The organism is Mycobacterium sp. Dal123C01, from assembly GCF_052566995.1.
On sequence record NZ_CP199580.1, the window covers coordinates 5,475,369 to 5,589,840 of the forward strand.

Annotated in this window: 109 protein-coding genes, 1 other RNA gene and 2 pseudogenes (2 of these 112 only partly in view); 57 read left to right on the forward strand and 55 right to left on the reverse strand. The window is 64.4% G+C overall.

Annotated elements, in window-relative coordinates; genetic code table 11:
- Positions 1–1,127, reverse strand: the 5' portion of a protein-coding gene (gene pgm / locus ACTXG5_RS25580; protein ID WP_445161444.1) for a phosphoglucomutase (alpha-D-glucose-1,6-bisphosphate-dependent). Its footprint begins 514 nt before the window's first position; the window shows 1,127 of its 1,641 coding nt (coding positions 1–1,127); it begins with the start codon at positions 1,125–1,127; its stop codon lies off the left edge, out of view.
- A gap of 80 nt (positions 1,128–1,207) precedes the next feature.
- Here pgm and crcB (ACTXG5_RS25585) point away from each other — a divergent pair, with 80 nt between their 5' ends.
- Genes crcB (ACTXG5_RS25585) through ACTXG5_RS25595 form a run of 3 tightly spaced genes read left to right on the forward strand, consistent with a single transcriptional unit; the run spans position 1,208 to position 3,071 of the window.
- A complete protein-coding gene (gene crcB / locus ACTXG5_RS25585; RefSeq protein WP_313865835.1) occupies positions 1,208–1,606 on the forward strand; it encodes a fluoride efflux transporter CrcB in 399 nt (132 codons plus the stop codon).
- The gene (crcB, locus tag ACTXG5_RS25590; RefSeq protein ID WP_445161445.1) at positions 1,603–1,977 is read left to right on the forward strand and encodes a fluoride efflux transporter CrcB; all 375 of its coding nucleotides are present in this window, start codon (positions 1,603–1,605) and stop codon (positions 1,975–1,977) included. The genes crcB (ACTXG5_RS25585) and crcB (ACTXG5_RS25590) overlap by 4 nt, the downstream gene beginning before the upstream one ends.
- A complete protein-coding gene (locus tag ACTXG5_RS25595; protein WP_445161446.1) occupies positions 1,974–3,071 on the forward strand; it encodes a DUF190 domain-containing protein in 1,098 nt (365 codons plus the stop codon). Before crcB (ACTXG5_RS25590) ends, ACTXG5_RS25595 begins: the two co-directional genes overlap by 4 nt.
- Positions 3,072–3,096: 25 nt before the next feature.
- On the opposite strand, the gene ACTXG5_RS25600 is transcribed toward ACTXG5_RS25595, so the two are convergent.
- The 4 genes and pseudogenes from ACTXG5_RS25600 to ACTXG5_RS25615 all read right to left on the reverse strand — a co-directional run bounded on the left by ACTXG5_RS25600 (position 3,097) and on the right by ACTXG5_RS25615 (position 6,095).
- Positions 3,097–4,155, reverse strand: a complete 1,059-nt coding sequence (locus tag ACTXG5_RS25600; RefSeq protein WP_445161447.1) for a hypothetical protein — start codon at positions 4,153–4,155, stop codon at positions 3,097–3,099.
- Between the two features lie 25 nt (positions 4,156–4,180).
- Complete coding sequence (locus ACTXG5_RS25605) at positions 4,181–4,807, reverse strand: GNAT family N-acetyltransferase (RefSeq protein WP_445161448.1); 627 nt, start codon at positions 4,805–4,807, stop codon at positions 4,181–4,183.
- A 35-nt stretch (positions 4,808–4,842) separates the two neighbouring features.
- Positions 4,843–5,714, reverse strand: a pseudogene (locus ACTXG5_RS25610) (TIGR03619 family F420-dependent LLM class oxidoreductase).
- A 24-nt stretch (positions 5,715–5,738) separates the two neighbouring features.
- Positions 5,739–6,095, reverse strand: a complete 357-nt coding sequence (locus ACTXG5_RS25615; protein WP_445161449.1) for a DUF488 domain-containing protein — start codon at positions 6,093–6,095, stop codon at positions 5,739–5,741.
- A 140-nt stretch (positions 6,096–6,235) separates the two neighbouring features.
- Between ACTXG5_RS25615 and ACTXG5_RS25620 the strand changes: the two genes are divergently transcribed.
- Entirely contained in the window at positions 6,236–6,802 is a 567-nt protein-coding gene (locus ACTXG5_RS25620) for a hemerythrin domain-containing protein (RefSeq protein WP_445161450.1), read from the forward strand.
- A 27-nt stretch (positions 6,803–6,829) separates the two neighbouring features.
- Entirely contained in the window at positions 6,830–8,293 is a 1,464-nt protein-coding gene (locus tag ACTXG5_RS25625) for a protein adenylyltransferase SelO (RefSeq protein WP_445161451.1), read from the forward strand.
- Between the two features lie 2 nt (positions 8,294–8,295).
- Here the strand turns inward: ACTXG5_RS25625 and ACTXG5_RS25630 are convergent, their stop codons facing one another.
- Positions 8,296–9,123, reverse strand: a complete 828-nt coding sequence (locus ACTXG5_RS25630) for an LLM class F420-dependent oxidoreductase (RefSeq protein ID WP_445161452.1) — start codon at positions 9,121–9,123, stop codon at positions 8,296–8,298.
- Positions 9,124–9,230: 107 nt separating this feature from the next.
- Between ACTXG5_RS25630 and ACTXG5_RS25635 the strand changes: the two genes are divergently transcribed.
- A complete protein-coding gene (locus ACTXG5_RS25635) occupies positions 9,231–10,757 on the forward strand; it encodes a flavin-containing monooxygenase (RefSeq protein ID WP_445161453.1) in 1,527 nt (508 codons plus the stop codon).
- Here the strand turns inward: ACTXG5_RS25635 and ACTXG5_RS25640 are convergent.
- Entirely contained in the window at positions 10,729–11,124 is a 396-nt protein-coding gene (locus tag ACTXG5_RS25640; protein ID WP_445161454.1) for a DUF4267 domain-containing protein, read from the reverse strand. The genes ACTXG5_RS25635 and ACTXG5_RS25640 overlap by 29 nt on opposite strands.
- 9 nt (positions 11,125–11,133) lie before the next feature.
- On the reverse strand, positions 11,134–13,413 hold the full coding sequence (locus tag ACTXG5_RS25645) for an SDR family oxidoreductase (RefSeq protein WP_445161455.1): 2,280 nt from the start codon (positions 13,411–13,413) through the stop codon (positions 11,134–11,136).
- Positions 13,414–13,785: 372 nt separating this feature from the next.
- On the opposite strand from ACTXG5_RS25645, the gene ACTXG5_RS25650 reads away from it, so the two are divergent.
- Positions 13,786–16,671: an MMPL/RND family transporter gene (locus ACTXG5_RS25650; RefSeq protein WP_445164593.1), complete on the forward strand. Its 2,886-nt coding sequence runs from the start codon at positions 13,786–13,788 to the stop codon at positions 16,669–16,671.
- Between the two features lie 40 nt (positions 16,672–16,711).
- Positions 16,712–17,356: a DUF732 domain-containing protein gene (locus ACTXG5_RS25655; protein ID WP_445161456.1), complete on the forward strand. Its 645-nt coding sequence runs from the start codon at positions 16,712–16,714 to the stop codon at positions 17,354–17,356.
- On the opposite strand, the gene ACTXG5_RS25660 is transcribed toward ACTXG5_RS25655, so the two are convergent.
- The 3 genes from ACTXG5_RS25660 to trhA form a co-directional block, all read right to left on the reverse strand.
- Positions 17,353–18,246: a DUF808 domain-containing protein gene (locus tag ACTXG5_RS25660; RefSeq protein WP_445161457.1), complete on the reverse strand. Its 894-nt coding sequence runs from the start codon at positions 18,244–18,246 to the stop codon at positions 17,353–17,355. The two genes, ACTXG5_RS25655 and ACTXG5_RS25660, sit on opposite strands and share 4 nt — an antisense overlap.
- A gap of 148 nt (positions 18,247–18,394) precedes the next feature.
- Positions 18,395–20,431, reverse strand: a complete 2,037-nt coding sequence (locus tag ACTXG5_RS25665) for a glycoside hydrolase family 172 protein (RefSeq protein ID WP_445161458.1) — start codon at positions 20,429–20,431, stop codon at positions 18,395–18,397.
- Positions 20,432–20,478: 47 nt separating this feature from the next.
- A complete protein-coding gene (trhA, locus tag ACTXG5_RS25670) occupies positions 20,479–21,177 on the reverse strand; it encodes a PAQR family membrane homeostasis protein TrhA (RefSeq protein WP_445161459.1) in 699 nt (232 codons plus the stop codon).
- Between the two features lie 313 nt (positions 21,178–21,490).
- On the opposite strand from trhA, the gene ACTXG5_RS25675 reads away from it, so the two are divergent.
- Positions 21,491–22,813, forward strand: a complete 1,323-nt coding sequence (locus ACTXG5_RS25675) for a cytochrome P450 (protein WP_445161460.1) — start codon at positions 21,491–21,493, stop codon at positions 22,811–22,813.
- A 224-nt stretch (positions 22,814–23,037) separates the two neighbouring features.
- On the opposite strand, the gene glnA is transcribed toward ACTXG5_RS25675, so the two are convergent.
- On the reverse strand, positions 23,038–24,474 hold the full coding sequence (gene glnA / locus ACTXG5_RS25680) for a type I glutamate--ammonia ligase (protein WP_445161461.1): 1,437 nt from the start codon (positions 24,472–24,474) through the stop codon (positions 23,038–23,040).
- A gap of 314 nt (positions 24,475–24,788) precedes the next feature.
- Here glnA and ACTXG5_RS25685 point away from each other — a divergent pair, with 314 nt between their 5' ends.
- Together ACTXG5_RS25685 and ACTXG5_RS25690 are read left to right on the forward strand one after the other, a co-directional pair.
- The gene (locus tag ACTXG5_RS25685; protein WP_445161462.1) at positions 24,789–26,606 is read left to right on the forward strand and encodes an NAD-binding protein; all 1,818 of its coding nucleotides are present in this window, start codon (positions 24,789–24,791) and stop codon (positions 26,604–26,606) included.
- Positions 26,607–26,672: 66 nt separating this feature from the next.
- Complete coding sequence (locus ACTXG5_RS25690; RefSeq protein ID WP_445161463.1) at positions 26,673–27,554, forward strand: hypothetical protein; 882 nt, start codon at positions 26,673–26,675, stop codon at positions 27,552–27,554.
- A gap of 13 nt (positions 27,555–27,567) precedes the next feature.
- Here ACTXG5_RS25690 and ACTXG5_RS25695 read toward each other — a convergent pair whose 3' ends face one another.
- From ACTXG5_RS25695 to ACTXG5_RS25705, 3 genes are all read right to left on the reverse strand, one after another.
- Positions 27,568–28,398 carry an LLM class F420-dependent oxidoreductase gene (locus ACTXG5_RS25695; protein WP_445161464.1) on the reverse strand — a complete coding sequence of 277 codons (831 nt, stop codon included), beginning with the start codon at positions 28,396–28,398 and terminating at the stop codon, positions 27,568–27,570.
- 145 nt (positions 28,399–28,543) lie between these two features.
- A complete protein-coding gene (mug, locus tag ACTXG5_RS25700; RefSeq protein WP_445161465.1) occupies positions 28,544–29,095 on the reverse strand; it encodes a G/U mismatch-specific DNA glycosylase in 552 nt (183 codons plus the stop codon).
- 39 nt (positions 29,096–29,134) lie between these two features.
- Complete coding sequence (locus ACTXG5_RS25705) at positions 29,135–29,470, reverse strand: hypothetical protein (protein WP_445164594.1); 336 nt, start codon at positions 29,468–29,470, stop codon at positions 29,135–29,137.
- Positions 29,471–29,974: 504 nt separating this feature from the next.
- On the opposite strand from ACTXG5_RS25705, the gene ACTXG5_RS25710 reads away from it, so the two are divergent.
- Both ACTXG5_RS25710 and ACTXG5_RS25715 read left to right on the forward strand, forming a co-directional pair.
- Entirely contained in the window at positions 29,975–30,193 is a 219-nt protein-coding gene (locus ACTXG5_RS25710; RefSeq protein ID WP_445161466.1) for a hypothetical protein, read from the forward strand.
- Positions 30,193–31,410, forward strand: coding sequence for a fatty acid desaturase family protein (locus tag ACTXG5_RS25715; RefSeq protein ID WP_445161467.1), 1,218 nt, complete (start codon positions 30,193–30,195; stop codon positions 31,408–31,410). The genes ACTXG5_RS25710 and ACTXG5_RS25715 overlap by 1 nt, the downstream gene beginning before the upstream one ends.
- 40 nt (positions 31,411–31,450) lie before the next feature.
- On the opposite strand, the gene ACTXG5_RS25720 is transcribed toward ACTXG5_RS25715, so the two are convergent.
- Positions 31,451–32,638 carry an AI-2E family transporter gene (locus ACTXG5_RS25720; RefSeq protein WP_445161468.1) on the reverse strand — a complete coding sequence of 396 codons (1,188 nt, stop codon included), beginning with the start codon at positions 32,636–32,638 and terminating at the stop codon, positions 31,451–31,453.
- Between the two features lie 151 nt (positions 32,639–32,789).
- Positions 32,790–33,374: an HD domain-containing protein gene (locus ACTXG5_RS25725; RefSeq protein ID WP_445161469.1), complete on the reverse strand. Its 585-nt coding sequence runs from the start codon at positions 33,372–33,374 to the stop codon at positions 32,790–32,792.
- 222 nt (positions 33,375–33,596) lie between these two features.
- On the opposite strand from ACTXG5_RS25725, the gene ACTXG5_RS25730 reads away from it, so the two are divergent.
- The 3 genes from ACTXG5_RS25730 to ACTXG5_RS25740 are packed head-to-tail and all read left to right on the forward strand — an operon-like array spanning position 33,597 to position 36,481.
- Positions 33,597–34,562, forward strand: coding sequence for a UDP-glucuronic acid decarboxylase family protein (locus ACTXG5_RS25730; RefSeq protein WP_445161470.1), 966 nt, complete (start codon positions 33,597–33,599; stop codon positions 34,560–34,562).
- On the forward strand, positions 34,559–35,734 hold the full coding sequence (locus ACTXG5_RS25735) for a glycosyltransferase (RefSeq protein WP_445161471.1): 1,176 nt from the start codon (positions 34,559–34,561) through the stop codon (positions 35,732–35,734). The genes ACTXG5_RS25730 and ACTXG5_RS25735 overlap by 4 nt, the downstream gene beginning before the upstream one ends.
- Positions 35,735–35,752: 18 nt before the next feature.
- Positions 35,753–36,481 (forward strand): class I SAM-dependent methyltransferase, encoded by a 729-nt coding sequence (locus ACTXG5_RS25740; RefSeq protein WP_445161472.1) that lies wholly within the window; start codon positions 35,753–35,755, stop codon positions 36,479–36,481.
- A 34-nt stretch (positions 36,482–36,515) separates the two neighbouring features.
- Here ACTXG5_RS25740 and ACTXG5_RS25745 read toward each other — a convergent pair whose 3' ends face one another.
- From ACTXG5_RS25745 to ACTXG5_RS25785, 9 genes are all read right to left on the reverse strand, one after another.
- Positions 36,516–37,025 carry a DUF1003 domain-containing protein gene (locus ACTXG5_RS25745; RefSeq protein WP_445164595.1) on the reverse strand — a complete coding sequence of 170 codons (510 nt, stop codon included), beginning with the start codon at positions 37,023–37,025 and terminating at the stop codon, positions 36,516–36,518.
- Positions 37,026–37,139: 114 nt separating this feature from the next.
- Positions 37,140–38,570 carry an SDR family NAD(P)-dependent oxidoreductase gene (locus ACTXG5_RS25750; RefSeq protein ID WP_445161473.1) on the reverse strand — a complete coding sequence of 477 codons (1,431 nt, stop codon included), beginning with the start codon at positions 38,568–38,570 and terminating at the stop codon, positions 37,140–37,142.
- Between the two features lie 100 nt (positions 38,571–38,670).
- Positions 38,671–39,531, reverse strand: coding sequence for a 3-hydroxyacyl-CoA dehydrogenase (locus ACTXG5_RS25755; protein ID WP_445161474.1), 861 nt, complete (start codon positions 39,529–39,531; stop codon positions 38,671–38,673).
- A gap of 218 nt (positions 39,532–39,749) precedes the next feature.
- Positions 39,750–40,925: an alpha-hydroxy-acid oxidizing protein gene (locus tag ACTXG5_RS25760; protein WP_445161475.1), complete on the reverse strand. Its 1,176-nt coding sequence runs from the start codon at positions 40,923–40,925 to the stop codon at positions 39,750–39,752.
- Between the two features lie 296 nt (positions 40,926–41,221).
- Positions 41,222–42,196: a cyclase family protein gene (locus ACTXG5_RS25765; protein ID WP_445161476.1), complete on the reverse strand. Its 975-nt coding sequence runs from the start codon at positions 42,194–42,196 to the stop codon at positions 41,222–41,224.
- 328 nt (positions 42,197–42,524) lie between these two features.
- Positions 42,525–43,334 (reverse strand): SDR family oxidoreductase, encoded by an 810-nt coding sequence (locus ACTXG5_RS25770; RefSeq protein ID WP_445161477.1) that lies wholly within the window; start codon positions 43,332–43,334, stop codon positions 42,525–42,527.
- A 47-nt stretch (positions 43,335–43,381) separates the two neighbouring features.
- The gene (locus ACTXG5_RS25775) at positions 43,382–44,908 is read right to left on the reverse strand and encodes a class I adenylate-forming enzyme family protein (protein ID WP_445164596.1); all 1,527 of its coding nucleotides are present in this window, start codon (positions 44,906–44,908) and stop codon (positions 43,382–43,384) included.
- A gap of 13 nt (positions 44,909–44,921) precedes the next feature.
- Positions 44,922–45,722: an esterase/lipase family protein gene (locus ACTXG5_RS25780; protein ID WP_445161478.1), complete on the reverse strand. Its 801-nt coding sequence runs from the start codon at positions 45,720–45,722 to the stop codon at positions 44,922–44,924.
- On the reverse strand, positions 45,719–47,425 hold the full coding sequence (locus ACTXG5_RS25785) for a PHA/PHB synthase family protein (protein ID WP_445161479.1): 1,707 nt from the start codon (positions 47,423–47,425) through the stop codon (positions 45,719–45,721). Before ACTXG5_RS25785 ends, ACTXG5_RS25780 begins: the two co-directional genes overlap by 4 nt.
- Positions 47,426–47,619: 194 nt before the next feature.
- Between ACTXG5_RS25785 and ACTXG5_RS25790 the strand changes: the two genes are divergently transcribed.
- Positions 47,620–48,222, forward strand: coding sequence for a QsdR family transcriptional regulator (locus tag ACTXG5_RS25790; RefSeq protein WP_445161480.1), 603 nt, complete (start codon positions 47,620–47,622; stop codon positions 48,220–48,222).
- A 186-nt stretch (positions 48,223–48,408) separates the two neighbouring features.
- On the opposite strand, the gene ACTXG5_RS25795 is transcribed toward ACTXG5_RS25790, so the two are convergent.
- Both ACTXG5_RS25795 and ACTXG5_RS25800 read right to left on the reverse strand, forming a co-directional pair.
- Entirely contained in the window at positions 48,409–51,186 is a 2,778-nt protein-coding gene (locus tag ACTXG5_RS25795; RefSeq protein WP_445161481.1) for an ATP-binding protein, read from the reverse strand.
- 95 nt (positions 51,187–51,281) lie between these two features.
- Positions 51,282–52,514: a PucR family transcriptional regulator gene (locus ACTXG5_RS25800; protein WP_445161482.1), complete on the reverse strand. Its 1,233-nt coding sequence runs from the start codon at positions 52,512–52,514 to the stop codon at positions 51,282–51,284.
- An 88-nt stretch (positions 52,515–52,602) separates the two neighbouring features.
- Between ACTXG5_RS25800 and ACTXG5_RS25805 the strand changes: the two genes are divergently transcribed.
- Together ACTXG5_RS25805 and ACTXG5_RS25810 are read left to right on the forward strand one after the other, a co-directional pair.
- Positions 52,603–53,694 (forward strand): ferredoxin reductase, encoded by a 1,092-nt coding sequence (locus ACTXG5_RS25805; RefSeq protein ID WP_445161483.1) that lies wholly within the window; start codon positions 52,603–52,605, stop codon positions 53,692–53,694.
- A 10-nt stretch (positions 53,695–53,704) separates the two neighbouring features.
- Positions 53,705–54,880 carry a fatty acid desaturase family protein gene (locus ACTXG5_RS25810; RefSeq protein WP_445161484.1) on the forward strand — a complete coding sequence of 392 codons (1,176 nt, stop codon included), beginning with the start codon at positions 53,705–53,707 and terminating at the stop codon, positions 54,878–54,880.
- Between the two features lie 34 nt (positions 54,881–54,914).
- Here the strand turns inward: ACTXG5_RS25810 and ACTXG5_RS25815 are convergent, their stop codons facing one another.
- Together ACTXG5_RS25815 and ACTXG5_RS25820 are read right to left on the reverse strand one after the other, a co-directional pair.
- A complete protein-coding gene (locus tag ACTXG5_RS25815) occupies positions 54,915–55,919 on the reverse strand; it encodes a glycosyltransferase family 4 protein (protein WP_445161485.1) in 1,005 nt (334 codons plus the stop codon).
- A gap of 356 nt (positions 55,920–56,275) precedes the next feature.
- On the reverse strand, positions 56,276–57,016 hold the full coding sequence (locus tag ACTXG5_RS25820; RefSeq protein WP_445161486.1) for a helix-turn-helix domain-containing protein: 741 nt from the start codon (positions 57,014–57,016) through the stop codon (positions 56,276–56,278).
- A gap of 230 nt (positions 57,017–57,246) precedes the next feature.
- On the opposite strand from ACTXG5_RS25820, the gene ACTXG5_RS25825 reads away from it, so the two are divergent.
- Positions 57,247–58,185: an antibiotic biosynthesis monooxygenase gene (locus ACTXG5_RS25825; RefSeq protein ID WP_445161487.1), complete on the forward strand. Its 939-nt coding sequence runs from the start codon at positions 57,247–57,249 to the stop codon at positions 58,183–58,185.
- Between the two features lie 999 nt (positions 58,186–59,184).
- Here ACTXG5_RS25825 and ACTXG5_RS25830 read toward each other — a convergent pair.
- The 3 genes from ACTXG5_RS25830 to ACTXG5_RS25840 all read right to left on the reverse strand — a co-directional run bounded on the left by ACTXG5_RS25830 (position 59,185) and on the right by ACTXG5_RS25840 (position 61,779).
- The gene (locus tag ACTXG5_RS25830) at positions 59,185–59,661 is read right to left on the reverse strand and encodes a CAP domain-containing protein (protein WP_445161488.1); all 477 of its coding nucleotides are present in this window, start codon (positions 59,659–59,661) and stop codon (positions 59,185–59,187) included.
- Between the two features lie 113 nt (positions 59,662–59,774).
- A complete protein-coding gene (locus tag ACTXG5_RS25835; RefSeq protein WP_445161489.1) occupies positions 59,775–60,278 on the reverse strand; it encodes an N-acetylmuramoyl-L-alanine amidase in 504 nt (167 codons plus the stop codon).
- Between the two features lie 418 nt (positions 60,279–60,696).
- Positions 60,697–61,779, reverse strand: coding sequence for an NAD(P)H-dependent amine dehydrogenase family protein (locus ACTXG5_RS25840; RefSeq protein WP_445161490.1), 1,083 nt, complete (start codon positions 61,777–61,779; stop codon positions 60,697–60,699).
- A gap of 202 nt (positions 61,780–61,981) precedes the next feature.
- Here ACTXG5_RS25840 and ACTXG5_RS25845 point away from each other — a divergent pair, with 202 nt between their 5' ends.
- Positions 61,982–62,587: a TetR/AcrR family transcriptional regulator gene (locus tag ACTXG5_RS25845; RefSeq protein ID WP_445161491.1), complete on the forward strand. Its 606-nt coding sequence runs from the start codon at positions 61,982–61,984 to the stop codon at positions 62,585–62,587.
- Between the two features lie 92 nt (positions 62,588–62,679).
- Here the strand turns inward: ACTXG5_RS25845 and ACTXG5_RS25850 are convergent.
- Positions 62,680–62,985, reverse strand: a pseudogene (locus ACTXG5_RS25850) (cupin domain-containing protein); the annotation flags it as partial.
- A gap of 19 nt (positions 62,986–63,004) precedes the next feature.
- Here ACTXG5_RS25850 and ACTXG5_RS25855 point away from each other — a divergent pair.
- Positions 63,005–63,208 (forward strand): response regulator transcription factor, encoded by a 204-nt coding sequence (locus ACTXG5_RS25855; protein WP_445161492.1) that lies wholly within the window; start codon positions 63,005–63,007, stop codon positions 63,206–63,208.
- A gap of 80 nt (positions 63,209–63,288) precedes the next feature.
- Here the strand turns inward: ACTXG5_RS25855 and ACTXG5_RS25860 are convergent, their stop codons facing one another.
- Entirely contained in the window at positions 63,289–63,477 is a 189-nt protein-coding gene (locus tag ACTXG5_RS25860; protein ID WP_445161493.1) for a hypothetical protein, read from the reverse strand.
- Between the two features lie 601 nt (positions 63,478–64,078).
- Between ACTXG5_RS25860 and ACTXG5_RS25865 the strand changes: the two genes are divergently transcribed.
- A complete protein-coding gene (locus tag ACTXG5_RS25865; protein ID WP_445164597.1) occupies positions 64,079–64,942 on the forward strand; it encodes a cyclopropane mycolic acid synthase family methyltransferase in 864 nt (287 codons plus the stop codon).
- Between the two features lie 45 nt (positions 64,943–64,987).
- On the opposite strand, the gene ACTXG5_RS25870 is transcribed toward ACTXG5_RS25865, so the two are convergent.
- Positions 64,988–65,962, reverse strand: coding sequence for an LLM class F420-dependent oxidoreductase (locus tag ACTXG5_RS25870; protein ID WP_445161494.1), 975 nt, complete (start codon positions 65,960–65,962; stop codon positions 64,988–64,990).
- Positions 65,959–67,098 carry an acyl-CoA dehydrogenase family protein gene (locus ACTXG5_RS25875; protein WP_445161495.1) on the reverse strand — a complete coding sequence of 380 codons (1,140 nt, stop codon included), beginning with the start codon at positions 67,096–67,098 and terminating at the stop codon, positions 65,959–65,961. Before ACTXG5_RS25875 ends, ACTXG5_RS25870 begins: the two co-directional genes overlap by 4 nt.
- 80 nt (positions 67,099–67,178) lie before the next feature.
- Between ACTXG5_RS25875 and ACTXG5_RS25880 the strand changes: the two genes are divergently transcribed.
- Positions 67,179–67,658, forward strand: coding sequence for a winged helix-turn-helix transcriptional regulator (locus tag ACTXG5_RS25880; RefSeq protein WP_445161496.1), 480 nt, complete (start codon positions 67,179–67,181; stop codon positions 67,656–67,658).
- A 65-nt stretch (positions 67,659–67,723) separates the two neighbouring features.
- Complete coding sequence (locus tag ACTXG5_RS25885; protein WP_445161497.1) at positions 67,724–68,470, forward strand: SDR family oxidoreductase; 747 nt, start codon at positions 67,724–67,726, stop codon at positions 68,468–68,470.
- A 119-nt stretch (positions 68,471–68,589) separates the two neighbouring features.
- Here ACTXG5_RS25885 and ssrA read toward each other — a convergent pair.
- From ssrA to prfB, 11 genes are all read right to left on the reverse strand, one after another.
- Positions 68,590–68,958, reverse strand: a transfer-messenger RNA (tmRNA) gene (gene ssrA, locus ACTXG5_RS25890).
- Positions 68,959–69,048: 90 nt separating this feature from the next.
- Positions 69,049–69,894, reverse strand: coding sequence for a maleylpyruvate isomerase family mycothiol-dependent enzyme (locus ACTXG5_RS25895; protein WP_445161498.1), 846 nt, complete (start codon positions 69,892–69,894; stop codon positions 69,049–69,051).
- Positions 69,895–69,912: 18 nt separating this feature from the next.
- Positions 69,913–70,950: a tetratricopeptide repeat protein gene (locus tag ACTXG5_RS25900; protein ID WP_445161499.1), complete on the reverse strand. Its 1,038-nt coding sequence runs from the start codon at positions 70,948–70,950 to the stop codon at positions 69,913–69,915.
- A 6-nt stretch (positions 70,951–70,956) separates the two neighbouring features.
- Positions 70,957–72,198, reverse strand: coding sequence for an AAA family ATPase (locus ACTXG5_RS25905; protein WP_445161500.1), 1,242 nt, complete (start codon positions 72,196–72,198; stop codon positions 70,957–70,959).
- Positions 72,199–72,251: 53 nt separating this feature from the next.
- A complete protein-coding gene (locus ACTXG5_RS25910; RefSeq protein WP_445161501.1) occupies positions 72,252–73,040 on the reverse strand; it encodes an EamA family transporter in 789 nt (262 codons plus the stop codon).
- Between the two features lie 53 nt (positions 73,041–73,093).
- Positions 73,094–73,603: an SsrA-binding protein SmpB gene (gene smpB, locus ACTXG5_RS25915; RefSeq protein ID WP_445161502.1), complete on the reverse strand. Its 510-nt coding sequence runs from the start codon at positions 73,601–73,603 to the stop codon at positions 73,094–73,096.
- Positions 73,604–73,605: 2 nt separating this feature from the next.
- A complete protein-coding gene (gene ftsX, locus ACTXG5_RS25920; protein ID WP_445161503.1) occupies positions 73,606–74,499 on the reverse strand; it encodes a permease-like cell division protein FtsX in 894 nt (297 codons plus the stop codon).
- Complete coding sequence (ftsE, locus tag ACTXG5_RS25925) at positions 74,499–75,188, reverse strand: cell division ATP-binding protein FtsE (RefSeq protein ID WP_445164598.1); 690 nt, start codon at positions 75,186–75,188, stop codon at positions 74,499–74,501. Before ftsE ends, ftsX begins: the two co-directional genes overlap by 1 nt.
- Positions 75,189–75,232: 44 nt before the next feature.
- Positions 75,233–75,703, reverse strand: a complete 471-nt coding sequence (locus tag ACTXG5_RS25930) for a hypothetical protein (protein WP_445161504.1) — start codon at positions 75,701–75,703, stop codon at positions 75,233–75,235.
- The gene (locus tag ACTXG5_RS25935; RefSeq protein WP_445161505.1) at positions 75,700–76,686 is read right to left on the reverse strand and encodes a mechanosensitive ion channel family protein; all 987 of its coding nucleotides are present in this window, start codon (positions 76,684–76,686) and stop codon (positions 75,700–75,702) included. The genes ACTXG5_RS25930 and ACTXG5_RS25935 overlap by 4 nt, the downstream gene beginning before the upstream one ends.
- A complete protein-coding gene (gene prfB / locus ACTXG5_RS25940) occupies positions 76,676–77,788 on the reverse strand; it encodes a peptide chain release factor 2 (RefSeq protein ID WP_445161506.1) in 1,113 nt (370 codons plus the stop codon). Before prfB ends, ACTXG5_RS25935 begins: the two co-directional genes overlap by 11 nt.
- 185 nt (positions 77,789–77,973) lie before the next feature.
- Between prfB and ACTXG5_RS25945 the strand changes: the two genes are divergently transcribed.
- The gene (locus tag ACTXG5_RS25945; RefSeq protein ID WP_445161507.1) at positions 77,974–79,341 is read left to right on the forward strand and encodes an FAD-dependent oxidoreductase; all 1,368 of its coding nucleotides are present in this window, start codon (positions 77,974–77,976) and stop codon (positions 79,339–79,341) included.
- A 48-nt stretch (positions 79,342–79,389) separates the two neighbouring features.
- Here ACTXG5_RS25945 and ACTXG5_RS25950 read toward each other — a convergent pair whose 3' ends face one another.
- Together ACTXG5_RS25950 and ACTXG5_RS25955 are read right to left on the reverse strand one after the other, a co-directional pair.
- Positions 79,390–79,593, reverse strand: coding sequence for a hypothetical protein (locus ACTXG5_RS25950; RefSeq protein WP_445161508.1), 204 nt, complete (start codon positions 79,591–79,593; stop codon positions 79,390–79,392).
- Positions 79,594–79,646: 53 nt separating this feature from the next.
- On the reverse strand, positions 79,647–79,976 hold the full coding sequence (locus tag ACTXG5_RS25955) for a hypothetical protein (protein ID WP_445161509.1): 330 nt from the start codon (positions 79,974–79,976) through the stop codon (positions 79,647–79,649).
- Positions 79,977–80,100: 124 nt separating this feature from the next.
- On the opposite strand from ACTXG5_RS25955, the gene ACTXG5_RS25960 reads away from it, so the two are divergent.
- Positions 80,101–80,529, forward strand: a complete 429-nt coding sequence (locus ACTXG5_RS25960; RefSeq protein ID WP_445161510.1) for a pyridoxamine 5'-phosphate oxidase family protein — start codon at positions 80,101–80,103, stop codon at positions 80,527–80,529.
- 5 nt (positions 80,530–80,534) lie between these two features.
- On the opposite strand, the gene ACTXG5_RS25965 is transcribed toward ACTXG5_RS25960, so the two are convergent.
- Positions 80,535–80,951, reverse strand: a complete 417-nt coding sequence (locus ACTXG5_RS25965; protein WP_445161511.1) for a group III truncated hemoglobin — start codon at positions 80,949–80,951, stop codon at positions 80,535–80,537.
- A 78-nt stretch (positions 80,952–81,029) separates the two neighbouring features.
- Between ACTXG5_RS25965 and ACTXG5_RS25970 the strand changes: the two genes are divergently transcribed.
- From ACTXG5_RS25970 to ACTXG5_RS25980, 3 genes are all read left to right on the forward strand, one after another.
- Positions 81,030–81,809, forward strand: a complete 780-nt coding sequence (locus tag ACTXG5_RS25970) for an inositol monophosphatase family protein (protein ID WP_445161512.1) — start codon at positions 81,030–81,032, stop codon at positions 81,807–81,809.
- An 82-nt stretch (positions 81,810–81,891) separates the two neighbouring features.
- Positions 81,892–83,289 (forward strand): acyl-CoA dehydrogenase family protein, encoded by a 1,398-nt coding sequence (locus ACTXG5_RS25975; RefSeq protein WP_445161513.1) that lies wholly within the window; start codon positions 81,892–81,894, stop codon positions 83,287–83,289.
- A gap of 29 nt (positions 83,290–83,318) precedes the next feature.
- Positions 83,319–84,527 (forward strand): acyl-CoA dehydrogenase family protein, encoded by a 1,209-nt coding sequence (locus ACTXG5_RS25980; protein WP_445161514.1) that lies wholly within the window; start codon positions 83,319–83,321, stop codon positions 84,525–84,527.
- 71 nt (positions 84,528–84,598) lie between these two features.
- Here the strand turns inward: ACTXG5_RS25980 and ACTXG5_RS25985 are convergent, their stop codons facing one another.
- Complete coding sequence (locus ACTXG5_RS25985) at positions 84,599–85,456, reverse strand: oxidoreductase (RefSeq protein ID WP_445161515.1); 858 nt, start codon at positions 85,454–85,456, stop codon at positions 84,599–84,601.
- A 22-nt stretch (positions 85,457–85,478) separates the two neighbouring features.
- Between ACTXG5_RS25985 and ACTXG5_RS25990 the strand changes: the two genes are divergently transcribed.
- The 27 genes from ACTXG5_RS25990 (at position 85,479) to nuoN (ending at position 112,502) form a co-directional block, all read left to right on the forward strand.
- On the forward strand, positions 85,479–86,477 hold the full coding sequence (locus tag ACTXG5_RS25990; RefSeq protein ID WP_445161516.1) for an acrylyl-CoA reductase family protein: 999 nt from the start codon (positions 85,479–85,481) through the stop codon (positions 86,475–86,477).
- Between the two features lie 63 nt (positions 86,478–86,540).
- The gene (locus ACTXG5_RS25995) at positions 86,541–87,509 is read left to right on the forward strand and encodes an NADPH:quinone oxidoreductase family protein (RefSeq protein ID WP_445161517.1); all 969 of its coding nucleotides are present in this window, start codon (positions 86,541–86,543) and stop codon (positions 87,507–87,509) included.
- A 179-nt stretch (positions 87,510–87,688) separates the two neighbouring features.
- On the forward strand, positions 87,689–88,780 hold the full coding sequence (locus tag ACTXG5_RS26000; RefSeq protein WP_445161518.1) for a homogentisate 1,2-dioxygenase: 1,092 nt from the start codon (positions 87,689–87,691) through the stop codon (positions 88,778–88,780).
- Position 88,781: 1 nt separating this feature from the next.
- Positions 88,782–89,987, forward strand: coding sequence for an alpha/beta fold hydrolase (locus ACTXG5_RS26005; protein ID WP_445161519.1), 1,206 nt, complete (start codon positions 88,782–88,784; stop codon positions 89,985–89,987).
- Positions 89,984–91,189 carry a CaiB/BaiF CoA transferase family protein gene (locus ACTXG5_RS26010; RefSeq protein ID WP_445161520.1) on the forward strand — a complete coding sequence of 402 codons (1,206 nt, stop codon included), beginning with the start codon at positions 89,984–89,986 and terminating at the stop codon, positions 91,187–91,189. Before ACTXG5_RS26005 ends, ACTXG5_RS26010 begins: the two co-directional genes overlap by 4 nt.
- Entirely contained in the window at positions 91,186–92,094 is a 909-nt protein-coding gene (locus ACTXG5_RS26015; protein ID WP_445161521.1) for a hydroxymethylglutaryl-CoA lyase, read from the forward strand. Before ACTXG5_RS26010 ends, ACTXG5_RS26015 begins: the two co-directional genes overlap by 4 nt.
- Positions 92,094–92,723 (forward strand): TetR/AcrR family transcriptional regulator, encoded by a 630-nt coding sequence (locus ACTXG5_RS26020; RefSeq protein ID WP_445161522.1) that lies wholly within the window; start codon positions 92,094–92,096, stop codon positions 92,721–92,723. The genes ACTXG5_RS26015 and ACTXG5_RS26020 overlap by 1 nt, the downstream gene beginning before the upstream one ends.
- A 23-nt stretch (positions 92,724–92,746) precedes the next feature.
- Positions 92,747–93,985, forward strand: a complete 1,239-nt coding sequence (locus tag ACTXG5_RS26025; RefSeq protein ID WP_445161523.1) for an acyl-CoA dehydrogenase family protein — start codon at positions 92,747–92,749, stop codon at positions 93,983–93,985.
- Positions 93,982–95,028, forward strand: coding sequence for a phosphotransferase family protein (locus tag ACTXG5_RS26030; RefSeq protein ID WP_445161524.1), 1,047 nt, complete (start codon positions 93,982–93,984; stop codon positions 95,026–95,028). The genes ACTXG5_RS26025 and ACTXG5_RS26030 overlap by 4 nt, the downstream gene beginning before the upstream one ends.
- Positions 95,025–95,363, forward strand: a complete 339-nt coding sequence (locus tag ACTXG5_RS26035) for a DUF6285 domain-containing protein (RefSeq protein ID WP_267731436.1) — start codon at positions 95,025–95,027, stop codon at positions 95,361–95,363. The genes ACTXG5_RS26030 and ACTXG5_RS26035 overlap by 4 nt, the downstream gene beginning before the upstream one ends.
- 9 nt (positions 95,364–95,372) lie before the next feature.
- Positions 95,373–95,774, forward strand: coding sequence for a nuclear transport factor 2 family protein (locus tag ACTXG5_RS26040; protein WP_445161525.1), 402 nt, complete (start codon positions 95,373–95,375; stop codon positions 95,772–95,774).
- A gap of 8 nt (positions 95,775–95,782) precedes the next feature.
- Positions 95,783–96,319, forward strand: coding sequence for a YceI family protein (locus ACTXG5_RS26045; RefSeq protein WP_445161526.1), 537 nt, complete (start codon positions 95,783–95,785; stop codon positions 96,317–96,319).
- Between the two features lie 30 nt (positions 96,320–96,349).
- Complete coding sequence (locus ACTXG5_RS26050) at positions 96,350–96,751, forward strand: Rv3143 family two-component system response regulator (RefSeq protein ID WP_445161527.1); 402 nt, start codon at positions 96,350–96,352, stop codon at positions 96,749–96,751.
- 248 nt (positions 96,752–96,999) lie between these two features.
- A complete protein-coding gene (locus tag ACTXG5_RS26055; protein ID WP_313864544.1) occupies positions 97,000–97,377 on the forward strand; it encodes an NADH-quinone oxidoreductase subunit A in 378 nt (125 codons plus the stop codon).
- Between the two features lie 9 nt (positions 97,378–97,386).
- The gene (locus tag ACTXG5_RS26060) at positions 97,387–97,941 is read left to right on the forward strand and encodes a NuoB/complex I 20 kDa subunit family protein (RefSeq protein WP_445161528.1); all 555 of its coding nucleotides are present in this window, start codon (positions 97,387–97,389) and stop codon (positions 97,939–97,941) included.
- Entirely contained in the window at positions 97,938–98,666 is a 729-nt protein-coding gene (locus ACTXG5_RS26065) for an NADH-quinone oxidoreductase subunit C (RefSeq protein ID WP_445161529.1), read from the forward strand. Before ACTXG5_RS26060 ends, ACTXG5_RS26065 begins: the two co-directional genes overlap by 4 nt.
- Positions 98,666–99,991 carry an NADH dehydrogenase (quinone) subunit D gene (nuoD, locus tag ACTXG5_RS26070; protein ID WP_445161530.1) on the forward strand — a complete coding sequence of 442 codons (1,326 nt, stop codon included), beginning with the start codon at positions 98,666–98,668 and terminating at the stop codon, positions 99,989–99,991. The genes ACTXG5_RS26065 and nuoD overlap by 1 nt, the downstream gene beginning before the upstream one ends.
- A complete protein-coding gene (gene nuoE, locus ACTXG5_RS26075) occupies positions 99,988–100,767 on the forward strand; it encodes an NADH-quinone oxidoreductase subunit NuoE (RefSeq protein ID WP_445161531.1) in 780 nt (259 codons plus the stop codon). Before nuoD ends, nuoE begins: the two co-directional genes overlap by 4 nt.
- Entirely contained in the window at positions 100,767–102,110 is a 1,344-nt protein-coding gene (nuoF, locus tag ACTXG5_RS26080) for an NADH-quinone oxidoreductase subunit NuoF (protein WP_445161532.1), read from the forward strand. The genes nuoE and nuoF overlap by 1 nt, the downstream gene beginning before the upstream one ends.
- A 7-nt stretch (positions 102,111–102,117) precedes the next feature.
- On the forward strand, positions 102,118–104,535 hold the full coding sequence (locus tag ACTXG5_RS26085; protein ID WP_445161533.1) for an NADH-quinone oxidoreductase subunit G: 2,418 nt from the start codon (positions 102,118–102,120) through the stop codon (positions 104,533–104,535).
- The gene (gene nuoH, locus ACTXG5_RS26090; RefSeq protein WP_445161534.1) at positions 104,532–105,791 is read left to right on the forward strand and encodes an NADH-quinone oxidoreductase subunit NuoH; all 1,260 of its coding nucleotides are present in this window, start codon (positions 104,532–104,534) and stop codon (positions 105,789–105,791) included. Before ACTXG5_RS26085 ends, nuoH begins: the two co-directional genes overlap by 4 nt.
- Positions 105,763–106,329, forward strand: coding sequence for an NADH-quinone oxidoreductase subunit NuoI (nuoI, locus tag ACTXG5_RS26095; protein ID WP_445161535.1), 567 nt, complete (start codon positions 105,763–105,765; stop codon positions 106,327–106,329). Before nuoH ends, nuoI begins: the two co-directional genes overlap by 29 nt.
- Positions 106,326–107,114 (forward strand): NADH-quinone oxidoreductase subunit J, encoded by a 789-nt coding sequence (locus tag ACTXG5_RS26100; RefSeq protein WP_445161536.1) that lies wholly within the window; start codon positions 106,326–106,328, stop codon positions 107,112–107,114. The genes nuoI and ACTXG5_RS26100 overlap by 4 nt, the downstream gene beginning before the upstream one ends.
- Positions 107,111–107,410 carry an NADH-quinone oxidoreductase subunit NuoK gene (gene nuoK / locus ACTXG5_RS26105; RefSeq protein WP_445161537.1) on the forward strand — a complete coding sequence of 100 codons (300 nt, stop codon included), beginning with the start codon at positions 107,111–107,113 and terminating at the stop codon, positions 107,408–107,410. The genes ACTXG5_RS26100 and nuoK overlap by 4 nt, the downstream gene beginning before the upstream one ends.
- Before the next feature lie 21 nt (positions 107,411–107,431).
- The gene (gene nuoL / locus ACTXG5_RS26110; RefSeq protein ID WP_445164599.1) at positions 107,432–109,321 is read left to right on the forward strand and encodes an NADH-quinone oxidoreductase subunit L; all 1,890 of its coding nucleotides are present in this window, start codon (positions 107,432–107,434) and stop codon (positions 109,319–109,321) included.
- The gene (locus ACTXG5_RS26115; protein WP_445161538.1) at positions 109,318–110,910 is read left to right on the forward strand and encodes an NADH-quinone oxidoreductase subunit M; all 1,593 of its coding nucleotides are present in this window, start codon (positions 109,318–109,320) and stop codon (positions 110,908–110,910) included. The genes nuoL and ACTXG5_RS26115 overlap by 4 nt, the downstream gene beginning before the upstream one ends.
- Positions 110,907–112,502: an NADH-quinone oxidoreductase subunit NuoN gene (gene nuoN, locus ACTXG5_RS26120; RefSeq protein ID WP_445161539.1), complete on the forward strand. Its 1,596-nt coding sequence runs from the start codon at positions 110,907–110,909 to the stop codon at positions 112,500–112,502. The genes ACTXG5_RS26115 and nuoN overlap by 4 nt, the downstream gene beginning before the upstream one ends.
- Positions 112,503–112,508: 6 nt before the next feature.
- On the opposite strand, the gene ACTXG5_RS26125 is transcribed toward nuoN, so the two are convergent.
- The 3 genes in view from ACTXG5_RS26125 to ACTXG5_RS26135 are tightly spaced (at most 6 nt apart) and all read right to left on the reverse strand, a layout consistent with a single transcriptional unit that may run on beyond the window.
- Complete coding sequence (locus ACTXG5_RS26125) at positions 112,509–112,958, reverse strand: hypothetical protein (RefSeq protein WP_445161540.1); 450 nt, start codon at positions 112,956–112,958, stop codon at positions 112,509–112,511.
- 2 nt (positions 112,959–112,960) lie between these two features.
- Positions 112,961–114,226: a DUF58 domain-containing protein gene (locus ACTXG5_RS26130; RefSeq protein WP_445161541.1), complete on the reverse strand. Its 1,266-nt coding sequence runs from the start codon at positions 114,224–114,226 to the stop codon at positions 112,961–112,963.
- Between the two features lie 6 nt (positions 114,227–114,232).
- On the reverse strand, positions 114,233–114,472 hold the final stretch of the coding sequence (locus ACTXG5_RS26135; RefSeq protein ID WP_445164600.1) for an AAA family ATPase. It continues 723 nt past the right edge of the window; only the last 240 of its 963 coding nucleotides appear in the window; its start codon lies off the right edge, out of view; its stop codon occupies positions 114,233–114,235.

Here is a 114,472-nt window from a genome sequence, read left to right on the forward strand (position 1 = left end):
TTGAACCCGACGGGTACCTCGACGAGTTTGCGGTCAATGCCGGCGACCACCCGGTCGATGATCGAGGAACTGACCGCGGTTTTGCCGACCGCGATGCCGGCCGGCCAGGACGGCCGATGGGTATAGAGGTAGTCGATGGCCGCGGCCAGATAGTGGTTGGGATTCATCAGCCCCGCGTCGGGGGTGACGATGCCGTGGCGGTCTGAGTCGGCGTCATTGCCGGTGGCGATCTGATAGTGATCCGAGGTGGCGATGACGCGGATAAGCCCAGCCATCGCATTCGGAGAGCTGCAATCCATCCGGATCTTGCCGTCGTGGTCGAGCGTCATGAACCGCCACGTCGCGTCAACAAGCGGATTGACCACGGTCAGCTCGAGGTTGTGCCGTTCGGCGATCGCGCTCCAGTAATCGACGCTGGCCCCGCCCAGCGGGTCGGCTCCGATCCGAACCCCGGCCTTGCGGATCACATCAACGTCGACCACGTTCGGCAGGTCGTCGACGTAGCTGTCCATGTAATCGTGGCGCTGCGCGGTCCGCAGCGCGCGGGCCAGCGGCACCCGCTTCACCCCGGAACCACCGGCTCGCAATATCTCGTTGGCGCGCTTGGCAATTGCGTTCGTCGCGTCGGTGTCCGCCGGGCCGCCGTTGGGCGGGTTGTACTTGAAGCCGCCGTCGGGCGGCGGGTTGTGCGACGGCGTCACGACGATTCCGTCGGCCAGCCCTTCGGTGCGGCCGCGGTTGTAGGTGAGGATGGCGTGGCTGATTGCCGGCGTCGGCGTGTAGCGGTCGGCCGAGTCGATCAGGGCGACGACGTCGTTGGCGGCCAGCACCTCAAGCGCCGACACCCATGCCGGTTCGGAAAGCCCATGCGTATCCCGGCCAATGAACAACGGTCCGGTGGTGCCGTGCGCGACCCGGTACTCGACGATCGCCTGCGTCACGGCCAGAATGTGGACCTCGTTGAATGCCCCGTTGAGCGCCGAACCACGGTGCCCCGAGGTGCCGAAGACCACCTGCTGAGCGACATCCTCGGGGTCCGGTTGGATCGAGTAGTACGCCGTCACCAGGTGGGGCAGGTCGACGAGGTCTTCGGGCAGTGCCGGTTGACCGGCGCGCGGGTTGGCCATGGTTACTTATTCTGCCCATACGCCGTACTGCTCTGTAGCCTGCGAAAGCGCACAATTGGCACACCGAAGGGAAACAACCCGTGGCACAACCCGACTATCGCGAGTTGGCCGCGGTATTCGCCGGCGGTGCGCTGGGCACTCTGGCCCGCGCGGCCCTGAGCACCCTTCTGGTCCCCGACCCCGCGGCGTGGCCCTGGCCGACGTTCACCGTCAACATCGTCGGCGCCTTTCTGGTCGGCTACTTCACCACCCGGCTGCTGGAGCGGTTGCCGTTGTCGAGTTATCGGCGTCCGGTGCTGGGCACCGGATTGTGCGGCGGATTAACGACGTTCTCCGCGATGCAGGTCGAGACCCTGAAGATGATCGAACACGGCCACTGGGTACTCGCGGTGGCCTACACCGTCACCAGCATCGTGCTGGGGTTGCTGGCAGTGCACCTGGCCACCGGTTTGGTGCGGCGAGCCCGGGTTCGCTCATGACGGCAACGACGGTGTTGGTCTGGACCGGCGTCGTGCTCATCGGCGGAATCGGGTCGGTGCTGCGTTTTCTGGTGGATCGCACGGTCACCCAGCGGCTGGCCCGGCCGTTTCCATTCGGCACGCTGGCCGTGAACATCAGCGGCGCCGCGTTGCTCGGGTTCCTCGGCGGTCTGGCGTTGAGCAAGGATGCGGCGTTGCTGGCCGGCACTGCTTTTGTTGGCGCTTACACCACCTTCTCCACCTGGATGCTCGAGACTCAGCGGCTGGGTGAGGAGCGTCGGATGTGGGCGGCGGCCGCCAACATCGTGGTCAGCGTCGTGCTCGGCGTGGCCGCGGCAGTGCTCGGACAATGGGTGGCGGAGCAGCTATGAATCAGCCGTGCCTGAAGTTGACCGCGTACTTCGGCGAGCGCCAACGCGTCGTCGGCGACAGCGCACGCTTTCTGGCGGACGCGATGTTCGATGTGTTCGGCGCCAACGACGTCGCAACCAGCGTGATGCTGCGCGGTATCGCCAGTTTCGGAGCGAGCCACCAGCTGCGCACTGACGTGTCGTTGAGTTTGTCCGAGGATCCCGCGGTGGCGATCGCCGCGGTCGACCTCGAGCCCAAGATCCGCTCCCTGGTCGACGATGTGGCGGCGATGACCGGCCGCGGGCTACTCACCCTGGAACGAGCGCGGCTTGTCACCCGGCAACGGGGTGCCGACGCGCTCGGCGACTTCGACGCACACAACGGCGACGCCGCAAAACTGACCGTGTATGTCGGCCGCCAGGAGCGCATCGCCGGCAAGGTGGCGCACTACGCGATATGCGAACTGCTGTATCGACACGGATTCGCCGGTGCCATAGTACTTCTCGGCGTCGATGGCACGGCACATGGACAGCGCCGCCGAGCGCAGTTTTTCGGCCGCAATGTCAATGTTCCGGTGATGATCATCGCCATCGGGTCGACTGAGCAAGTCAGTTCTGCCGCAACGGAATTGACCGGCATGGTGGCCGACCCGTTGCTGACGGTCGAACGGGTGCGATTGTGTAAACGCGACGGTGAGATGTTCGCGCGCCCACCGCAGCTGCCAATGACCGATGGCCAAGGGCGCGCCCTGTGGCAAAAGCTGATGGTGTATACCGCCGAAACCACCAGACACGACGAGCTGCCGATCCACCGCGCACTTGTGCAGCGACTGCTGCGTTCGGGAACCGCCCGCGGGGCGACGGTGCTACGCGGCATCTGGGGATTCCACGGTGATCATAAACCACACGGGGACAATCTGTTTCAGATCGGCCGGCGCGTTCCGGTGACGACCATCATTGTGGACACGCCGGATTCGATCGCGCGCAGTTTCGATATCGTTGACGAGCTGACCGGCCGCCACGGGCTGGTCACCAGTGAGATGGTTCCGGCAGTGTTGTCACTCGACGAGTCGCAACGCCTCGGCGACATCTCGTTGGCACAGCACGATTACTGACCCAAACCTGTTCGCGTACAAACGCCTAGCGGTGCGGATGACACGGCGGGATAAGAGCTTTGTCCTCATCGATCAGCTTGCCGATGATGCCGTAGTACGAGGCCTGTCGAGCGATTGTTTCGTCGGCGGACTGGGTTGCGAAAGAGTCACGTCGCGCGTCGGTCACCAGCGCAACCGCACTTGCGGAGAGCCCGGCGATGCGGTGCAGGTGCGGTGCGAGATCGGGCGCTGAGGCCTGTTGCGAGTAGGCGACGAGCTGATCTGACCAGTCCTGGTACTTGTCCAGGCCGGGGCCGCCGGGAGTAATCAATGTGGAATCGAGCATGTCGGGGTGCGCGTGGATGAAGCCCACGACCGCGTCGGCGGTGCGGCAGTCCCGGCTGGGCCGGGCCTGCAGATACACCGCGACAAGTCCGCCGGCGACGGCAATGGCGACGAATGCGGCATAAACAATGCGAAACCGCAGGCTTGGCGGCGGCGCGGCGGAATCGCGCGCCTCGGCCAGCACGGAGAGTGCTTGCGGGCTGGAGTCGGCCGCCGAACGCAGTAGCTCGAGGCGTTGCGGCAACCGGCGTGCTTTGTGCGATGCCCACAGCAATCGAGCCGCGATCCACAGCGCCAGCGCACTCCAGGTCAGCCCACCTCGCGCGTTGCCGCCGACGAATGCCAGAACCCCGGCGATTACCCACAGCACCGGCACGCACCATGCCAGCCTTTTCTGCCATCGCGGCACCCGGCGCCGGTAAGCCGTTGAGAGGTTTCCGATGCGGATGGCAGCCGCCAGGACGGCCGGCTCGGCGGGAACCTCATCACGACGCAGCGCCCTGACGGCCTGCGAGCGTTGCGGCAGGCTCAAACCGGCCACGGTCCGCGCATAGCTTTGCTGGATAGGGCGCCGGGCAAGGGTCATCAGCGCGGTCAGGACCACGCTGAATCCCAGCACCGCCAGCAGCGGCCACGTCCAGCCGGAGGCCGCAAAGCCGGAGAATCCCAACACACAAATCGCGAGAAGAGTGACCGTGAACGTTGCCGCATTGACCAGCCAGAGCACCCACCATGGCGCCACCACAAGCCGAGCCCACATGGCTACTTACTTTCGCAGAGGCAGATCAGCTCTCGCGAAGCCGGGGCACGTCGTCGGGAGTGCGTGGCAACACATACAGCGCCATCCGGCGGTTGGACATGTCGTGCTCGCCGAGGAATGTAAGGCCGCCACGCTCACAGAAATTGCGCGCCAGGACGTTGCGGTGGTCGGGATCGAGCATGATCCGCCGACATTGCGGATCAAGAGTGAACATGCTGACCAACAAGTGCGGCAGCAGGTACTTGACGTGGCCCTGACGCATGTACTCCAAATCCGCTACCGCGACGTGTAAACCCAAATCGTAGGGGTCATACTCGTATCTCGTCGCGATGGAATCCTTTGCTGCCCGGTATATTTCGACATATCCGTGATCCACGCCATCGAGACTGGCCACGAACGGGCGGGAAAAACCGCTTTCGAGTTGCGCCTGCAGGTAACGACGCCAACGCTCCGCCGGCCAGGCATACTCCCACGATTCGACCAAATGCGGCCGGTTCATCCACTCGGAGAGCAACTCCGCGTCCGCGTCCGGATCGGCGAGACGCAACCCGTACGGCTCCGGCAGTTGCGGTATTGGTGGGGGCGGCACGACACGGACCTCGGCGCTGATGTCGGTCAGTTGCCGGGGCAGGATCACTTCCAGGTCACTCATGTCAACCGGGGAGCCTACTCCCCGTCAGGCCAGCTCTAGCCGCGTTCTGAGATCCACCGGTCTGCCAGCGTCGAAACCCAGTCGCCCGCGGCCTCCGGGCGCTCGGGCGGCGCTTCCACAAGCACCAATTCGTCAACACCCAACGCGGCGAGCTCATCAAAATCCTCAACCCTTGGTTCCCGTAGTGCCACGGCCAGTCGCAGCTCACTACGGTCACGACCCAGCCCGGCGCACAGTTCATCCAGCTTGCCGAGTCGCTCACGCACCGCGGTGACGCCGTCCAGGTTGAACCCGTACCAGCCGTCCGCCAAACTAGCCACCCGCCGCAGAGCCGGATCACTGTTTCCCCCCATCACAATCGGGATGCCACGATCGCGAACCGGTTTGGGGTTCACCCGGATCGAGTCGAAGCCGATGAACCTCCCGTCGAAAGAGGCGACGTCGTCGCGCCACAACGTGCGCATCGCGGCGACGTACTCGGACGCGCGCGCCGCGCGGTGCTCGAATGGCACTCCAAGCGCGGCGAATTCCTCCTTCGACCACCGACACCGATGCCCAGTGTCAGCCGCCCGCCGCTCAACCGATCCAGGCTGGCGGCCTGCTTGGCCACCACCACCGGGTTGTGCTCGGGCAGCAGTAAGACGCCTGTCGCGACGGCGATCCGTGACGATGCGGCCGCGGCGAATGCCAGCGCGATCATCGGGTCAAGCCAATCCGCCTGTGCTGGAACGGCAATGGCGCCGTCGTCGGAATACGGATAGTGCGAGGCGGATCGGTCCACCATGACAACGTGCTCACCCGCCCACAGCGTGGCGAAACCGCATTCGTCCGCCGAGGAGGCGACGGCATCGATCATCGCGCGGTCGGCGCCGGCCCCGATCCCCAACGCGTGCAATCCAAGCTGCATCGCACGATCGTCTCATGCGGAAATTCAGCTGCCTTTGAGTAACTTCGCCAACACCGCCGCCTGGCTTCCATCCAAATCGCGGGTCGCGGTGACCAGTGTCACGACACCGCGCCTGGTCAGCTTGCGCAGCTCCTCCAGCGCGGTGTTGCCGGTCAGTTCCGCCTCGTAGCGCGACGCGAATTCGGCGAAACGCTCCGGCTGGTGGTGATACCACTCGCGTAGTTCTTTTGACGGCGCAACGTCCTTGCACCAGATGCCCACCCGCGGGTCGTCCTTGCGGATTCCACGCGGCCAGATGCGATCCACCAGGACGCGCTGACCCTCGTCGGGGTCGATGTCGTCATAGATGCGCCCGACCCGGATACGGCTTTCGGCGCCCATCCCATCAGCCTAGCGAGCCGGCGAAAGCGCTGTTGATCAGCGAACTGGGGGGTTTACCCGGGCGCGGCCCGGGTACGTAGGACCAAACGGCGCACAGCCCACCGCGCTATTTCTCAACGCCCTTACCCGGAGGTATTGCCGTGGCCGAAATGATCATCAAATCCCCTGACGAAGTAGTCGCGCTCCTCAAGGCACAGCACAACCTGATCGAGGACATGTTCGACGAGGTGCTGCTTGCCTCGGACCCCGAAGCACGTGAGAAACCATTTGCCGCGTTACGTCAGTTGCTGGCGGTCCACGAAACGGCCGAGGAAATGCTGGTCCATCCTCGGGCGCGACGCCAGGCCGATGCCGGCGATGCGGTGGTCGACGCTCGACTGAAAGAAGAGCACGAGGCTAAGGAACTGCTGTCGCAGATCGAAAAGCTGGACATCACGTCTCAGCAATTCATCGACGAACTCACCAAGCTGCGACAAGCGGTCCTCGACCACGCTGAACACGAGGAGCTCGATGAATTCCCTTATCTAGAAAAGGGACTCGAAACCGCCGATCTCAAGCGGATGGGCACAGCGGTGCGAGCGGCCGAGGCCATCGCGCCGACCCATCCGCATCCTGGTGTGGAATCGGCAAAGCTGAATTTTGTCGTCGGGCCGTTCGCGTCGATGCTCGACCGCGCTCGCGATGTCATTCGGCAAGCCATCGGCTAGGAGCCGACCCGCCGTAGGCTGGATGACGTGAGTGTTGCACCAGACATCAGCGTCGCCCTAGAAGACCGCTTCGCCCGCGAGTTGCCGGAGATGGCTGTGCGCTGGCAGGCCGAGACGCCACCCGACCCGCGACTGCTCGTCCTCAACGAGTCGCTGGCCACGGAACTTGGCCTCGACGCCGCTTGGCTGCGCGGCCCCAACGGGCTGCGATTTCTTGCGGGCAACCTGGTGCCCCGTGGTGCGGCCCCGGTAGCCCAGGCCTATGCCGGGCATCAATTCGGCGGCCTCGTCCCGCGGTTGGGAGACGGGCGCGCCCTGCTGCTGGGTGAACTCTCCGACGACCGGGGCCGCGTTCGCGACATCCACCTCAAAGGCTCCGGGCCGACGCCGTTCGCACGCGGTGGAGATGGGTTTGCGGCGGTGGGGCCGATGCTGCGCGAATACATCGTCAGCGAGGCGATGCACGCTTTGGGCGTCCCGACCACGCGGTCCTTGGCCGTGGTGGGGACCGGGCGGCCGGTCCATCGCGAGGCACCGCTGCCGGGCGCCGTGCTCGTCCGCGTCGCCAGCAGTCACCTGCGGGTGGGGAGCTTCCAATACGCCGCCCTCACGCGCGACGTCGCCCTGCTGCGGCGCCTCGCCGACCATGCGATCGCCCGCCACTATCCCAGCGCGGCGAAGGCCGAACACCCGTACCGAGCGCTGTTCGAAGCGGTGGTCGGTGTCCAGGCCTCATTGATTGCCCGATGGATGCTGATCGGATTCGTCCACGGGGTGATGAACACGGACAACACGACGATCTCCGGTGAAACGATCGACTATGGTCCGTGCGCCTTCATGGAGGCCTACGACCCCGACACGGTCTTCAGTTCGATCGACGCCTGGGGGCGCTACGCGTACGGCAACCAGCCCGCCATCGCCGGCTGGAATCTGGCCCGGTTCGCCGAGACACTGCTTCCGTTGCTCTCTGAAAACGTCGAGGAGGCAGTCGCGTTCGCCGAGGAGTCGTTCGGCGTCTTCCAGGCCGAATACGACGCCACGTGGTCGTCCGGCATGCGCGCCAAACTGGGGTTACCCGCGAGCGTCGACGCCAGGGCTCTCACGGCGTTGGCCGACGAGTTGCTGCGCCTCCTCAAGGAAAGCCACGTCGACTACACCTCATTCTTCCGTCGCCTCGGCCAGGCCGCCCGAGGCGACGCCGACCCCGCACGCGGTCTCTTCATCGACCTCGCCGGCTTCGATGACTGGATGTCGCGCTGGCGGGCGCTGGGTCCCGACGCCGAATCGATGGACCGCACCAACCCGATCTACATTCCGCGTAACCACCTGGTCGAGGAGTCCCTAGCCGCAGCGACGGCAGGCGATCTCGGTCCGATCAAGCAGCTGCTCGACGCTGTGACCGCGCCCTATGACGAACGGCCGGGCCTGGAGCGCTACGCCAGCCCGGCCCCCGAGGATTTCGGCAGCTACCAAACCTTCTGCGGCACTTAGCTTTACGTCACCTTCGCGAACTCGGCTTGCAGCTCATCTAAATGACGAAGCGTCTCGTCTCGCGGCTCGGTCTCCAGCTCCACCAGTATGTGCTCGACGCCGATATCACGGTAGCCCTCAACGGCTTTCGCCGTCGATTCCCCCATATGAACGTTGATCACCGGCACGTCGTGCCCGGCCACGGCACGCAGTTCTTCGAGCTGACCCGAAAGCCCATCCGGTGAGGGGGCCATCGAGATCCAGCCGGCCTTCAATCGGGCGATCCGCTTGAAACTCGCCGGTCCGCCACCGATATACAGCGGAGGATATGGCTTCGTCAGCGGCTTGGGCCAACTGTAGATCGGATCAAAATTCACGAAATCGCCGTGGAACTCTGGTCTTTCCTGCGTCCAGATCTCGATCATCGCGCGCAGGCGCTCGTCGGACAGGCGTCCACGAACCGAAGGATCGACACCGTGGTTGGCAATCTCTTCACGCAGCCACCCCACGCCAACGCCGAAGCGAAACCGTCCCTCCGACACCAGATCCAGCGATGCCACTTCCTTGGCCGTCAGGATCGGATCGCGCTGCGGGACCAAGGCGATACCGGTGCCCAGGACCAGTTTCTCGGTCGCGATCGCCGCCGCGGTCAACGCCACAAACGGATCCAGAGTCCGGTGGTACTTCCGCGGGATCGGGCCGCCCAGCGGGTACGGGGTCTTCGCGTCGACTGGGACGTGCGTGTGCTCGGCAAGGAACAGCGCCTCAAACCCACGCTCCTCGAGTGCTCTGCCCAGCTCGACGGGACCGATCCCCTCGTCCGTGACAAAAGTCAGGACACCAAAACCCATGGCTTACTCCCCTCGTCAACGTCTGATGATCCCAGTCAACAGGATCCAGGCTCTCGTGTCACCGGATCAGAACCCGGGCCGGCTGAAGTCGTGCGACAGTTTCGGAGATGACCACACGCGTTGCCGTGATCGGGGCCGGACCGGGCGGACTGGTTGCCGCGCGCTGGCTGTTACGGCAGGGATTTGAGCCGACCATCTTCGAGCAGGGACCGATGTTGGGTGGGCAGTGGGCGGCCCTGGATGGCCGCAGCGGCGTGTGGCCGAACATGTACACCAACAGCAGCCGCACCGTCACGGCCTTCAGCGATCTCGAGCACGCGACCGACCACGTCTACTTGTCCAACCGCGAGGTTCTCGACTACTTACACCGCTACGCCGAAACGTTCGGGCTCACCTCGCGTATCCGGCTCGGCACCCGCGTCGAACTGATCAGCCGGGATGCGGCCGGCTGGAAAGTGGTTCACGGCGGCACGGAGGAGCGCTTTGGGCGAGTCGTGGTGGCCAGCGGCCGGTTTCACGCCCCCGCCATCCCCGACGTGCCGGGGCTCGAGACGTTCTCCGGCTCAGCAGGAGCCATCTCCACCTATCGCTACCGTGATGGATTAACGTATCGCGGCACACGAGTCCTCGTCGCGGGCTGCGCGATCAGCGCCCTCGAAATCGCTTCGGAAGTCGCGGAACTCGGTGCGGCGCGCGTCGTGGTGACCCAGCGGCGGCAGCGCTACATCGCGCCGAAGTTCACCGCGGGAGTCCCCTCCGACCACCGGCTGTACACCCGATACGGCGCCTTGGCGACCGAGACGCTGGCGGCAGCCGAAGTCGACCGGATAATGAGGAAGATCGTCGTCGGGGCGGCGGGCAGCCCGGAGCAGTACGGCGCACCGGCACCCGACCCATCGCTGTTCGCCGCCGGCGTCACGCTGAGTCAGCACTACCTTCCGCTCGTTGCCGAGGGACGAATCACGGTGCGCCCCTGGATGAAATCCATCGCGGGCGCGACCGTGACTTTCGCCGACGAGCATGCCGAGGAGTTCGACGGGATTGTCTTCGGAACCGGCTACGAACTGCGGCTGCCGTTCCTGAGCGAAGATATCCTGGCGATCCTCGACCTCGACGCGGTGCACATGGATGCCGACCGCTACACCTTTCATCGCGACCTTCCCGGCCTGGCCTTCATGGGCCTGTGGGACCAGTCGGGCGGATACTTTGTGCCGCTGGAACTTCAGGCCAGATGGATCGCCTACACGTGGGGCGGCACGCTGCCTGCCATCAGCGAGAGCGGCCAACGGTCAGCCATCAACACGTCTCGCTCCCAGCGAGGAAGGCCGCAGAAGACCCGGATGGACCTCGCAGCACTCGCCTTCGCCCGAGCCGCCGGGGTCGAGCCCAACCTGGATAACTGGCCGCAGCTGCGCCGCGCATTGCTGTTCGGCCCGCTGGCGCCGAGTTGTTTCCGCCTCGAGGGTCCGGATGCCCTGCCCGATGCGGCCGAGCGGTTCGCGCGCGAAGCTGCCCGCTTCGGCGCGATCACCTCAAACGAAATGACTGAGCGCGAAGAGAGCGACTGGTCGCAGGTCCGGGCAGCCGCTAATCCCGTGCCAGGCCTCAGCCCGCCGGCGTCTCCCCCGCTTTAGGCGCGCGTCGCGCCGCGCCCCACAATCCAACGACGATTCCAACCGCGGCGCCGCCCAGGCCAATGAGCTGTTGTGAGCGCTTGAGCTCGTGATGAACGCTCAGCCCACCCAGCAGGTCGGCCGCGTCGGCGCCACCGGACGCCAGGAACCAGCCGCGGGTGTTCTTGCCACGCAGTGCCGACGACGCGAGCAGCCCGCCGATCAATGCGTCACGGTAACCCATCGATCGCAACAGCAGTCGCGCCGTCGGGGTGGGCTCCCCGTGGTCGCCCCAGAGCCGGTTCGCGCCGAGGGGATCGACAAGAAAGTGGACACCTGAGGCGAGTCGGATACTGCCCGCGACGAGCGCGGCACGGTCGATCGGCATGGCCGCAGCCTACGCGGTAACTCCGTTAGCTCCCGCGGCGACGGCGTGTTCCGCAAGGCGGGCCGCGGCGGGAGCGCAGCTTTCGATGACTGCCCGTAGTTCCTCTGCGGACAACCGATTAGAGGCGCCGGTAAACCTCGGGTCGATAACGCTGGTGCCGAATTCGAGCCACTTCGGGTCCGCTTCGACATCGAGGAAACTCGCCAGCCGCACCAACGACGATCGGGCGTCAGCCACAAGGTCGGCGTAAGACAGCGGAAGGTAGCGGTGTGCGGGCAGGTCGGCGAGCTCGGCTTCGCCGGTGACGATCAGTTCACTCCACATGCGGGCGAACCGGGCGACGGGGAGGTTCTGACCCATCAAGTAGTCGACGTCGCAGGTGTCACCGAGCAGGGACGCGAGCTCGATCGGTATCGCTGTCGGATCCAGCCGCAGACCGGGATGCCGGCGCTCCTGATCGAGATCGAGCAACTCCAGCGCGTCTTGAATGAGCGCCATCAAACGAAATCCGGTGTGTTCGCTCATCGAGACCGCGGTGTCCGGACCGTTCCGGAACAGGTGCACGAACTTCGCGTCAGGGAACGTCTCGCGCAGCCACGGGACACTGCTCAACGACATGGCTGACCGTTCGATCACCACAGTCCCGCCGAAATATGTTGCGAGCCAAGCGAACAGCTTCTCGTAGTGCAGCCGCGCGGTCTGCTGCGGCCACGTCGGAACCTCCGCGGCGAGGGCGTCGAAGACGCCGTCGGGGTCCGATGACAGATGCGGCAGCGTCATCATGCAGATCGCGGGAATCCCGGTCGTGCTCGCATCGAATCGGGCTCCCTGCAGTCTGGGATAGATGAACTCCGGCATCGCCGAACCACCCCGGATCATGGAGTCGAAGATCGGGTGCGGCTCGGCCAGCATGCGCCAAAACTCTTCGCCCGACAGCGCGTGGTCGGCCACCGACGAAGCGCGCACCGAAAGGTAGAACTCGTTGAGGCTGAGCACATCTGGGTGAGCGCTGAGGATTCGCGACAGCGCAGTCGATCCGCTTCGTCCGACGGTGACAATGAACGTCAACCCTCGCGTCGGGCGAACCGTGTCGGTGCTGTGGGCCGTGACGTCGAAGGGACGCCCGACGGCCACCAGGGGTGCAACTGCCGGGACCGACTCGCGGGGTTCCCGCTGCGACTCGGATTTGATCGTGAAGTAGCGCTTGTACCGCCCCACACTTCCCAGCAGATACTCGAAGTCAACGACAGTCCGGCCGTGCGGCTCCCCAATTACCGCTCGCGCATCGGTCGTGTCGTAAGTCCGGCTGTGCTCCAAGTAGGGCATGAATCCGCTGGCCCACCGGAGGCGCCGTTCCAACAGATTGGGGTTCTCGATCGGCCCCTCGACCAGCGTCACGGGGATCGGCGAGACCGCGTTGAACAGCTCGATCAGAGTTTGCACCGCGACGTCGTGGTGGTGAACCACGTGGTAGGTACTCAGGCCCCCAGGGGCCAGACGCATCATGCGGACCATCTCATCCGCGGCTTCGCCGGCCGGCATGTAGTTCAAGTGGCCGTTGAGATCTCCCCTGAGTCTCATCGACAAGCTGGTGCGCAGCGGCCGTCCCGACACGGAGAACAGGCGCATGGCGCTATCCGCCGAGGTCGACAGGAAGGAAAGTGGATGCAACGGGAAGTCGGGATGGGGCGGCCGATCGACGATCAGCGCGCTTGGCCGAAGCACCACGACCCGGCGCCCGGTCCGCTGCGCCCAGTCCCGCACGAGCGACTCGGCTTCGAATTTGGACCTCTCGTAGTTGTTCTCGAAGCCTTCGTCATCCCCCAATTCGGTCTCGTAGATGAGACCCGCGCGGCGCTGCCCAGCGACGAACGCCGTCGACACGTGGAATAGATCCGGCGCCCGGATTCCAGCCTCGGCGAGTTCGAGAATCCGGGTGGCCCCCCCGACATTGGTACATCGAAGATCGGCAAGGTCGGCGTCCAACTCGATGATGCCGGCGCAATGCAAGATGGCATCGACACTGTCGGCGAGCTCCTGGAACCCCTGATCCGATAGCCCAAGTTTGGGCGCGGCGAGGTCCACCGGTACTACGGACAATCTCTGGCGCAGCTCCTCATCGGTCCACACCTGCCCATCGGTGGCCGCCAGCGGGAGCGCCTTGCGGATGCGAGTGATCGGGTCGGATTGTGGCCGGGTCAACAGGGTGAACGTGTCGTCCCCGCGCAGGAGTTCGCTCAGGATGTGAACCCCGAGAAACCCGGTTGCGCCGGTGATCGCCCAATGCATTGACACCGTCCTCGCGTGAACTCCGCTCCGAAACATCCCCCAATAGACCCTCGCGAACTTACTTGCCGATCAGGGGCACCGCCATCTGGTAACGCAGCAGCGTACCGTTACCGCAGGTCATCACCGTGGCGACGGCGGGCGACAGCAGGCCGTGACCGTCAGCTGTAATAGGTTTCGTGTTGCCACCGATCTATCAATGAGACACTTTGGAAGCGTTGCCTGGACATCACCTGCTCTCGCGGCAGGTTGACTGCATCACCAGAGGAGACGAGCGATAGTGACAGCAGCTGCTGGCGCACCGGGGTGGACGGCGTGGTCAAAGGGGATCACGCGCGATGTGAACGCCGACAACGTCTGCTGGCGCGGGGCCGCATGAGCGACCCACGCGTGGGCGGCGAACAGCGCACACCCTTCGTCGCTCGAACGATCCATCGGTTGTCGGTGCCCATCATCTTGGCGTGGCTGGCCCTGACCGTCCTCGTGACAGTCGGCGTCCCCTCACTCGAGCAGGTGGAGAAAGAGCGCTCGGTATCACTGAGCCCCAAAGATGCGCCGTCGATCAAAGCAATGCAGCGCATGGGCGACGACTTCAAGGAATCCAATTCCGACAGTTTGGCGATGGTCGTCCTGGAGGGCCAGCAACCCCTCGGCGACGATGCTCACCACTACTACAACCAGTTGCTCCGTCAATTGGAAACCGATCCGAAGCATGTGCAGCACATCCAGGACTTGTGGGGAAACCCCGTCACGGCGAGCGGCGCGCAAAGTGAGGATGGCAAAGCCGCATATGTGCAGCTGAAGCTCGCCGGCAACCAAGGCACGAGCTTGTCGAACGAATCATCCGACGCCCTGCGCAACATCGTGGACCGCACACCTGCGCCGGCGGGACTCAAGGTCTATGTCACCGGCCCCGCGCCGCTCATTTCGGACCTGAATCACAGCGGCCAGAAGACAATCCTCAAGGTCACCCTGGTGAGCCTCGTGGTGATCTTCGCCATGCTGCTCCTGGTCTACCGCTCGCTTGCCACCGTAATTCTGCTGTTGCTGATGGTCGGAGTCGAACTGCAGGTGGCGCGCCAAATCGTCGCGTTCCTTGGCAATAACGGGGCCATCAGTCTTTCTACCTTCGCCGTTAATCTGCTGATCACTCTCGGGATCGCGGCGGGAACCGACTATGGGATATTTTTCGTCGGGCGTTATCAAGAGGCACGCCAGGCCGGCGAAGATGTGGAAACGGCTTACTACACGACTTACCGCGGAACCGCCAAGGTTGTCTTGGCTTCCGGTTTGACGATCGCCGGAGCGGTTTTCTGCCTCAGCTTCACCCGGATGCCCTATTTCCAGACGATCGGTATCCCCTGCGCGGTAGGCATGCTGGTCGCGGTGGCAATCGCGCTCACGCTGGTTCCCGCGGTCCTCGCCATCGGCGGCCGATTCGGTCTGTTGGAGCCCAAGCGGAGGCTCACGGTTCGACGCTGGCGACGGATCGGGACGGCGGTCGTGCGCTGGCCGGGGCCCATTTTTGCCGCGGCGTGCGCCGTCACTCTGGTCGGGCTGCTAGCGCTACCGGGATACACAACCAATTACCACGACCGGGTGTATCTCCCCGCAGACCTCCCGACCAATCTGGGATACTCCGCCGCAATTCGCCACTTTCCGCTGGGCCGGATGTTGCCCGAATTCGTATTGGTCGAGGCAAACCACGATATGCGCAATCCCTCGGATTTCCTGATATTGGAGCGACTGGCCAAGGGTGTCCTCGCGGTACCAGGCGTTTCCCGAGTGCAATCTGTCACTCGCCCCTCGGGGACCGCGATGGCGCACACGACCATACCGTTCAGGTTGGGCGTCATGAACGCGAGCCAGATGGTAAATCTCGAATACCAGAAAGCCCGCATGAACGACATGCTCACGCAAGCCGATGAGCTGAACAAAACGATCGGAATCATGACGACGCTGCATAGCCTGATTCTGCAGCTCAACGCGATCACCCACGACCTGGCCGGCAAAACGCACGAAGTTCAGGGAATCACGGCCGAAATACGCGATCAGATTTCGAATTTCGAGGACTTCTTGCGGCCGATCCGCAGCTACTTCTACTGGGAAAAGCACTGCTACGACATTCCTATCTGCTTTGCGATCAGATCCCTTTTCGATTCATTCGACGGTATCGACGAGATCAACGACAAGCTGTCCGAACTGGTGGTGGACATCGATAAGATCGACGTCCTGATGCCGAAACTGGCCGCCGAGCTTCCGATTCAGATCGAGACCACGAAGAGCATGCGCACCATGATGCTGACCATGCATTCCACGATGAGCGGAATCATCGGCCAGGCCGACTCGCAGGGTGCCACATCGACGGAGATGGGCGAAGCCTTCGACGCTGCGAAAAACGACGATTCTTTCTACCTACCGCCGGAGATCTTCCAGAACCCCAGCTTCCAGCGGGTCATGGGACTCTACTTGTCGCCGGATGGCAAAGCGGCGCGCATGACCATTTCGGATAGGGGCGATCCCGCAACCCCCGAAGGTATCGCGCGTGTCGCCGCGATAAAGAACGCGGCCGAGGAATCGCTCAAGTCGACGCCCCTGGAGAACACGCAAATTTATGTCGGCGGCGTCTCGGCGACCTACAAAGACCTGCACGACGGCTCTCGATACGACCTCATGATCGCCGGAATTGCGGCACTCTGCCTTATTTTCGCCATCATGCTGATGATCACGCGGAGTTTTGTCGCGGCGATGGTGATCGTGGGCACGGTAGTGACTTCACTGGGCGCATCGATCGGATTGTCCGTGCTGCTCTGGCAGCACATCATCGGGCTAGGGCTGGAATGGCTCGTATTGCCGATGTCCGTCATCATTCTGCTGGCGGTGGGATCCGACTACAATCTGCTGCTTGTCTCCCGAATGAAAGAAGAACTCGGCGCCGGCATAAACACGGGCATTATTCGGGCGATGGGCGGGACCGGCAAGGTCGTGACGGCCGCGGGTCTGGTGTTCGCCGTCACCATGGCCTCCATGGTGGTCAGCGACCTGCTCGTGATCGGTCAAATTGGCACCACGATCGGTCTGGGCTTGCTGTTCGACACGTTGATCGTGCGCGCATTCATGACGCCGTCCATCGCCGCATTGCTGGGGCGCTGGTTCTGGTGGCCGTTGCGGGTGCGACGGCGCCCGGCCAGTTTCCTGCTCAGGTCCGAGGGGCCCCGTACGGCGGTGCGCGCTCTGCTCGGCTCACACGCGCCCGATTAGGGCCCCCGAGTCGTCGTTCGCGGCCGCTACCATGGCCGTCATGTCTGAGCCGGGACCAGCTGCGGACAACACCGTCGGACTCGACGGTAGCGAGACCGCTGCCGCGCCCACTTCCGCTGTGCCGGACGCGGCCACTTCCGCGGCGCCGGACTCAGCCGGGCTGGCGTGGTCCCGCGACGACGACGTCGACACCCCGCGCGAGCCGGCGCCCCGGCGCCAATCATGGCGCGCTACCTGGCGCACCGCCGCTGCCCTGGTCGTGGCCGGGCTGGTGATTGCCGGCGCGATTATCTTGGGGCGCTCGCTGTTGACGACACATCCAAAAGCCGCAGCGCCCTCACCTACCGCCGCGCCGACGTCCACGAATGGCCCGCCTCCGCCGGCACCGGGGACGGCTTCGGCATCGGCGGCCGCACCGTCATCGATCGTGTCCACACCGGATCAGGACAAGAAGTACGTTCAGACCCTCAACGACCGGGGAATCTCCTTCGCCAATCCCGACGCCGCGATCTACAACGGCAAGATGGTGTGCGAGAACATCCGACTGGGCGAAACGGTGCAGCAGATCATCGCGGCATTCCGGGCCAGCAACCCCGCACTCGGTAACGACGCCGACACGTACGTGACCATCTCCGTCCACACCTACTGCCCGCAAAACAGCAACCTGGTCGGTAGCGGACCCTAACGACCGCGCCGAGCCAAGGACAGCAGCGCTACCAGCGCGAAGGCAAAGAATCCGACGATTAACCCGATCACCGTAGATACCCCGGCGTTGAGCATCCAGGCCAGCACACCACCAACGGGCCCGACAGCGTGGCGAACGTCGTTCTGCGCGTGGTGAATTAGGTCCCCTAGGGGGTGCCAGCCCAGGTGATCGCTTCCGTCGAGCAAGATGTGTCCGCCGACCCAGAGCATCGCCACCATCCCGGTACCCGAGAGCGCGGACAGCAGTTTCGGCATCCCCGCGACCAAGCCCCGGCCGAGCCACTGTCCGGTTCGAGAGGCGGTCGAGGTGAGGTGCAAGCCGACGTCGTCCATTTTGACGATGACAGCCACGACGCCGTACACCACGATGGTGAGTAGCACGGCAACGACGATGAGGATGATCAGCCGCGGCACGAACGCCTGATCGGCCACCTCGTTGAGGGCGATCACCATGATCTCAGCGGACAGGACCAAGTCGGTCCGGATCGCCCCGGCTACCACGTCGTCCTCAGCCGCCGGCGCCGTGTGGGCGTCGTGGCCGCGGAAACTCCCCCACACCTTGTCGGCGCCTTCGTAGCACAAGTAGACGGCACCGAGCATCAGGATCGGGGTCACCAACCGGGGAGCGAACTGACTGAGCAGCATCGCAGCGGGCAGGATCAACAAGAGCTTGTTGCGCAAAGATCCGATCGCGATGCGCTTGATGATCGGCAGCTCACGCTCGGCCGCGATGCCGTGCACGTACTGCGGCGTCACGGCCGTGTCGTCAATGATCACACCGGCCGCTTTGGCGGTGGCGCGGCCGCTGGCAGCCGCCAGGCGTGCCAGAGCCGCGACGTCGTCGAGGAGCCCGAAGAGACCCGCACTCATCGCGTCTCCGCCATGGCGTTGGAGGGTACCCGCTGTCGTCGCAATCGTCGGACCCACGCACCCGCCGACTCACCGGCCCCCGGATCAGGGACAGTCCGAAGGCGCCTCACCGGCTGAGATCCGTGCTCGGCGAAAGTCCTTATCCCCATTAATTTTTCCCCGTCAGTGTGTCGATGTGGTAGTGGCTGGCGGTCCAGGGCGGGCTGTCGGGGGTAGGTGTGAGCGTGATCGTGATGAGCGTTTTGCCCGCGGTGAGGGACTCCGGCACGAGATAGGTGTCATCGAGCCAGCGGTGGGAATTGTTGCTGCGTGACTGAAACCAATTTCGGGCAGGGACCCCGTCGACGTCGACATCTGCCGACTGGTAGCCGATGTCTTGGTCCGAGGTACGGCGCACCAGCATCCCGTGATTGTCCGGATCGATGTTGACGTGAAACGTGATCACTGCGGGGGTGGCGCGGACCAACCCGGCGATGGTGCGGGTGTCATCCTCGCCCTCGTATTGGCTGATCAACACTCGGTCGTCGGCGTCGGTGTCGGTGTAGCCATGCAGGAATCGACTGACAGGATCGCTGGGGTTGACGTCGTCGCCGGAAATCGTGGACTCGTTCGGTTGGGTATAGAGGAATGCCGTTGAGCTGTAGTCGGGTTGGACCATGTTGCGCTTGCCGTGCTCAATGCCGAATCGAATCGCGGAATGGTAGCCGATAGCGTCGGCGAGCATGAGCCGGTAGACGGCGACACAGTAGTCCGCGCATCCGCCAGTGGCCGTACGTTGATCGGGCTGGCCGGTGAGTGGGTCGCTGTAGCGGGTGCCGTTCTTGAAATACCAGCCGCCCTCGTATAAATCCTCGGTGCCGGTTCCGTACCACTGCGGCGACGCGGAACCGTCCGTGTAGCCGCGTTCGGCGCCTTCGAGGAAGTAGGGGGCGTCGTCGCCGAATGACGTCTTGATCCGCGAGCCACGGATGGTGTGGTTGACGCCGACGAATTTGCCATGGCCGTGTTCATCGGCGAACAGCCAATCCTGACCGATGGTCGTTGGTCCGGCATGCGAGCGGGCGGTGAAGTAGCCGGCGCGGCCGCCGGCCAAGGCGGGCGCCCATTGAGCGTCGGGAGTGGTGACGACGTCGCTGCCGATCCCCGACACGGAATCGCCGGTCGTATTGACCAGGGTGATGTGGGCCGAGCGGGCGAAAGGCATTGGCCACCAGCACGACAACGACAACGACCCGCCGGGTTGCGGGGTCGCGGCGAACATCACCGATCGCACGTCGTTGGCGCCCAGTCCGGCGCCGAAGAATTCGCCAAGCGGCGAATCAACCAAGGTCTGGCCGTCGAACTCGATCTGGAGCCGCAACCCTGTCAGGAGTTCGTCCGTCGGTTCCGGCAGCTCTAGGCGCAGTGCGGAGATCATGCCCGACCCGGCCGCTTGCGCAATCGTCTCCCCCGCACCCGCGGGTACTTCGACAACCCGATTGGTATGCGCCGCAGTGGGTTCTGCCGGCTTTGGGTCGCTGGTACCCGCGGCGCGCAGACTGGCCACCACATCGAGCGCGGGATCCGAGGACGAGAAGGTGCTCACGCCGTCGGCGGTCGGAAACTGGCGATAGTCGACGTGGTAGTACTCCAAATGCGATGCGACGCTGATCCGCATCGACTGCCGGTACGGCATCGGCACTTTGATGTAGACACCGCCCGGCGACTGCGCGGCGTTCGCGACCAGCGGCCACACGAATGGCGCACCCAGACCACCGTCGACCAACGACTGCAATGGGGCATCGATCACCGTCTGGCCATCCAGTTCGATGCGGATCGCGCCGATTGCCCGGACGTTGCCGCCGTCGCGGGTGAACCAGATCGAATCGACCTCTCCGGCACCGTGATCCTCCGCGACCACACAGCCGGCACCGCCGGACGCCAAACATCCACCGGTGCCGTTCTTATTGCCGGTGGAGATGTCGAAATCGCCGCCGCTGCGATCGAAGCTCGACACCTGCAGAGTCTGGGTATCGGCACTCAGATATGGCAGCCGATCCAATCGACGGTAGGTGTCCCAGCCGACGAGCCTGTCGCGCAGTCCCGGACTGCTCGGCTCGGCATGCGCTAGGCCTGCCGCAGCCACGCCGGCAATCGCCAGCAGTAATGCGAACGTCGCAGACAACGCCCGAGCGGCCACCGGCATAGCAACAAAGGCTACTTATCTCCGCTGCAGTCGTGGGCCTATGAGTTCTAGAAGACCGCGAACCACATGGCGATGTATTGGCAGATCGCCGCGAGCGCGGTGCACGCGTGGAAGAACTCGTGATAACCGAATGTCCGCGGCCACGGATCGGGCCAGCGCAGCCCATAGAACACCGCGCCGATGCTGTACAGCGCGCCGCCGACAGCCAGCAACACCGTCGCGGCCACTCCGGCGTTATGCAGAATCAGCGGGGTGTACCAGATCGCCACCCAGCCCAGCAGCAGGTACAGCGCCACCCCGAGCCACCGTGGCGCCGACGGCCAGAACAGCGTCAGCGCGATTCCGGCCACCGCGCCGCCCCACACGATCGCTAGCACCACGTACCCTGTCGGCCGCGGCATGGCCAGCCTGGCGAACGGTGTGTAGCTGCCGGCGATGAACACGAAGATCATCGAGTGGTCGAGCCGTCTCATCCATTTTCTGACGACCTCCGACTCCCAATGGACGCGATGGTAAATGGCACTGACGGCGAACATCGCCACAATCGCCAAGGCGTATGTCAGCGTCGAGTGCCCGGCCCGCTTGGATGCCAGCGCCCATGAGAGCGTTACCAGCACTGTTCCCGCAAAGAAGGCGCCGACGGCGCAATAGAGGTGGATCCAACCGCGCAGGCGCGGCCTGGTCAGAGCATCGACAGCGCCCTCAGCGGGTTCTGGCTGCGCAACCGAATTGGCCTGGTAAATCATTGTCCCCCTGACCCGTGGCTCAATTGTCGCTACGTGCTCGTCATCCTCCGGCCAACCTGGATCTCCCTACATGGTCCTGCCCTGCGGTGAGGAATGACTATGTCGTACCTGTGAATTGCGTGTACGGCACGCGATGAGGCCGGCAAACGCGGTCGCGTTAACCCGCCTGTCCAGCAACGTCCCGTCTCGGTGCGACGTACAACGAGCACCGATGATATGTTCCGGCAACGACTCGCCGTCGGGTTCGCGCAGCGGGCCAGGCAGTGACGCGTGATGTGACCATCGACATCGCGGCCGCCGGAAGGGGATCGCTGTGCAGACGAGCATCTGGGCTCGCTGGATGGTGAGGTACGGCGCGCCGCGCGCGTTCTTGGCGGTGCAGGCGCGTCGCGGGCAACCCCTCGCCCGGTTTCTGCTGGGCCGGGCCCGCGGAGATGAGATGTATCGCCTGGTCGAAGACATCAGGGAACAGGGCCGCCTAGTGCGAAGGCCTTTCGTGTGGGTAAGCGCCGACCACGAAATCTGCCGGATGGTGTTACGCGATGACGGGTTTGGGGTCACCAACATCGCGAATGCGCCTCTATCGCAGCCATTCCCGGCGTTGATGGACCGAACAGATCCGGGCCTGCCCAATCCGGTGGAGCCCCCGGCGATGCTGATGTCGAATCCCCCGGATCACACTCGTTATCGGCGCCTGTTCGCGCAGAGCTTCACTCCACGAGCCATCGATAGGCTCAGCACTCGAGTCGCAGAGATCACAGGGGAACTACTCGATGATTTAGCGCGCAACCCGCAGCCCGACCTCGTCGCCGACTTCGCGACGGAACTGCCGGTGGCGGTCATCGCCGAGCTGCTCGGGTTGCCAAACGATGCGCACTCACAGGTGCGCGATTGGGGCTACAGCTTGGCCCCGCTGCTCGATTTCGGTACTAGCTGGAAGACGTTTCGCCACGCCGTCGAACGTCTTCGAGAGGTCGACCGCTACGCCGCCCAATTCATCGAACGGGCCCGTGAGGGCAACTCAGGCGACCATCCGTTCGGCCGCGTGGCCGCCGGCGGTGAGCTGACCCACCGCGAATTCGCGGCGAATGCCGCGCTTCTGGTCGGCGCCGGGTTCGAGACGACGGTGAACCTGATCGGAAACGGGATCGTTTTGCTGCTCGAACATCCTCAGCAGTTGGCCCTATTGCGTGAGGATCCGGGGCTGTGGCCGGCGGCGGTCGAGGAGATTCTGAGATTCGAAAGTCCAGTGCAGATGCTCGTGCGCACCGCACGCCGTGATGTCGAAATCGCCGGGGAGCACATCCCCGCCGGCGCGATGTTCATGCTGTTGCTGGGCGGCGCCAACCGCGATCCAGCCGTCTTCGCGGACCCCGGCCGGTTCGACATCACCAGGCCCAATGCGCGAGACCACCTGGCGTTCGGTTCAGGCATACACGGTTGCCTCGGCGCAGCCTTGGCGCGAATCGAGGGCGCCATCGCGCTGCGCACGTTATTCGAGCGGTTTCCGAGCCTGAGCCTGCGCGAGACGCCCGAACCGCTCGAACTGATCACCTTGCACGGGTTCAAGCGCCTGACAGCCGAACTGCGAACGAGGCCGGCGGGAGAAGCACCGTCCCTCAACCAAAACCCATAACGATCATTTACGAAATGTTTTGCCGCGCACCGCGATACCTGAAACTCCCTGCCTCCCAGGCAATATGAAGGCTGGGCTCAGGAAGCGAAACGCTTGCGCAGCCGCTCGAACGCTGTGGGATGGCGACAGGCCTGGTATCCCTCGCGGAGCTCTCGTGCCAGTTCCGGCAAAGGGGCGGATGGACTGTAGCCCCGGACAACCTCCGAGCCGGCTAATTGCGTGCTTTATACGTCGTAGTAGAGCTCGAACTCGTATGGGGTCGGCCGCAGGTTGAACGGTGCAAGCTCATAGTCACGCTTATAGTTGATCCACGTCTCGATCAAGTCGGGCGTGAAAACACCGCCCTGGGTGAGGTATTCGCTGTCTTCCTCCAGCCGGTCGATTACCGCCGCCAGCTGAGTGGGAGCCTGTGGAATCTCCGCGGCCTCCTCGGGCGGCAGCTCGTAGAGGTCCTTGTCGACCGGGGGTGGCGGTTCGATCTTGTGCTTGATGCCGTCCAGTCCGGCCATCAACTGGGCCGCGAACGAGAGGTACGGGTTGCCCGACGAGTCCGGGCAACGGAACTCCAGCCGCTTGGTCTTCGGGTTACTGCCGGTGATCGGAATCCGCACGCACGCCGAGCGATTGCGCTGGCTGTAGACCAAGTTGATCGGCGCCTCATAACCGGGAACCAGGCGTTTGTAGGAGTTGACAGTCGGGTTGGTGAAGGCCAGTAGCGAAGGCGCGTGGTACAGCAGGCCGCCGATGTAGTGCCGGGCGGTGTCCGAAAGGCCGGCGTAGCCCGTCTCGTCGTACATCAACGGGACGCCGTCCCTCCACAGCGACTGGTGGCAGTGCATCCCGGAGCCGTTGTCACCGAACAACGGCTTGGGCATGAACGTCACCGATTTACCTGCCTGCCAAGCGGTTTGCTTGGCGATGTACTTGAACATCTGATGGTCGTCCGCCGCGTGCAGCAATGTGTTGAACTTGTAGTTGATCTCGGCCTGTCCGCCGCTCCCCACCTCGTGGTGGCCCTTCTCCAGAGAGAAGCCGGCGTTGGTCAGGTGGGTGAGAATGTCATCGCGCAGGTCGACGTAGTGGTCCGTGGGGGCGACCGGGAAGTACCCGCCCTTGGGGCGGACCTTGTAGCCGAGGTTGGGGCTGCCGTCGGACTCGTTCGCTTCTCCGGTGTTCCACCAGCCGGATGTCGCGTCCACCTTGTAGAACGAGCCGTTAGTGCGCGAATCGAAGCTCACCGAGTCGAAGATGTAGAACTCGGCTTCCGGGCCGAAGTAGGCGGTGTCTGCAATGCCGGAGCTGATCAGGTAGTTCTCCGCCTTGCGGGCGACGTTGCGCGGATCGCGCGAGTACAGCTCGAAGGTGAACGGGTCGTGCACGAAGAAGTTCACGTTCAGCGTTTTGTGGGCACGGAACGCATCGATGGTCGCAGTTTCCGGATCGGGAAGCAGCAGCATGTCGGACTCATGGATCGATTGGAAGCCACGAATCGAGGAGCCGTCGAAGGCCAAGCCGTCCTCGAAGACGTTCTCGTCGAAGACGTAAATCGGAATCGTGAAGTGCTGCATGGTGCCTGGCAGGTCACAGAAGCGGACGTCGACATATTCAACGTTCTCATCCTTGGCGAGCTTGAAGATGTCGTCGGGCGTCTTTTCGGACAAGGAATGCTCCTTCGTTAGCAATGGCGCGACAGCGCTTTCTACGCCTCAACTATTTCGTCCGCGTGACAAGCTCAAGTCGAACCTGTTGCGCCTCAATAGGACAACGCCGTTGCGCCCTCCGGTGGCACTATCCGGCATTGTGGCCGATAGTCATATGAACCAGTGAACGCTGGCGCCAGCAGAGGTCGGAGTAATCATGCCGCACAACACAGAGCCGCAGTCGGATGACGAACAGCCGGACTACGTACGGCAGTCCTCTGTCGACTAGTTTTCGCGATCGACCTCGGCGACACGCGAACGAACGACCGCGCGAAATGGGCGAGACCTTTCAATTCCATCGCGAAATCATCGTCAGCGGTGACGACGCGCTGTCGAAGACAATTGCCGAGGAGCTCAGGGGCGCCGGGGCGCGGATAATCAAGATCAACACCGCCGCCGATCTCCTCGGCGCCGGGGTGCATCGCGCGCGCGCCGTCGTCTGCGCTGGACCCAATGACGCGGTGAATCTCGAAATCGCCTTACTAGCAAGAGAATACAGCCCGAGTGTACGCGTGGTGGCACGTCTGGCCAACGGCGTGCTGCGCGAAGCGGTGACCGCCGTTAGCGGCCCCGGCGCGATCTTGGACGTCGCCGACCTCGCGGCACCATCCCTCGTCGAGGCGGTTCTGTCACGTAACGCACACCAGTTCGACACGGCCGGCATCGAATTCGTCGTCTGGGGATCCGAGGCTCGGTACAACGCGACGCTGCGCGAGATCCACGCCGACCTGGCACCGGTGGCGGTGGTCCACGGCAAGAACTCGCCCACCCCCGGTGAGGTGGTGCCATGTCCGGGTCGGGATCTACAGGTCTACGCCGGCGACTGGACCTCGATGATCGGCGTCAAAGACGAATTAGAGGCCCGCGGGATCACGGTGCCTCCCCCGACCGCGACGCGCTCTCGCCACTCCCGGGTGCGCCGTGCGATCGATAGCGCGCGCGCCATGCGGGACGATGTGAACCCGTTCCTGTTGCCCTCGTTGGCATTCGCGCTGTTTCTCACGCTCGGATCGACAGCGGTGGTGCGCCTCACCTACCAGAACCCGCGGATGTCGTGGATCGACTCCCTGTACTTCGTCTCCGAGACGATCACGACCGTGGGCTACGGCGAATTCAACTTCACTCAACAACCCCCGTTGCTGCGCCTGTTCGCTATCGGATTGATGTTTAGCGGCGCGATCGTCACCGCCATCCTGGTGGCGTTTCTCGCGGATCTGATGCTGTCGCGCCGCTTCGTCCAGACGGCGGGACTCCGGCGGGCACGCCACATGCGCGACCACATCGTCGTCGTGGGACTGGGTTCCATTGGCGTCCGCGTCGTCAATGATCTGGCCGCCGCCGGCTACGACGTCCTCGTCATCGAACCGGACGAGAACAACCGGTTCCTGTCGACCGTGGCGGAACTCGATGTGCCGGTGATTTTCGGAGATTCAGCGATGCGCCAGACGCTGGAATCGGCACGCGTCGACCACGCCCGCGGAGTGGCGGTGGTGACTGGGGACGACATGGAGAACATCGAGACCGGGATCGTCTTGCTGGAGATTTTGGGGTCCGACACCAAGGTGCCGATCGTCATGCGTGTTCAAGGCCGCGCGCTGGGCACTGCGGTGAATCGGCAGTTCGGTTTCGAAAACGTGCGATCGATCGTCGATCTGGCAGCGCCCTGGTTCATCGGCGCGGCGATGGGACTGCAGGTACTCGGCACGTTTTGGGTCGGGCAGCGCTCCTTCATGGTCGGCGGAATGCTGGTGGCGGGGGGCAGCGAGCTAGACGGCCTGCGAATGATGGATTTGTCGACCCAGACGCGCGTCATCGCGATCACTCGACCGGAAGGGCCGGTTCGGCTGCGCCCCCGCCGCGACGCCCGACTCAAAGCCGGCGACACCGTCTATGTCATCGGCCCTTACCGCGAGCTGATCGCGACGCTGCGCAAGGGCCAGCCTCCGCCGCTGACCGCCATCAACGGTGAGCGCGCGGCAACGCTGGCCGCGGCGCGTTCGGTGGGTGCAGCGCGTTCAGCGGTGGGTGCGGCGCGTTCGGCCCATAGGCCGGACGTGCGCCCGCCAAGATGGGCGCCCGACCACGAGGCTTGAGTCGCGGCGCTGGTCGCGGGGCAAATATAGTCGGACGGTCGGCGGTGCCTGGGGAAGCGGATGAACATGCCCTTTGACAACCCGGATGAGTCGCGCGTTTCGGCTGCCGAACACGCGCGTTCGCTCGTCGCGGCCGCGCGGAACGATCCGGCGGCGCGGCTAGCCCTACTGCGCCGGATGTATGAGGTACCGCGCGGTGTGGACCGGGGCTATTTGCCCTACCGGCGCGCGGCGTCGGCGTTCATGGGGTGGCAGCTGCGCCGTGGCCTGCTCAACCCCCAGGAGCACTCCCGCCCGGGCAGCCCGTGGTGGCGGGCAGTGAACGAAATCCTGTTGTGCGACACCGCCGAGGCCCGGGCGATCGCGTTCGGCCAGTCCGGCGAGCCCAGCTCACCCTCGGTCCGCACCCACCTGGAATTCATTCGGCAACCAACCGCACGCAACTGGTACCGCGCGCACAACGCCTCAATCGCCGCGGCCTATTTGGCCAACGAGGAACTCGCCCGTCGGGAGACGCGGGTGGAACGGTTCTTTATCAACGTCGTCCTGATCCGGGTGCTCTACGCCCATGCCCTCGTGGCCGCGCCCCGACTGGCGCTGGGCTGGCTCGCACCGTTTGGGCGACTCCTCGGTGACCCTCGCTTGGGTATGACCGGGATCTTCCTGTCGCTGTCGCGCATCCTCCCGGACCGCTATCCGCTGGAGGACGACGTGGAAATGTACATCGCGCTCGAGCACGAGTTCGGTCACTTGCTCGACGTCGGAGTCATCCAGCCGAGATGGGGTCACCTCTACGACTGGTCCTCGGATGAGCTCGGCCATCCTGCGCTTCGCGACCTCTTGACTGATGACACGCCAAGCTACGCATGGGACATCGATGACGCCGAAGTCTGGCGGTTCCAACCTTCCCGATTGGCCCGTGCCGCACGTCGGATCGTCCGACCTTGAGTTTGCGGCCCTGTTAGCCGCGGTAGCTGGCCACCTTTGCGGCGTAGTCGTCGAGCAATCGAAGCGAGTCGTCCAGCGGCCGGGTGGGCAGCAACAGGCCCACTCGGTCGAAACCCAAGCCCTCGATGGCCTGCCAATAGTCGGGGTCAGCCGGCGAGCCGAACATCGCCAGTGGGACGTCGCGTCCGCCGCCGTCACGGATTTGATCGATGCGCTGGGTCAGCCGCTCCACCGGCAGCGGGTTGGATATCCAACCGGCGTCATGGCGTATGACCCGCTTGACCGTGGCATTCGAGTCGCCGCCAATGAAGATCGGCGGGTGCGGTTTCTGAACCGGCTTGGGGCGACTGTAGGAAGAGTCGAAGTTGACGTACGTGCCGTGGTACTCAGCCGGTTCGGTCGTCCACAACGCCTTGATGGCCTCGATGCGTTCATCCAGTAGTGCGCCTCGCGTCTTGGGGTCCGTGCCGTGGTCGCGCAACTCCTCGATGTTCCAGCCGGCGCCCACGCCGAACACGAAGCGGCCGCCGGAGATCAAGTCGATGCTGGCGGCCTCCTTTGCCGTGACGATCGGATCGCGCTGAATCAGCAGGGCGATCCCGGTAAACAACTCGATGGACGAGGTGACCGCTGCCGCCGCGGCTAATGTCACGAACGGGTCCAGGGTGCGGTAGTAGATCGATGGCAGCTCACCACCAAGCGGGTAGGCAGACTCCCGACTTGCCGGAATGTGCGTGTGTTCAGCGATTATGAGCGATGCGAATCCCCGCTCTTCGATCGCGCGAGCCAGCGATATCGTGTCGATGGTGTCGTCGTTGACGAACGTTGAGATTCCGAATTTCATACTCACCCTTATCTGCCGCCGTTAATCTGCCGTCTGCCGAAGAACCAACACCCACACGCACGCCGCTAATCCCGGTGAGGCGCCAACGGGAGGTACCAGCTGCGGCGATGGACCGCAGCGCCCCGCCTGCCGAGGCGTGCATGAACTAGCCTCTCCGTGACATATCGGTGTCGCCGGTCCTATGTTGGCGGCCCGGCAGAGCTGACCGCAGCTGGGCGTAGGCAACTACCAACGCGTCGCGCGTGAAGCCTCTGTTGAGGCCGCTCGGGTTGGGAAGCACCCAGGCTTCGGTCCCAGCGAATGCGGTTGGCTGTGGGCCCCAGTCGATTTGGGAGTCGCCGGTCATCGCCGAGAGCGCGGGCTTTCCCAGGAAGGCAGTCGCCCGCGGCCGATACTGACAGATTTTGGCCTCGAAACTTGGCCGTGCCAGCCGGAACTCTTGAACGGTGATCTCGCTTGCTTGCCGGGTAGGCCGCGCCACAACTGCGGTGATTCCACAGCCATACTGCAACAACTGCTGTTCGTCTTCGGGTCGCAATTGCGTATCGGTGAAGCCCGCGAGATGCAGCACTGCCCAGAATCGGTTGTTGCGGTGAGAAAAGTTATGCCCGTCGACAGCGGCGCTGTAGGCCGGGTTGATGCCGCAAAAGATCACGTCGAGATCCTCGGTGAGCACGTCGGGCGGAAAGCCCGTCACCGAATCGCCTTTCCCGCGCATGTGTCAACCGCCATTGCGTTAGAGCGCTTCGCCGATGTCGGGCAGCAACGAAATGTCCTCTGGCTGTCCGCATCGGCGAAATAATGTTGCAGTCTCCCGGACATTTCTCTTGGCCCAATCAGCATCGAAGAGACTTAGCACCCGGTACTCGTATTTAAAGCGTTCTGCTCGGTCTCCCACCCGTTTGGCCGCTTGGGTCGTAACCACGCCTTCCGTGTACCAGTAGAGAAGATCATCGAGAGAGCCCGACCGGTCGAAACCGAGTTCCCCTCGCTCATAGAAAGTGAAGTGATACGAGCCATCGTCGGCAACGTAAATGTTCAGACCATCTTTTGTGCGAAATCCGACGAGCAGGGGCTGGACTCCCAGCTTTTCCGACAACCGATCTATCTCGGTCTGAAGTTCTGCAGATTTATCGTCCAAGACGCGGTCCGTATTCATCAAGAATTCCCCTGTAGCACGTGGTTGCTCCCAACGTGCAGCGCAACGAGATTTACGTCCAGCTCATCGGCCACGATGACCCCCTCCCGGTCGGCGGCACTGCGCCGTGAAGCTTAGCCAGTTTTGGGAGGCCACGCCCTTCACCTCAACCCGGTCAGACGGCGGGCCGCGAGCAAACCTCACGGTTGCGCCGCCGATCAGCGAACCGCGCGGCTCGGAGCAAGCACCGAGATGGTCCACAACCCATACCGACACGCAATCGTGGGCCCCCGATCCCGACGCGAGCCGACACCGATCACGAGTACAGTGATTGCTGGTTGACAGCGCAGCCGGCCTGGAACATATCGCCCCTAGAGGCAACTTGAGAGCGATCGCTCGCAACCAGGCAATTCGGTATTTCCCTCGCGAAAGTTCACAATGCAAAGGCGTCTAAAGCGGACTGTCACCCAGCGCCGCGGCCATGGCCTGTCCGACCCGCCAGCCAAGGGCTATTCGCTGGGTGCGCATGCCCCCGCGATGCGTGATCTGCTGGTCACACTGGGCCATGCTCGGACGCGCACCGTCATTCACCGGCGGGGGCAGACGGTCGGAGCCGGCAAGCAGATCTCTTCCTCCGATCATCAGGTACGGCACTGATGGCCATCGCAGACGTAGCCGAATACGCCCATCTGAGCGCCGCGGACGTCGAGGCGCTAGCCCTCGAACTGGATGCGATCCGTCTCGACATCGAGGAATCGCGCGGCGCGAACGACAGGGCTTATATCCAGCGCACCATCGCCTTTCAACGTTGCCTCGACTTCGCCGCCCGCATCGCGATCGGCGCCAGCCGAACCAGGACCGGGTGGATGCTGGGAACGCTCGCCCTAGCCACGGCCAAGAGCATCGAGAACATGGAGCTCGGCCACAACATCGGCCACGGTCAATGGGATTGGATGAATGACCCCGAAATCCACTCCACCACCTGGGAGTGGGACATGGCGGGGCCGTCCTCGCAATGGAGGTACTCGCACAACTACCGCCATCACGTCTTCACCAACGTTGTCGGCATCGACGACGACCTCGGGTACGGCGTTCTGCGGGTCACCCGTGACCAACAGTGGAAACCGAGCAATTTGGTGCAGCCGCTACGGCATCTGGTGCTGGCAATTGTGTTCGAATGGGGTATCGCCCTGCACGGGTTGCACTCCGAACGTGATCGCGCGCAGACTGACGCCGAAAAATCCGCTTGCGCCCGGGATATGCGCCGGAAAATTGTGCGTCAGACGGCCAAAGACTACTTGTTGTTCCCGGCGCTCGGAGGGCGGCGCTGGCGGCGCGTCCTGGCCGGGAATGCATTGGCCAACCTACTGCGCAACCTATGGGCATATGCAGTGATCTGTTGCGGTCACTTCGTCGACGGCGCCGAGAAGTTCACGCCTGAGACCCTGGACGGCGAGACTAAGCCTGAGTGGTATCTGCGACAAATGTTGGGCAGCGCCAATTTTCACGCTGGACCGGTACTCGCGTTCATGAGTGGAAACCTCTGCTATCAGATCGAACACCATCTGTTCCCTGATCTGCCCAGCAATCGCTACGCTCAAGTCGCGAGGCAGGTGCAGGCCGTCTGTGCCGCATACGACCTGCCCTACACCACCGGCTCGCTACCCCGCCAATACCTGCTGGTGCTGCGCACGATCGTCAAACTGGCTCTCCCAGACCGGTTTTTGCGAGCCACCTCCGATGACGCTCCTGAGACCGCGTCTGAAAAGAAATTTCGCCGCCTCGCGAAAAGGCCCGCCCGAACAGGCGTCGGGAACGACACAGGTCCCACCCCGGCAAGTCGCCGCGAATTCTCGATGAGAACCACCGTCTGAATTGCCGCGTCCCAGCAGGACGCCGACCTGGAGAACTGCCTCAGCCGGTGTCGAGTCGCGGAAAGAGGATTTCCTCCGCTAGCAGCTGCAACGCGGCGGCAATCGGGATGGCAACAAGAGCTCCGACCATCCCGAGCAGCGAGCCACCGATCAAGACGGCCACGACGGTGGTCAGCGCCGGCACCTTGACCGCCCGCCCAATGATCTTGGGCACCAGCAGGTAGTCCTCGGCAAGCCGGAACACCACGAAGAACACGGTGGTTCCGATGCACACCGGAAGCGACACGGTGAGCGCGACAGCGGCCACGACCACACCCGCGATGGTCGACCCGACGACGGGAATCAAGTCGAAAATTGCCACGAAGATACCCAGCAGCAGTGGATAGGGAACTGAGAAGGCCATCAGCCAGATGAAGGTGGCGACCCCGGCGATGACCGAGATCATCACGTTGCCAAGGACGTAGGCACCCACCTTGGCGAAGACCTCATCACCGATGAGGATGGCGCGGGGCCGACGACTGTGGGGCACCAACCGGTACAGCGTGGTGCGGATGCGGGGCATGTCGACCAGGAAGTACACCGTGAGCACCGCGACGATGAGTATGTCGGCAACTGCTTCGAAGACGGCGGTGCCCGCACTGACCACATCGTTGAGAACCGATCCACCCGAACCGTTGACGGCGTCGGTAATCCGCTGTTGTAGGTGGAAGCGGTCGTTGAGCCTGCCGACTGCCGAGGAGTGGTCCTGGGCCTGCTGAACGTAGTGCGGCGCTTCGCGTATCAGCTCACCCGCCTGTTGGGCGAGCGGGGGAATCGCGGCACCGACGAAGGTACCCAACAGCGTGAGAAAGATGGCGAACACCAGCGTGGTCGCCGCCCACCGCGGCAGTTTGTGGTTGACGAACCAGGAGGCGGCCGGTTCAAGACCGAGTGCAAGAAAGAACGCAACCCCGATGAGGACCAATATCGAGGCCATGGATTCCAGCACACGGACCGCCCCGTAGGTGACCGCGACACCGGCGGCCGCTGCCATCCCGACGAAAAAGGGCGACCGCCGATCAAAGCGGCGCCCCAGCCGGCCGAGGGGCTGCTCGTCGGAACTCATCTCGGCCGCACTGGTTTCTGCCTCGGCGACCGGGCCCTCCTGCTCGTGAGGTTGGGCAACCAGATCGCGATCCACTTCGGCGTCTCGACCTTCGGTGATGAGGTCGTTGTCAACTCCGGTCATGTGAAGCCTCCGCTAATCCATCGGCGGAACAGATCCGCGTTCCCCGAGTACCCGCTTCCCGAGCTGCGAACAGGCCAGTTTCGATCGCACTCCATCGGGACGTGACTGGCGGGGATCGACGACGAGACGGTAGCTAGAACACCGCATCCACTCAGCGATCGATACCTTCATGACCAGAGCGGACCAGTGCGTTGCTGGGAAGCAGGAACCCGGGCAGCTGGAGCTTTCGGACTGCCCGTAGTGCCCCTGAAGGGATCACCCGCTTGAAGAAGACGCTGGCGTCAAAAGCCGCGCGCACTTCCTTGACGTAGGAACTCGGAAGACCGAATCGGATTCGGCCCTGGCTGACGTCGACGAGGTCACCCCGCCGAAAAGCCTCCACGAGCGGCGCGTGGGGCCGGGTCGGGCCGTATCTGGAAAGCCGATGATGTTCAGCAACGATGAGCGCCAGCTCGTCGGACCAACTCTGCCGGCCAGTCTCTTCCAGCCATGCATCCTGCGCCTCGATCGACGGCACCAGGTAGTCGAGCGTGTCGAATGCGGCCAGGTCATGAAACGCTGCGGCGATCGTGAGCTTGTCGTCGCGGTCGGGTGTAGATGGAGCGAACGCGCGGGCGAAGTTCACGACGCGGTAGACGTGCGCTTTGTAGGCGTCGTCGCCGTGGGCGTGCTGGCGGTGAGACTCGAAGATCTCGTCGGCCAGGGGCAAGCTGCGGAGGATCTCCGGCGTGATCACGAATTGAGCGTACGTCTGTTGCCAGATAGACGGTGGTGACGCTGCCGGGAATCGAACCCGAGGCCCTACCAGGCAATATGCCTTCTGATCTGCCGGTACTGTTAAGTCGGACAGGCGAGGCCAGGTCGTGTTCGATGGCCGAAACACCTATGATCCAAAGCGCCTGCGGGCCGAGGGCTTTGAGCACCACGGCGTGGGCCGGAACTAAGGAGCATAAACATCGTGAGAGCCCTCGTGGCGGGCGCCGCCGGGTTCTTGGGGTCCCACCTGTGCGATCGTCTTCGCCGCGACGGCATCGAGGTCGTCGGGATCGACAACTTTTGTACCGGCAGGCGCGAGAACGTCAAACACCTTGAGGGAGATCCGGGCTTCAGTTTCATCGAGCACGACATCACCCGACCGACAGGCGCGGCGGTGGCGGGTCCGCTCGATGTCATCTTCAACATGGCTTGCCCCGCATCCCCGCGCGCCTACCAGCGCGATCCCCTGTTCACCCTTGAGACGAACTACGTCGGGACGCGAAACCTCCTCGAATTGGCGCGCGAGAATGGGACAACCGTTCTGCAGGCTTCCACCAGCGAGGTCTACGGGGATCCGACGATCCATCCCCAGGTCGAGAGCTACTGGGGCAACGTCAACTCCTTCGGCGCGCGCGCCTGCTACCAGGAGGGCAAGCGAGTTGCGGAGACGCTGATGCTCGAGTACGCGCGCCGCTACGGCGTCCCTATTAAGGTCGTCCGCATCTTCAATACCTACGGCCCGAGGATGGACCCCGCGGACGGTCGAGTCATCTCCTCGTTCATCGTCCAGGCGCTGCGGGGAGAAGCGATCACCGTCTTCGGCGACGGCACCCAGACCCGTTCCTTCTGCTATGTAGACGACCTCGTCGACGGGCTCGTGAAGATGGCAGCGAGCGAACCCGCGTTCACCGGACCAGTCAACCTCGGCGGCCGGGCCGAACTTACCGTTCTCGAGACCGCGAGCCGCATCAAGGAAATGACGGGGTCCTCCTCGGCGACCGTCTTCAAGGCCCTGCCGCCGGAGGATCCGAGGAAGCGCACGCCGGACATCGGCCTCGCCGAGTCCAGGCTCGGCTGGCATCCACGAGTCCCTTTCGCAGAGGGGGTCGCGCAAACTATCGAATATTTCAGAGCGTCATCAGATGTAGCTGCAAGAGGCGCGCCGTGAGATTTGTGCTGGCCAGCTTGGGAAGTCGAGGCGATATCGAGCCGTGCGCCGCCATCGGTCGGGAACTGCAGCGCCGGGGTCACGAAGTATGCACGGCGGTCCCGCCTAATTTTCTGAGCTTCATCGAATCGGCGGGGCTTGCTGGGGTCCCCCATGGCCGGGACCAGGTGTTACACAACGCGAATATCGAACGCACATACGGGAATACGCCGCATCCCATGATGGCCGCATGGGAAGTTCTGAGGCATATCAACGAACTCTGGCCGGAGCTGGGCACGTCGCTGACGTCGCTGGCCGATGGGGCCGACCTGTTATTGACGGACGCAAGCGAGCAGGGGCTGGCCGCCAATGTTGCGGAGTACTACGACATTCCGCTGGCCGCGCTGCACATCTTCCCGCTTGATCCTGGTGGTACGGATCGGCACGTAGCCAGGGAGGCAGAAGACGTCCAACGCCGAGCACTGGGCCTGCCAGAAGAAACGGGCCCTTCGACGCGACGATCGCTGGAGATCCAGGCCTACGACGAACTCTTCTTTCCCGGGCTGGCAGCCGACTGGGCGAAATACGACCTACGGCGGCCGTTCGTTGGCGGGCTGACGCTGGAGTTGCCGGCGGATGCCGACACTGATGTCTCGTCGTGGATTGCCGCCGGGACGCCGCCGATCTACTTCGGCTTTGGCAGCAGCGTGCGACTCCCCTCGTCCGCTGAGACGGTCGCGGTAATCAGCGCGGCCTGCGCGCAGTTAGGCGAGCGCGCGTTGATTTGCAGCGGGTCGAGTGATTTCGTCCAGGTCCCGCATTTCGACCACGTGAAGGTTGTCAGCACGGTGAACCACTCGGCCGTTTTTCCCGCTTGCCGCGCGGTCGTCCATCACGGGGGCCCCGGCACCACGTTCGCGGGCATACGCGCCGGAATTCCGACGTTGGCCCTTTCGGTCTCGGTCGATCAGCCGTTGTGGGCCAATGCGGTCACCCACCTGGGAGTCGGCGTTGGGCGGCCCTTCTTTGAGGCGACGTTGGATACGCTGGTCGCGGATCTGCGCTCCATCCTCACTGAACAGTGCGTGACTCGAACCCGCGAGGTCGCCGCACAGATGGCCACACCAGCCGAAAGCGCTGCTGCTGCCGCCGATCTCCTCGAAGAGGCGGCCCGTCTCGGGCACGTGGACTGATCGGCGAAGGAGCGGATTATGACCGATCCCTGGATTCTCTATACCGAGGAGATGGACCAGGTCGACGGCTGGTTCTATCAGGCCGACGTCGAGCTCTTCGGCAATCTGCTCGCTCGCCAGACGGCCGAGGGCATCAAGGGCGATTTGCTGGAGATCGGCGCGTATCAAGGTAAGTCCGCCATCTTGATGGGATACGGCCTCCGTGACGATGAAGAATTCGTGATCTGTGATTTGTTCGGCGCGGTGATGGAGCACGCCGACATCGCTCAGGCCCCACGCCAGGAATACTCGGGCCTGGAGCAGGAGCAGTTCCTGGCCAACTGGGATCGGTTCCACACTCGCCGGCCAACGCTTGAAGTCTGCGAGTCATCGGCGCTCGACCTCGGAGACCGCATGGTCCGCTTCAGCCACATCGACGGCTGTCACAGCTACCAGTGCGTCGCCAAGGACATCAGTCTCGTCGTGACGCACACGGCCAAACGGGGCGTGATCGCGATGGACGACTATCGAGGCGTCCAAACCCCCGGCGTGGCCGCAGCCGTATGGCAGGCAGTCGGCAACGGCTTGTTGTTCCCTTTCGCCGCGACGTATACGAAGATCTACGCCTGTACCTCAGCCGCTGACCAGAAGTACTGGTCAGAGCGGATGCGGAATCGGGAGGACAACATCTACTTCCCCGACTTTGAGTTGCCGTCGTATCGCAGTGTCTCGGCAACGCAAATTCAGAACGTGACCGCCGAGGACTGACCGGCGTGCCGCCCACATGCCGCGTCGAGGATCGTCAAGATACGGACCCGCCGATGATGTGGCGGTGCAATTCCTCTGTGAGGATTTGGATTTGGCGGGTCAGCTCGGTGTTGGTTTTGAGCTCCAGTTCCTGAGCTTCAAAGTCGTGGTCGGCCTGGGCCTGTTGGAAGGCCGCTTGGCGATTCTGGCCGATCATGACGAACGTCGACAGAAAGATCGCTTCAAGTGAGACCACCAGCGCCAGTATCGGCCACGAGTACTTTTCGAATAGCGCTATCCACACGGCGAAAACGACCGCGTGAAGCCAGACGAAGTTCATCGAGCCCGCGAACGCGGTAATGCGATCGGCCAACCGCAAGTGACGTTTCTCGCTTCGTCTCTTGGCCTCCGCCAGCACGACCGGGTGGTGGATCTGACTATCGCGCAACAACCTGTGCGGGATGAGTTGGGGGATGTGCCGATCGGTGGTGAAGCGCGGGATTGTCATCTTCGGTTTTTCCGGGTCCATAGGATTCATTCTGACCTCGTTTCGCGGCATCGGCATCACCGCTTTCCCAGTCCCGCTCGAGGGCGTGAGCGATCGCGAGACCAATCATTCTCTCGCACAGTGCTATTCACTGAATATCGCCCGCCGACGGGAAGGGCGGCGGGTGCCTTACTACCAATTGCTCGGCGAGTAATCCTTGAGGAAGCAGCCGTGCAAATCTTCGCCGGACTCCCCGCGGACGATTGGGTCATACACACGGGCGGCACCGTCGACGAGGTCGAGCGGGGCATGGAAACCCTCGTCGGCAAGCCGCAGCTTTGTCGGGTGTGGACGCTCGTCGGTGATCCAGCCCGTATCGACGGCGGTCATGAGAATGCCGTCCTGCTCCAGCATCTCAGCGGCGCTGGTGCGGGTGAGCATGTTCAGTGCGGCCTTCGCCATGTTGGTGTGCGGATGCCCTGGGCCCTTATAGGCGCGGCTGAATTGCCCTTCCATTGCCGACACATTCACCACGTACGTGCGGCGGGAAGCTGAAGCGGCCATCGCCGGGCGCAGGCGGCTCACCAAAATGAACGGCGCGGTCTGGTTGCACAGCTGAACCTCGAGCAGTTCCATTGCGTCGACCTCGTGCACGCGTTGGGTCCAGCTGTTGATCGACGCGGTATCGGGCAGCAGGCCACCCGCGTCGATGGCGGTGCCCGCGCCGATCCGATCCGGAGACGCGCTGCGTGCCGTGAGTGCCAGTTCGGTCACCGCGTGCGGAGTTTGGTGCTCTTGGAGGCTTCCGGCAAGTGCGGCGGGATGGGCGTCGCTGACGCGGTCGAACGTGATGACTTCGACTGGTTCCGAGACGAGCTCCGGCGGCGGGGTGCGCTCCCCCGCGACGAGCGCCGAGTAGGAGCCAGGCGCTCGGCGCACCGTCTGAGCGGCGTTGTTGATCAGGATGTCCAGTGGGCCCTGCGCGGCCACCGCGTCCGCGAGGGCGACGACCTGAGCGGGGTCGCGCAGGTCGATACCCACGATGCGGAGCCGGTGCAGCCAGTCGGCACTGTCGGGCATCGCGCTGAAGCGGCGTACGGCGTCGTTCGGAAAGCGGGTGGTGATGGTCGTGTGGGCGCCGTCGCGGAGCAGTCGCAGCGCGATGTACATGCCGATCTTGGCGCGGCCACCGGTGAGCAGGGCTTTCTTACCGGTGAGGTCGGTGCGAGCGTCGCGCTTGGCGTGGCTGAGTGCGGCGCACTCCGGGCAGAGTTGGTGGTAAAAGGCGTCGACCACCGTGTAGTGGTTCTTGCACATGTAGCACGCGCGCGGCCGAAGCAACGTTCCTGCGGAGGCCCCGACCGCAGTGGACACCAAGGGCAGGCCCCGAGTCTCGTCGTCGATTCGGCCCGGCGCACCGGTGGCGGTGGCCGCGGTGACGCCGCGATCGGCGGCCGCAACCGCGTCGCGCTTGGCATCGCGGCGGGCCTTCTTGACCGACTTGAATATGCTCGCGGTGGCCCGACGCACTGTGACGGCATCGGGATGCTCGGGCGGCAACGACTCGATGTCGGCGAGCACCTGTAGGCACGTGTTGAGCTTGTCCGGGTCGATCGCGTTCACGTTGGAAGAGTACGGCGTTATTCACCTACGGCGTCACAGCCAGCCCCGGACCACCTGGGCGATCTGGCTCTCTCTTTGACCCGGGAGCGTTGGAGTTCTTTCAAGACAGTTCGGAATATGCGATACCGGTCAGGTTTCCCTGAGCGACTAGCAGGACCTTCTTGTCCGAGCCATCGAGCCTGGCCGAAAAAACATTGCCCCCAAAGTCGGTGACAAACATTCGGTCGCCCTTCAGATCCAGGGCGATGCCGATTCCCTCCATCAAGTGCGTAAACACGATCTCAGGAGCGGGGCGTCCCTTCGCATCCGCATCCATCGGCGCGCGATTGACCGTGTTACCGCGCGGCGGATCGCCCCGATCGGTCCAATACATGACGCGATTGTTGAGATCGAGCTCCAGATCGATCGGTTCGGGAAGCCCGTGATACAGAACTTCGATATCTGCTCGATTAGATGCCGTCTGTCCTGTGGGAATTTCGACGCCGGCACGGAAAATGCCGCCCTGGCCGGCGTTGTCAGGACCCTTCTGCGTCCAGTACACCTTGCCGCCATCGACATCGATGGCTACGCCCACACACCACTTCGAAGCATGCGGCCCCGGTCGCGCGTCGCCCTGGCTGGTGTCCACGAGGGTCTCGATGTTCGAGCCGTCGAGGTTGGCGCGCATCAGTCGCATGCCCTCGCGGTCGCACCAGTACAACTTTCCGCTCTTCTTTTCGAGCTGGAGCTGCTTGGGAGTGAATGTGTCGCCCGGGCGAACAATCGTCTGGCGATTCTGCCCGTCGACGTCGGCTCGCTCGATGGAACCGTCGTTCTCCGCGGGGTTGCCCATGTTGGTCCAATAAATGTGTCCCGCCGCGACGTCCACCGCGGGGCCATCGGGGTATCTGCACTCGGTGATGATGACCTTGCGGTCGGAACCGTCCGGTTTCAGCGAAACGACGCAGTCGTCGCTGAGCACAAGCAGGAACAAACGGCCGGCGGTTGCGTGGTCGCCGACCGTCTGTTCCGGTTCCTGCATTCGCGAACTAACCATGTGGCTCTACTCCAGATCGCTCGGTTGCTGAAGCCGTGGGCCACAGAACGATGCCCACCTAGGCTCCAAGGTGGAATCAAACGTGTCGCGCCGGCGAAGTGCCCGACAGGGAGACCTGTGGCGGGCGTCCCTGCTATTAACGATCATTGGAAGGTCAGTGCCTGTTCGGCCCCAGCCTCTTTGAGGCTCGCGATGTCCTTGAACCCGCAGATCGCTAAACACAGATCCAGCTCGGCGAGGAAAGATCTCAGGTAGTGCGTCAAGCTCTCGGCGCCGCCATAGGAGAGGGCGTACGCGTAGGACCGGCCGAGACCGACGGCCGTTGCTCCCAATGCCAAAGCAATGACGGCATCTGTGGCGCTGCGTATGCCGCCATCGAACATCACCGGAGCGGAGCCCGCCGCGGCGACCACTCCAGGCAGCAACTGAAGGGTCGGTAGCCCCGAATTCGCTTGTCGGCCCCCGTGGTTGGTCACGTAAAGTACGTCGGCACCGTTGTCGATCGCCAACCTCGCATCATCGGGGTGCTGAATCCCCTTCACCGCGAGGGGAAGCTTGGTGTTGGCACGGATCCAGCGAAGGTCGTCCCAGGCCAGCGGGACCGCGAAGATCGAGGCGTAGTAACGCAGTGTCGCCGGGGGGTCTTCGTGTGGTGGCTTCGCGAGATGTTTGGTGAAGTTTTCGTCGGAGTAATAGTTCTCCATGCAGAAGCCACGCGCTTGCGGATAGTTTCCGATCGCGAGGTCCGCAGGCCGGTAGCCCAGCGTCCAGGAATCAACGGTCACCACCACGCTGGAATATCCGCTGCTCTCAGCACGATCGAGGAAACTGGCGGCCAGCTCGCGATCTCCCGGCAGATACAGTTGGAAAAAGCTTGGCGTGGACCCAGCATGCTTGATGACTTCGTCCAGCGGGGTTTGCGAGAACGTTGACAGCGTGAACGGCACACCGGTATTGGCCGATGCCTGGGCCGAGGCCACGTCTCCCTGAAAGTCCGGCGAGCACAAACCGATCAGGCCTATCGGGGACATGAACATCGGCGAGGGCAGATGCTTGCCGAACAAGTCGATGGACAGATCGCGCTCGGGCGGGCTGACCATCATTCGGGGAATGATCCCGTAACGCGAATATGCGTCGATGTTGGCACGCTGAGTGCGACCGTCCCCCGCCGCGGCCGAGACATATCGGTACACCCAGTCCGGGAGCGCGTCAATGGCTTTCCGCTCAATCGATTCAAAGTCGAACGGGTACCGCGAGCTTATGCCTCGTACCGCGTCGCCATAGACGCTCCACTGAAAGTCCCCAAAATTCTTAGTCATGGTCCTGCCCCTTGTGTCGAGGATTAGATGGTCATGACGACCACACACTGGTCATCATCGTGACACCTTCGGACGGTGTCGATGTAGTCGGAAACAATCCCGCAGGCTGAATATTGTTCTACGGCACATGATCTCGAATACTCGATCAGCAACAGATCTCACGGCTTAGCCTGTCGACCGCGCGGTGAAAGGTCGGCTCGATGGTGATGTCGTCGACCGCGAGATTGACGCGGAGCGAGTAATGGTGTTGTCTTCGGGCCATCTCGCCGCTGCCAGCTCATCGTTTGACTTCCTCGCTAGAAGACGGCTATGGGATTGGAAGCGCTCGATGTGACGCCCTTCATTCGCCACGGCAGAGCCGCGAAGAAGAAGTCCCAACGGTTCTCCTCCGCGCAGGCCTCCGCCAGTTCGGTGAGGTTCACGTTGTCGATCAGCCACAGGCCGAGGGCGACGAGGGCCACCGTGTGAATCGGCCGAATGAAGTCCACGCCGAATCCCGATGGCTGGACGTCCTGAACGCCATCGTTACCAAGTATGGACACGTCACGCTCCCGCAGAAATGGCAGGCAACTGGCGTGTAGACCTGCCTGACGCGCCGAAATACCCTCCCCGTCAGGACCTTCGCTCAATATCGCCGCCGCATTCCCGGTATGCACCATTAGGGCATCGCCGGCACGGACGGTGACGCCCTGGCGTTGCTCAGCGGCTCGTAGTTCGTCCGGCGTGACCGCGTGGCCGCGCTCGAGCCAGGCGACGCCATACAGGGCGGCAATGTCCAATAACACCCCTCGCGTGATAAAGCCGTGCTCCGCCTGATCCATCGACAGCGATCGCGCACCATGCAGTGAATTAGTATCGCTTTTCGCGAAGCCGTTGTAGTTCTTACCGTCCCAGGAATAGTGTGCGAGACCGTCGATATGGGTGTTGGAACCATGTGCAGCGATCCCCACATACTCGGTGACGGCTTCGTATCGCATCTCGCGACCGAGGTGGTCGGTAACCTCGTTTAGGGTCATAAAGCGCTGCACCAGTGCGAAACCCGAGTCCAACGGATCCGGGTCGAGTGGGTCGATCGGGCGAGATAACGAAATGGCCCGGCCGGTCCGGATAATGGAGGCTGCTGCAACTCTGACCTCGTCGGTGATGAGATTGAGGGTGCCGATCCGGTCATCGTCGCCCCACCGCCCCCAGTTGGATAAGGATGTCAGGTATGCCTCAATTCCTGCCGTTGTCAGCACAGTTTCTTCGGTAGTCGTTCGCGGGTCAGCCATTTGAACCCTCCTCTTGTCGACTTTTCAGACGAGCCGGCGGGGCCTATCACACGAGTCGTGGCGTAGGCCCATTCGCTGCTACACCCTCAGCCTTCTGCAAACGTCGTGAGTTGTCGTTATCCGCCGGAACAACGTCGATGCCGGAAGCTAGTACTCAAGAACAACTTTGGTAGGCTTTCATTGCCGGAGGACGCTAACACGCGCCCATCCGACCACCTGAACTTTCACCCCGGTTGACCGGTGAAGCCGCGAAATCACTTGCTGTCATTCACTATTGCATTCCGACGCAAACGTCATACCGACGAAGTACCCGTCGGTTTGTTAGCGGTCACACACCAACGGCGGCTCCGCCCCGGAACAGACGGGCATCACCGAGCCGCTGACCACCGTCGATCGCGATGGTCTCACCCGTCATCCAACTCGCTGCATCTGAGGCGATGAACGCGATGGCCGCGCCGATATCCTCGGGTGAGCCGATCCGGTTGAGCGGGGTGGATGCGGCTACCTCTAGTTCGTTTTCCCTCCACAGTGCCTCGGCCAGTTTGGTCCGCACCACGCCCGGCGCGACCGCGTTCACCCTGATCTTGGGCGACAGCTCGAGCGCCATCTGCTTGGTGATGTGGATCAGGGCCGCTTTAGATGTGTTGTACAACCCCAGGTTCGGTTCGCATCCCATGCCACCGATGGACGCGGTGTTGACTACGACGCCCCCGTGCTCGGCCATCCAGGCGCGCGCTGCCACAGATGTCCACAGGATCGGCGCCCAGAGGTTCACGTCGAACGTCTTGGCGAACCGGGCGTGATCTTGGTCGATGATCGAGCCGTACGCAGGATTGGTTCCGGCGTTGTTTATCAGGATGTCGACACTGCCGAACCGCTCCAGGGTGATGGAGATGCAGCGCCGCGTTGCCTCCTCGTCGACGGCGTGCGCCGCGACGCCCACCGCGGACCCGTTCACCTGTATGGCCGCGGCATCCGCGGACTCCTGGGAACGAGACGTCAGCACAACATTGCCGCCGGCTGCTGCGATAGCTTGCGCTGCGGCCAACCCGATACCGCGCGAAGCGCCGGTGACGATCGCGGTCCGGCCGGTCAAGTCCAGTCCGGGGTTCGCAGGAAGTTCACCTCGTGGTGTCATTTCAGGCCACACTCACCTTTCTTCGCCGTCGCGGGCATGCCGGAGGATCAGCGCAACGGAGGGCCCCACTGGACCTGTTCGCGCAGCAGGGTTTTGAGCAGTTTGCCCGTGGCGGTGCGGGGCAGTGCCTCGTTGACCACCACGGCATACTGGGGGACCTTGAACTGGGCGAGGTGCCCGTGGCAGTGCCCGATAACGGCCGCCAGATCCACCTGTGCACCACCGGTGTAGAGGACGGCGCCAACCTTCTCCCCCATCACGTCATCTGGGACGGCGAGGACGGCGGCATCAGCGACGCCAGGCGCTGCCAGTAGCACAGCTTCGACCTCCACGCTTGAGACGTTCTCCCCGCCGCGGATGATGATGTCTTTGACCCGGTCGATGATGTGGACGCGACCCGCGTCGTCGACACGCACAATGTCACCGGTGTACATCCAGCCGTCGATGATCGTGTCGGCGGTGGCTTCTGGGCGATCCCAGTACCGGTTGGCGACATTGGCTCCGCGGGCCACCAGTTCGCCGACGCGCGAGTCGTCGGCGATCGGAACGATGCCTAAGTCGACGGCCGGGACAGCGTAGCCAACCGAGTCGGCGTGCTCGACCACATCGCTGTCAGGCAATACGGTCATCAACGATGCCGTCTCTGTCATGCCGTAGCCGTTGATCAGAGTCGCGGCGGGGAAAGCCTCCTTCAGCGCATGCACCAACGAGGGGGCAATCGGTGCACCACCATAGGCCAACCACCGGACGCTGGAAACGTCAGCGCCCGGAAAGTCCTTGTTCCGCAACAACAACGAGTACACAGCCGGTACGGAGACCAGGAATGTGATCCGCTCGACCGACAGCAGACTGGCCAATGTGGGGAGGTCGAGCGCAGGCATGATCACCGAGCTGCCGCCGACGTACAAGGCAGTCAGCAGCTGCGAATTACAGCCGGTCACGTGAAACAGCGGCACGCAGATCAGAGTGCGCAGTTCCTCGCCCGCATCGTGCGGCACCCCGAGACAGCGGATCATGTTCTCCGCGTTGGTAAGAAATGCTCTATGCGTGGTGGGCACACCCTTCGGATGCCCGGTCGTGCCCGATGTGTAGAAGAGTGCGGCCACGTCGTCGGCGCCGAGGCCCTCCTCGACGTACGAGTCGCCGTCCGGCAGCGCGCCATCGGCCGTGAGGTCCACCCGCACCCCGGCGTCGGTCAGGACGAATTCGACCTCCGGCGGCGCCGACCGAGTGTTGACCGCCACCGCGATCCCGCCGGCCATCACTGTCCCCAAAAACGCTAGCACCCAATTCATTCCGGCCGGATAGCGCACCGCGACCCGATCACCACGTCGCAGTCCAGCGGCTCGAAGTCCCCCGGCGACCCGCGCGGCACCGTCCCACAGCTGTCGGTAGGACAATCGATCGCCGCCGACTTCGGCCACTGCCTCGCTGTCGGGTCGGCTTTCTAGGTTTGTCCGCAAGACATCGAGCAACGTCGGCGGCAGGTCGTCAAAGAATGGGATGCCGTTCCCGTCCCGCGATATCCCCGCACGTGGAAAAGGGTTGTCAATGCGTGGAATCTCTACGATCATTCCGCTCATTTCGTCACCTCGAAGTGCTCGGCTGGGCTAGAGCGTGTGCCACCGCTCTATAGGCGTGGCGGTTGCACATCATCCCCAGATGACTACCGGAGACCTCGACACAGGTGGCGTAGTCGGCGACGCACGACGTCCAGCGCACGACTCCATCGGTGCGCGAGAAAATCGAGGTCATCCGGACTTGGTCCGGAACAGCCATGCCGAAGGCCTGGGACGGTGCGCAGGCGCAACCGGCCGTGAGGCAACCGAGGGCAGCTCGCTGCGAATCGCCAGTGTGCAGTACGGTTTGCGCGGTGGCGGCCGCCCAGTGGCACAGCGCCGACACATCCAGGGGATCTTCGAGTCCGGTGCCCATGAGCACCGCATGTGACACCAGGTTTGGATGCCGTGCAGCCAATGAGCGCGCGTAATGGCCGCCGCGACTGTGCCCGATGATCGCCACCCGCCGTCCGCTGACCTCGTGCGCGCCGACGAGCCGGTCGACCATGCGCCGGTCGAAGGTGGCGAAACACCCGGAGTTGAACCAGATCCCGCAGTGGATCGGGCGATAGCCGATACGCCGCAGGAACAGCGCGAGCAACCACAACGAACTGTCGCCAGCCAGAAAACCCGGTAGCAGAAGGACACTGCGGCCGTCCCCGTGCGGCACGCCACACCCGCGCATCACCGGGTCGGCTAGCAGACGGGCAAGTTCGCCGTACCAACGTAATTCGAGCAACGGATGTCCGAACTCGCCTCCCGTCCCGGAGGGGACGATCGGCGGAGGCTCCGGCAGCGAGTCGGTCGGGTCGATCTGGGGATTACTCATGCGAGCATCGCACGGACGTAGTCACCGGGCGCGTCGGCAAGGACCGGCGTACTCACCGAACCCAGGGTCGCGGTTGCCGAACGGGTTGTCGGGGTGCGTTCCTCGATCCACTGATTCCAGTGCTCCCACCAGCTGCCTGGGTTGTCCGTCGACTCAGCCAGCCACTGCTCGGGATCGAGCGTTGACGAAGTGCCAGTGCGGTAGCGGGCCTTCGGATTGCCGGGCGGGCTCGCGACAGCGACCGCGTGCCCACCGCGAGCCAGCACGAATGTCGTCAATCCACCGAGCAGGGCGCGGGTGCGGTAACAGTCAGGCCAGGGCGAGATGTGGTCGGTCGATGCGCCCAATATGTAGGTGTCCACCGTGACGTTGCGTAGGTCGATCGCCTGGCCGAGTACTCGCACCGTCCCCGCAGCGAAAGCGTTGTCCAGCACCATCTCGAGGAGATCCGCACCCAGCTGCAACGCCAGGTTGGTTTGGTCCGCGGCCCAATACAGCAACGGCTCAGCCGGCGGTTGCTGACCGAGCAGATAATCGTTCACGACGTTGGCCCAGATCCCGTCGTTGGGCCGAAGCCAGGCGAAGGTTACAGCGCTGTTCTTGCCGTCGAAGAACCCGTCTTTGGTGGCGCGCGCGATCGCTCGCTTCGCCACCTTTCGATCGATCAGCGCGCCCTGCGGCCCGCCCCGCTCGAAGTCGACAACGGTGATCGCCAGCGTCAGTGTCGCTAACCGCTCCTGCCGCCCGGTGGCCGCCAAATAGCCGGCCACGGCTACAGCGAGTTGTCCACCCCCACACAGTCCGAGCAAGTGGGCGCGGTCGCCGCCGGTGATCGCATCGATCGCATCCAGTGAGTCAAGAATGCTCGAGACGTACTCACCAAGACCGGCATCGATGTGCCGTTGATCCGGGTTGACCCACGAGATCACGAAAACCTGACGCCCACAAGCGAGTTCGGCGGCGATGACCGATCTGTGCGGACTCAGGTCGAGTAAGTAGTACTTGTTGACCGGCGAGGCGACAAACAGCACCGGAGTCTCGTCGACGGTCTCAGCCGTCGCCGCATACTGGATCAGCTCGAACAGCTCGCTGCGACAGACGACCTTCCCCGGGGTGGCGGCGATGTTTTCACCGATTGAGAACGCCGTGGTATCGACCGTCGCCGGAAGTCGCGGAGGCGTACCCATGTCGATGACAAACTGATGTAGACCGCGCAGCCAGCTCCGTCCGCCCGTGTCGATCGCGCGCTGCCACGACAGCGGATGCAGAACCGGGTTGTTGGTCGGCGCCGCAGCAGCCAACAGATTGTCGGCCAATAGTTTGACGCGTTCCTTGGTACGCCAGTCCACCTCGGCATCAGCCACGACGCGCTCGACCGCTTGACAGGATGCGAGATACCCAAGGGCGATCCGGCGGAGCAACGGGTTGGTACGCCATGCTGGATCGGCGAAGCGTCGATCGCGCGAAGTGCGCTCGCCGTCACTGCCCAGCACGATCGGGACCAGCTGACGCACGAGGTCGATGACCGGCGTGAGCGCCGGACCCGGGTGCTGCACCAAAGCTGCAGCCATCGTGCGCAATTCGTGACCGGGTATGTGATCGCTGACCGTTCGGAACGCCGCCGAGGCCAGCACCAGTTCAAAGCCGCCGGGTGCGCCCTGTTGCGAGATTGCGTCGATGTCGGAGCGCACGTGTTCTGGCATTTGGCTATCGCCTTGCAGAGGTTTTCGACGTCGAGCCTTGTTTCAGGGCCGAAGCGGTTGCTGCACGATCCTGCTCACCAACGCCCATTGCAACCCCCTCATGTCGGGACATTGGGACAATATGTCTCATTATGGCACATATTATCGAACTGTCCCATGCACTTGGGCGCGAAAATCTCATAGTCTGCTTGGATATGGGCATAGCTAGCTCGTCGCCCCAACCCCCTAACGCGCGGCTTGGCGCGACTCTGACCCGCCAGGCCGTCATCGATGCGGCAACGCGGCAGTACCTGGCCGGCCAATCGTTGGACATGTCCGCCCTGGCCGCAGAGCTTGGCATCGGCCGCTCCACGCTGTACCGGATCGTGGGCAATCGTGAAGACCTACTCGGCACCCTGCTCGCCCAAGCGACTGAGCGCACATTCCGCGGGGCAACCACAGGCACCAGTGCAGGAGGCGGTTTGGAATACGTGGTCGAGGTGCTGGACCGGTTCATGCACGCGGTCACCGGCGCCCGGCCCCTGCGGATGCTGTCTGAACGCGAGCCCTTGCTGTTCATGCGGCTCGTTTTATTGCCGGGCCAAGTCGAGCAGACCGCGGGACGACTGATCGGTGACTTGCTGGCCACTGAAGTCGCCGCCGGGCGGCTCGAACTACCGTTACCGCCCGCCGTGTGTGGCGACGCAATCGTTCGGATGTGCGATCCACACGTCTATGCCCATGTGCTTGGCCGTGGCGAACCCGAGATTGACGCCGCCCTGGAACTGATCGCGGCGCTGCTCGGCCCCGGGCATTAACCTCCCGGGACATTGGAGAGCCATCCTGTGCCATTACTTCAATCTCATTTGGTCATCGCTACCGAACATCGCGGCAGCCTCCTCCACACTTGACGACTACTACGGTCGCCCCGCGGGCGTGGGTGACACCATTGGCCAGCGGCCTATCTTGAAGGCCAAAGTGGCCTAGGGCTAAGGCCGCTGAAATTAATCAGCGAGGTGTCGGCGCTTCGCGACTTGGCTCAGCTCGACGCGGGAGCTGACCCCGAGCTTGGCGAACGTATTGCGCAGATGGGCTCTCACGGTATGAGGCGAGACTTGCAGTTGCTGTGCCACAGAACGATTGGTAGCACCTCGCGCAATCAGGTTGACCACCTTGAGCTCGGAGTCGGTGAGACTGTCCCAGCCCGTTTTTGCCCGCGGTTGGCTGACGATGCGACGTTCCACACCTAACCGGCGCAACTCGCGGCCTACCCGGCGCGCATCCGCGAGCGCTTCAGAGTGCAGGTACGTTTCGAATGCCACACTGAGCTGGTCCAGCGCCTCGTCACCACGATCGGTGCGTGCAAGTTCACCGCCGGCATCCTCGGCGGCCGCGGCGTAAAGAAGCGGGCGCGACGAGGACTGAAGCAATTCGGCCGCAGCCACCAGTGTTTGGGCATCACATTCGAGGATCCCGCGGACATACACCGCCACCCCCGTGAACAACGGGATCGCTGGTTGGTCGCGCTCGAGCAGGTCAGCGGCCTGCAGAACACGCGCGCGCAGACCGGCATCGCCGGCGGCCGAGGCAACCCGCGCACTGAGGATCACCCGATCTAAGACCTCGGGCCACAGTGGTGACCCGAACAGCGTGATGTCGCCGCCCAGCCAGCGCATCGAGTCGTCGACGTCGCCGCGGTGCCACGCGGCCAGCCCCAGCACCTGCGCCGTTCCCCGGCGTATCACAGCTGAGCCACTGGAGTAGGCATCGCGCGCGTCATTAACCATCTGCTGCAACAAGTTTCGGTCATCGGTGCGCACCGCCACGTCGGCCAGAATCACCATACGCATCATGTTCAGCTCGCCAGCGCCTGTCCGCGCCGGCGTCGGCACGGATTCGGCCGCGGCGCGTGCAGCAGACAACCGGCCCGCAGTTAAGTGGACAATCCCGTCAATCGTGGCCCAGAGATCAAGGGCCATCGCGTTGCCTTCCCGGCGGGCTTGCGCTGTCCCCTCGGCGATCTGGGCCCCAGCGTCATCCGATCGGCCGACCACGGCCAGCAGGAGCGGGTAGTGCATCGCGGCCAAGTGAGAAGCTGCCGTCGCATCACTCGTGCGAGCGAGCACCCAAAGCTCCTCGAGACCGCGGAGGGCGCGGCCCGCGTACCCGTCGCCGGCGTCGAGCACGGCGACGGTCAGGTTGGCCAAGATCGTGGCCTCGAGATCGCCGGTCGATGCCGCGGCCGCGGCAGCCTCGTCGGCCGCCGCGCGCCGTTCCCCATGTTGGTCGTGCAACGTCAGGGTGTAGGCCAGCCAGCCCAGATGCCGGGCCCGGGTCACCTCGCTGATGTCGAGCAGCCGCAGCGCTCGACGATTCTCCTCCACGCGCCGCTGCGTAGTCTGCTTGGTGACCGTCGCCAGACTCAGACGAATCTCGGCCTCCTCTTGCGGCGACGCCACCTTCGATAGCTCCGCGACGGCCAACTCTTCGGCTTCCTCATAGCGGCTGGCCCGGTTGAGCAGCGCCACGGTTTCGGCGACCAGTGGCCCGTGGTCAGCGTCATCGGCGGCCAACAGCTCCAACGCGCGCTTGCTCAACTCGGCGGCCGCACTCGCGTCACTGTGGCCAACTGATTGAGCGGCCTGCCGCAGCGCGGTGATCGCCTCCCTGTCGCCTGGCTCGGCGCTGCGCGCTAGTTGGGTGGCCACCTCGGCGGGGACCGCGCCCATACCCAGCATGATCGACGCCGACTGGCGCTCCATGGCGCGCCGCAGCGACTGCGGCAACGACTGTCGGGTGGCCTCGCGCAACAAGTCGTGCCGAAACCTCAACTGATCCTCGTCTTCGACGAGCAGATCGGCGCCCACCGCCTCATCGACAGCCGACATCAACGACGCCGGCTGGCGTTCTAGCATCGCGGCCAGCAGACCAGCTGAGAACCGGTCGGGCAACACTGCGGCCACCCGCACCACCTCACCAGCACCGCTGGACAGGTGGCCTAGCCGTTGTTTCATATCTTCGGCCAGACGTCGCGGCAACGCGTGTCCGGTGGCCACCGCGCGGCCGCCGCTCACGCTGAGCCGGCCCTCCTCGCCTAGACCCCCGAGCATCTCGCTGACGAGGAAGGGATTGCCGTGCGCCTTGGCGGCGAGATTCAGTAGCGACTCATCGGCGTTCGCGTTTACGGCGTCGGAGACCATGTGGGCGACCGCGCCCGGCGACATCGGGGCCACTCGCACAAATGCGGCATCCGCACGTTGCAGCGCCGACAACGTCTCCTGCAGCACCGGACCGCCAGCACCAGTGCGGGCGGCCAGCACCCACAGCACCGCCGCTTCCGGCCGCGCGTTGGCCAGCGACCGCAGCGCCAACAGCGTGCCGTTATCTGCCCAGTGGATGTCGTCCAGCACAATCGCCAGTGGGGTTTGCGCCGCCGCCGCGAAAATCGCGTCGGCCAGATCGTGCACCACCCAGTAGCCCAGGTCGGCCGAGTTGCCCAGTCGGCGCAACGCGTCGGCGTCTCCGACTGGGGGATCGGCGCGCAGCGTCGCCGTGAACAGCGAGAAAAACGGCACCGTCTGCTGATACTCGAAAGCCTCACCGAACAGGGTGCGCACCCCACCCTTGTCGGCCAGCGCCATCACTTCGGTGAGTAGCCGACTCTTTCCGATGCCCGGCGGGCCCTCGATGACCAGCACACCCCGATGCCCCCGCATCAGCGCCGTCACCAACCCGCCAATCACCTTCAACTCGCCCGCCCGACCCCGAATCGGCGGAGTCACGGGCCGCTGGCCACCGACGTCAAATAGGCCAGATGGAGGCCGCACAGAGTGGTCCTGTCTACCGTTACTGGACTGGCACTGCAAAACACCTGATTCTAGGCATCAGGTGAGCCGACCGTTGTCGGGATGGACAACGCGACGATGAGTTCGAGGACCGTCTGGGGGTCGTTGAGGCGTTCGCCGTAGAGCTCGCGGAGTTGGGCCATTCGATATCGCACGGTTTGGGCGTGGACGAAGAGATCGGCGGCCACAGCATCGCGTTGGCCTTGGTGGAGTAGCCACGATCGCAGTGTTTCCGCAAGCCGTTCGGCGGTATTGGGACGTAACTGTTCGAGCGGTGCGAGCACTTGGCGACGGAGATCGTCAGCGGCTTCGCGGTCAGCGCCGAGCACGAGTGAGACGAGATGGGTGTCGGTGTCGATCGTGCCGATCTCGTCTCCGGCGAGATGGAGTTCGCGCGCTTGCAGGACGCGATGATAGGACGACTGTGCCTGCGTCCAGGGGCGGGAAGGACCGACCACTGCCCGGCGATCGTGGAGTTCTTTCAGTAACCGGGAACGGTTGGGGCCGTGCATGTCTGGGATGAGCAGCACGACAACAGACTCGGCGGATTCGATACCGGGCAGATCGCCACTGAGTTGCAATGTGGACTGCCCGAATCGGGACACCACGCCCAGCGTCTGGGCCGATGGAAGTAGTACCGCGGTGAGGGTGTCCGGTGGACGCCACTCGGCGCGCTCGGCACTTGCCCGCAGTATCTCGGTAGGCACCCCGGTGAGTAGGTCGTGCCCGAGGCGGTCAAGATGACGCCGTCGTTCTCGATCCGAGGAGGCCAGTTCATCGCCATGCCCGGAAACGCTTGCCGCGGAGAGCTCATCGATGAATGCGAACACCAATTCGGCGAACCGAGCGATCATCAGTGGTGGCATTCCCCGATCGACGGCGGTTTCCGATAGTTCACGCCACGCCACCCGCGCGCCGACGCGATAGGCAGATAGCAGCGCGTCGATGGAACGCCCTTGACGTGCCTCGCCGCGCCCGAGTTCGTAGGCGCCTTCGAGCGCAGGGGACAACGTCGGGCCGGGATCGGAGTCGTGTGGACGGGCAGCCAATTGGAGGAAGGCGCCAAGCGCCATCTTGACCGCACCTTCGATCCGCCGGCCCATCCGTCCGCTGAAGGCGTCCGCGTAACTGGGCACCTCGACGGTGACGGCGGCCACAGTGTGTTCGGCGACAGCGGGCAGAACGCCCTGCAAAGCGGCGACGACCAGGTCATTCAGCACTAAGCCGCTGACCTGTCGGCCGTCGGTCTCCGCAGCTTCGTCCATCAAATCTATTCTTTCCGAACAAATCTCTTGTTGCATTTCACCCTGACTGGCCAAGAGTTTATACCTGAGGTCAAGGGATGGTGGTCTCATGACAACAACAGCACCCAGGGTCAAGCCGATGGGCACGCTGCGCGACCGGTTCCTCCAGCTCGCCGAGCGGATCACCACACCGCTGGTCCCCGCCGACTACCTCGACATCATCGATCCGCTGCGCTCAGGTGCCGACCTGCGCGGCCGGATCGTCGCAATCCACCCCGAAACCTGCGACGCGGTGAGCCTGGTGATCAAGCCGGGCCGCGGTTGGCGGACCCACACACCCGGGCAGTACATCCGCATCGGCGTCGACGTCGACGGCGTGCGTCAGTGGCGCGCGTACTCGCTGACCTCCGGTACCGATCGAGACGACGGCTGCATCGCGATCACCGTCAAGGCGATCCCGGGCGGCAAGGTCTCCAACCACCTCGTGCGACACGCCGCAGTCGGCACTGTTATCCAACTCGACCACGCCGCAGGGGAATTCACCCTTCCTGCCGCGGCGCCGCCCAAGATCTTGTTCCTCACCGCGGGCAGCGGTATCACCCCGGTGATGGGAATGCTGCGCAACATCGCCGAGCACATCGACGACGTCGTGGTCGTGCACAGTGCCCCCACACCCGACGATGTGATCTTCGGCGGCGAACTGCGCATGCTGGCAAGCCAGGGCCGAATCCGCTTGATCGAGAAGCACACTGACACCGACGGCATGCTCAGCACCTCCGAACTCGATGCGCTCGTGAACGACCTCGCCGAGCGCGAGACCTGGGCGTGCGGACCTACCGGCATGCTCGACGCCCTCGAGCAGCACTGGAACGACAACGGCATGCCCGAGCGCCTGCACACCGAGCGGTTTCGCCCCACCGTCGTGACCGCCGGTGAGGGCGGCACCGTCACCTTCACCAAGTCCGCGACCATCCTCGACACCCCGGGCGACCAGACACTGCTCGATGCCGGCGAAGCGGCCGGAGTCCTGATGCCGTCGGGATGCCGGATGGGCATCTGCTTCGGCTGCGTGGCACCGCTGCGCCAAGGAGCCGTGCGCGACCTTCGCAACGGCGACCTCACCACCGCCGCACGTGGTGACGGCGTCCTGATTCAAACCTGCGTGTCCGCAGCAGCGGGCACCTGCGACATCGACCTCTAAAGGAGCTCTCATGACCACTCTGCAACGCCAAGAGCACAATCCGATCGCCCATCTCACCGGCGAGGACATCGAGAATCTCGGCCGCGAACTCGACGCCATTCGTCAGCAGGTGCTCGACAGCCGCGGCGAGCGCGACGCCGTGTACATCCGCAACGTCATCGACTTTCAGCGCAAGCTCGAACTGGGCAGCCGAGGGGTGCTGCTGTTCTCGCTGTTTCCGCCGGCGTGGCTCGTCGGCACCGTCGGGCTGTCGGTCGCCAAGATCGTCGAGAACATGGAGATCGGCCACAACGTCATGCACGGTCAGTGGGACTGGATGCGCGACAACAAGATCCACTCCACTACTTGGGAGTGGGACAACGCCTCACCCTCAGACATGTGGAAGCACTCACACAACGAGATCCACCACACCTACACCAACGTGGTCGGCAAGGACGAGGACCTGGGCTACGGCATCATGCGGGTCGATGAAGATCAACGGTGGGTGCCCTTCTACCTCGCCCAGCCGCTGTGGAACTTCATCAACGCCTGCTTCTTCCAATACGGAATCGCCGCCTACGACCTCAAAATCGGCAAGTACCTCAAGGGAAAGACGGACAAGGACGAGTTCCGGCGCCAGGGCAAGAACGTGCTCCGCAAGATCCGTAGGCAGATGACCAAGGACTACGTACTGCACCCCCTGTTGTCCGGACCATCAGCGGTCACCACGCTGACCGCGAACCTGACCGCCAACTTGGTCCGCAATCTCTGGACGCACTCGGTCATCATGTGCGGACACTTCCCCGAAGGCGTACAGACCTACGAGAAGAAGTCGATTGACGGCGAAACCCGCAGCGAATGGTATCTACGACAGATGCTTGGCTCCGCCAACATCACCGGAAATCCGTTGCTGCACTTCATGACCGGCAATCTATCCTTCCAGATCGAACACCATCTGTTCCCGGATCTTCCGAGCAACCGTTATCAGGAGATCGCACCGAAGATCCAAGAACTCTTCGAGCGCTATGGCCTGACCTACGTCAGCGGCCCGATGGTCAAGCAGGTCGGCTCAGCGTGGAAGAAGGTGTTCCGACTGTCGCTGCCAAACGATGTCGTGCGCAAAGCGACGGCGGCGGTAAACCCGACGAACGTCATACAGCTCGTCTTCCGCCCTTCAGCGGAGCGGGTCGACGCCAGCGCGGCCTGAGGAGATGCGCGCGTCCCAGGATCGCGCCGCACCTTCATTTCCGATTCGCAATGACGTCGCGATAGACCTTGACGTACTTGTCGACCATCGTGGCGACCGTGAATCGGTCGGCGGCGCGCTCGGCGATCTTGCGCCGGTCGAGGTTGCCAGCTGCAGCGACCGCAGCCACCGCCGAATCGATGTCGTTGACCAAATAGCCGGTGACCTCATGCTCAATCAGCTCGCCCATCGAGCCCCTTGAGTTGGCGATGACCGGCGTGCCACAGGCCATCGCCTCGACGACGCTGCAGCCGAACGGCTCGTCGAAGTCGATCAGGTGGAGCAGGGCTCGCGCACCCCCCAGTACCTCGGCGCGCCCAGCGGCGTCGACGGCGCCGAGGTAGCGCACCTGCTCGCCGTCGACGTGCGGTGCGACCTCGTCGCGGAAGTACTCCTCGTCCTGGATGATCCCGGCGATGTCGAGCCGTCGGCCACATCGGCGGGCGACCTCGATCGCCTGGGCGGTGCCCTTGTCGGGATGGATCCGTCCGAAGAACAACAAGTGCTCGCCTGGGCTTGGATGGACCGCGAATCTGTCGATATCGATGCCATGGTGGATTGTCGCGGCGTAGTGCAGATTCGGGTGTCGGTCGGCGTCGCTGATCGACACGTAGGCGGTGGTGCTGTCGTAGCGCTCGTAGACAGGAACGATCCGATCGGACGAGAACCCGTGGATCGTGGTGACCACCGGTGTCGTGACGAGATCGCTGTAGGTGAGCGGCAAGAAGTCGAATCCGTTGTGGATGATGTCGAACTCGCCGGCACGCTCGAAAACCGAAGCGATGTGCAAACATTCGGCGACCTTGGCATCGATCGTCTGATCCTCAGACCAGCCGGACGGCGTGGTTGCGTGCAAGTGGGCCGTGGTGATCGAGTCTGCGGTGGCGAACAACGTGACATGATGGCCGGCCGCCACCAGTCCCTCGGTGAGCAACGACGCGAACTGCTCCCACGGCCCGTAGTGACGTGGTGGTGTCCTCCACGCGATCGGCGCCAGCACGGCAACGCGGAGCGGACCGCCGACCTCGCCTTGGATGGGAATGCCCTCAGGCTACCCGCGCCGCCTCTACTCATCGGGCAGGAAGGTCATCCGCGAGGAGCTGCGGACCTGCGGATGCATCGGAAGGTGTTGACCGTCAACACGGATCCGACCGTAAGCGGCAACGTATACAACGATCGTGAGGACTGTGCAGGAGACCAGCTTGCAGAACCCCTCCGGCCCACATTCACCGAGGGGGTCAGTCAGGCTGCCCAGATGGTGGTGAACCAGCTCGGCATCCGTCCGATGCCCCATCTGTGGAGCAGTCTGAAGTCCACGCCGATGGTCCTGGGATGACCTCTTTCCGCGGGGCAGCATCAGCCCAGGGCGCCTACGAGGGCATCCGTGCCAGCGACGACCGCCTCGAGTTGGGCCTGCGAGAGCGGGGCGGACAGCGCCGCCATCTGCGCGGTCGTCGCCGCCTCGGCCGCGGCTTTCTGGGCCCCGATCTCGGGGGTGTACTCGACCATGTCTTCCTCCGAGAAACCGTGCCTCTTGAAGCTGTCGAGGTCTCGGTTGAACTGACAAGCAGTGGCAGGTGAGAGCCCGGCCGCCTTCACCGCGTCGGTGTGCACACCAAAGCGCAACTCCCGCAACAGGATTGCTGCCCGGTAGGCCCGAGCGGCAACCGTCGACGCTGCCGGGGCTGAGCGATAGCCGTCGAAAACCGGCCAGGAGCCTGCGGGAACCTTGGCGACGAGCGCGCCTACTGCATCGGTGAACGCGCCGAGGGTGGCGGAATCGACTGCGGCGAAGGTGGCATCGGCATAGTCGTCGGCGGCTCCGAGGTGGGCTGTCGCGATCGCGTCTTCACTAGCCAGGCTGCGACCCTGGGCCACCAACGCAGCGATCATGCCGGGCTTGAAGAAGTAGAAGAGGGCGTCGGCCGCCTCCGGGTCGACGCCATCGAGCATGGATGCTCGACCGGCACCGTAGAGGGAGACGACGTCGAGGCCGATGGCTTCGCCCCGGGCGATGGCTTGTTTGGAGAAGTAGAAGTTGCCCGCCACGTCCCCGATGGGGCCAGCAATGGTGGAGGCTGCGGTGGTTGCGTCCATCGACCCAACCTAGCCAGGCTCCACCAGCTGCTGACAGTGTCCTATCCGCTGCCCAACTCCTTCCATACCCGCACTGGAGCTGACTAATACTGCAGCGTCGCCGATACGCAATGAAATAAGTTGCAGTCATCCCAAGCGGCGATCACCTGGCTGAGGAAGGACAATCGCATGGCAAATACGGTTGCTCCGCAGTTGCGGCGCGCGCCGTCGATTCGGTGAGGCGGATCGCGATGAAAGCTATGGCCGTCACGAATTTTGACCGTGCCGCCGACCCTGAAGTGTTCGACGGTTGGATCTGCGACGTGCGATCTGCTGCGGAGGGTGTACGAGGATTCGTTGCGTTCGCCGCGTCGATCTCTCGCGACGCACCGCTGGACTGGGCGGTCGCGGTGACCTTCGAGTCCGAGGACTCGCTGCACCAGTGGCTCGACGGGGCGACGTGGAAGCACTTGGTGCGCGCCGCTGCGGCACGGGGATTTCTGCGGCTTTCTTCGGATTTGGTGATCGTTGAAGGCGCGGTCATACCCACCGGTGTGGCGATTGTCTCCTCCAGCGTGTCCAGCGGTATGGAGGCCGACTTCCAGGCTGCCCATATCAAGCTGACGACAGCCGCCTCCCAGTTCTCCGGCTACGAGGGCACAGCTGTCTTCCCGCCAGACGCGCCGGGAAAATGGATGTCGCTGATCCGGTTTCGCACCGAACCCCAACTGTCAGCATGGCTCCGGTCGCCGCAGCGCAACGAAGTCTTGCCGCCGGTGCGGTCGAGTCTGACGAGGGATTTCTCGGTACTCGCCCAGACCACCCCGTTCGGTACCACGGTGCGGAACGTGGACGGGAAAGCGGAGATGACTCCGAGCTGGAAGACGGCGATGCTCCTGCTGATGGTGCTCTACCCCATGGTGATGCTGCAGTCGCGATTTGTGGCACCGGTGATCGGCATGTTGGGCGCGCAGCCCTGGCTATCGGTTTGGCTCAGTCAAGTTCTCAGCGTGGCGTTGATGCAATGGTGGTTGATGCCCGCGGTGTCGTCATGGTGCCGTCGCTGGCTCGACCCGGTCGACGGCGCCAGTCGGCGAATCAGCCTGCGCGGTGCCGCGATAGCAGTGATCGTCTACGCCGCGTCGCTGACCGTCTTCGCGACAGTCGGGGTGCTGCAATACTGGAACTGACGTCTCGGATTGAAGAAGACGACTGCAGTTCAAGAAACCAGGCGAAGACCCTGGCCGATACAGCAGGTGATCGACCTCACACTCGACCTGCAAGTGCTTCGGTCCCAACCGTCAGGGTCTGTTACCTGCCTGCACGCGCCGCAGCAACATGTGAGATTGCGCTGGATCAGATATGACGACATGACGTCGGGGGTCTGCCCCGACGGCGCCAAAACCAAATCCGCTCTTGAGATTTCGCAAACATAACAACGTAACGCAGGCGTTTGCCGGGTGGAAGTGTCCGCGCATCGAAAGCGTGCGCGACCCGCCTAGTGCCAAGTTCACCGTCGGTAGCTGCTCAACTCGGCTCGCAACGCGCACAACTCGACGCCGCTCTGGTCCCACTGCCAGGCTGCCGACCGTCGACCTGCACCCTTAACCGTCCACCGGCAGATTTCAGTGTTGGCCGATAGCAAGCGAAGTAGCCACCGAACCGCGATCACCCTGGCGTTGCGAACCGATATCAAGATTCCTGACATGGTTTGACTGAGGAGCCCCGGTGGTACGCATGGGTCGTGAAAAACATTGCACGCGTTGCAGTATCGGCATTCATCATTTCTTCAGGCTTAGGGCTGTTCGGTCTAGGCGCGGCTACTGTGGCCCAGGCCCAACCTGGGCCGTTCCCGCAATGGTGTCCCGGCGAGTTCTGGGACCCGATTTGGGGTGGCAACCCGGACGGATTCCATTGTCACGACGGTGGTCCCGGCTGGCAGAACGGCAATCGCGGCTGGAATCACGACGATGGCCGCGGCCGTGGGGGTCCTGGGGGTTGGAATCACGACGACGGCCACGGCGGCCCTGGTCATGACGACGGCCGCGGCGGCCGTCGTTAAGCGGACGCTCCTGGCGATTCGGGACTGCGCACGGTTGTGTGCAGTCCCGTAATCGCAAGTGGAAGATCGTTATTCGAGTCCCCGCGCTGGTGACATCCCCAGCCCCATCAGCACTTGCTCGGCTTGGTTAAGGAGCGGCGAAGTCGCCGACGACGGTCATCTTGTTGCCGTCCGAGGCGGTGGCGAAGCCGGCTGCGGTGTATGCGCAGTTAACGATGATCGCTCGATGTGGAGGGCTTTGCATCCACATGTCGAGCGCTTCCCTCGGATTCGCAGCGGATCCAGTGCCCCAGAAGACGACCTCACCGCTGTAGCGGCTCCGGTAGCCCGTATCCGTGATACGTACCTGCGGTGACGAGCCGTCCGAGCCGATATGGCCGTTCAGACCGTTCGTCAGCATGTCGTTGGCGTGCCGCTGGGCGGCTTCTGTCAACCGCGGGTCGTCGCCTATCAGCCCGCATGCCTGGCGAACCCGGTTGACGCCGCTGTACACCGCGGCCCCTGGGTCGTCCGCGCGCGCAGGGAAATCAGTAGCGGTCCCGGGAGTCGTTATGACCAAGGCGCCGATCGAGAACACGGCGATAATCTTGACTTTCATCGTCATGCTGCCTGTTGCCACATATTGCTTTATCGGCCTTAGGCCGACAAGCGTTACCGGTTTGTGACTATGAAAGACCGAGATCGCGAATCCGTTCGCTAAACGTATGCGTACACCGACTAGCCAGCCTCGATTGCGGCAACAGTTGCCGCCGCATCGGTCCCACAGATGCGTTGAAGGTTTACGGGTCCAGCGGCCCGCAGATCGTCGATGCGGCGCTTGAAGTCTCCCGAAGAAAGATGGGCGTACAGGTTTGCGCCCGGGCATGAGGTTGAGGCTAGGTCGCGGTGCCCAGCCAGGGTGTCGGTGGCGATGTGAAAGTTTTGTGTGGCCCAGGCGAAGGCGAGAGCGGCTCCGTGAAGTTGGGCTTCGGGGACGACTTCTTTGTCGAAGTCTCCTTCGCAGAGGACCAGGAAGTGCCCTGTCGTGTCGTAGTCCGTCGCGGTGTCGCCCGCGATATGTGGCGTGCGCAGCTCGTAGATGTTGCCGTCGCGGTCGATGCCCACGTGATAGGCGATATCGACCCATCCCTTTTGGTCTTGGTGGTAGCGCTGGTCCTGACGGAACCGGCCCGGGGCGTTGCGGTTGTCGCCGAGGACGACGGCCTCGTGGTGCAGGGTCATGCGGGTGATGGTGTGCGGCCTGCCGCCGGCTCGGGCGGGACGAGCGCCCCAGGCATCTCGACACAACATGACGGCTGAAGCTGCGCTAAGCGGTACGGCGGACGCAGTCGTCGGCGAAGGTGGCTGTCTCGTAGGAGTCGCGGGCTCAGTCACAGGGTGCGCGTGCCCGCATCCGCTCACGATCGCCGCGGCCCCTGCGCCGCCGGCCAGCTGGAGCAGCCGGCGACGGCTGACGGGCTCACGGCCAACGTCGCGACGGCCAGGCGTGACTGCGTCCACGATGAACACCATACGAAGCGCTGTGGCCGCTGGGGTCGCTACAGCGAAAGACAACAACACAGCCGTGGATCGCGACCCCCACTTCCCGACCATGTCTCCCTGATGCATTGGCGGGGACCTCAACATTTTCGGTCGTCGTTCATCGATGGGGATCGAAGCGAGCGACCACTGGGGGCAGGTCGAAGATCGTGACGATCCCGGGCTGAGCCTCTACGACGTAGGGAATCGCGTTCACCGCGGGATGCGCGGTGTACCCGGCGAGATGCTGGGAGTAGCCCTCGTCGGTCCGCCCATAGGTCACGCGGACTTGCATCGGGGCGTCTCCCTTGGTGGTGAACAGCCATCCCTCGCCGCCGATGTCCCAATCCGGGTCGAGCTTCTGGGTACAGAACCAATGCGCTCGAAAAGAGATGAACGCCTTGCCATTGCGCATGCCCGCGACCGTGAGCCGCTGCCCGGCCATCGTCCCCGCCTCGATGACGAATCCGTCCTCGAGCGTGTAAGCCTCTGTCGCACGGGCAATGTCGCCGCGGATCTCGAAGCCGTCGAGCGGGAGCCGGATCGCGTCGGCCAACGCGGCGATCGACTGCCGGTACCCAATGACAGCTGGCGCGAGCAATGCGGGGTCGATCACGGTGCTATCAACCGGAATGCCGAAGCCCATCCGCTTGATCATCGCCGGCCCGACCGATGCCGGGATGTCCGCGTACTCGTCGATGGTGATCTCGTCGAGCCGTCGCATGGGGTTGATGAGGGTCAACGGCATCGTCGTGGTGCTGTAACCGGGGCTGCTGCCGGTTGCATGGATCGACGCGCTCCCCTGCTGGCAGGCCCGCTCGATACGCGACCGGATCTCGGGGTCCATCGCGGCGCCATAGAAGAACTCGTTGCGGGTCGTGACGACGTTGATCCCGGCCCCCAGGAGTCGCGTCAGGTCGTCGAGGTCGAAGCCCTCTTGCATGTAGAGCACGCAGTCGGGTGCAAGCGCCACCACGTCCTCGATGTCGCGGGTGGCGGCGATGCCCACTGGCTCGATCCCCGCCAGCGTCCCGGCATCCACGCCCTCCTTGTCCTCGCTGTAGACATAGAGACCCACCAGCTCAAGATCAGGATGGTCGACCACGGCGCGAACGGACTTCTTCCCCATCCGGCCCGCCGACCACTGAACCACGCGGTATGTCTTCGCAAGACGCGGCTCGTTGCCGAGCTTCCCGTCGGTCATGTCACTCCTTCTTGGGGTGACCGCAATCCACGCGGCCAGTACTCGCCTTGATAACTCTCGCCGACGTATCTACCTACCGTCGGTAGGTAATAGAGTAAACCGCGGCGGTGCGCCGTCAACACCGTCGACAAACCGGCAACGAGTGGTTTGCTCGACCTCATTTAGAGTGAGCGCTTCGGGCAGCAACGAACGGAGACCCAATATGGCGGATCCGCAGGGGCGAGTCCGGCTGGCGGCAGCGTCTCGTCGGGCGCAAATCATGAAGGTCGCCGCCGAGATGTTCGGCGCGGGAAGCTACGACGAGACCTCGATGGAGGCCATTGCCAAACAAGTCGGGATTCGCAAGGCCTCGCTGTACTACTACTTCGCCAGCAAAGACGACCTCCTGGCTCAGATGCAGCAGGAGTCCTTCGAGCCGATCATTTACGCTCACCAACAGCGTGTTGGCAACGGCGAACTCGGCCCCCGTGAACTGCTCCTGGCAATGATGACGGATCTGATTTCGCTGCTGGAGACGCATCCCGGAGACATGCGCATGGTCTTCGACTACTACCGCGAATTGCCCGAGAGCGCCCGCGCCAAGATCACCGACCAGGGCGACCGCTACCGCCGACTACTCGTCGACGTGCTCGACCGCGGCGTCGCCGACGGACAGTTCACGATTACCCAACCGAACCTCACCGCGCTCGCGATCCTGGGCATGTGCAACTCCACCCACCACTGGTTCCGACCCGGGCAGGGGCTGACCGCCGCCGCGATCGCCCAACACTTTTACGAAACGCTGATTAATGGCATCGAACGTCGGTGAAAGTCTCTGCGGCCCTTTCCTATGGAGCGGCAGGGAATCGAAACCGCTGCTCTACCAGTCATTTTGGACTCCGGCCCCTGTGCTCGAGCCAGTCAACTGGTGACGCGCAGTCTCTTTCGCTCCTCGAGCTCCTCAGCGGTAACCCGTTCGAGCATCGGTTGCCCGGGCACACAGAACATTGTGAGGACGAAACTGCAAGGGATGTCAGTGCGGTTGTTGGCATCCTGATAGTGGATCACGTCGCCGCCGGGTCCCCAGAACGCGTCTCCAGCGCGGAGCACGCGTGGCGCTTCACCCTCGAGCTCGAACAACATCTCGCCGTCAATCATGTAACCGAATCCCGGACCGCCGGGAAGGCGATGTGGCGGGTAACCAGGGGCGCCCGGTGGATGGTTGACTTCGCGCCATGAGGCGTGCGTGGTCGGTGAGGAGGAGCTGACCCCCAAGGAGCACGAGGTTCTTCGTCTGCTCGCCACCCGGCTATCGCGACGTGAGATCGGTGAGCGGCTATATGTCTCGCTCAATACCGTGAAGACCCACCAGCGCGCCGTGTACCGCAAGCTCCGCGTTGAGCACCGCAGCGCGGCGGTCAACCGTGCGCGAGAACTCGGCCTGTTGTAATTCACCCGCCCCGGCCCCACGAAAAAGGGCCGCATCTCTGCGGCCCTTCTCGTTCCCGTTCAGCCCCGCTCGCTCACGATCTACTGCTCGGGCTCGCTGGACTCGTCGGGGTTGTCGGACTCGTCGGGGTTGTAGGACTCGTCGAGGTTGTAGGAGTCGTCGGCTTCGTCGGACTCGTCGGGCTGGTTGGACTCGTCGGGGTTGTAGGACTCGTAGGACTTGTCGGGCTCGCGGGCGCGGGAGTCGCAAGGCCAGGGCCTTCGCCACACCAGTCCGCCACATCTTTCGGGTACTGCTCGAGCGGTAGAGGACAACGCTGCCCTGGCGGGAAGTTAGCGCCGGCGTTGAGTAGATCGCAGGGCACATAGACCTGCTTGCCTTTAGGGGTATTGGTCAAACACTTCGTCGGCGGATCGGCATGGCCGTGGGCAGGGACGATGGTCGCTACCGCCAAAGCAGCGAGCACCCCGATAGCAAGGCGATAGATCATGAGCACTCCTTTATCCAGAGCCCCTGTCAGGATTGAACTCTGCTGGAGATAGTCAGCCACAGCCGACGAAAAAGAAAACTGGCCAGAGCTTGTGGCTCTGACCAGCTACTCCTCTGTTGAGCCGCCGGGAAGCGAAACCGTAGGTAACGAGCATGACTCGCCACCCCGACAACAGCGGCCACCCGGCGGCGATAAGGGCCCGGCGCGAAGTGGAAGTCTGACATCGACCTGACGAAACGAGCCGTCGATAACAACCCAACTGTGGGCCACATCACGAAATTGACTGGTACGCAAACGAATCGATGGCTGGAAGCAGCCGAGCGCTTGAAGAAAGTCATGTCACGTCGTAACTTGGGGGTTCGAGCGAAGGTGGTGACCTAATCTCTACGAAACTAGTTCCCAAGTTTGAGATGGCGCAGGCGCACTACGACCTGTCTGACGAATTCTTCCGGCTTTTCCAGGACCCGACGCAGAGTTACAGCTGTGCGTACTTCGAGCGGGACGACATGACCCTGGAAGAGGCGCAGCTCGCGAAGATTGACCTGTCACTGGGCAAGCTGGGTCTTGAGCCTGGGATGACGCTGCTCGATATCGGCTGCGGCTGGGGCGCCTGTATTAACCGAGCCCTGGACAAGTACGACGTCAATGTCATCGGTCTCACGCTGAGTAAGAACCAGCTCGCCCATGTTCAGGCGCTTCTGGACAAGAACCCGAGCAAGCGCTCGAAGTCAGTGCAGTTGCGTGGCTGGGAAGAATGGGACGGCAAGGTTGACCGGATCGTGTCGATCGGCGCGTTCGAGCACTTCGATTTCAACCGCTACGACGACTTCTTCGACATCACCTATAAGTCGATGCCGGCTGACGGAGTGATGCTGCTGCACACCATCACGATCTTGACTGCCAAAGAGATGATCGCAAGGGGCTTGCCGCTGACCTTCGAGCTGGCTCGCTTCGTCAAGTTCATGGTCGATGAGATTTTCCCGGGCTGTCGGCTCCCAACAGTCGATATGGTGCCAGACCATGCCGCTAAGGCCGGCTACACCTGCACCCGCATCCAGCAGCTGCAGTCGCACTATTCGAAGACGCTGGATATGTGGTCGGCGGCACTGCGGGAACGTAAGGACGAGGCCATCGAGCTACAGGGTGAAGTGGTCTACAACCGGTATGACAGATATCTGAGTGGATGCGCGAAGGCGTTCCACGAGGGCTACATCGATATCGCCCAGTACACGCTCGAGAAGTAACCGGAACCTGAACATAGGCATTGCCGTCCGTTTCGTATCTCCTGGTTAGTGCTGACCTGCGGTCATCGCCGCGCGCAGGGCCGCCCGGCCGCCCGGGTCTTCGGCCGTGGAGGGCACGACCGCGACGCAATCGGCGCCGGCCTCGTGATAGGCGCGCAGCTGTGCCTCGACTCGATCGGCGGAGCCCAACGCACAGACCTGGTCGAGCAGCCCGACGGGGATGGCGGCTGCCAGTTCGCGGCGAGCCGTGCCGGCACGGGCCTTATCGACGAGGTCGTCGAAACCCAGCGCGCTGAACATTTCGCCGTAGCCGGGCGGGCCGAGATACACGGCCAACTGCGCGGCAAGTTGGCCGTGCGCCCCAGCACCGGGGTCCAGCGCGACCGGCACCCACACCGTCAGCCGCGGCGGGTTGCCGCCGCTCGCCGCGGCCGCGGCGTCGATTGCCACACGCACCTCCGCGACACGGGCGGGCGAAGCAAGGTTGAGCACCAACTCGTCGGCATGCTGCGCGGCCACCCGAATCATCTCAGGGCCGAACGCTCCCAACGCAATTCGAGTATCGGGCTGCGCGCTGCGCAGTCGGAAACCGCGACTGCTCACGTGTCGGCCGGCGTACTCGCTACGTGCGCCGGCCAATAACGGCCGCAGGCACTCGATGGTTTCGCGCATGACCGACACGTGGTGCTCCCACGGCCGGTCATGCCAGCCGATCACGATCGCCGGGCTGGAGGCTCCCAATGCGATATCAACCCGGCTGCCCGTGAGCGAGGCGACCGAACTTGCACCCAGTGCCAGTCCGACCGGGGTGCGGACGCCGACGGCCAGGGGTCCGATCTTCAAGGTCATTCCTGGCGCGCGGAGCCCGATCGCCGTCGCGAGCGAGAACGCGTCGTAGGTGGCCATTTCGCCGATCCACACCGCATCGAAGCCGGCGTCGGACGCGGCCAGCGCGACATCCATTGCCTCGTCGTCGGGCCGGTCAAGCCAAAACGGTAGGGCGACTTCGAGATCGGTCACAGCATCGACGCATCAGCGGGCAGGTCGAGCAGGATGCGGCCGGGCAGCTCGCGTGATGCCTCGTTGACCTGGAAGTGGGCGGTGGCTGTGAATGCGTCGCGGAACCGAAGCTGCAAAGGTGCACCGTCGTAGATGGCGCTGCCTCCCGCTAGGTCATACATGCTGCGCACGACATCGGCCGAGGTCCGTACCGCGTGGGTGGCCGCCAGGCGTAGCCGGTTGCGCATGGCCAGCGGCACTGGGCTCCCTTCGTGGCTGGCCCGCCAGGCCGCGTCGATCGCCTCGTAGTACAGCGCGCGAGCCGCGGCTAGCGAAGCCTCGGCCGTTGCCACCGCCGCCTGGGTCACCGGACGTTCGGCCAAGGTGCGCGTCGACCCCAGCCCTTTCTTGCCGCCGGCCACCTCGACGAGGTCGTCGATCGCGGCGCGCGCATTGCCCAACGCGGCCGCGCCGATCGACAACGCGAAGAACCCGAACACCGGAAAGCGATACAGCGGCCGGTCCACGACCGGTCCGTCAAAGATTGAGAGCACGCGATCGGCGGGCACGAAGACCTCGTCGGCAACGGTGTCGTGGCTGCCAGTGCCGCGCAAGCCGAGCGTGTGCCAGGTGTCGAGGACCTGCAGGTCGTCTTTGGGCAACGCAACGACGGAAGGCACCCGCCGGCCGTCGATGAAACAGCCAGCGAACAGCATGTCCGCGTGGTTAATTCCGCTGCAGAATGGCCAGCGCCCGGACACCACGACACCGCCATCGACTGACTTCGCCGTGCCGCGCGGCGCCCACACCCCCGCCGCTACACCGCGCCCGCCGCCGAACATCTCCTCGCGGCTGGACTCCGGCAGGTAACCGACCAGCAGGCTGCTGGTAATCGCGATCGACACGCACCACCCCGCCGATGCGTTGCCGCGCGCCACCGCTTCTGCGCACCGCAACGCCAGCCCGGGCGCCAGCTCCGGTGCCTGAACCTCCCGCGGCATCCCGGCGCGCAGTAGCCCGGCCTCACGCAGAAGGGCGACCAGCTCGTCTGGAAGTCGGCGGTCGCGGTCGATCTCCGCCGACATCTCCCGTGCCGAAAACGCGATCTTCTCGGCGAGGCTCTCTATCTCGATTTCGCTGCGGTCCGGTTGATTCATCGGAGCTCCCGGTAATGGTGGTGGTTCAATTAAGTTACCAGCTATGGTTCAGAAATTGAACCGGGTACAGTGGGTGAACCATGACGGCTCCCGATCTGTCCCACCGCTTTGAAGCGGAGTCCGTCGGCCGCGCACTTGAGCTTGTCGGCGAGCGCTGGACGCTACTTATCCTGCGCGAGGCGTTCTTCGGAGTGCAGCGCTTCGGTCAACTCGCACGAAACCTCAGCATTCCGCGGCCCACGCTTTCCTCGCGGCTGCGGATGCTTGTCAATGTGGGCCTGCTTGACCGGGTGCTGTATTCCCGGGATCCCGAGCGCCACGAGTACCGGCTCACCGACGCCGGCCGCGATCTCTTCGGAGCGATCGTCGTCCTCATGCAGTGGGGAGACGAGCACTTGCCGCACCCAGACGGCCCGCCGATTGTGTTGCGCCACAACACCTGCGGCGAGTTCGCCGATCCGCGCCTGGTCTGCGCTCACTGCGGCGAAGAGATCACCGCGCGAAATGTGACACCCGAAGCCGGGCCGGGCTTTCGCACCACGCCGGCATCGCGCTCTTGACCTGTGGTTCGGGATCTAGAACGCAGGGCCCGACATCACTGGTGAATTGAACAAAGGAGATCAGTATGGATAGGTTTTCCGGCAAGACGGCACTGGTCACCGGCGGCAACTCCGGGATCGGCCTCGCCACCGCACAGCGATTCGCCGCCGAAGGCGCACAGGTCTTCATCACCGGGCGAAATCAGAAGACTCTCGACGACGCCGTGGCGTCGATCGGAGCGGGCGCAACCGGCATCCGCGCCGATGTGTCGAATCTCGACGACCTCGACAACGTTGCCGATGCCATTCGGGCACGTGGACGCGGCCTGGATGTTGTATTCGCCAATGCCGGCGGCGGCGAATTGGCGACGCTGTCTGACGTGACCGTCGAACAGTTCGCCACCACATTCCAGATCAACGTCGGTGGAATCCTGTTCACGATTCAGAAGGTGTTACCGCTGCTGAAACCGGGAGCGTCGATCGTGTTGACTGGCTCGACCTCCGCATCCGGGGGAACGCCCGCAATGGGCGTGTACGCGGCGTCGAAGGCGGCCATCCGTTCGCTGGGTCGGACGTGGGCGGCTGAGTTGGTCGACAAGGGCATCCGAGTCAACACCGTCGTACCGGGTCCAGTTGAGACGCCGGGACTGAAGGGCTTGGCGCCGAGCGGCCAGGAACAGGCGCTGCTAGATGCGGAGGCGTCGCACGTGCCGATGGGCCGGGTAGGGCGGCCCGAGGAAATCGCCGCCGCGGTGCTATTCCTTGCCTCCGATGAAAGCAGCTTCATGACCGGAACCGAGCTGTTCGTCGACGGCGGCGAAAGGCAGCTATGAGGAATGCCCCAACGGCCACACAATCGCGTCGACGGCCAGCTGTTGGGCCACCGCTATAGGCCGAAACTCGTGACAGTAGATGATCCAAAGAAAAAGGGCCGCATCTCTGCGGCCCTTTCCTGTGGAGCTGCCGGGAATCGAACCCGGGTCCTACGGCATTCCCTCAAGGCTTCTCCGTGCGCAGTTCGCTATGTCTCTACTCGGATCTCCTGGTCACACGAACTCGCCAGGATGACGATCCCAGTCGCTGTTTGATGTCCCCACGGGTCCCGCGACCGAACCCGTGGGTGGGTCCCTCTAGCTGATGCCAGGGTCCGGGCCGAGGGCGCTCCCGGTCTGACAGACACGCAGTCGCTTAGGCAGCGAGTGCGTAGTCGCGCTGATGAGAATCGGCGCTTAATTGGTTGCAACGACGCTTACGGTGGTCTCTTGCCTGCACCGGCACGCTTCCCTTGATTCGATGCGCGAAGTCGAAACCGTTCAGCCCCTCGCATCCCTGCCGAATTTCGGCAGGACACTCCATTGTACGGCCCTACCAACCAGCGGCAACGTAATTATCTTCCCCGACCAGCTTGCGGTCAGATCACGAAGTTCAGCCGCTCCACGATCCGCGCGGCCACGGCCTGGTCACCGCCGAATTCGACATCCTGCGGGCGGGCGGGGCACGTCGGGCGTCCGCCGGCGAGCCTGGTGAACTGCAGCGCGTCCACCCGGACGGTGGCCGTCGGCTCCTGGCCGCCGAAGTCCGCCACCACCTGAGCGCGACCATCGACGTTGACGCGGATGCTGCGCGCCAGCGGACCGGTCAGGTCGAACTCGATGCGCGAACCGTCGGGGGCCTTGGCGAGTTTGCCGACGACGAAGCCCAGGGTGGCCGCGATCTCGTCGAGGGACAGTCGTGACGCGGATCCCTCAAGCTCGGCATCCGACGATGGCCGCCCAATCGCCGTCCGGATGTCTTGCTCGTGCATCCAGCAGTCGAAGACCCGAATCCGCATGAACCGTCCATAACTGTCGGGGCCTGCCGGTGTCAGGGTCTCAGCGTTCCAGTCTTCCTCGGACATCGCTTGCAGGACCTTGCGGCGACCTTCGGTCACCGCGCGGTATCGCTGCAGGACACTCTCGCCGGATTGCGCACCGAGGTGGCGCACCCAGCACTCGTTCATCGCTCCGACGTCGTTGCGCACATGATCGAGCGCCTTGACGTCGATGTCCGGTTCGGGTGCGGGGATGCCGTCAACGAACGACTCGGTGCCGATGATGTGCGAGACCACGGCCTGCACGCACCAACCGGGCAGCGGTGTCGCCGCCTGCCACTCGGCCTCGGGCAGGCCGGCCAGCAGTGCATCGATGGAGTCCCACACCGCGAACAAACCGTTCAGCACATCCGCTTTGTCCAGTGTGGTGACAGAACGCGTAGCCATGGTCGGATGCTAGGCCGATTACCGGCCCAGCGTTAGACCCACTCGCGCCAGAATCAGACCGCCGATTGTCAAAATTCCCGCCGCCGCAACCGTCCATGCCATTCCGTCGAACGCGGTAACCCACGCTCCGAGGCCCATCACCAGTAGCGCATGGACGAGACGGGCAACGACGAAGCCCCGATCCCGCAAGACGGACACCAGCACCGAACGGGGTACGGCGTGCAGCAGTCGACCAAGAATGAAAACCAGCGCCGCGGTGACCAACCCGGTAACCAACCGCAGCGTCACCGTGGGATGCCCGTCGCCGTGGGCAAAACCGACGACCTGGATCAACACCGCCAAAACGGTGGCAACGACCGTCATTCGTCTCAGCATCTTCGCCAGCACAGCGCCGATATTCCTGCGCACAAGATCACCTAGCGCCGGGTCACTACCCGCGGCGCCGAGAAACCCACGCAAGGCGTGGCCGAACTTGCCTCGCTGAAGCCGATTGACAGCCATATTGTTCAACGCCGCGGCATGGTTGGCGTCCAACGCCAACGCTTGCCGATACGATGCCGTCGATTCTTCGATCCGGCCCAGATCATGCAGGATCGAACCCCGCAAGACCAGCCCGTCGGGACTCGGGGGGTCAAGCCGTAACGCCTCGTCGACCACCAGCAGCGCCGAATGCAGTTGGCGCGACTTTTGTAGCAGTCGAGCGTAAACCCGGTGCTGCAGAGGCTCATTCGGATGAGTTTGCACCCCCTGCCACGCCATCCACAGGGCATCCCCGTAGCGACCGATTCCATCGAGCGACAACGCATATATCCGCATGGCCAACTCATGCTGCGGCGCGGCGGACAACGCGGCGTAGGCGCTTTGCGCAGCGCCGTCATAGTTTTCGAGTAGATATTCGGCGCGCGCGTGTTGAGCTAATAACCCGGGGTCACTCGGATGTTGGGACAACGAACGACGCAGAACCTCGCGCGCGCGTTCGTAGTTCTCGGTCTCGAAGTACGCCTCGGCAATGCGGATGGCCTGGTCGGCTTGATCGACACCGGGCTCCGATGTCATCGCCGCTTACCGAATTTTCCTGCGCCGCAGATATTTTGCCAGATCGTCGTAGGTTCCGTCGTTGTTGGCGAATTCGACGATGTTGCGCGCGACCTCGAACCACGGCCCCGTGCTAGGGCGGATCTGTGCCGTGGCCTCGTCAATATCGGCCATCGTCACCGGGCGAACCTGACCGCTGCGCATCGACTCGGCCATTGCCAATTGCGTTGCGCTGTCGCACACATGCTCAAGGTCGGCACCGGAAAAACCGTCGGTACGCTTCGCGATCGACTTGAGGTCTATGCCCGCCACCGGCCGGTCTTTCAGGTTTGAGCGAAGAATTCCTGCCCTGGCGTCGGCATCGGGCAATCCCACAAAAACCATCCGGTCAAACCGTCCGGGCCGGCGCAGCGCCGGGTCGACATCCCAGGGCGCATTCGTGGCGCCGAGCACATAGACCCCGTCGTTCGTCGACGTCGCCGAGTCCATCTCTTCCAGCAAGGTATTGACGACGGGGCGCATCCCGGAGCTGCCACTCAACGCGGACCGCCGGTGCCCCAATGCATCGAGTTCGTCGAAGAACAGCACGCAGGGAGCATTGCGGCGCGCACTGTCGAAAACCGAACGGATGCTGCGTTCGCTCTCCCCGAACCAATGGTGCAGAACGTCGGCGATTCCCACCTGGTAGAAATTCGCGCCCAGTTCACCCGAAATGGCCTTGGCGATATAGGTTTTGCCGCAACCGGGCGGCCCGTACAGCAAGAGACCACCGCGTGCCGAGACCTTATATGCCTTCATCAGCTCGGGATTTCGGATCGGGCCGAGCAGCGAAAGTTCGATCTGCCGTTTGACATCGGCCATACCCGATACATCGTCGAGGCGTACGGAGCTGCGCGCCACGACGTCGAAGTCGCCTTCGTGGACGACATCGGCGGACGCCTCGACGAATGCCGGCTCGACGATGTCGGCGACTTGCCGTTCGGCGCTGGACCAATCGAAGTGGTCATCGCCGGCAGCTCGCCCCGCGGCCGGTACCCCCTCGGCTGCCGCCTGAGCAGGCGCGGCGAGCGCAGTGCTGCAGCGCTGCACGAGGCTCAGCGCGTTGGCGTTGCCGGCATCTTGACTCAGCGCCGCGCTGCAGTGGCCCAGCGCCTCCGCGTAGCGCCCCCGGTCGGCCAGCAAGCCGGCCAGATGCAACCGCAACTCGAGAACATCGGGGCTGCGTCCAACGGCAGCGGACAACTCCCGAATAACCGGGTCCTCACCCAACGTTTTCTCCCGACATAGTCCCGCCGGGACCATAGTAGGTCGCGCCAAAGAAGTTAGTTGGCGGCGATCATCGCCACGGATCCCATGGCCATCACCATGCCGATCCCCTGCCAGCGAGAGACCCGCTCGCGCAACACCATCATCGCTAGCACCACGGTGGCCGCGGGATACAGCGAAATCATGATGCTGGCCAACGACAGCATCCAGGACTGCAGCGCTATCAGCTGAGTCACCAGGGCGCAGATGTCCAGCAGCGCAATCCCCAGCGCCAGCTTCATCGACTGCCCCCGCGGCAGCCGCAGGGTACGTCTCGAGGCGGCCAGGATGGTGATCACCACGGTGGCCGACAGCCGCGCAAACATCAGCGGCCAGAGCTTGGAGTCGTGTGGCGATTGATGCAGGAACACCAAGTCGAGACCGAAGGCACACCCGGCCAAAATCGTGAGCCCGGCCACTTTGGGGGTGAAGCGGAATCGGCTCACGCCCTCGACGGTGGCCTCACGGCTGACCAACATCACCGCGATGATCGCGAGCACGACGCCCGCCGAAGCGGCGTGGCCCGGTCGTTCCCCCAGCGCGATACCGACCGCCACGGGTACGGCGGCATTGAGCACGCCCGCTAACGGCGCGACAACCGAGATGGGACCCGAGCCGAGTGCGGCGTAGAACGCCCACATGCCGAACGCCTGACCGACGCCGTACAGGCAGCCCCAGAGGATGGCACCGGAATGAATAGGCCCACCCACAGTAAGAGCCAGCAGGCCCAGCACCACCGCTTCGACCGGGTACGCGGCCAACATCACCCGCAGTGCGGCTGTCCGGCGAGCTGCTACGCCGCCCATAAAATCGCTGACCCCGTACGAGACGGCGGACAGCTGCGCGTAAGCGGCTCCGATCAGTTCATACCCTTTGCTCGGCGACCCAGTTCACGCAGTACTTCGCGCTGGGCGTCGCGGCGGGCCATGTCCTGGCGTTTGTCGTGTGCTTGCTTGCCTCGCGCTAGCGCGAGTTCCACCTTGACCTTGCCCTCGGAAAAATACAGCGACAGTGGCACCAAAGTCAGGTTACCATCGCGGATTTTTCCAATGAGTCCGTCGATTTGTTGCCTGTGTAACAACAGCTTCCGATTGCGACGAGGATCATGATTCGTCCAGCTACCGTGTTCGTACTCGGGAATGTGCAAGTTGCGCAACCACACTTCGCCGTCGTCGACGGTTGCGAACGCGTCAGCCAGCGAGGCTTGTCCTAGCCGCAGGCTCTTCACCTCGGTGCCGACTAAAGCCACGCCTGCCTCGAATAACTCTAAGATCGAGTAGTTGTGCCTGGCTTTGCGATTGGTGGCCACAATCTTTTTGCTGTCACGCTTGGCGCCACTCGCCTTGCCCCCACCGGACTTTTCGGCCACAGCTAACGCCGTACGTATAGGCGCAACGTCGCGTATGCCGTCAACCCAGCCATCGACACGCCGAGCAAGATCAGGATCGGTGAGATGTAAAGGATGTCGGCGTAGTCGATCCGGGCGATCAAATTGGCTTGGTAGAACTGGTTTAACGCGTTGTCCAGGAACAATGCCCGCACCACGATCAAGCCGGCAATCGCAATCCCCACACCGAGGCCGGCGGCGAGCATCGCCTCCACCAGGAAGGGCAGCTGGGTGTACCAGCGACTAGCCCCCACCAATCGCATGATCCCGATTTCCGTGCGCCGCGTATACGCCGCGACCTGAACCATATTGGCAATCAACAGGATCGCGCCGACGGCCTGCACCAAAGCGACGGCGAATGCGACATTGCTCAAGCCGTCCAGCACCGCGAACAGCCGGTCGATCAGGTCCTTTTGATTGAGCACGGAGAGCACCCCGGGCTGACCCTGCATCGCCAAGTCGAACTCCTTGTGTTGCTCAGGGTTGTTCAACTTGACGATGAACGACGCGGGGAAGGAATCCTTGCCGGCAACGTCCTTGTACTGCGGGAACTTTCGGATGGCGTCGTCGTAGGCGTCCTGGCGATTGAGAAACCGAACCGACTTGACGTCATCGCGGCCCTCGATCTTTGTCCGCAGCGCCTTGCAGGGATTGGTGCCGCAGGCCGGATCGTTCGCCGAGACGTCTTCGGTCAAGAAGACTTGCGTCTCGACGCGGTCGAGGTAGATGGCCCGGGAGTGCTCGGCCAACCGGACCACCAGCAGACCGCCGCCGAACAGGCCGACCGAAATCGCGGTCGTCAGGATCATCGCGACCGTCATCGTGACATTGCGGCGAAGCCCGGTCAGGACCTCGTTGAGTAGGAATCCGAAGCGCACTAGCGATCCATCCCGTAGACGCCGCGCTGCTCGTCGCGAACCAGCCTGCCCAGAGACAGCTCCACGACGCGCTGGCGCATCGAGTCGACGATGTGGTGGTCGTGCGTCGCCATCAGCACCGTCGTCCCGGTGCGGTTGATCCGCTCCAACAGATCCATGATGTCGTTGCTGGTGTCGGGGTCGAGGTTGCCGGTGGGCTCGTCGGCCAGCAGGACCAACGGCCGGTTGACGAACGCGCGGGCAATCGCCACCCGCTGCTGCTCCCCACCGGATAGCTCGTGGGGCAGCCGACTGGCTTTGCCGGACAGGCCGACCGTCTCGAGCACGTCGGGCACCACCCGGTTGATTTGGTCGCCGCGTTTACCGATGACTTCCAGCGCGAAGGCGACGTTTTCATACACCGTCTTTTGTTGTAGCAGACGAAAGTCCTGGAAAACGCAGCCGATCACCTGGCGCAGCTTCGGCACATGCCGGCCGGGCAGCTTGTTGACGTGGAACTTCGAGACCCGCACGTCACCGGTTGTCGGTGACTCCGCAGCCAGCAGTAACCGCATGAACGTTGATTTGCCCGAACCCGAGGGGCCGATCAGGAAGACGAATTCGCCCTTGTCGATTTTGACGTTGACGTCGTCCAACGCCGGACGGGCCGACGCTTTGTACTTCTTGCTGACACGGTCAAGGGTGATCATCACGGCACGCCAGTGTAGCGGTGAATTTCGCTGGCCCGCGAAGATCAACTCGCCGGTGGCCGCGATGTGGGCGACGGACCCGGCCCCGGCACCGGTTGCTGCGTGGGTGCCGGAGTCGGGCTCGCGCTGGGCGGACAGAAGGGCGGCGGCAGCAGGCACGGCAGCTGGAACGGCGGCGGTGAGGTGGTCGTTGGCGGCGGGGGCGGCGGCGGGGTGGGCGGCACCGTGCTGGTCGGAGTCGGGACGAACGTGCTGGTCGGTGCTGGCATCTCGACCCTCGTGCGCGGCACCCAGGTGTAGTTCGGGTCAGGTACGAAACCCGGCGGCACTATCTGCGGAGCGGGCGGCTTGGGAGCCGGCTCTGGGCGATTGACGTCATAGACCCACCAGACCGCAAGGAAGGCGAGGATCAACGCCACCGTCGAAGTGCGCATCCGGCCACCGAACACATACTGCGGCCACCGGCGTTCCTCGTCGTCGGCGCGCTTCTCCAGGAGGTTGAGGGTCAGCTTCACCGTTTCACCGACTCGTGCGCGATCTCGCGGGCTGCCTCGGCGGCCTGGGCGGCGGTGACGCCTGGGTCGTCCTCAACCACGCTCACTGTCGCGTCGGCCGTGGTGACGATGCCGGCGCGGCCCAGTGCCCGAACGACCAGCACACGCAACTGCCGGCCCGCCTCGAACTGCTTGCCGGGCAGGGTGCGGGCCACCATGCGCAGCGTGACGGTGTCGACTTCGATGCTTTCCAAGCCCATCAGGGTGGGCGCGTCCAGCAGCAACTCGCCCAGCAATGGGTTGTCCATGGCGTGGTCGCACACCTCGTGCAAGACCTCGTTGACCCGGTTGAGGTCGGCGCTGGTCGAGACGGGGATGTCGATCACCGCGCGCGCCCAGTCCTTGGAGAGGTTGATCGTTTTGACGATCTGACCATTGGGGATGGTGAATAACTCACCATCCGACGAGCGCAGCCGGGTCACCCGCAACGTCACGTTTTCCACCGTGCCGCGCGCCTCGGCGGCGATCCCCGAAACAGTCAGCGAGACCAAGTCGCCAAACCCGTACTGCTTCTCGACAATGATGAAAAAGCCCGACAGCAGATCCTTGACCAGCTGCTGAGCGCCGAAACCCAGCGCGGCACCGAGCACCGTGGCAGGCGCGATGAACCCGCCCACGGAAAACTTCAGCACGTCGCCGATCTGAACGACGACCCAGATCGCGATGATCACGATCGACACCCACTGGATCACCGACGCCACCGCCTGGCGGTGCTTGGTCGCCTCCGAGCGCACCAAGGCGTCGCTTTCGGCAAAGCCGACATCGAGCTGCCGGGTGATCTGCTGAGCCACCCAGGTAACGAAGCGGACCGCCAGGATCGCGGCGATGAACAGCATGATGATGTGCAGACCCCGATCGAGGATCCATCCACCGATTTCGCCGCGCCAAAAGTCGTGCCAGCGCTGCGTTGCCGAAGTTGCAAGAATTGTTGTGTTAGTCGTCATCTTTTCGATTGCGCCACCGGATCCCTGCTTCCAGAAACCCGTCGATGTCCCCGTCCAGAACGGCCGCCGGATTGCCGACCTCATAGTCGGTACGCAGATCCTTGACCATCTGATACGGCTGAAGTACGTAGGAGCGCATCTGGTTACCCCAGGAGCTGCCGCCCTCACCTTTTAAGGCGTCCATCTCAGCGCGCTCTTCTAAACGCTTACGCTCCAACAACTTTGCCTGGAGTACTCGCATTGCCGAAACCTTGTTCTGCAGTTGCGACTTCTCGTTCTGGCAAGTCACGACGATACCCGTTGGGATGTGGGTAAGCCGAACCGCGGAGTCGGTGGTGTTCACCGACTGGCCGCCGGGTCCGCTCGATCGGTACACGTCAACCCGCACATCGCCTTCGGGAATGTCGATGTGATCAGTGGTCTCCACCACCGGCAGCACCTCGACTTCGGCGAACGATGTCTGCCGTCGACTCTGGTTGTCGAACGGGCTGATCCGGACCAGTCGGTGGGTGCCCTGCTCGACGGACAACGTGCCGTACGCATACGGCGCATGCACGGCGAACGTCGCGCTTTTGATCCCGGCTTCCTCCGCGTAGGAGGTGTCGAACACCTCGACACCGTACTTGTGTTGCTCGGCCCAGCGGATATACATCCGCATCAGCATCTCGGCCCAGTCGGCAGCGTCCACCCCGCCGGCGCCGGAGCGGATGTTGACCAACGCCTCGCGCTCGTCGTACTCGCCCGACAGCAGGGTGCGCACCTCGGCAGCTTCGATGTCGGTGCGCAAAGCCTTGAGCTCGGCGTCAGCCTCGACCAGTGCGTCAGCCGCGCCTTCGTCCTCCTCGGCCGAGAGCTCGTAGAGCACCGGCAGGTCATCGAGCCGCTGCCGCAGCTCCTCGATGCGGCGCAGCTCCCCCTGGGCATGGGACAACTGACTGGTCACGCGCTGCGCATTGGTCTGGTCGTCCCACAGTTTTGGATCGGACGCCTCATGCTCGAGCTTCTCGATGCGGCTGCGTAGACCGTCCACATCGAGCACTCGCTCCACCGTGGTCAGGGCGGAGTCGAGGGCGGCGATATCGGCTTGACGGTCGGGTTCCACAGCCGCCCACGTTACCGGCGCCCTGGTTGGCGGCGAATGCTCAGGTCGCGACCCGCGGCACTTTGACCATCTGCTGGGGTTCAGCGTCTAGCATCGAAATCACCATCATGTGCGCCCGCGACTGCGACGCCCAGCCCGTTCTCAGCCCCTTGCGTCGCAGCCGGGCATGAACAGAAGGCTTGGGTATGCGTCCATTCCATGTCGCCATCGTCGGCTCCGGACCGTCGGGATTCTTCGCCGCAGCGTCTTTGCTGAAGGCCGCCGATAGCTCCGACGAGATCGACGTCGCCGTCGACATGCTCGAGATGTTGCCGACGCCGTGGGGGCTGGTGCGTTCCGGCGTCGCGCCCGATCACCCCAAGATCAAGTCGATCAGCAAGCAGTTCGAGAAAACCGGCGGCGATCCCCGCTTCCGCTTCTTCGGCAACGTGGTGGTCGGCGAACATATCGAGGCCGCCGAGCTCGCCGAACACTACGACGCCGTGATCTACGCGGTCGGGGCACAGGCCGATCGTTCCCTCAACATTCCCGGCGAGGATCTGCCCGGCAGTGTCGCCGCCGTCGATTTCGTGGGCTGGTACAACGCGCACCCGAACTTCGAGCAGATCTCGCCCGATCTGTCGGGCGCCCGGGCGGTGGTCATCGGCAACGGCAATGTCGCACTCGACGTCGCCCGCATTCTGGTCACCCACCCCGACACGCTGGCATCTACCGATATCGCCGATCATGCGCTGGAATCGCTGCGCCCCTGCGGCGTGGAAGAAGTGGTGATCGTCGGGCGACGCGGGCCCCTGCAGACCGCGTTCACCACGCTGGAGTTGCGCGAGCTCGCCGACCTCGAAGGGGTCGACGTCATCGTCGATCCCGCCCAGCTGGAGGACGTCAGCGACGAGGATGCCGAGGCCGCCGGCAAAACCACCAAGCAGAACATCAAGGCGTTGCGTGACTACGCCAACCGCGACCCGCGCCCAGGACACCGGCGCATGGTGTTCCGGTTCCTGACATCCCCGATCGAGATCAAGGGCGACGACAAGGTCGAGGGAATTGTGCTGGGCCGCAACGAATTAGTCGCCGACGAGGGCGGGCGGGTATCGGCCAAAGACACCGGGGAACGCGAGGAGCTTCCGGCTCAGCTGGTGGTGCGCTCGGTCGGTTATCGCGGCATACCTACCCCGGGGCTGCCATTCGACGACAAGAGCGCGACCATCCCCAACACCGACGGCCGGGTCGCGGGCAGCCGCAACGAATACGTCGTCGGATGGATCAAGCGGGGGCCGACCGGTGTGATCGGCACTAATAAAAAGGACTCCCAGGAGACCGTCGACACCTTGATCAGCGATCTGACCGGCGCCGAACAAGGCGCGCTGGCAGATTTCGGCGAAGACCATGCCGACAAATTGGCCGACTGGCTGGCTTCGCGCCAGCCGAAGCTGATCACCTCGGACCACTGGGACACCATCGATGCCCATGAGCGTGCGGCCGGCGAGCCGCACGGGCGTCCCCGCGTCAAGCTGCCGAACGTCATCGAGCTGCTGCGCATCGGCCACGGCTGAACGCCAACCAGCCGGAGATGGCGCAATCGCGTTGGGGCTGAGCTCGACTCAGCGCCGAAAGACGATGAAACCTGCGCCGGCGAGCAGCAGGGCGATGGCGGCGGCGATCGCCCAGCCAGCGCCGGCAAGCCACCAGATGACACCCAACACCGCGAGCGCGGGCGACACGGCGAACAGCATGAGCACGGGGTGCTGCCTGACCACTTCGAGCGCGCTTTTCGCCCGGATCCGCTCGATGTCCTTGTCCGCCATGACCTCAGAATGCCACCTGGCACCCACAATGCAAGGCCATTGACTGACCGAAGCTAGCCGGCGGGCGGTTCGGGCGGGGCGAACTTCCAGTTGTCCGGATTTTTAGAGGAATACATCACCGGATGCAGTTGTCCCATGGTCGGCCATTGGTCAACGTCGACCACCATCCGCCAGTAGACGGCGTGCTCATTCACGGTAGGTCCGTTGATGACGCCGGCGAGGGTGACATATTGCTCGCCGCTGACGTCCGCTCGCGGGCTCACCCCGGTCACCAGCAACGTGCCATTGAGGAGTTCGCCGCGTGGGCCACGCGGGACGAACCGCTGGGCAAAAAATACCCCGACGACCGCGACGAGCAAGAGCAGCAGACCGAATTCCCACACGACGCCATCGTAGGGCGCCTGCGGCGAGGACGGTCCCGCGCCAAGAGACCTAGGACCCTACTGACTCACGCGGATTCACCGTAGCGTCGACAGGGAACTGCTGCGCCAACGAAAGGTGAGGTCCATGACTGATGAGCCCGCTGTCGTTTTGTCAGAAGACGAGAGTTGGCGCAGGTTGGGCGGCGCCGCCTTGGGCCGGCTAGTGAGCAGTTTCGCCGGTGAGCCCGAGATCTTCCCGGTGAACTATGCCGTGCAGGACCGGACCGTGTTGTTTCGAACCGCCGAGGGCACCAAATTGTTTTCCGCCGTGACGAACAGCGTCGTGCTGTTCGAGGCGGACGACCACAACGTCGCCGAAGGCTGGAGTGTGATCGTCAGAGGCCGCGCACGGGTGTTGCGCACCGCGGCGGAGATCGAGGAAGCCGAACGCGCCCAGCTGATGCCCTGGACGGCGACGCTCAAGAAGCACTACGTCCGGGTGACCCCGTCCGATATCACCGGTCGCCACTTCAAGTTCGGCCCGGAACCCGATCCGAACGCATCCTTTGCCTGACGCGCTCAGCCCGCGAGCAGCGCGTCGAGCTCCCCTGCGTCGACGCCCGTCAGCCGCCGGTGCATCGCCCACGCAATCCGGCCGGCCTGCAATTTAGCTCGCTCGGCCGCCGGCCCCCGATACATCTGGTCGACGGTGGCGCGCCAGACCGTCAGCCAGCGCACGAAATGCTGGGCGGATAACGGAGTCCGCTGGTGAACGACGCGGTGAACGCGCAGCGCGCTGCCCCGGTAGCGGCCCGCGCCGAACAGTACGGTTTCCCAGAAGTCGCAGATGACCGGGATGTGCGCGTCCAATCCGACCGACCGCAGCTCAGCGAACGGCTCGGACAGAACCTCGTCGACCAGCACCCGGTCGTAGAAGCGACGCAGCAGCGCCTCGACGTCGGCGCCGTCGACCAGGTCCGCGTGCGCGTCGTGCATCGTTCCATCATCGCGTCGCAAGGCGGCGGGCGTGAGGGCCAAAAGTCCCTGCGCGCCCGCCGTGGTAGGACTGCTGGCATGAGCCAGGACGATCTCGGGTTGGCGATCGCGCTGGCCGACCGCGCGGACATGCTGACTCGCGACCGGTTCGGCGCGCTCGACCTACGCATCGAAACGAAACCGGACCTGACTCCGGTCACCGACGCCGACCGCGCGGTCGAGGCCGACCTGCGTGAGGAGCTCGGACGCCAGCGGCCCGGCGACAGCATCCTCGGCGAGGAGTTCGGTGGGACCCCCACATTCACCGGACGGCAATGGATCATCGATCCGATCGACGGCACCAAGAACTTCGTGCGCGGGGTACCGGTGTGGGCCAGTTTGATCGCATTGCTCGAAGACGGCGTCCCGTCGGTCGGCGTGGTGAGTGCGCCGGCCCTGCAACGCAGATGGTGGGCCGCCCGCGACCGGGGCGCGTTCGTCTCTGTCGACGGTGGGCCACCACGTCCGTTGTCGGTTTCCTCAGTGGGACAACTGGATTCGGCCAGCCTCTCGTTTTCCAGCCTGTCGGGATGGGCGCAGTGCGGTCTGCGCGACCGCTTCATCGAGCTGACCGACGCGGTATGGCGGGTGCGCGCCTATGGGGACTTTCTGTCGTACTGTCTCGTCGCCGAGGGCGCCGTCGATATCGCGGCCGAACCCGAGGTATCAGTGTGGGATCTGGCCGCACTCGACGTCCTGGTGCGCGAGGCGGGCGGGACGTTCACCGGCCTGGACGGGATTGCGGGCCCGCACCGCGGCAGTGCCGTGGCGACAAACGGCCTGCTACATGAGCGTGTGCTCGGCAGCCTTGGTGTGTGAATTAATTAACAAGCCCGCTTTATCTTACTCCGGAGTAAGATAGGCTCGTCACCGCATCGCCCCAACGACCGAGGCTGCTGAAATGACGGACACTTTCTCCGACTCAAACACCTCCCGCTCACGCGCAAAACGGCGCGGCCGCAAAACCGGTGTCGGGATGCAACCACACAAGCGCACCGGGATCGACATCGCCATGGCGGTGCTGACCCCGATCGTCGGCCAGGAGTTCCTGGACAAATACCAGCTGCGCGACCCGTTCAACCGGGGCCTGCGCTACGGCACCAAAACTTTTTTCTCCACTGCCGGCGCTGCTTCCCGGCAGTTCAAGCGGGTCCAGAACCTCCGCAGTGGACCGACCCGGCTCAAGTCCAGTGGTAAGGACTACTACGACCTGAGGCTCGACGACGAACAGAAGATGATCGTCGAGACCCTCGATGAATTCGCCGAAGAAGTGCTGCGGCCCGCGGCGCCCGGCGCCGACGCGGCGGCGAGCTATCCACCCGACCTGATCGCGAAGGCCGCAGAACTGGGCATCACCGCGATCAACATCCCCGAGGACTTCGAGGGCATCGCCGCACACCGCTCCAGCGTGACCAATGTGCTGGTGGCCGAGGCACTGGCCTATGGCGACATGGGTCTGGCGCTGCCGATTCTGGCACCGGGCGGCGTGGCGTCCGCGCTGACCCACTGGGGCAGCGCCGACCAGCAGGCCACCTATCTGCCCGCGTTCGCCGGGGAGAATGTCCCGCAGGCCTGTGTGGCGATCGCCGAACCGCAACCGCTGTTCGACCCCACCCGGCTGAAGACCACCGCGGTGCGCACACCGAGCGGATACCGGCTCGACGGCGTGAAGTCGTTGGTCCCGGCTGCGGCCGACGCCGAGCTGTTTATCGTCGGCGCCCAACTGAACGGCAGGCCGGCACTGTTCATCGTCGAATCGTCCGCCAAAGGCCTTACCGTCAAGGCGGATCCGAGCATGGGTATCCGCGCCGCGGCCCTGGGCCGGCTCGAGCTCTCCGGGGTGTCGGTGCCGCTGAATGCCCGGCTGGGCGAAGACGAAGCCACCGACGACGACTACTCCGAGGCGATCGCGCTGTCCCGGCTGGGCTGGGCGGCGCTGGCAGTCGGCACCTCGCACGCGGTACTCGACTACGTCATCCCGTACGTGAAGGAACGCGAGGCGTTCGGCGAGCCCGTCGCCCATCGTCAAGCCGTGGCCTTCATGTGCGCCAACATCGCCATCGAGCTGGACGGGCTGCGGCTGATCACCTGGCGCGGCGCGGCGCGTGCCGAACAGGGGCTCGCGTTCACCCGCGAAGCCGCACTGGCCAAGCGGCTTGGCGCCGACAAGGGCATGCAAATCGGCCTGGACGGCGTGCAACTGCTCGGCGGCCACGGCTACACCAAAGAACACCCGGTCGAGCGTTGGTACCGCGACCTGCGGGCCATCGGTGTCGCCGAGGGCGTTGTCGTCATCTAGCTCCGCACGTCACTAGCGAAAGACCAATCATGGCAATCAATTTGGAACTGCCCCGCAAAATGCAAGCGGTGATCGACAAGGCACACCAGGCCGGCGCGGAGATGATGCGGCCCATCGCCCGCAAATACGACCTCAAGGAGCATGCGTACCCGGTCGAGCTCGACACGTTGGCCAGCATGTTTTCCGGAGCCGCTGAGTCCAACGCGCTGGGCCTTGCCGGAGCGGACGCCTTCCGGGGTAGCGAAAGCAAGGAAGAGAACCGCAACGGGGCCAACATGGCGGCGGTGTTACAGACTTTGGAGGCCTGCTGGGGCGACGCGGCAATGATGCTGTCGATTCCCTATCAAGGCCTGGGCAACGCGGCGATCAGCGGAGTGGCCACCGACGAGCAGCTGAGCCGGCTGGGCCGGGTGTGGGCGGCGATGGCTATCACCGAACCCGGCTTCGGCTCCGACTCCGCGGCGGTCTCCACCACCGCCAAGTTGGACGGCGACGAGTACGTCATCAACGGCGAAAAGATTTTCGTCACCGCGGGTTCGCGGGCCACTCACATCGTGGTGTGGGCGACGCTGGACAAGTCACAGGGCCGCGCGGCGATCAAATCGTTCATCGTGCCGCGCGAACATCCCGGTGTCAGCGTCGAGCGGCTCGAGGACAAGCTCGGCATCAAGGGCTCCGATACCGCGGTCCTGCGTTTCGACAATGCCCGGATACCGAAAGACAACCTGCTGGGCAATCCCGAAATCGAGTCCGGCCAAGGGTTTTCCGGCGTGATGGAGACCTTCGACAACACCCGCCCGGTCGTGGCGGGTATGGCGATCGGCATTGCCCGTGCCGCGTTGGAAGAGTTACGCAAGATCCTGACCGAGGCCGGAGTGGAGATCTCCTACGACCAGCCCTCGCACGCCCAGAGCGCGGCCGCGGCTGAATTCCTGCGGATGGAGGCCGACTGGGAGTCCGCCTACCAGCTGACGCTGCGCGCGGCCTGGCAGGCCGACAACAAGATCCCCAACTCCAAAGAAGCATCGATGGCCAAGGCCAAGGCCGGCAGGGTGGGCAGCGATATCACCTTGAAGGCTGTCGAATTAGCCGGCACCGCAGGCTATTCGGAGCAGACGCTGTTGGAGAAGTGGGCGCGTGATTCGAAGATCATGGACATCTTCGAGGGCACCCAGCAGATTCAGCAGCTCGTGGTCGCCCGCCGCCTGCTGGGCCTCTCGTCCGCCCAACTCAAGTAGCGATCGGACGCGGCGGGTCGACCTCGCCGTCGGGCCCTCGGCTGCGGTCGCGCGTCGAACGCGTGGCGGCATCAGGCAGCGATTGCGTTCAGCTGCTCACGAGTGTCTTCGTCGAGCTCGATCGAAGCGACGTCCAAGTTCTCCTCGAGGTGGCGCACCGAGGAGGTACCCGGAATCAGCAGCACGTTGGGTGCCACGCTCAGCGTCCATGCCAACGCGACCTGCGCGGGTGTGCACCCGAGTCGTTCGGCGGTGTTGCCCACCAGCTCGTGACTGAGCACCGGGTTCGGCTGCGTGAAACCCGCCCCCAGTGGGAAGAACGGAACGAACGCGATTCCCCGCCTCGTGCACTCCTCTAGCACTGCGGCCGAGTCCCGGAGAACGAGATTGAAAGCATTTTGTACACAAGCGATCTCGGTGCGATCTAATGCGTGCAGCAGGTGCTCACGGTTGATGCCGCTCAGCCCTATCCCGCCGATCAGTCCCTCGTCGCGGGCATCAATCATGATCGAGAGCTGATCGTCGAACAGCTGGTCTGGCCCGTCGCTCTCGAAGAGCCGCAGATTGACCGCGGCCAACTGCTCGACACCGAGGGTTCGCAAGTTCGCTTCGATGTCGCGGCGCAGGTCGGCCGGCTCGCTGACCGGCAGCCAGGCACCGGCGTCATCGCGACGCCCGCCGACCTTGCTCACCAAAGCCAAGTTCTCCGGGTACGGGTGCAGCGCCTCGCGGATGAGCTCATTGGCGACGTCGGGGCCATAGAACTGGGCGGTGTCGATGTGGTCGACGCCGAGTTCGACGGCCCTGCGCAACACCGCCAGCGCCTCGTCACGATCGCGCGGAGGCCCCATCACACCGGGACCAGGCAGTTGCATAGCCCCGAAGCCGATCCGGGCTACCGAAAAGCGACCAAGCGGGAAGGGATCCATAGGGTGAGGTTAGCGTCGACGTATGGACACTTTTCACGCGCTGGTAGCCCGCCAAGACGGTGACCGGATCACCGCGTCGGTCGAGACGCTCAGCCAGTCCGACCTGCCGCCCGGTGAAGTGACGATCCGGGTGCTGTATTCCAGCGTCAACTACAAGGACGCGCTGGCGTTGACGCCGAAGGGCGGCGTCGTCCGCGATTATCCCATCGTTCCCGGAATCGACCTGACCGGCGAAGTCGTCGAGTCGCAGTCGCCGGACTTCAGCGTCGGCGACCAGGTGCTGGCCCACGGGTATCAGATCGGCACTGGCCACCACGGCGGCTACGCCGAGTACGCACGGCTGCCGGCCGACCAGGTGGTGGCGCTCGGCGCATTGAGTCCGCACGAGGGCGCCGCCATCGGCACCGCCGGCTTCACTGCCGCGATGAGCGTGCAAGCGCTGATCGATTGGGGCCTCACACCCGACGGCGGACCCATCGTCGTCACCGGCGCCTCCGGCGGTGTGGGCTCGGTCAGCGTGGACCTGCTGGCCGCCGCCGGCTATCAAGTGGTGGCCTCCAGCGGTAAGGAAAAGGCCGCCGGATTGCTGAAAGAGCTTGGCGCTACTGAGGTTATCGGCCGGCTGCCCGCCGATCCCGGGGCCAAGCCGCGACCGCTGGCCAAGACGCGTTGGGCGGGCGGGGTGGACTGTGTCGGGGGCGCGACGCTGGCCGATGTGCTCAGCACCATCGACTACGGAGGGGCGGTGGCGGCCAGCGGCCTCACCGGCGGGCCCGCGCTGCACACCACGGTGATGCCGTTCATCCTGCGCGGCGTCGCCCTGCTCGGCATGGACTCGGTGCTGATGCGGATTGCGCGGCGCCGCAAGCTGTGGGCGCAGCTCGGCGACTCGCTGCGGCCACGGCACCTGGACGCGGTCACCAGCGATGTCGACGTCAAAGACGTCGTCGCGGTGCTGGATCAACTGCGCGCGGGCACCTACTCCGGCCGCGCGGTGGTACGAGTCGCCGGTGGATTCTGAGCTGGCAGTAGGCTATTCGAGTGCTGGCCGGAGGCTTCCGGCCCTATCGATGACGGAGGCAGCATGCGTGCAGCACGGGTGATTCGGTTAGATGGTCCGGACGCGGTCGAGGTGGCCGAGGTCGACGAACCCACCGGCGACGGGGTCGTCGTCGACGTGCACGCCGCCGGCGCAGCATTCCCCGACGCGTTGCTCACCCGCGGTCTCTACCAGTACCGCCCGGATCCGCCGTTCGTGCTCGGAGCCGAAATCGCCGGGGTCGTACGCTCGGCACCCGACAACGCTCATGTTCGTCCCGGCGACCGGGTCGTCGGCCTGACGATGCTCACCGGCGGGATGGCCGAGGTGGCCGTGTTGTCACCCGACCGCGTGTTCAAGCTGCCGGACAACGTGAGCTTCGAGGCGGGAGCCGGCCTGCTGTTCAACGACCTGACGGTGTACTTCGCGCTGACGGTGCGCGGCCGCCTGCAAAAGGGCGAGACGGTGCTCGTGCATGGCGCAGCCGGCGGGATCGGAACGTCGACGCTTCGGCTGGCGCCGGCACTCGGGGCGTCCCGCGTCATCGCGGTGGTCAGCACCGAGGAGAAGGCCGAGATCGCCACCGCCGCAGGCGCGACCGACGTGGTGTTGGCCGAAGGCTTCAAGGATGCGGTGCAGAAATTGACCAGTGGCCGCGGCGTCGACATGATCATCGACCCGGTCGGCGGTGACCGGTTCACCGACTCCCTACGCTCGCTTGTTCCGGGGGGCCGGCTGCTGGTTATCGGCTTCACCGGCGGTGAGATTCCCACCGTAAAGGTGAATCGGCTGCTACTCAACAACATTGATGTGGTTGGTGTCGGCTGGGGTGCCTGGACGGCGACGCACCCCGGGGCGCTGGACGAGCAGTGGGCCGGCCTCGAGCGCCTACTCAGCTCGGGCCAATTGCCTCCCCCGCAGCCGGATGTCTACCCGCTCGAGCAAGCCGCCGCCGCGGTCGCGTCGATGGAGAACCGCACCGCCAAAGGAAAAGTTGTGCTGCGCATCCGCTGAACCCGGCACCGTTGAATCGACGACACTTAAACCTCTGCGAAGACACGCCGGAGCGGTTCGCAACGGATTAAGTCTCGGTGGACATGCCGGCTGAGGCGGCAGCACAGGCCCTTGTGCGGCAGCAAAAGGAAAAGTAATGTCACTTTCAGTTTTGTAGTCAGCTCCGAGGAGTGCGATTCATGGAATCCTTTGTCCACCTGCGCAAAGGCAGGACACCGCAACGCCTGCACGCCGACCTCGACGGACTCAAGGACGACGAGCTGGGCCGGGGCGGCTTCACCGGACGCACGGCCAACATCTACCGCCGCCACGACCCCACCGCCTACCGGTCGGTCGGACCGCTGCGCCCGATCGACGTGCTGTCCAGCGAGCTCAAGCCCAGCGATGCCACCGACGCCAACGGCGGGCCGCTGCTGATGTTCAGCAACGACGACTGCCGCGTTCTGCTGAGCCGTCGCGCCGAGCCGATGCCGTTCTTCGCCCGCCACGTCGACGGGGATCTGCTGTGCTTCGTCCACCAAGGCGCCGGGCTGCTGGAGACCGAGTTCGGCCCGCTTCGCTACCGGGAAGGCGACTGGGTCTACATCCCGAAGGCGTGCACGTGGCGCCAGCTGCCGGATCGCGAGACCACACTGTTGATGATCGAGGCGACCGACGAATTCCGGGTGCCACCGCCCGGCCCGCTGGGCCGGCACTTCCCGTTCGACCCCTCGCAGGCCACCATCCCCGAGCCGGCCCCGAGCGAGGATGATGGCCGCGACGAGTACGAGGTCCGGCTCGTCCACGACGGTGGCCCGACAACGCTGTTCTACCAGCACAATCCGCTCGACGTCGAAGGATGGCGCGGCGACAACTTCGCCTTCACCTTCAACATCGCCGACTACAACGTCATCACCTCCGACAGTGTCCACCTGCCGCCTACCGTGCATCTGTTCATGCAGGCCACCGGCGTCTACGTGATGAACTTCCTGCCCAAGCCCGCCGAAGGCGTCCCCGGTACCGAACGCACGCCCTGGTATCACCGCAACGTCGACTACGACGAAATCGCGTTCTTCCACGGCGGCTCGCTCTATGGCATTCCGATGCCTCCTGGCCTGATTTCCCATGCGCCGCAAGGGGTTCACCACGGCGCGCCGGAAAAGGCGCGCGAACGAGCACGCCGTAAGTTCGACGAGCATTCCCGAGTCGACTGGCAGGTCATCGCCATCGACACCCGCCGCCGCCTGACACCGTCGGCGGAGGTACTCGCCCACGACCTCGGACAACACTGACATGGGGAGCACGCAAACCGTGAAGCACGCCGTCAAGCACGACTACGAACGGATTCCCTATCTGGTTGCCTTCCAGAACAATTCCGGCGTCCGGGATGTCTACGGCGGGCTGGCCGAAATCACCGTGCTGGAGAGCTATCTGCTCAAGCCGAAAGACAAGCCGTCGGACACGGTGCTGGTGTTCATGCACCCGATCGGCGGCGGCGCATACCTGCCGATGATCAACGCGCTGGCCCGGGCCGGCCACCACGTCATCTACTGCAACAGCCGGTTCCGCGGCACGGATTCGGCCCTGCTGATGGAGAAGGTGGTCGAAGATCTCGGCGAGTGCATCAAGGACGCCAAGAACCGGCTGGGCTACCCCAAGGTGGTGTTGGCCGGGTGGAGTGGCGGCGGCTCGCTGTCGGTGTTCTACCAGCAACAAGCCCAGCACGCGACGATCACGTCGAGCCCGTCCGGCGACGGCCCGGACCTGACCGCGCTGGAGCTGCCGGCCGCCGACGGCATCATGCTGCTGGCCGCGCACATCAGCCGGCACGGCACGCTGACCGAATGGCTCGACGCGTCCATCCTCGACGAATCCGACCCCACCAAGCGTGATCCCGAGCTGGATCTGTACAACCCCGACAACCCCAACCAACCGCCCTACTCCCAGGAATTCCTGGCCCGGTACCGTCAAGCTCAGATCGACCGCAACCGCCGCATCACCGCATGGGTCAAAGAGAAGCTGGCTGAATTGACCGCCCAGGGCCGCCCCGACGACGAGTTCGGATTCGTCGTGCACGGCACGATGGCCGACCCCCGATGGCTGGATCCCACCGTGGATCCCAATGAGCGCACCCCGGGGACCTGCTACCTGGGTGACCCTCAGGTGGTGAACATGAGCCCGGTCGGGCTGGGCCGCTTCTCGACATTGCGCGGCTGGCTATCGCAATGGAGCTACGACGACGCCCGCGGCGACGGCGTCGACGCCGGGCGCGACATCGCGATCCCCGCGCTGGTGATCGGCAACCTGGCCGACGACGCCTGCACACCCAGCCACACCCGGCGGCTGTTCGAGGCGATCGGGCATCCCGACAAGGAGATGCACGAAATCCCCGGCGCTACACACTATTACGCTGGCCAAGACCAACGCGACAAGCTGCGCCAGGCCGTTGACGTCGTCACCGACTGGCTGATCCGGCACGATTTCGCGAGCACGGAATGAGCGTTAGCGGACCGCTGGACGGCATCCGGGTGCTTGAACTCGGCACCTTGATCGCGGGTCCGTTCGCCGGCCGCTTGCTTGGGGACATGGGCGCCGAGGTCATCAAGGTGGAACCGCCGGGCGCCCCGGACCCGCTGCGCACCTGGGGCCAAGCCGAACTCGACGGGCACCACGTGTTCTGGACGGTGGCCGCGCGCAACAAGAAAGCCGTCACGCTCGACCTGCGCCGGCCGCACGGCCGAGAACTGTTCCTCGAGCTCGTCGAGAAGTCCGACATCGTGGTGGAGAACTTCCGTCCGGGAACACTGGAGAAGTGGAACCTGGGCTACGACGTGCTCAGCGCACGCAACCCGGGCATCATCCTGGTCCGGGTATCCGGCTACGGGCAGACCGGACCCGACGCGCACAAGGCGGGCTACGCCTCGGTGGCCGAGGCCGCCAGTGGACTGCGGCACCTCAACGGTTTTCCGGGTGGACCGCCGCCCCGGATTGCGCTCTCCCTCGGCGACAGCCTGGCCGGCATGTTCGGTGCCCAGGGCGCGATGGCCGCACTCTACCGCCGCAGTGTGACCGGCCAAGGCCAGGTCGTCGACGTCGCGCTGACCGAATCATGTTTAGCCATCCAGGAATCCACGATTCCCGACTACGACGTCGGTGGCGTGGTGCGCGGCCCGTCGGGCACCCGGCTGGAAGGCATCTCGCCATCCAACATCTATCGCAGCGCCGACGATTCCTGGATGGTGATCGCCGCCAACCAGGACACCGTGTTCGCCCGGCTGTGCACGGCGATGGGACGCCCGGAGCTGGCCGGCGACGACCGGTTCGCCACGCACGGCGCCCGCGGCCGCAACCAGGACGAACTCGACAAGATCATCAGCGCGTGGGCCGCCGAGCGGCAGCCCGCAGACATCGTCGAAACCCTCAGTGCCGCGGGCGTGATCGCGGGTCCGATCAACACCGTCGCGGAGGTGGTCGAAGACCCTCAGCTGCGAGCGCGCGGAATGCTGGTCGAGCACTACGACGAACGCATCGGGCGCAATGTCTTGGGGCCCGGTGTCGTTCCGGTGCTGTCGGAATCGCCGGGTGGAGTTCGCAGCGCCGGGCCGGCCCGTCCGGGACAACACAATAACGACGTCTATGTGGAGCTGCTAGGCAAAACCGCCGCAGAGCTCGAGGAGTTGCGCAGTGAGGGGGTGCTGTGAAACCAACCCAGAATACCCACGTCGATATCCGTGAGGTGTCGCTGCGCGACGGCCTGCAGATCGAGAAGCCAATCCCGTTGTCGGCCAAGCTGGAACTGCTTGCGGCGGTGGCCGCCACCGGCGTACGCGAGGTGGAGGCCACGGCTTTCGTGTCCCCGACGAAGGTGCCGTCGATGGCCGATGCCGCCGAACTCGCCGCGCAGCTACACAACTACCCCGACATCGAATTCTCCGCCCTGGTCGCCAGCCCGAACGGCGCCAAGCGCGCCGTTGCCGCGGGGCTGCGGTCGATCGAATACGTGGTGGCCGCCGACGACACATTCAGCAAGGCCAACGTCGGGCGTACCAGCACGGAGGCCACCGACCAGATCGACGAGATCGTCGCGATCGCGCACGGCAGCGACGTCACCGTCGAGGTCGTGATCGCCACCGCATGGGACTCACCGTTCGAAGGCCCCACCCCGCCGCAGCGGGTGCTCGACATCGCGGCGGCCGCCCGCGACCGTGGGGCCGACCGCCTGTCGATCGCGGACACCATCGGCACCACCACGCCGGGCCGGGTGAGTTCGCTGATCTCCCAACTACGTCCGGTGATCGGCGACTTGCCGCTGGGTGCACACTTCCACAACACCCGCGGTGCCGGGCTGGCCAGCGCGTATGCGGCGGTCAGTGCCGGAGTCACCCGGCTGGACGCCTCGGTCGGCGGCCTGGGCGGTTGTCCGTTCGCGCCGGGGGCCACCGGCAACATCGCCACCGAGGATCTGGTCTACCTGCTGACCGATAGCGGTATCGATGTCGACGTCGACCTGCGGGCGGCGATTGCCGCAGCCGATGTCGCGAAATCGGCTGTCCGCCATGACCTGCCGAGCGCGCTGCTGCGCGCCGGCGACCGGATCAGGAACTGATGGGCGTGCCCGCCCCCGAATCGTCGCGGGCGCTGACATCCAAAGGTCGCCAGACCAGGCAGGCCATCGAGCAGGCAGCGCGAAAACTGTTTGCCGAAAGGGGCTTTCACGGCACTACACTGGCCGACATCACCTCGGCCGCGGGGAAATCACCGGCGGTGTTCTACCGGTATTTCGCCGATAAGGAAGACCTGCTCGCCGCCCTGGCGGAGTCTTTCCTGCACGATGTCGTGGCCCCGTCCGGGTTGAGCGTGCATCTGCCAGACTCTCCAGACGACTACGCCTTCTTCACATCGGTGGTCACCGGATACTGGAACATCTTCAAGCAGAACATCGGCATCATGATCGCCGTGGCGCAACTGGCCACCACCCAGCAGCGGTTCGCCGCCGTGCAGAACGAGTTTCGGCGCTTTGGCATGGACATCGTGGCCGCTTCGGTCCGCCGCGCCCAGGAGCAGGGTTACGGCGCCGAGCTCAACCCGCAACACACCGCGGCGGCCATCGCGCTGCTGTTCGAGAACTTCACCACCGTCTTTGTCGGGCAGTCCGGCCTCGGATTGGAGATCGGAGACGAGGACGCGATCGCCACCCTGTCGACGGTTTGGAAGAAGACTCTGTACGGCGCATAACGAGAGATCTTGAGGAGATCACCGTGGATTTCACTCTCCCAGAACACCTTCCGGGCGTACTGGCCGAGATGGATGCGTTCATCGAGACCGAGATCAAGCCGCTGGAACGCGAAAACATCCAGTATTTCGACCAGCGCCGAGAGCATGCGCGTACCGATTGGGACAATGACGGTATCCCGACGCGGGAGTGGGAGGACCTGCTCTCCGAGATGCGCAGACGAGCCGACAAGGCGGGCTGGCTACGCTACGGATTGCCGACCTCGCTGGGCGGGCGCGACGGTACCAACATCGACATGGCCGTGATCCGGGAGCACCTGGCGCACAAGGGACTTGGTCTGCACAATGACCTGCAGAACGAGTCGTCGATCGTCGGCAACTTTCCCCAGGTGATCATGATGGAGCGCTTCGGTACCGATGAGCAGCGCCGGGCGTGGTCGGAGGCGCTGATCACCGGGGAGCGGTCCATGGCCTTCGGGCTTACCGAGCCCCAGCACGGATCCGACGCGACCTGGCTGGAAACCCATGCCGAACCCGACGGCGACAGCTGGGTGATCAACGGCTCCAAGCGGTTCAACACTGGGGTCCACCGGGCGACCCATGACTTGATCTTCACCCGCACCTCCGGTGAGCCGGGGCAAGCCCGGGGCATCACCGCGTTTCTGGTCCCGACCGACACGCCTGGGTTCAACGTCCCCTACTACTGGTGGACGTTCAATATGCCCACCGACCACGGCGAAGTCGAGTTGACCGATGTGCGGGTGCCCGCCGACGCGATCCTCGGCGAGGTGGACCGCGGCCTGGAGGTCGCGCAAACGTTCCTGCACGAGAACCGGATTCGCCAAGCCGCGAGCAGCCTGGGCGCGGCCCAATACTGTATCGACCGCGCCGCCGAATATGCCGGCAAGCGAATAGTGTTCGGTAAGCCGCTGGCGGTCAACCAGGCCGTGCAATGGCCGCTGGCCGAGCTGCAGACCGAAGCGCAGATGGTGCGGCTGCTGGTGCAATACGCCGCCTGGCATTTGGATCGCAACCACCACATGGAGGTGTCGGACAAAGTCTCGATGGCGAACTATCGCGCCAACCGACTGGTCTGCGACGCTGCCGACCGCGCCATGCAAGTCTATGGCGGCCTCGGTTACAGCCGTCATGAGCAGTTCGAGCACATCTACCGCCACCACCGCCGCTACCGGATTACCGAGGGGGCCGAGGAAATTCAGATTCGCCGAGTGGCGCAGCGGCTGTTCAAGTTTGGCAAGCAGTGACCGACGCTGAAGCGCTGGACACGAAACTGGCCACGGTGCTGGCGGCGGCCCTCGGCGATCCGACCACTGTCGAGAATCTGCGGGCGCTCACCGGTGGGGCCAGCCGCACCACCTGGGCGTTCGACGCAGTCACCGGCGCCCAACGCCGCGCGCTGATCCTGCGCACTGGCCCACCCGACGACGTGCACGCGGGCATGGAGCTCGAAGCCCGGTCACAGGCCGCCGCTGCCGCCGCCGGGGCACCGGTCCCCCACATTCTGGTCGCCGACGATTCGCTTGCCGCACTGGGCAATCCATTTCTTGTCTGCGACGAGATCAAGGGCGAGACCATCGTCCGGCGCATCGCGCGCCAGCTCGACACCGCCGACGGGTGCGCGCGCCGAACCGAGCTGCTCCGGCAGTGCGCGCAGGCACTGGCCGCCATTCATCGTGCCGACGCGGACATTCCGGGCCTGGAGTACGAGGACCAGCTCGTGGAGTACCGCGAGCGGCTGGACGCGATGAACGACACCACCGCCACCTTCGAATGGGCGTTTCGCTGGCTGGCCGCCCACCGTCCGCCACCGTCGGCGAGGGTTCTGGTGCACGGGGACTATCGGATGGGGAACCTCATCGTCGAAGGATCCAATCTGGCCGCGGTCCTCGACTGGGAGCTGGTACATCTCGGCGAGGCCTACGAAGACCTGGCGTGGTTCTGCATCCGCGCCTGGCGGTTCGGCGCCCCGGCCAGCCTCGGCGCCGGCGGCCTCGGCAGCATCGAGAACTTCGTGCGCGCCTACGAGCAGGCCAGCGCCACTACCGTCGACCGAGTGGCGCTGCACTGGTGGCTGGTGCTGGCCACGCTGCGTTGGGGCGTCATCTGCCGCTACCAGGCGGAGCGGCATTTGAGCGGTCAATCCCGCTCGGTCGAACTAGCGGCGATCGGCCGCCGCGTGAGCGAAACGGAGTGGGACATCCTCAACCTGCTCGAGGAGGCGCCCGGCGACGATGCGCGCCGCGCAGCGGCGCGAGGAGAAGGCGGGCAATCGGGGCCGAGCTCATGATCGGCGCCTACGGTCGCCCGCTGGCGGCCGAACTCGTGGCCGCGGTGGCCGAATTCCTGGAAACCGACGTCCGGGCGGCGACCAGCGGACAGGTCAATTTCCACTCCAGGGTGGCCGCCAACGCATTGCGCATCGTCGAGCGCGAACTGCTCGACGAGAGCGAGGCCGAATCGCGGGCCGCGCTGGCCGGCTTGGGTTTCCCCGACGAGGAACAACTTGCCGCCGCCATCCGGGCCGGCGAACTCGACGAGCGTGCCGCGGACGTCCTTTCCGGCCTGAGGACCCTGGTGCGAAATCGGTTAGCGGTTGCCCATCCCGGATACGACAGCGAATAGGAGCCTGCCATGCCCGTTGCCACTGCTGAGGTGGTCGTCGACACGGCCGACCGGCTGTTCACGGCGATTGTCAAAGGCGACAAGCCCGCGGTTGATCGGCTGTGGAGCGACGACATCGCGGTCTGGCGGGTGGGCGCCAGCCGGGATAACGACAAGGCCCGCGCACTGCGAGTCATCGACTGGTTCATCACGGTGACCGCAACGCGCCGCTATGAGATCCTCGATCGCCAACTCTTCGACGACGGATCGATCAGCGGCTTCGTCCAGCAGCACGTCCTGCACGCCACCGGCCATGCCGGCCAATCGATCTCCATGCGTGTTTGCATCGTGATCCGGGTGGGCACAAACGGATTGATCGACCGGATCGACGAGTACTTCGACCCCGCCGAGATAGCACCACTGATGAGGTGAGACAGACGATGACGACGCTGGAAACACTGCTGAATGATCCCGACCTGGCCGGGGTGTGGAACATCGTTCCGGACCGGTCGGCCGTCACCTTCAAGATCAGGAACATGTGGGGCCTGGTGAACGTCAAGGGCCGCTTCACCGAATTCGCCGGCGACGGACAGCTCACCGGCAAGGGCGCCGTCTTCGGCCGCCTCGACATCCGTGCCGCGTCGTTGAACACCGGCATCGGCCGTCGCGACGAGCACCTGCGCTCCGCCGACTTCTTCGATGTCGAACGCTTTCCCGAGATCAGCGTCGTCATCACCGCGGTGCACCCCACCGAAGGCAAAGCCGCAGAACTGCGGGCCGGCTTCACCATCAAAGGTGTCACCGCGCCACTGACACTGCCCATCACCGTCACCGAAGCCGGCGACGGTTCGATCCAGATCTCTGGCGAGACCACGATTGATCGATCCCAGTTCGACATCGGCTGGAACAAGTTCGGCATGATCGCGCCGACGGCCAGGGCAGCGGCCCAGGCCGTTTTCGTGCGGTCTGGCCAATAAAGCCGGTCGGGCAGCAGTAGCATCTGCAGCGTGCCCGACGCCACCATCGCCCTGCGGATACTCGTCTACAGCGACAACCCCAACACCCGCGAAAAAGTGAAGCGGGCATTGGGCAAACGCCTGCACCCGGATCTGCCCGAGTTGAACTACGTCGAGGTGGCGACCGGCGCGATGGTGATTCGCACCATGGACGAGGGTGGCATCGACCTGGCCATCCTCGACGGGGAAGCGACGCCGACCGGCGGTATGGGAATCGCCAAACAGCTCAAAGACGAACTCGAGACGTGCCCACCGATCCTGGTGCTCACCGGACGTCCCGACGACGCGTGGCTGGCGAACTGGTCACGCGCCGAAGCCGCGGTGCCGCACCCCATCGACCCCATGGAGCTGGGTCGCACGGTGCTCGGATTGCTGCGCGCACCCGCCGTATAGCCCGCCGCCGGCACGAGTAGTCCAACCCGCGCAATTGCCCAGTCGATGGGCCGGCCGTCGACGCCACTTGTCGTCTAAACGCGGCGGAGACCGCAGCCGGGCAGTTAGCATCACCCCGAGCACGCGCCCCAGCCACAACGACGCTATGTTGAAGATCACTGTGGCGGGCTACAGACCCTGCCAGTCACAGCAGCCCGGTTGCCGCCTGGTCGCTTGTAGGCGGCCCATACGACGGATCTTGGAGCGAGTTGAACGTCTACATACCCATCCTGGTGCTAGGCGCAATCGCCACCGCCTTTGCTGTGGGCTCGGTAGTGATCGCAAGCCTGGCCGGCCCATCGCGTTACAACAAGTCAAAGATGGCGGCCTACGAATGTGGAATCGAGCCGACCGAAACGTCGGTGAGTGGCACGCATGCCACGCCCGGACAGCGTTTTCCGGTGAAGTATTACCTAACCGCAATGCTCTTTATCGTCTTCGACATCGAAATCGTGTTCTTGTATCCCTGGGCAGTCAGTTACGACGCATTGGGATCGTTCGCTCTGGTCGAGATGGTGGTGTTCATGCTCACGGTCTTCGTGGCCTACGCCTACGTGTGGCGCCGCGGCGGCCTGACATGGGATTGAGGTAAGAACGTGGGCCTGGAAGAGCAGCTACCCGCCGGCATCCTGCTGGGGACTGTCGAGAAAATCGCCGGCTTTGTCCGCAAGAACTCACTGTGGCCGGCAACGTTCGGACTGGCCTGCTGCGCGATCGAGATGATGGCAACGGCCGGACCACGGTTCGACATCGCACGGTTCGGCATGGAGCGGTTCTCGGCCACACCCCGGCAGGCCGATCTGATGATCGTGGCCGGGCGGGTCAGCCAGAAGATGGCCCCGGTGCTGCGCCAGATCTACGACCAAATGGCAGAACCCAAATGGGTACTGGCCATGGGCGTCTGCGCCTCGTCCGGCGGAATGTTCAACAACTATGCCATCGTTCAGGGCGTTGACCACGTGGTTCCGGTGGACATCTACCTCCCCGGCTGCCCGCCCCGTCCGGAGATGCTCTTGCACGCAATCCTCAAGCTGCACGAGAAGATTCAGGAAATGCCGCTGGGCGTCAACCGCGAGCAAGCCATCACTGCAGCCGAGCAGGCGGCGCTGGGGGCCCGGCCCACCATCGAGATGCGTGGACTACTGCGATGAGCTCACCGGACCACGACCCGAAGGTAGCCGCCAGCGAGGTGGGCGGCACAGTGCCAGCGCCCGACGACGACGTGATCAACGTGCGCCGCGGCATGTTCGGGATTTCGGGGTCGGGTGACACGTCCGGATACGGACGCCTGGTACGGGAGGTCACGCTCCCGGGCAGCAGCCCCCGGCCGTACGGCGGTTATTTCGACGACGTGGTCGACCGGCTGGCCGACGCGCTGAAGGCCGGCGACATCGAATTCGAAAACGCCATAGAGAAAGTCGTCGTCGACCGCAACGAACTGACCCTGCACGTCCGCCGCGAGGCATTGCCACAGGTCGCCCAACGTCTTCGCGACGAACCCGCACTGCGCTTCGAGATGTGCCTGGGTGTCAACGGCGTGCATTACCCGCACGAGACGGGCCGCGAGTTACACGCCGCCTACCCGCTGCTGTCGATCACCCACAATCGCCGTATCCGGCTGGAAGTGTCTGCGCCCGACGGTGATCCGCACATCCCGTCGCTGTTTGGGATCTACCCGACCAACGACTGGCACGAGCGCGAGACGTATGACTTCTTCGGCATCATCTTCGACGGGCATCCGTCGCTGACCCGCATCGAGATGCCTGACGACTGGCACGGCCATCCGCAACGCAAGGACTACCCGCTCGGCGGTATTCCCGTCGAGTACAAGGGTGCACAGATACCCCCGCCCGACGAGCGGAGAGCGTACAACTAATGGGCACAATCACTGACTCGACGCACGATGGCGGCGCCGAAACCGTCGTGGTCGCCGGCGGACAGGACTGGGGGCAGGTCGTCGAGGCCGCGCGCGCCGCGGATCCCGGTGAACGCATCGTGGTCAACATGGGGCCCCAGCACCCCTCCACGCACGGGGTGTTGCGGCTGATCATCGAGATCGAAGGCGAAACCGTCACCGAGGTCCGCTGCGGAATCGGCTACCTGCACACCGGAATCGAGAAAAACCTCGAATACCGGTACTGGACGCAGGGTGTCACCTTCGTGACCCGAATGGATTACCTGGCACCGTTTTTCAACGAGACCGCCTACTGCCTCGGGGTCGAGAAGCTGCTTGGCATCACCGACGAGATCCCGGAGCGGGTCAACGTCATCCGGGTGATGATGATGGAGCTCAACCGGGTTTCCTCGCATCTGGTCGCGCTGGCCACCGGCGGTATGGAACTGGGCGCCATGACCCCGATGTTCGTTGGCTTCCGAGGGCGCGAGATCGTCCTCACCCTGTTCGAAAAGATCAGCGGTTTGCGGATGAACAGCGCCTACGTCCGCCCCGGCGGTGTGGCACAAGACCTTCCACCCAACGCGGAAGCCGATATCGTCGAGGCCCTCAAGGGGCTCAAGCAAGTGCTGCGCGAAATGGGCGATCTGCTCAACGAAAACGCCATCTGGAAAGCGCGCACTCAGGACGTCGGCTACCTCGACTTGGAAGGATGCATGGCGCTGGGCATCACCGGCCCGATCCTGCGTTCCACCGGCTTACCGCACGACCTGCGCAAAAGTGAGCCTTACTGCGGGTACCAGAACTACGAGTTCGACGTGATCACCGCCGACACGTGTGATTCCTACGGGCGCTACATCATTCGCGTCAAAGAGATGTGGGAGTCACTCAAGATCGTCGAGCAGTGCCTGGACAAGCTGAGGCCAGGGCCGACCATGGTCGAAGACCGCAAGATCGCCTGGCCCGCCGACTTGACGGTAGGGCCCGACGGCATGGGCAACTCACCCGAGCACATCGCCAAGATCATGGGCGGCTCGATGGAAGCATTGATCCACCACTTCAAGCTGGTCACCGAGGGCATCCGGGTCCCGGCCGGCCAGGTCTACAGCGCGGTCGAATCACCACGTGGAGAACTCGGCGTGCACATGGTCAGCGACGGCGGAACCCGTCCTTACCGCGTGCACTATCGGGATCCGTCATTCACCAATCTGCAGGCGGTCGCCGCGATGGGCGAGGGCGGGATGGTCGCCGACTTGATCACCGCGGTCGCCAGCATCGACCCGGTCATGGGCGGAGTCGACCGATGACGGCGCCCGTGGGTGGCTCTGGCGAGCGGGTGTTCATCCGGCTCGGCCCGCCGCCCGAAGAACCCAACCAATTCGTGGTTGAAGGTGCGCCGCAGTCGTATTCACCCGAGGTCCGGGCCCGGCTGGAAGTCGACGCCAAGGAGATCATCGGCCGTTACCCCAACAAGCGTTCCGCGCTGTTGCCGTTGCTGCACCTGGTCCAATCCGAGGACTCCTACCTGACCCCGGCCGGCCTGGAGTTCTGCGGCGAGCAGCTCGGGCTGACCGGCGCCGAGGTCTCGGCGGTGGGCAGCTTCTACACCATGTACCGGCGCGGACCCACCGGCGATTACCTGGTCGGCGTGTGCACCAACACGCTGTGCGCGGTCATGGGTGGCGACGCGATATTCGACGCGCTCAAAGAGCATCTCGGCGTCGGCAACGACCAGACCACCTCCGATGGATCGGTCACCTTGCAGCACATCGAATGCAACGCCGCGTGCGACTTCGCCCCGGTGGTGATGGTCAACTGGGAGTTCTTCGACAACCAGACACCGGACTCGGCACGCGATCTCGTCGACTCGCTGCGGGCCGGCAAGCCAGCAGCACCCACCCGCGGTGCTCCGTTGTGCGTATTCCGCGAGACGTCACGCATCCTGGCGGGCCTCCCCGATGAGCGCCCCGATCAAGGCCAGGGCGGCGCCGGCCCGGCCACGCTGGCCGGACTGCAGGTGGCCAAGGAGCACGGCATGCAGGCGCCGGATCCCCACGCCACGTCGGCTGGGGAAGGAGAGTAATGGCCGCCCCTACCGCGCCCGGCGAGCAAGCGACGCCGTTGACCCCGGTGATCAGCCGGTACTGGGACGACCCCGAGTCGTGGACCTTGGAAACCTATCGCCGCCACGATGGCTACCAGGCCATGCAGAAAGCATTGGCGATGGAGCCCGACGCGGTGATCGGCACCGTGAAGGACTCCGGCCTGCGCGGCCGCGGTGGCGCCGGCTTCTCGACCGGCACCAAGTGGTCGTTCATTCCGCAGGGTGACACCGGCGCGGCAGCCAAACCGCACTATCTGGTGGTCAATGCCGACGAGTCCGAACCCGGTACGTGTAAAGACATTCCGCTGATGCTGGCGACACCGCACCTGCTCGTCGAGGGCGTCATCATTGCCTCGTACGCGATCCGGGCCAGCCATGCGTTCATCTACGTGCGCGGTGAAGTGCTGCCGGTGTTGCGCCGCCTGCAGAACGCGGTGGCCGAGGCCTACGCGGCCGGTTACCTGGGTCGCGACATCGCCGGCTCCGGCTACGACCTGGAGCTGGTGGTACACGCCGGCGCCGGCGCCTACATCTGCGGCGAGGAGACCGCGCTGCTGGACTCCCTCGAGGGCCGGCGCGGCCAGCCCCGGTTGCGCCCGCCGTTCCCCGCGGTGGCCGGGCTCTACGGCTGCCCCACAGTGATCAACAACGTCGAGACCATCGCCAGCGTGCCGTCGATCATTCTCAACGGCGTCGAATGGTTCCGGTCGATGGGCAGCGAAAAATCGCCTGGCTTCACGCTGTATTCGCTGTCCGGGCACGTCACCCGCCCCGGCCAGTACGAGGCTCCGCTGGGCATCACACTGCGCGAGTTGCTCAACTACGCCGGCGGGGTCCGCGCCGGACACCGCCTCAAGTTCTGGACGCCCGGCGGGTCGTCGACACCGCTGCTCACCGAGGAACACCTCGACGTGCCACTGGATTACGAGGGGGTGGGTGCTGTCGGCTCGATGCTGGGCACCAAGGCGCTGGAGATCTTCGACGAGACCACGTGCGTGGTGCGCGCGGTGCGGCGCTGGACCGAGTTCTACAAACACGAATCGTGTGGGAAGTGCACGCCGTGCCGCGAGGGCACGTTCTGGCTGGACCAGATCTACGAACGACTGGAAACCGGCAGGGGCACCGTCGATGATCTCGACAAGCTGCTGGACATCTCCGACGCGATCCTGGGAAAGTCGTTCTGCGCGTTGGGCGATGGCGCCGCCAGCCCGGTGATCTCGTCGATCAAGCACTTCCGCGACGAGTACATCGCCCACGTCGAAGGAGGCGGCTGCCCGTTCGACCCACGAGACTCCATGCTTACGGCAAACGGAAAGGCCTGACGCCCTCATGACTAGTGCGGCCAAGACCCAAACCGGCGACGAGGTGACTCCGCCGGACATGGTGACGTTGACCATTGACGGCGTCGAGATCTCGGTTCCCAAGGGAACCCTGGTGATTCGTGCGGCCGAGCTGATGGGTATCCAGATTCCCCGGTTCTGCGACCACCCGCTGCTCGACCCGGTCGGCGCCTGCCGGCAGTGCATGGTCGAGGTCGAGGGCCAACGCAAACCGATGGCGTCGTGCACCATCGTGTGCACCGAGGACATGGTGGTTCGCACGCAGCTCACCTCGGAGGCCGCCGACAAGGCCCAGCACGGCGTGATGGAGCTGTTGCTGATCAACCATCCGCTGGACTGCCCGATGTGCGACAAGGGCGGCGAATGCCCGCTGCAAAACCAGGCAATGTCCAACGGCCGCGCCGAATCTCGGTTCGAAGACGTCAAGCGCACCTTCGCCAAGCCGATCAACATCTCCTCGCAGGTGCTGCTGGACCGCGAACGGTGCATCCTGTGCGCTCGCTGCACTCGGTTCTCCGAGCAGATCGCCGGCGACCCGTTCATCGACATGCAGGAGCGGGGCGCACTGCAACAGGTCGGCATCTACGCCAACGAGCCGTTTGACTCGTATTTCTCGGGCAACACCGTGCAGATCTGCCCGGTGGGCGCTTTGACGGGCACCGCCTACCGGTTCCGGGCCCGGCCTTTCGATCTGGTTTCCAGCCCCAGCGTGTGCGAGCACTGTGCCGGCGGCTGCGCCGAGCGCACCGATCACCGCCGCGGCAAGGTGCTGCGCCGGCTGGCCGGCGACGACCCCGAGGTCAACGAGGAGTGGAACTGCGACAAGGGCCGGTGGGCTTTCCGATACGACACCCTGCCCGACGTGCTCACCACTCCCCTGGTCCGGGACGCTGACGGCACGCTGCAACCGGCGTCGTGGGCGCACGCGATCGTGGCGGCCACCCAGGGATTCGAGGCGGCCCGCGGACGCACCGGTGTGCTCGTCGGGGGCCGGGTGACCTGGGAAGATGCCTACGCCTACGCCAAGTTCGCACGAATCACGTTGGACACCAACGACATCGACTTCCGCGCCCGTCCGTACTCGGCCGAAGAGGCAGAGTTTCTGGCGGCGCGCATCGCGGGCCGCCCGCTCACGGTCAGCTATTCCGATCTGGAATCGGCGCCGGTGGTCGTGTTGGTCGGGTTCGAGCCCGAGGACGAGGCGCCGGTGGTTTTCCTGCGGCTGCGCAAGGCTGCTCGCAAGCACGGCATGCCGATCTACGCGGTCGCTCCGTTCGCCACCCGTGCGCTGAACAAGATGTCGGGCCGGCTGCTCCAAACCGTGCCCGGCGCAGAACCGTCGACGCTGGACGGTCTGGCCACCGGCGAGGTGGGTGACCTGCTGTCCACCGCCGGCGCGGTCATCATGGTCGGAGAACGCCTGGCCACGGTGCCGGGTGGATTGTCCGCGGCGGCCCGGCTCGCCGATGCCACCGGAGCCCGGCTGGCCTGGGTGCCGCGGCGCGCCGGGGAGCGTGGCGCGCTGGAGGCCGGGGCGCTGCCCGGACTGCTGCCCGGCGGTCGTCTCGTGTCCGACGACACCGCGCGCGCGCAGGTTGCCGCGGCGTGGAATGTCGACGAATTGCCCTCTGCCGCAGGGCGTGACGTCGACGGCATTCTGGCCGCGGCGACGGACGGAAGTCTGGGCGCGCTGATCGTCGGCGGTATCGAGCCCGGCGACTTCGCGGATCCGGATGCGGTGCTCGCCGCGCTGGACGCGGCCGGTTTCGTCGTCAGCCTCGAGCTGCGGCACAGCGAGGTCACCGAACGCGCCGACGTGGTGTTCCCCGTCGCGCCCACCACGCAGAAGGCGGGCGCATTCATCAACTGGGAAGGCCGATTCCGCAGCTTCGAGCCCGCCCTGCGCGGCAGTACCCAGCAAGCCAGCCAGTCGGATCATCAGATACTCGACGCGCTGGCCGACGAAATGGGCGTGTATCTGGGCATGTCTACCGTCGAGGGGGCCCGCGCGGAAATGTCGGCGCTGGGCAACTGGGATGGCAAGCGGCCCAGCGGCGCACCGGTGCAAACGACCGAGCCGCCGCAGCCCGGCGAAGGCGAAGCCGTGCTCACCGGCTGGCGCATGATGCTCGACAACGGCCGCGCGCAAGACGGCGAACCGTATCTGGCGGGGACCGCACGCAAACCCGTGGCACGGTTGTCACCCACTACCGCGGCCGGGATCGGCGCCGCGGAAGGCGACACGGTCACGGTCAGCACACCGCGCGGCTCAATCAGCCTGCCGCTGAACATCACTGACATGCCCGACCGGGTGGTGTGGCTGCCGCTGAACTCGCCGGGCTCGGCGGTGCAGCGGGACCTGGGCGTCACCGTCGGCAACATCGTGCGAATCGGAGTGGGCTCATGACCGCCTTCGGACACGACACCTGGTGGCTGGTACTGGGCAAGGCGCTGGCCATCTTCGTGTTCCTGATGCTGAACGTACTGGTCGCAATCCTGCTCGAACGAAAGATCCTGGGCTGGATGCAGTTGCGGCCCGGCCCCAACCGGGCAGGGCCGTGGGGCACCCTGCAGAGTCTGGCCGACGGCATCAAGCTGGCGCTCAAAGAAAGCATCACCCCGCGCGGCGTCGACTGGTTCGTCTACATGGCGGCGCCGGCCATCTCCACGATCCCCGCGTTCACCGCGTTCGCGTTCATCCCGTTCGGCCCCGAGGTGTCGGTGTTCGGTCACCGCACGCCGCTGCAGTTGACCGATCTGCCCGTCGCGGTGCTGTTCATCCTGGGACTGTCGGCGATCGGGGTCTACGGCATCGTGTTGGGCGGCTGGGCATCCGGCTCCACCTACCCACTGCTGGGCGGGGTGCGGTCCACCGCGCAGGTCATCTCCTACGAGGTGTCGATGGGGCTGTCGTTCGCGGCTGTCTTCCTGTTCGCCGGCACCATGTCGACCTCAGAGATCGTGGGGGCCCAGGACCGGGTCTGGTACGTGTTCCTGTTGCTGCCGTCGTTCATCATCTATCTCATCTCGATGGTGGGCGAAACCAACCGCGCCCCATTCGACTTGCCAGAAGCCGAGGGTGAACTCGTCGCCGGGTTCCACACCGAGTACTCGTCGCTGAAGTTCGCGTTGTTCATGTTGGCCGAATACGTCAACATGATGACGGTCTCGTCGCTCGCCACCGTGATGTTCTTCGGCGGCTGGCATGCTCCCTGGCCGATCGACATGTGGCCGGGAGCCAACACCGGCTGGTGGCCGGTGCTGTGGTTCACCGCCAAGATGTGGACCTTCCTGTTCATCTATATGTGGTTGCGCGCCAGCCTGCCCCGGCTGCGCTATGACCAGTTCATGGCGTTGGGCTGGAAGCTGCTGATCCCTGCGTCGCTGGTCTGGGTGCTGATCGCGGCGGTCATCCGCACGCTGCGCAACGAGGGTTACGCGCATTGGACCCCGATCCTGGTGGTCAGCAGCATCGCGTTCGCCACCGCCCTGGTGCTGTTGCTGCGAAAGCCGTTCAGCACGCCCGGCATTCGCGCGCTGGAGCGACAGCTCCGCAAGAATCGCGACGCAATTCCCCCGGCACCGGCATTCCCGACGCCACCGCTACCAGGCAAGGTTCTGACGTCGTCAGTCAGTGCGAGCAAGGAGAAAGCACGTGGCTAAATTCCTCGACGCCGTGGCCGGATTCGGCGTGACGTTCTCAGCGATGTTCAAAAAGCGCGTCACCGAAGGGTATCCGGAAAAGCCGGGCCCGGTCGCCCCGCGCTATCACGGCCGTCATCAACTCAACCGGTACTCCGACGGCCTGGAGAAGTGCATCGGGTGCGAGCTGTGCGCCTGGGCCTGCCCGGCAGACGCGATCTACGTCGAGGGCGCCGACAACACCGACGAGGCAAGGTTTTCGCCGGGAGAACGGTATGGCCGGGTCTATCAGATCAACTATCTGCGGTGCATCGGCTGCGGTCTGTGTATCGAGGCCTGTCCGACCCGGGCGCTGACGATGACCAACGACTACGAGATGGCCGACGACAACCGCGCCGACCTGATCTATGAAAAGGACCGGCTGCTGGCGCCGCTGTTGCAAGACATGCTCGCGCCGCCGCACCCCAGGGCCGAGGGCGCCACCGACAAGGATTACTACCAGGGCAATGTCACCGCGGATGGCCTGCGCGAGAACTTGAAGGCCGGAGACGCGCGGTGACCACCGTGCTTGCCACCACACTGGCGACCGATGCCATCGTTCGCACCTCCACCGGCGAAACGGTGGCGTTCTGGGGGCTGGGCGTGCTGGCGGTGATCGGCGCACTCGGGGTGGTGATGGCCGTCAACGCGGTGTACTCGGCGATGTTCTTGGCGATGACCATGATCATCCTGGCGATCTTCTACATGATCCAGGACGCGCTGTTTCTGGGTGTGGTTCAAGTCGTCGTCTACACCGGCGCGGTGATGATGCTGTTTCTGTTCGTGCTGATGCTGATCGGCGTGGACTCCGCGGAATCACTGAAGGAAACCCTGCGCGGTCAACGCGTCGCCGCGGTGATCACCGGTTTCGGGTTCGGCATTCTTCTGATCGCGGCCATCGGCAAGGTGACGACCGGCGGTTTCGTCGGACTGACCACCGCGAACGCCAACGGCAACGTCGAAGGCCTGGCGGCGCTGATCTTTTCGCGCTATCTCTGGGCTTTCGAGCTGACCAGCGCACTGCTGATCACCGCGGCAGTCGGGGCGATGTTACTGGCGCACCGCGAGCGCTTCGAACGCCGCAAGACGCAGCGTGAACTCTCGCAGGAGCGGTTCCGATCCGGCGGCCACCCGACCCCGATGCCCAGCCCCGGCGTCTACGCACGCCACAACGCGGTGGACATCGCCGCGTTGCTGCCGGACGGCTCGTACTCGGACATGTCGGTGTCGAGCATCCTGCGAACCCGCGGTGCGGACGGCAAAGCGACTCCCACCCCGCAAGCCATCAAAGGCGGTGCGTCATGAATCCGGCTAACTACCTTTACCTTTCGGCACTGCTGTTCACCATCGGGGCGGCAGGCGTGCTGTTGCGCCGCAACGCCATCGTGATGTTCATGTGCATCGAGCTGATGCTCAACGCCGTCAACCTGGCGTTCGTCACCTTCGCGCGCCTGCACGGCCACCTGGACGGGCAGATGATCGCGTTCTTCACGATGGTGGTGGCCGCGTGCGAGGTCGTCATCGGCCTGGCCATCATCATGACGATTTTCCGTGCCCGCAAATCGGCGTCGGTCGACGACGCGAACCTACTCAGAGGGTAGAAGAACGCCGCCGTGACAGACATCGCACACTTCACCTGGCTGCTCGTGGCACTGCCGCTGGCGGGTGCCGCAATCTTGCTGTTCGGCGGCAGACGTACCGACGCGTGGGGCCACTGGCTGGGCACCCTCGCGGCCCTCGGGGCGTTCGGGGTCGGGGCGACGCTGCTCGCCGATCTGCTCGCGCGGCCCGGCGACGACCGTGCCCTCCACCAGAAGTTGTTCACCTGGATTCCGGTCAACCAGTTCCAGGTCGACTTCGGGCTGCAGATCGACCAGCTGTCGATCAGCTTCGTGCTACTCATCTCCGGGGTCGGGTCGCTGATCCACATCTATTCGATCGCCTACATGGCCGAGGACACGGACCGGCGCCGGTTCTTCGGCTACCTCAACCTGTTCCTGGCCTCGATGCTGCTGCTGGTCATCGCCGACAACTTCCTCCTGCTCTACGTGGGATGGGAAGGCGTCGGCCTGGCGTCCTACCTGTTGATCGGGTTCTGGTACCACAAGCCGTCCGCGGCCACGGCGGCCAAGAAGGCGTTCGTGATGAACCGGGTCGGTGACGCCGGCCTGGCGGTGGGCATGTTCTTGATGTTCAGCACTTTCGGAACCCTCTCGTACGCGGGCGTTTTCGCTGGTGCGCCATCCGCCTCGCACGGCGCTCTGACGGCGATGGGGCTGCTGCTACTGCTGGGCGCCTGCGCCAAATCCGCCCAGGTTCCGCTGCAGGCCTGGTTGGGTGACGCGATGGAGGGCCCCACCCCGGTGTCCGCCCTTATCCACGCCGCCACCATGGTGACCGCCGGCGTATATCTGATCGTGCGGTCCAACGCGATCTTCAACCTGGCACCCAACGCGCGGTTGGCCGTGATCATCGTCGGGACCGTCACGCTTCTGTTCGGCGCGTACATCGGCTGCGCCAAGGACGACATCAAGCGCGCGCTCGCTGCGTCGACGATGAGCCAGATCGGCTACATGGTGCTGGCCGCGGGACTCGGCCCGGCCGGCTACGCCTTCGCGATCATGCACCTGCTCACCCACGGATTCTTCAAGGCCGGACTGTTCCTGGGTTCCGGCTCGATCATTCACGCGATGCACGAAGAACAGGACATGCGCCGCTACGGCGGCCTGCGCAAAGCGCTGCCGATCACGTTCGTCACGTTCGGGCTGGGCTACCTGGCGATCATCGGCGTGTTTCCGTTCGCGGGCTACTTCTCCAAGGACGCCATCATCGAGGCCGCCCTCGGCGGCGGCGGCGTCCAGGGTTACGTGACGGGAGGCGCCGCGCTGGTGGGTGCCGGCGTCACCGCGTTCTACATGACGCGGGTGATGCTGATGACCTTCTTCGGCGAAAAGCGTTGGGCGGAAGGCACTCATCCGCACGAGGCGCCGGCGCTGATGACGGGACCGCTGATCGTGCTCGCGTTCGGCTCGGTGTTCTCCGGCGGTCTGTTCGCCATCGGCGGCACCCTCAAGAACTGGCTCGAGCCTGTCGTCGGCGCGCACGAGGAAAGCCATCCCTTGCTGCCGCCCTTGGCGGTCTCCGGCCTGGCCTTGGCCGTCGTCGCGGTCGGCATCGCGGTGGCGTATCGGATGTACGGCGGTAAAGCGGAAATCCCGAACGTGGCCCCCGCCGAAGTTTCGGCACTGACGACCGCCGCACGCAGAGACCTCTACGGCGATGCCTTCAACGAGGAGGTGTTCATGCGCCCTGGCGCGCAGCTGACCGAAGCGCTGGTCGAAGTCGACAACGCGGGTGTGGACGGATCGGTCAACGCCCTGGCCGCACTGGTGGGCCGGACCTCGAATCGCTTGCGGGGACTTCAAACCGGCTTCGCTCGCTCCTACGCACTGTCGATGCTGGCGGGTGCCACGCTCTTCATCGCGGCGATCCTGGCGGTGCAGCTGTGGTGAGCTCCAACTTCCCCTGGCTGAGCGTGCTGTGGCTGGTGCCGCTGGCGGGTTCGGTGCTCATCATCCTGATGCCTCCCTCGCTGCGTCAGGTCGCCAAGTGGGCCGGCGTGATCGTCAGTGTGCTGACGCTCGTAGTGGCCATCGTCGTTGCGCTGGGCTTCAAGACCGGCGGCGCTCCTTACCAATTTCTCGAAAAGCATCCCTGGATACCGGCTTTCGGCGCCGGTTACAGCCTCGGCGTGGACGGCATCGCGATCGTCCTGGTGCTGCTGACCGCGGTGCTGGTTCCGCTGCTGCTGGTGGCGGGCTGGAACGACGGCGGCGAACGCAGCCGCGGCGTGCACGCCTACGTCGCGTTGACGCTGGCCATCGAGTCGATGGTGCTGATCTCGGTGATCGCACTCGACGTGCTGCTGTTCTATGTGTTCTTCGAGGCCATGCTCATCCCGATGTACTTCCTGATCGGAGGCTTCGGTAAGGGAGCCGGGCGGTCGCGCGCCGCGGTGAAGTTCTTGCTGTACAACCTGTTCGGCGGCCTCATCATGCTGGCCGCGGTCATCGGGCTCTATGTGGTGACCGCGCAGCACGGCTCGGGCACCTTCGACTTCCGGGAAATCGTGACCGGCATCTCTTCGGGCCGCTTCGCCGGTGTGGACCCTGCGGTGTTCAAGGCGCTGTTCTTGGGCTTCATGTTCGCGTTCGCCGTCAAGGCCCCGCTGTGGCCATTCCACCGTTGGCTACCTGATGCCTGCGTCGAGGCCACCCCGGCGACCGCGGTGCTGATCACGGCCGTGATGGACAAGGTCGGCACCTTCGGCATGCTGCGCTACTGCCTGCAGCTGTTTCCTGATGCGTCAACCTATTTCCGGCCGATGATCGTGACGTTAGCCATCATCGGGGTGATCTACGGCGCGGTCGTCGCGATCGGGCAGACCGACATCATGCGCCTGATCGCCTACACCTCGATCTCGCACTTTGGGTTCATCATCGCGGGCATCTTCGTGATGACCACCCAGGGACAGAGCGGCTCGACGCTCTACATGCTCAACCACGGTCTGTCCACGGCGGCGGTCTTCCTGATCGCGGGCTTCCTGGTAACACGGCGCGGCAGCCGGTTGATCGCGGACTTTGGCGGTGTCCAAAAGGTGGCCCCCATCCTGGCCGGCACGTTCCTGGTCTCCTGCATGGCGACCCTGTCACTGCCGGGTCTGGCTCCGTTCATCAGCGAATTCCTGGTCCTGCTGGGAACTTTCAACCGGTACTGGCTGGCCGCCTCGGTCGGGGCGACCGCATTGGTTCTGGCGGCGATTTACATGCTGTGGCTTTACCAGCGGGTGATGACTGGCCCGGTGGCCGAAGGCAACGATCGAATCACCGATCTGCGGCTACGCGAGCTCATCGTCGTCGCACCGTTGATCGCGCTGCTGCTCGTTCTCGGTGTCTATCCCAAGCCACTGCTCGACATCATCAATCCCGCTGTGGACCACACCATGATCACCATCGGCCAGCATGATCCCGCGCCGAGCGTGCCAATGGGTTCCTTGAGACCGGCCGAAGCACCCCGGACAGCCGAAGGACCGCACCGATGACCCTTCCCACCCCCAGCATCGAGTACTTCCTGCTGTGCCCGATGCTTATCGTCTTCGGCATCGCGGTGGTCGGCGTGCTGGCTGAAGCGTTCCTGCCCAGAAACTTTCGCTACGTCGCGCAGGTAACGCTGGCCCTCGGTGGTTTGATCGGGGCGTTCGCCGCCGACATCGTGGTCAGCCGCTCCCTTCCGGCCTCCGGTCGCAGCGCGGTGCTGGGTGCGGTGGCCATCGACCGGCCGACACTGTATCTGCAAGGCACCGTGGTGCTGGTGGCCGTGATGGCCGTCATCTTTATCGCCGAACGCAGCGCCATCGCCCAGACCCCGAACAAGGTAGCGGTCGCGGCGGGGGTTTCCGGGCACTCTTCCGGATTGGATTCCTTTACCCCACAGGCTTCCGCGGTCCCCGGCAGTGACGTCGAGCGCGAGGCGGAACGGGCCGGAGCCGCCCAGACGGAGCTCTTCCCGCTGCTGATGCTTTCCGTCGGCGGCATGATGGTGTTCCCGGCGTCCAATGACCTGCTGACGATGTTCGTGGCGCTGGAGGTGCTCTCGCTGCCGCTGTACCTGATGTGCGGGCTGGCGCGTCACCGCCGGCTGCTGTCGCAGGAAGCCGCGATGAAGTACTTTCTGCTGGGCGCCTTCTCGTCGGCGTTCTTCCTCTACGGTGTGGCGTTGATCTACGGCGCGACCGGCACCCTTCTGCTGCCCGGTATCCGCGATGCGCTTGCGGCCCATGGTGATAGCTCGCTGGCGTTGGTCGGTGTCGCGCTGTTGTCGGTCGGCCTGTTGTTCAAGGTGGGCGCAGTCCCGTTCCACTCGTGGATTCCCGATGTGTACCAGGGTTCTCCCACGCCGATCACCGGGTTCATGGCGGCGGCCACCAAGGTCGCGGCATTCGGCGCATTGATCCGAGTGGTCTACGTCGCGCTGCCGCCGCTGCACAATGAGTGGCGGCCGGTGCTGTGGGCGATTGCGATCCTGACCCTGGCCGTGGCCTCCGTCACCGCGGTGACCCAGACGGATGTCAAACGGATGCTGGCCTATTCATCGGTCGCACACGTCGGGTTCATCCTCATCGGTGTCATCGCCGACAATCAAGCCGGCCTTTCGGCCACCCTGTTCTATCTGGTCGCCTACAGCTTCAGCACGGTCGGTGCGTTCGCCATCCTCGGTCTGATTCGCAACGACGACGGCGTCGAGGACGCCACCCTGTCGCACTGGGCCGGGCTCGGGCAGCGCTCGCCCATTGTGGGCGTGATGTTTTCGATGTTCTTGCTGGCCTTCGCCGGGATCCCGCTCACCAGTGGATTCATCAGCAAGCTGACGGTGTTCAAGGCCGCGGCCCAGGGCGGGGCGGTGCCGTTGGTGATCATCGGTGTGATCGCCAGCGGGGTGGCCGCCTATTTCTACGTCCGGGTCATCGTGTTGATGTTCTTCACCGAACCGACCGACGACACGCCACGGGTCGTGGCGCCGGGCATCCTGAGCAAGATCGCGATCGCGGTATGCGCCGCGATCACCGTGATTCTCGGGATCTTCCCGCAACCGCTGCTCGAGCTCGCCGATCACGCGGCGCAGCTGCTGCAGTAACCCGTCTCAGCCCAAAAACGGGCGAGTAGCCAACACGTAGATCGCCAACGCCGCCAGCGGCGCGGCCAACGGCACCCACGGCAAGTGCAGCGGGGACGACATCGCGACCATGCCTACGCAGGTAAACCCAACGGCACCAACAACTGTCGGCCAACTCGCCATGACGGCAGCGCTCGGCATCCCGGCCGCGTGGCGGCAGACCAGATAGCCGGCGGCGCAGAGCCCCGAAAGCCCGACGAACACGTACGACGGATCGGACACCACGATGGTGGTCACCGACAGCAACACGGCAAGCGTTGCGGCCGGCCGAAATACCGTCCCGATACCCACCGCAACCAGCGCTGCTACCCCAGCGCCCACCGCCGGCCCGTGGGTTCCCACGGCGGCCAGGCCGACCATCAGAACGCCGAATGCCGTTGCTAGGGCATGAACCCCGAATCGCGCGCCGGATGACATTGCTATCCCCGGAGCCGTCCGCGCACCCGGTGGTGCCGATCCGGAAGCACGCCCATCGACTGCTCCAGGGTGTGATCCTGCTGCCAGGAGACGATGTCGACGCCGATGGTCGCCATGTCGCGGTACATCGCGGAGCGCTGCAACGCCCACAGCCGATCCACCAGAGGGTCCTGTTCGTCTTCGAACGGAGAACTATCGAGAGTGTCGACGGCGATCACGACATGACCGCGTTTGCGCAGATCGATCAGCGCCAGGGCGAATTCCGTGTCGAGCAGCGTGGAAAACGCGATGACGATCGCCCCGGCCGGAATCGCCGCGCGCGGCGCCAGTGTGCCGGTGGTGTTTTCGAATTGGTCGCCCGCACCAAGCACGGTATCGAGCACACGATAGAACTGTCGCTGACCGATGTCGGCGCCGAGCCACCGCGGTCGATGACCTCCCAGCGCGACAATCCCGGCGCGATCGCCGTAGCGCAACGCGGTCTGCACCACCTGAGCCGCACCACGTACGACCCGTTCGGTGGCGTCGGTCGCCGGGCCGGCCGGCTGCCGGTATGCGTCGATCAGCACCACGACATCGGCGGCGCGGTCGGTCAATCGCTCGGTCACGTGCAACTGGCCGCGACGCGCGCTCACCGGCCAATTCACCGCCCGCAGTTGGTCCCCCGGAACGTAGGGACGAATATCGGCGTACTCGACACCCGGGCCGATATGCCGGGTCAGATGAGCGCCGAGGCGGTCGAGCAACTCGGTTCGCGGGATTGGTGTCGACTGCGGCGGCGTCAGCGGAAACACGATGACATCGGCGGCATCGGCGGTGGCGGTCCCGGTGACCAGCCCGCCCCGCGCGACCGCATCGATCCGGGCTCGGATCGGGTATCGGCCCCAGCGCGCCGCCACTGCCGCAACCGTTTTCGCGTGCGGGGAATCCGAATCGAGAACTTCGAAGACCATGCCCTCGACGGCGGGAACGGTGAGCCCGACGGCCCAGGCGCTGTGCATGCCGGCTTCCGCCGTTGCCGACAGGGTCACCCGTGCGTGCTCGCCTTCGAAGCAGCGCTGCGATTCCGGTTCCCCCCGCACGTGGATCTTGGGCACTGGGTGCTGCCAGCTGATCGAGCACAGTACGCCGAGCAGTGGTGCGGCGAACGCAATGAGCTGCCAGTGCGCACCGATCACGGCGGCAGCAAGCGCAACCCCCGCGCAGGTCGCGATCGCCCGCGTCAATGGCGATGCACGCCAGCGGAACTCAACTTCACGACCGTTCACGGCGGCTTATCGGGTCCCCTCATTGGTTCGGGGTACCGGCAAGCGCCGCAACAGTTCTGCTACGACGTCGGCGCCCTGTATCTTGCGCACCCACATCTCCGGCCGCAAGGTGATCCGGTGCGCGACCGCCGCGACGGCCAGAGCCTTGACATCCTCGGGGATCACATAATCGCGACCGAGCAACAGCGCACGGGCACGGGCCAGCTGCACCAGGTCGAGTTCGGCACGCGGGCTGGCGCCCACCGC

Excerpts from the sequence above, each read along its gene's own strand:
- ACTXG5_RS25965 (WP_445161511.1), bottom strand. The coding sequence starts at position 80,951 with ATGCACGACGCGCACGCGGACCTGGTCGACGGCGCCGACGTCGAGGCG.
- ACTXG5_RS25665 (WP_445161458.1), bottom strand. The coding sequence starts at position 20,431 with ATGCCGGTGGCCGCTCGGGCGTTGTCTGCGACGTTCGCATTACTGCTG.
- ACTXG5_RS25985 (WP_445161515.1), bottom strand. The coding sequence starts at position 85,456 with ATGGATCCCTTCCCGCTTGGTCGCTTTTCGGTAGCCCGGATCGGCTTC.
- ACTXG5_RS25995 (WP_445161517.1), top strand. The coding sequence starts at position 86,541 with ATGCGTGCAGCACGGGTGATTCGGTTAGATGGTCCGGACGCGGTCGAG.
- ACTXG5_RS25980 (WP_445161514.1), top strand. The coding sequence starts at position 83,319 with ATGGCAATCAATTTGGAACTGCCCCGCAAAATGCAAGCGGTGATCGAC.
- ACTXG5_RS25990 (WP_445161516.1), top strand. The coding sequence starts at position 85,479 with ATGGACACTTTTCACGCGCTGGTAGCCCGCCAAGACGGTGACCGGATC.
- ACTXG5_RS25805 (WP_445161483.1), top strand. The coding sequence starts at position 52,603 with ATGACAACAACAGCACCCAGGGTCAAGCCGATGGGCACGCTGCGCGAC.
- ACTXG5_RS25745 (WP_445164595.1), bottom strand. The coding sequence starts at position 37,025 with ATGCCGATGCCGCGAAACGAGGTCAGAATGAATCCTATGGACCCGGAA.
- ACTXG5_RS25655 (WP_445161456.1), top strand. The coding sequence starts at position 16,712 with ATGTCTGAGCCGGGACCAGCTGCGGACAACACCGTCGGACTCGACGGT.
- ACTXG5_RS25690 (WP_445161463.1), top strand. The coding sequence starts at position 26,673 with ATGCCCTTTGACAACCCGGATGAGTCGCGCGTTTCGGCTGCCGAACAC.
- nuoH (WP_445161534.1), top strand. The coding sequence starts at position 104,532 with ATGACCGCCTTCGGACACGACACCTGGTGGCTGGTACTGGGCAAGGCG.
- ACTXG5_RS26085 (WP_445161533.1), top strand. The coding sequence starts at position 102,118 with ATGACTAGTGCGGCCAAGACCCAAACCGGCGACGAGGTGACTCCGCCG.
- ACTXG5_RS25960 (WP_445161510.1), top strand. The coding sequence starts at position 80,101 with ATGACTGATGAGCCCGCTGTCGTTTTGTCAGAAGACGAGAGTTGGCGC.
- ACTXG5_RS25635 (WP_445161453.1), top strand. The coding sequence starts at position 9,231 with ATGACCACACGCGTTGCCGTGATCGGGGCCGGACCGGGCGGACTGGTT.
- ACTXG5_RS26010 (WP_445161520.1), top strand. The coding sequence starts at position 89,984 with ATGAGCGTTAGCGGACCGCTGGACGGCATCCGGGTGCTTGAACTCGGC.
- nuoE (WP_445161531.1), top strand. The coding sequence starts at position 99,988 with ATGACGGCGCCCGTGGGTGGCTCTGGCGAGCGGGTGTTCATCCGGCTC.
- nuoN (WP_445161539.1), top strand. The coding sequence starts at position 110,907 with ATGACCCTTCCCACCCCCAGCATCGAGTACTTCCTGCTGTGCCCGATG.
- ACTXG5_RS25630 (WP_445161452.1), bottom strand. The coding sequence starts at position 9,123 with ATGGGTTTTGGTGTCCTGACTTTTGTCACGGACGAGGGGATCGGTCCC.
- ACTXG5_RS26125 (WP_445161540.1), bottom strand. The coding sequence starts at position 112,958 with ATGTCATCCGGCGCGCGATTCGGGGTTCATGCCCTAGCAACGGCATTC.
- ACTXG5_RS25840 (WP_445161490.1), bottom strand. The coding sequence starts at position 61,779 with ATGACCGACGGGAAGCTCGGCAACGAGCCGCGTCTTGCGAAGACATAC.
- ACTXG5_RS25595 (WP_445161446.1), top strand. The coding sequence starts at position 1,974 with ATGAATCAGCCGTGCCTGAAGTTGACCGCGTACTTCGGCGAGCGCCAA.
- ACTXG5_RS25975 (WP_445161513.1), top strand. The coding sequence starts at position 81,892 with ATGACGGACACTTTCTCCGACTCAAACACCTCCCGCTCACGCGCAAAA.
- ACTXG5_RS25810 (WP_445161484.1), top strand. The coding sequence starts at position 53,705 with ATGACCACTCTGCAACGCCAAGAGCACAATCCGATCGCCCATCTCACC.
- crcB (WP_445161445.1), top strand. The coding sequence starts at position 1,603 with ATGACGGCAACGACGGTGTTGGTCTGGACCGGCGTCGTGCTCATCGGC.
- ACTXG5_RS25765 (WP_445161476.1), bottom strand. The coding sequence starts at position 42,196 with ATGGCTGACCCGCGAACGACTACCGAAGAAACTGTGCTGACAACGGCA.
- ACTXG5_RS25935 (WP_445161505.1), bottom strand. The coding sequence starts at position 76,686 with ATGACGACTAACACAACAATTCTTGCAACTTCGGCAACGCAGCGCTGG.
- ACTXG5_RS25830 (WP_445161488.1), bottom strand. The coding sequence starts at position 59,661 with ATGACGATGAAAGTCAAGATTATCGCCGTGTTCTCGATCGGCGCCTTG.
- ACTXG5_RS26040 (WP_445161525.1), top strand. The coding sequence starts at position 95,373 with ATGCCCGTTGCCACTGCTGAGGTGGTCGTCGACACGGCCGACCGGCTG.
- ACTXG5_RS26035 (WP_267731436.1), top strand. The coding sequence starts at position 95,025 with ATGATCGGCGCCTACGGTCGCCCGCTGGCGGCCGAACTCGTGGCCGCG.
- ACTXG5_RS25800 (WP_445161482.1), bottom strand. The coding sequence starts at position 52,514 with ATGGACGAAGCTGCGGAGACCGACGGCCGACAGGTCAGCGGCTTAGTG.
- ACTXG5_RS25790 (WP_445161480.1), top strand. The coding sequence starts at position 47,620 with ATGGGCATAGCTAGCTCGTCGCCCCAACCCCCTAACGCGCGGCTTGGC.
- ftsE (WP_445164598.1), bottom strand. The coding sequence starts at position 75,188 with ATGATCACCCTTGACCGTGTCAGCAAGAAGTACAAAGCGTCGGCCCGT.
- ACTXG5_RS25880 (WP_445161496.1), top strand. The coding sequence starts at position 67,179 with ATGACGGCTCCCGATCTGTCCCACCGCTTTGAAGCGGAGTCCGTCGGC.
- ACTXG5_RS25720 (WP_445161468.1), bottom strand. The coding sequence starts at position 32,638 with ATGACCGGAGTTGACAACGACCTCATCACCGAAGGTCGAGACGCCGAA.
- ACTXG5_RS25885 (WP_445161497.1), top strand. The coding sequence starts at position 67,724 with ATGGATAGGTTTTCCGGCAAGACGGCACTGGTCACCGGCGGCAACTCC.
- ACTXG5_RS25875 (WP_445161495.1), bottom strand. The coding sequence starts at position 67,098 with ATGAATCAACCGGACCGCAGCGAAATCGAGATAGAGAGCCTCGCCGAG.
- ACTXG5_RS25685 (WP_445161462.1), top strand. The coding sequence starts at position 24,789 with ATGGGCGAGACCTTTCAATTCCATCGCGAAATCATCGTCAGCGGTGAC.
- ACTXG5_RS26005 (WP_445161519.1), top strand. The coding sequence starts at position 88,782 with ATGGGGAGCACGCAAACCGTGAAGCACGCCGTCAAGCACGACTACGAA.
- ACTXG5_RS25740 (WP_445161472.1), top strand. The coding sequence starts at position 35,753 with ATGACCGATCCCTGGATTCTCTATACCGAGGAGATGGACCAGGTCGAC.
- ACTXG5_RS25835 (WP_445161489.1), bottom strand. The coding sequence starts at position 60,278 with ATGACCCTGCACCACGAGGCCGTCGTCCTCGGCGACAACCGCAACGCC.
- ACTXG5_RS25775 (WP_445164596.1), bottom strand. The coding sequence starts at position 44,908 with ATGATCGTAGAGATTCCACGCATTGACAACCCTTTTCCACGTGCGGGG.
- ACTXG5_RS25970 (WP_445161512.1), top strand. The coding sequence starts at position 81,030 with ATGAGCCAGGACGATCTCGGGTTGGCGATCGCGCTGGCCGACCGCGCG.
- ACTXG5_RS25785 (WP_445161479.1), bottom strand. The coding sequence starts at position 47,425 with ATGCCAGAACACGTGCGCTCCGACATCGACGCAATCTCGCAACAGGGC.
- ACTXG5_RS26065 (WP_445161529.1), top strand. The coding sequence starts at position 97,938 with ATGAGCTCACCGGACCACGACCCGAAGGTAGCCGCCAGCGAGGTGGGC.
- ACTXG5_RS26045 (WP_445161526.1), top strand. The coding sequence starts at position 95,783 with ATGACGACGCTGGAAACACTGCTGAATGATCCCGACCTGGCCGGGGTG.
- ACTXG5_RS25640 (WP_445161454.1), bottom strand. The coding sequence starts at position 11,124 with ATGCCGATCGACCGTGCCGCGCTCGTCGCGGGCAGTATCCGACTCGCC.
- nuoK (WP_445161537.1), top strand. The coding sequence starts at position 107,111 with ATGAATCCGGCTAACTACCTTTACCTTTCGGCACTGCTGTTCACCATC.
- nuoD (WP_445161530.1), top strand. The coding sequence starts at position 98,666 with ATGGGCACAATCACTGACTCGACGCACGATGGCGGCGCCGAAACCGTC.
- ACTXG5_RS25600 (WP_445161447.1), bottom strand. The coding sequence starts at position 4,155 with ATGTGGGCTCGGCTTGTGGTGGCGCCATGGTGGGTGCTCTGGCTGGTC.
- ACTXG5_RS25780 (WP_445161478.1), bottom strand. The coding sequence starts at position 45,722 with ATGAGTAATCCCCAGATCGACCCGACCGACTCGCTGCCGGAGCCTCCG.
- ACTXG5_RS25825 (WP_445161487.1), top strand. The coding sequence starts at position 57,247 with ATGAAAGCTATGGCCGTCACGAATTTTGACCGTGCCGCCGACCCTGAA.
- ACTXG5_RS25845 (WP_445161491.1), top strand. The coding sequence starts at position 61,982 with ATGGCGGATCCGCAGGGGCGAGTCCGGCTGGCGGCAGCGTCTCGTCGG.
- ACTXG5_RS25615 (WP_445161449.1), bottom strand. The coding sequence starts at position 6,095 with ATGGGCGCCGAAAGCCGTATCCGGGTCGGGCGCATCTATGACGACATC.
- ACTXG5_RS25650 (WP_445164593.1), top strand. The coding sequence starts at position 13,786 with ATGAGCGACCCACGCGTGGGCGGCGAACAGCGCACACCCTTCGTCGCT.
- ACTXG5_RS25660 (WP_445161457.1), bottom strand. The coding sequence starts at position 18,246 with ATGAGTGCGGGTCTCTTCGGGCTCCTCGACGACGTCGCGGCTCTGGCA.
- ACTXG5_RS25605 (WP_445161448.1), bottom strand. The coding sequence starts at position 4,807 with ATGAGTGACCTGGAAGTGATCCTGCCCCGGCAACTGACCGACATCAGC.
- ACTXG5_RS25710 (WP_445161466.1), top strand. The coding sequence starts at position 29,975 with ATGCAAAGGCGTCTAAAGCGGACTGTCACCCAGCGCCGCGGCCATGGC.
- trhA (WP_445161459.1), bottom strand. The coding sequence starts at position 21,177 with ATGATTTACCAGGCCAATTCGGTTGCGCAGCCAGAACCCGCTGAGGGC.
- ACTXG5_RS25910 (WP_445161501.1), bottom strand. The coding sequence starts at position 73,040 with ATGGGCGGCGTAGCAGCTCGCCGGACAGCCGCACTGCGGGTGATGTTG.
- ACTXG5_RS25770 (WP_445161477.1), bottom strand. The coding sequence starts at position 43,334 with ATGACACCACGAGGTGAACTTCCTGCGAACCCCGGACTGGACTTGACC.
- ACTXG5_RS26020 (WP_445161522.1), top strand. The coding sequence starts at position 92,094 with ATGGGCGTGCCCGCCCCCGAATCGTCGCGGGCGCTGACATCCAAAGGT.
- ACTXG5_RS25695 (WP_445161464.1), bottom strand. The coding sequence starts at position 28,398 with ATGAAATTCGGAATCTCAACGTTCGTCAACGACGACACCATCGACACG.
- ACTXG5_RS25945 (WP_445161507.1), top strand. The coding sequence starts at position 77,974 with ATGCGTCCATTCCATGTCGCCATCGTCGGCTCCGGACCGTCGGGATTC.
- ACTXG5_RS25895 (WP_445161498.1), bottom strand. The coding sequence starts at position 69,894 with ATGGCTACGCGTTCTGTCACCACACTGGACAAAGCGGATGTGCTGAAC.
- nuoF (WP_445161532.1), top strand. The coding sequence starts at position 100,767 with ATGGCCGCCCCTACCGCGCCCGGCGAGCAAGCGACGCCGTTGACCCCG.
- ACTXG5_RS25645 (WP_445161455.1), bottom strand. The coding sequence starts at position 13,413 with ATGCATTGGGCGATCACCGGCGCAACCGGGTTTCTCGGGGTTCACATC.
- ACTXG5_RS25900 (WP_445161499.1), bottom strand. The coding sequence starts at position 70,950 with ATGACATCGGAGCCCGGTGTCGATCAAGCCGACCAGGCCATCCGCATT.
- ACTXG5_RS25760 (WP_445161475.1), bottom strand. The coding sequence starts at position 40,925 with ATGACTAAGAATTTTGGGGACTTTCAGTGGAGCGTCTATGGCGACGCG.
- ACTXG5_RS26000 (WP_445161518.1), top strand. The coding sequence starts at position 87,689 with ATGGAATCCTTTGTCCACCTGCGCAAAGGCAGGACACCGCAACGCCTG.
- ACTXG5_RS25950 (WP_445161508.1), bottom strand. The coding sequence starts at position 79,593 with ATGGCGGACAAGGACATCGAGCGGATCCGGGCGAAAAGCGCGCTCGAA.
- ACTXG5_RS25715 (WP_445161467.1), top strand. The coding sequence starts at position 30,193 with ATGGCCATCGCAGACGTAGCCGAATACGCCCATCTGAGCGCCGCGGAC.
- ACTXG5_RS25820 (WP_445161486.1), bottom strand. The coding sequence starts at position 57,016 with ATGGACGCAACCACCGCAGCCTCCACCATTGCTGGCCCCATCGGGGAC.